Here is a 106,336-nt window from a genome sequence, read left to right as displayed (position 1 = left end):
TTGTTAGGTGTACCCACAAAGCTTCCTATGTAGCTGTATGAGGTGCTGCCTGCATTATAACCCGGAACCGAAAGGTTGCCGTTTGGCATACGGATAAGGTAGCCCTTAGCCGATGTAAAGGTAGTAGTTGGAGGAACGATCAGATATTGTTCCACTCCTGCATCTATACCATACTCATAGAAACGGCCTACCGTGGTTTGTGGTGAGAACTCTCCAAGGGTTTGGGTGCCGCTTACAGGTGATGACCACAAAGTATAGTCTAACCTGAATAATGGGTTACTGTTTTTGATAACGGTAACATTACCGGAGTTTTCAGTTGCAGATTCTCCCTGTAAAAGGGCCCCGTTATTTTGTACTAAGAAATCTTCCGGAGTACCATTATTAATTACTGCGTCGGCAGTCAGTGTAGTTCCTGTTGCTACCACAACCTTTTTACCCGTTGTAACAGTAATATTTTTAGCGGTAAATGAACCATTAGTAGCAGTGTTATAATCAGCGTTTATCGCTACATCCTGATTACCGTCTATAACTACAGGAGTGCCGTTAGGGTATTGAGTTGGTACCCAAACCGGGGTTGTATTTCCTGTAGGGATCTCCCATGATACTACTGATGGCTTAGTTATTACTTCTATAACTTCTGAATTACCCGAAGTACAGCTTGTACTTGTTGCGCGCACCCTGTAGTAGTAAGTAGTAAAGTCTTCAAGACCTGTAACCTCTAATAAGTTTGTGCTTGCAGTACGATCCTGGTAGCCTGTAAGAAAATCAGGTATGAAGGATGTAAATGTATGGAGACCAAGATCTGTTGTTTGATCAATAGCGCTGTAAGTAAAACTTGAAACTGTCCACTCAGAGTTTGTTATATTTGTACCTGCTGAAGCAGTCCAGTTTGTATTAGGATCTTTTACTGATGGTTTTCTTATCAATATCCTGTCTACGGTAGCATTGGCCACTCCGGCAACACTCCATCCTGTACCCGGGTCAGATCCTCCTGTACCTACTGCATCAAGCAGGTTGTAAGTGCTTCCGCTGCCGCCATTCCATGCCAAACCAACAGCATCATCTCCGTTATGGTTTAAGCTTGATATGTACCAGTCTGCTCCCGGAACGTCAGCAGAATTATTTGCAACAACAAATACATCTCCGTTGGCAAGAGTTCCGGCAAGCTGGCTTGGGCTGGCACCCGGCCATGCAGCACCATTAGCAGCTACCCAAACACGATAATTTGCAAGGTTTACAGCAGCACCTGTGCCGTTAAATATTTCGATATATTTTTTATTACCACTGCTTCCTTCTCCATATTCAGATATGATAAGGTTAGAAGCCAGTACAGCGGTACCAAATTCTGGGTTAGTACTTACGTCAACTCTATAGCCTGTAGCTCCATCAATAGTTTGCCAGTTCGCTCTAAAGCTATTGTCAGTAACATTCGTTGCCTCCAGAGATAAAAGGGCAGAAAGTGAAGGAGTAATGAACGATTGCTGTGTGCTGTATACCGTTCCTGTACTGCTTGTTGCGTAAGCTTTATAATAATAGGTAGTACAAGGATTTAAAGCGCTAAGGCTTACAGAAAAGTTACCATTTTCGTCTACAGCTGTAGCCGGTAGTATAGTTCCTGTGCCATTAGCAAAGTTGTTGGTAGTACTGTATGCTATACCGTATTCAGTAACTACCGAACAGTTAGCCACATACTGGCCTGCAACAGTAGCAGTAGTATTGGTAATATTGCCTGCAGTTCCTGCGGTAGCAACTGCAGGAGTACTAATACCTGTAGCCGTTGCAGCAATGGTTAGTTGTGCAGCTGTATAAGGGGCCTGAGCAGTAATAACTATATCTCCGTTATAGCTTTGTGCAGCCGTTGGGCTAAATTTAACATATACTGTTTGTGATTCTCCGTTATAGCCTGAAATCGCTAATGTAGGAGTATAAGAACCATTTTCTGTTAGCGAATAACTGTAACCGTTCAATGCTGCAATATCAAGATTAGCATTTGTCATGCCTACACCTGTAAAAGTAATAGAGCCTGTAGCTTCTGCTGTAGTACAAATACTTCCAAATTCAGCATCAACATTTGTTATTGTAAGATACGCTGGGGTTTTAACTTCTATAGTATTAGAACCTTCTGATGTACAGTTAGTATCAAATGCCCTCACTCTATAATAGTATTGGGTGTCAGGTATAAGGTTACTAACAGTATGAGATGTAACGTTACCTAATTCTATGCTCTCAACATCCACTTCGGTAGGATAGAACACCTTAAAGTCGTCAAGGTGAAACCTTTGACCGGCTGTGTTAGCGGCAATCCTTAATTTTGAAGTTGCGGTAGCATTATTGATTGTAACACTATAGGTAACAAATTCTCCTGTAAGATCGAACACACCACCCGCAACAGCACTGTATGATGTTCCGTTAGCCGAATAATAAACGGTTATAACAGGTTGATTGGATGCATCAGAATCTTTAGCCCTAAAGCTAAATGTTACCGTACCACCGTTAGCGGTCAAATCGATAGAAGGAGTGGTTATCTGGCCTGCTGCCGAACCGTTGCTAAGACGTATCAGGCCGTTTTCTCTGTAGATATTGGCTCCGGTCCAGCCAGGTAATGTAGTATATGTGTTAAGGCTGCTGGCAATATTACTGTCTGCTTCTCCTTGTGCCGGAGCTGTAAAACCTGAAAAGTTTTCTGCAAATAACATATTTTCTACAGTACTCCTGAAATTGGGATCAGTGCTAACATCAAGGTAATATCCTGTTGCACCGGCATTAGTCTGCCAGTTTGCTGTAAAACCTGTTTGAATAACATTCGTAGCCTCTAAAGCAACAGGAGCAGCCAGAGAAAGCGTTGTAAATGTTTGCTGAGTACCATAAGTGTAAGCTGTACCGTTATAAGAATAAGCTTTGTAGTAATAAGCTGTACAGGGGTGTAGATCTGCAAGTGCTACAGTATAATTACCATCGGCCATATTACTGCCTTGTACCATTGTGCCTGTACCGTTCTCAAAACCTGTTACTGTACTGTATTCTATACCGTATGTGGCAATAGTAGAACATACGGTTGTAGCGGATGCACTAAGCTGAGCGGAAGTTTGTGTTAAACTTTCAGCCGCTCCTGTAGTAACAATAAAAGGAGTATCAATACCTGTTGCAGTAGCTATATCTATGGTTGCTATTATCCTGGTTTGTCCTGAAGCGGCATCAAAATACGTCAGTGCAATTTCGCCACTCGTTGTATAATCCTGTGCAAGGTTAGGAGCGAACTGTACGTCGATACTTATCTCGTTGCCATTATAGCCCTCAATAATATAAGAACCTGCTGTATATGCACCTCCGCTTAGGCTAAAATTAAATCCGTTGAGAGGTTCATATCCATCATTTACATTAGGAGTAGATGAACTTACTGTAATGTTTGCACCGCTAGGGAAACTCTCAAAATTTTGACCTGTCAAAGTAAATGTGCGGACAGCCGTTGTGCCAACACAAACATCGCCATATTCAAATGGCTGAGTACCGCCTACTATTACTACTGGTACAACAGGTGTAACTTCAAGGGTAAGTGTTTCAGTATCGGTTCCGTAATAACTTTGAGCTGATAAACCAATACTATATGTGCCTACCGGTGTAGTATTTGCAAATGTAATAACACCTGTTTGGGCATCAATTACAGCATCCGCAGGTAGGTTTGTAGCACTATAAGTTATGGTTGGCGATCCGGCTGCGTCTACATCATAACTGCCACCGTTGCCATAAACAAAGGTGTAGTTTAAGTTTGTGTTAGATATTGCCGGAATACTTGGTGCCGGAGCTAAAGATCCGCCAATGCTCAATCCGTAATTTCCTGCGGCAGGTGAGTTAAAGCCCCATCCTCCTGTAGTGGTTTGCCCACTTGCATAATACCTGAATGTTACAGTAGTGCTTGCAGGAAGGTTTTGTAATGCTGCAATTCCTGTCAGGTCAATCTGAGGCATGGTTGTATCTGCAGTCAAAAAGAAAGGAGAACCTATTAATGTAAAGGTTGTTCCGTTAAGGCTATAAGCAAATTGCCCTGATGCACCGGGTGCGGCCCTAAAGGTAGGTGTACCTGCAAAACGGGCATCAATAGTGCTTAGAGAAAGTTGTTGTCCTGTAGCTCCTGAGATCTGGAACTGAAAATAATCGCTATTGTTGGTAGAAATACCATTGTTCTGGAATCCAACAGTTCTAAAAGAGTTACTTCCTGCCGAAGCAACTGCACCTGTTCCGCGGGTTAAGGTTTGAGAAGCGTCAAGCCCGGTAGCATAAATTTCGGCTGTTGATGTGGCAGCATTTGCTTCGCCATTAAAATCCCATGCCAATAGCATTGTAGAAGCAGATGTTGGCTGAATTATAAGGAAACCGTTGTTCAACTCTGTAAAATTGTAATTTGAAGCATTACCTCCTGTTAATGTTATGGCATATGCGCCTGCTGCCGAAGCTGTAGTAGCCGTAGTTGTGATTGCAGGTGCAGTAAAACCTAAAGCATTCGCTTCGGATTCTCCGGCAACAAAACCATCATAAGCAATGGTAAATGCAGGGTTTGCAGCACCCTGAGACTTAAATTTATCCTCGGCAGTAGCTGTAATAGCTTTTTTGGTAATGTTTCCGGTTAAAGGTGTTGATGGTTGCTGTAAACTATAGTTGGCAGCATCTTGACCCGATAGTAAAAGTGTCACGGCAATGCCCTCGGCAGCATTCACATCTACAAATGTTGCGGCAGCATTTACAGTATCGTCATTTACAACACCATTAAAAACAGCACCTGTAACAGTAGCTGTATTTGTGCTGTCATAAGTTTTAGGCGCTATTATAGCTGCACTTACATCGGCAGTAAGTGGGGCAGGGGTAATATCTGCTATATAAGTTTGAGGTGTAATACTATAGTTTGCAGCATGTGTACCGGTAAGGGCAAAAACGGCTGTTACCGATTTATCAATTCCTGCTTCAACACTGTCAAAAGTGCCATTTACAGTATCAGATACCAAAGTAATATTATCTCCGGCTACAGCACCCTCACTGATAGCTGCATTTATTACAGTGGCAACATCGGTACCATCATATACTTTATCCTGGGCAGTAGCAGTTACTGTTACAGGCCTTGCAGTAATAGAAGCACTGACAGTAGTGGCCTGTGCTAAAGTATAGTTAGCAGCATCTGTTCCTGTAAGCAATGTACCAGGCATAACGTCAATATTTGAGGCCACCACCGGGCTTGCAAAAGCACCTGACTGACCATATAGAACTACATCATTACCAAGAATGCCATTTAATGTTCCGTTTATTGTAGCGGCTGTTGTACCGTCATATATTTTGTCCTGGGCTACTGCATCGGTTAAAGTAAGTGTAGCAGGAGTAATGGCACCGTTTATATCTCCCGGTTGTGTAATAGTATAGTTGCCGATATCATCTCCCGAAAGGGTATAGTTAGTACTAACGGTTATGTTCGCAGATGCATCATCCGACGCATACACACCTGTACCGCTGACAAATACCTGATCGCTGCCCACAATTCCGTCTAAAGAACCTGTAACAGTAGCAGTAGTTGTAGTATCATATACTTTAGGCGTTACGGCTGCATTGACAACTATAAGTGCTTTAGGGTTAACCACAAGTTCCTGAGGTACCATTTGGGCAGGATTATAGGCTGAGTCGCCGTTTTGTGAGGCCGTAATGGTTACTGTTCCTGCACCCACTATAGTTACTGTATTGCCTGAAACTGTAGCGATTTCTTCATCAGAGCTCGTAAAAGTTACTTCTAAACCAGAACTGGCTGTTGCATTAAGCGTAAACTGAGGATCGCCATACGTTACCGCATTCAATGCATTAAATGTTATTGTCTGGCTTTGAAGACCTGTGTCGTTTATATTGGCTGTAAGACCCTGTGGCTGTTGCAGCACGTAGTTTGTTACTGCTGTACCTGTAATTTCGTAGCCCGTAACTGTAACAGGTATTGCTACACCCGTGTTAGCAGAAGTAAACTGGGCAACTGCATTTATGGTTACTAATGCAACATCGTCGCCTTCTACAACACCGCTTAGCTCAGCAGTGCCTGTAATGGTTGCACCGGTAGTGCCATCATAGTTCTTATCACTTATAATAATACCTGTTACCGTAATTTCTTTTGGAGTAATTACAGCTGTAAGTCCTTCAGGTTGTTGTGGCAGTGCAATAAAATAATTTGCAGCATTGGCACCTGTAAGGGTGTAACCACCATTTATTTGCACGCTCTGTGTACCCACATTCGTATTAAGTACTCCGGCATCAGCAGTTCCCTGTAGCTGTACTTCATCAGTTCCAACAATGCCTAACAGGCCTGGTAAACCGTTAATGGTAACTGAAGCTGTACCATCATAAACTTTACTTTGTGCAGTTCCACCTGATAATATAAGTGGTTTTTTGGTTCTCGTGTACACTAAAGTTTGAGCAGTGCCATAGCCACCGCCGGCGTTAGAAGCATTAATGTCTATATTATATATTCCTGCTGTTAATGCAGCATCAAAGCTTAGAACGCCAGACGTTGCATTTAATGTAATGCCTGCCGGAAGTGCGCCGCCCTGATAGGTGGCACTGTAGGCATTTGGAGTGTTTGAGGCTGTAATTTGATAGCTGCCTGTTGTTCCATATTCTGAAGAAGCGGTCAACTCGCTGGTAATAACAGGTGGGTTTACAGCTAATGCAACTCCACTTACGCTTACTGTGCGTTGAGTAACGCCACCGCCAACTTTTGCTACTGTAATGACACCTGATTTTGATCCCTCAGTTGTAGGCATAAACTTAACATATATTGTTTTTGCCGCAGTATTATTAGCAAATGTAACACTGTTAGTAAAAGTTCCTGTAGAAGTTTGTGATACACCAAAATGTTCCGGGGCTGTAACAACTATGTTGCCTGTTACGGCACTTGGTGCAAAAATAAAGTTTCGTGTAGTTGCCGAGGTGCTCGCTATATAAGTATCAGGAAATGCAGCTAGCGTAGCATTTGATGGAGAAGTAACGGTACCTATACCTGTAACAACTCCCGATACATTAATATTTCGTGTATTGGCATAGCCACCACCACTTGTGCTAACAGCCTGACGTCTTACACGGATTGTAACCGACTGGCCCGAGTTAACTGTTTGTGTAGTCCCGGTATAAGTAAGGCTACCTACAGAGGTATTACCACTACAGCTTGATGAACTGCCAATTGAAGTCCAGCTACCTGTATAGTTAGTACTTGTAGCAGTATTAACATATTCGAGTCTAAATTGATCTGAACCTGCGCCGCTCCTGTAACCTGCGGCCGAAATACCTGTAATAGTAAAGCTAAAACCGGCTTGAGCGGTTAGGGTCATGGTAACTACCCCTGTAGCCCCGTTAGATGCTGTGCTGCACCCTGTGTTGTTAAGACCGTCATACGTTACGGTAATTCCGGGTGCATCTACTGCCGCACTGTTAAAAGTACGGCTAAGGGAGTAATTAATTTGCCCCCATGAAGCTCCGACCGTAAAAAACATTGCAAGCAAAAAAATGCTGTGCAACCATCTTCGATGTAAGATTTTCTTCATAATTTTTTAAATACTTTTTTTGTTTTTTGTAGTGATTCGTAAACAGGCAAATATTGTGTTTTATAAGTTTAAATAGGTTAGTATTGGTGTTGTGTTTTGGTAATCAGTTTGTTAGTGAGTTATTAGCTAAAAGTTAATTTTATAAATAAAGTGTTAAAATTTAAAAAATAGATTTTGAGATTTATGTCGACTGCAAGTTTTGCTTTTATAATTTTAAAGAGTCTCTTTGTAGTTTTCCTTATGCTAATCAATCTCTGCCGAGGTGTATAACTGCTGAGGTTTACACGATATTTAATTTGTAGATAAGGGAGATTAGAAAGTATATAAATTATACTTTCGCAAATAGTTACACTAAATCTTCTGATTAACAATATATTGATGTATATATCATTTTAAATAAATCATCTTCTGGTTTTATTGAGATAAATTTGCATCATTTAAATTTTTAAATCATAAAACAGTATAATTGGTTTATTAATAGTGTTTTAGGTTTTTTTGAGTATGCTTTCTGTATATTTAAAATGAATTGTATTTATAGTATATAATTTAGTCAGATCTCATTGGTCATAAAACATATATTTTGGCTGCTGTTTTATAAATTTTTTTTGCGGCAGTGTTAACCATAGTATAAAAAAGTAGGAAAATTTACTGTTTTTTTATATCTTTAATTAAACCTTTACAGCCATGAAACAAATACTTTTTACTACCGATTTTTCTGAAGCTGCCCATAACGCTTTTATATATGCGCTTAAATTTGCAGACTCTTTTAATGCTGATCTGATAATACTGCATGTGTATGATTTACCGATTGTAGAAACCCCACCTTTGCCCGAAAGTACATTGGAAATTTTTGACGTAGTGGAAATGAACCAGTTTGAAAGTTTTAGGGATGAATTGCCGGAATTACATACCATTGCTGAGCAAAGAGGTTTAGGGCATGTAAAAATGCGCAACATATTATTGTATGGCGACCTTATCTATAATATTAATAAAGTATGCGAAGATGAAAATGTAGATCTTGTTGTAATGGGTACTAAAGGCGCAACCGGACTTAAAGAGACTTTTATAGGTTCTAAAACGGCATCAGTAATTTCTAATACAAAAATTCCGGTGCTGGCAATTCCTGCTGAAGCCGATTATAAAAAGATTAAAAGTATTGCTTTTACTACTCAATATAAAGATAAAGACAACGATGCACTAAAGCAGGCTCTTGATATTGCAAGTAAGTTTAATGCCACCCTGCATTGCCTTTATATAAAAAATGATGATGACCCGGAAGATATTGAGGAAAGAATAAATGAATGGAAGATATACTATCGCGATGAAAAAATTGATTTTTTCAACATAGCAGGTGATCATATTGAACAGACCATTTTAGATTTTATAGATAACCAACATACAGATATGCTGGTTATGCGAACGCACAGGCGTAGTTTTTTTGAAAGTCTTTTCCATCGTAGTCTAACTAAAAAAATGGCCTATCACAGCAAGGTACCGTTGTTGGTTTTTCATGAAGGATAAATAATGTTCTATGTTTGTTATCAAGAGCTATAAAAAATAATGGCCGGAAGATTTCTTCCGACCACTGTTTTTTTTAGAAAAACTAAATATTAGTTTTCCTGCTCAGCAACGATTTCATAAGGCAGGTCTACGATAACCTCCCTGTGAAGCCTGATGCTTGCAGAGTATTTGCCAGTACGTTTAACAATACCGCTGGTAATATATTTTTTCTCTATAGGTTGTCCTGCTTTTTCAAGAGCTTCAGCAATATCTATGTTGGTTACAGAACCAAATAGTTTTTCGCCACCTGCTTTAGCAGTAATTTTAATTTCTAATGCTTTAAGTGCTTCTGCAGTAGCTTTTGCATCGTTAACGATTTTTTGCTCTTTAAAAGCCTTTTGCTTAAGGTTTTCTGCCAATACTTTTTTAGCAGAAGGAGTTGCCATTTGCGCAAATCCTTGCGGTATTAGGTAGTTACGGCCGTAACCTGCTTTTACAGTTACGATATCATCTTTAAAACCTAAGTTCTGTACGTCTTGTTTAAGTATAAGTTCCATAATCTTGCCTCTTTATTATTTTAGTAAATCAGCCACATATGGCATTAACGCTAAATGACGAGCCCTTTTAACGGCAACAGACACTTTTCTTTGGTATTTTAAAGAAGTACCTGTTAAACGACGAGGAAGGATTTTACCTTGCTCGTTAACAAATTTTAATAAAAAGTCAGGATCTTTATAATCAACATATTTGATACCTGATTTTTTAAAACGGCAGTATTTTTTAATTTTGTTTGTCTCTATATTTAAAGGCGTAAGATATCTGATATCTCCGTCTTTTTTGCCTTTAGCTGACTGCTCTATTGTTGACATAATTAGTTTGCTTTAGATTTTAATTTTTCTCTTCTTCTTTCTGCCCATGCAACAGCATGTTTGTCAAGGCTTACAGTTAAGAAACGCATAACCCTTTCGTCACGGCGGAACTCAGTTTCAAATCCGATAAGTACATCGGCTGGAGCTGTAAATTGGAATAGAGTGTAAAACCCGCTTTTTTTGTTCTGGATCTCATAAGCAAGTTTCTTAAGGCCCCAGTCTTCTTTAGCTACAATAGTAGCACCTTTAGAAGTAAGGTAATCCTCAAACTTACTTACTGTTTCCTTTACCTGAGCTTCAGATAAAACGGGATTCAAAATGAAAACAGTTTCATAGTGATTCATAATAGTAAAATTTATTTTGTTATAAAATTGGGTGCAAATTTAGTTATTTATATTTATTGTGCAATACCTATTTTTGCTTTTTTGTATATCTAAAAAACGATTTTTTCTTTATATTTGTAATCAATCCAACAAAAATACCTTATTACTAAACATTCCAAAAAACTAGAGAACAAATGAAACTTAACTGTGTTGTTGTAGATGATAGCACAATTCAAAGGATCACAATTGCTAAACTGGTTAACGAACATCCTGATCTGACTCTCGTGGGAGATTTTTCTAACGCGTCCGAAACACGAAACTGTATACTGCACAAACCGGTAGATTTACTTTTTCTGGACATAGAAATGCCGGTGCAAAGCGGTTTTGACCTGCTCGATGGCCTTAAAACGCGGCCACAGATCATTTTTGTCTCTTCCAAATCAGATTATGCCCTTAAAGCCTTTGATTATGCCGCTGTAGATTATCTGCACAAACCCGTTACTAAAGACCGTTTTAATAAAGCTGTACAAAAAGCATTTGAAATGCATCAGCTGAAAAAAGATGTGCCTGAAGACGAGGGAGAATTTATTTTTGTAAAAAGCAACCTTAAAAATTTCAAGATCTTTTTGGCTAAGATCAAATGGGTTGAAGCTTTTGGTGATTATATAAAGATCAATACCGACGACGAAACGCATTTAGTGCTCTCTACAATGAAATCTTTTGAAGGCGAGCTCCCGGCCGATAGATTTTTAAGAGTTCATAAATCATACATTATCAATATAGATAAAGTAGAACGTTTTAACAGCAAATTTGCCGAAATAGGGAATACAAAAATTCCACTCAGCAGGAATAAAAAAGAAGACCTTGCAAAAGCCCTAAACAGGCCTCAATAATATTAGTATAAAACTTCTCTGTTTTATATATCTCCCCATATTTTGTGTTCCCTCTCTTTTTAAAAGAGAGAGGGAACCAGGGAAACCCTCCTTTATTTAATAAGGATCTGCATTTACAGTTACTTTTACCGATTTATATTGTGGCACGGCATCAAGGCTGTCCAGTATTTTTTGTATATGGCGTTTAGTTGTACCCAGCGCTGCTCCTAACGGTATCTTTATCATTATAGTTCTGATGTATTCATTGCGTATGCGGCTAACAGCAGGTTCTTCGGGGCCAAGTACGGGTAGGCCGTTAAGCTGTTGCGAAAGTACATTATATAGCCACAAAGCAGCATTTTTAAGTTTTTCGTAGTCTTTGTTTTTAAGTGTTACACGTACCAAACGATAATATGGCGGATATTTAAAATTGTGCCTTTCATAAACCTGTTCTTTAAACATGCCTATGTAGTCGTTATCCGTAACTTGGCGTATAACATTATGCAGCGGATTATAGGTTTGTATAAATACCTTTCCGCGTTCATCACGGCGACCGGCACGTCCTGCAACCTGAACCATCATTTGATAGGCGCGTTCAAAAGCCCTGAAATCAGGCTGATATAGCATATTGTCGGCGTTAAGTATCCCTACCAGCCCTACATTATCAAAATGCAATCCTTTGGCAAGCATTTGTGTGCCCACTAATATATCGATCTCCTTATTTTTAAAAGAGTCTATAATTTTTTCATAGCCGTGTTTGCCCCGCGTAGTATCCTGATCCATGCGCCACGAATTCTTTTCCGGAAAAAGCACTTTCAGTTCCTGCTCAATTTGCTCTGTTCCAAAGCCTTTTGCACTAATATCTGTGCTGTGGCATTTATGGCAATTGTTGGGGCTTGCAATATGATAGCTGCAGTAGTGGCAGCGTAACTGGTTTTTATATTTATAATAGGTAAGGCTTACATCGCATTGTGGGCATTGTGGCACATGGCCACAGGTCATGCATTCTATCCAGGGCGAAAAGCCACGACGGTTCTGGAAAAGAATAACCTGTTTGCCAATAGCCAGTGTTTCGGCTATCTGTTCTATAAGGGTATCGCTAAAATGCCCGGTCATTTGCTTTCGCTTATATTTATCTTTTAAGTCTACAAGCACAATTTCGGGCGGCAGTACACGGCCAAAACGTTCTTTAAGCTCTGCCAATGCATATTTGCCCGATGTAACGTTCATGTAACTCTCCAAACTTGGTGTAGCCGATCCTAATAATACTTTGGCGTTGGTATAGGAAGCCAGTACTATGGCAGCATCGCGGGCATGATATCGTGGGGCAGGGTCCTGTTGCTTGTAGTTTTGCTCATGTTCCTCATCTATGATTATAAGGCCAAGGTTTTGAAACGGAAGAAAAAGAGCCGATCGTGCACCTATAATCACTTGTGCTTTTTCTGATGCCTGTAGTGTTTGCTGCCACGTTTCTATACGTTCATTATTATTGTACTTAGAATGAAAGGCCGCAACCTTATTACCAAAATAGGCTGCAAAGCGTGCTATAAGCTGAGTGGTTAATGCAATTTCGGGCAATAGCAGTAAGGTTTGTTTACCTGTTGCAATGCATTCTTCTATGAGCTTTATATATATTTCAGTTTTGCCGCTTGAAGTTATTCCATGCAGCAAAGTAACGGCATGGGTTTCAAATCCTTTTTTTATGGTTTCAAAAGCCTCCTGCTGTTTTTCGCTAAGGTTGAAACCTGCATTTTCTTTACCCTTAAACTGTATACGGTCTTCTTCCAGAAAATACTCTTCGAATATGTTTTTGTCTACCAACGATTTTATTACGGCTGCCGTTGTGCCAGACGATTCGGTAAGTTTTTTTACTGTAACGGGCTTTTTATCACGTGCCTGTAACTGAAAATAAGAAAGTATAGCCTCACGTTGTTTTTGTGCGCGGCCTAAAAGCTGTAATAATTCATTAAGCTGTTCTTCTTTTAAAAACTCTTCGTGTAAACGTAGGTATTTAATTGTTTTTGGTTTGTATTTTTCGTTTATTTCTTCCTGTAACGAAATGGCATTTTTGCTGATAAGCTTATTTAAAACAGGGAGTATTGTTTTTTTATTGAGTATTGTAGCTACTTCGCCCACTTTTAATGCACTTTGCACCTGTAAGGCTTCATACACCATATATTCTTCGTCGCTAAGATTAGCGGCAACAATATCAAAATCTTTTTTAGAGGTAATAATGGTCTCGCTTTCCAGCAATAGTCCGGATGGCAAGGCTGATCTGTACACTTCGCCCACACTACACATATAATAATCTGCCACCCATTGCCAGTGCTTTAATTGGTTTTGGGTAACAATAGGCGAGTCGTCCAGTATTTGGTGAATGTCTTTAGCAATATACAGTTGGGGTGGGTTTTGATGCAAAGATGCTACCAGGCCTGTATATAACTTGTTTTTGCCAAAAGGAACAGCCACACGCATGCCGGGCTTCAAAAAAGCATATTCTGCCTCGTTCACCGCATAGGTAAAAGTGCGCGGCAGGGCAAGCGGCAGAATCACTTCAATAAAACAAGGCATATACTGGCGTTAATGTTACAAAGATAAAAGTTTTCCTGCAATTGAACAGGGTTCTGCAACAAGCAGTAACAGCATATGTTTAAACAAGTAAGCGTTAAAGTATTTTATATCTGTTAGGTTTAAAGAATATCAATTACTTTCGCATTTTTAAAAACAACTTTATAAAGTGAACAGCGGTCAGGACAGAATTACATATTTTAATGATAGCGATATTGATGGAATAGCCTTGCCTGAACGGTTTACTTTTCCGTTTTTTTATGAGCCTCACCCATTAAGTATAATCGCTGCTACACAGTTGCAGGGTTATTTAGAAAATCATACTTCGCTTGACCATAACTTTGGGTTAGACGATAAACGTGAGGGACTTGTAATAGGCAAGATGTTTGGCATTTTGGTGGTTGAAGATGCCGATGGCAAATTGGGCTATTTATCGGCATTTTCGGGTAAACTTGCCGATTCTAACGACCATCCTAAATTTGTACCTCCTGTTTTTGATATGCTAACGCAGGATAGTTTTTTCCTGAAAGAGCAATATATTCTAAACAGTATTAACGACCAGGTTGAGGCTATAGAGAATGATGAACAATACATCAGGCTTAAGCAGGAAGCAGAGCATTTTACAGCAATATCTGAAAAAGAAATAGCAGAGATTAAAGAACGTTTAAAGCAAAACAAAAGTTACCGGAAAAAGCTAAGACAGGAACAAAAGGCTGTTTTAAATGAAAAGCATTATACACGCCTCGAAGCCTATTTAGTTAAGCATAGCCATAACGATCAGCATCAGTTCAGGTTGCTTTGCAGTTACTGGAGTCAGGAACTTGATAAAATCAGAACGGCGCTGGCTGTTTTTGATGATACTGTTGAAAGATTAAAAAGAGAGCGAAGAGAAAAATCAGCCGCATTGCAACAGCAGCTTTTTGAGCAATATTCTTTTTTGAACATTTACGGTAAACAAAAAAGCCTGTATGATATTTTTAGCGAAACAGTATTTGGCAAACCTCCTGCGGCAGCCGGAGAGTGCGCTACACCTAAGCTACTGCAATATGCCTTTTTAAATGGATTGCAACCGCTTGCAATGGCCGAGTTTTGGTGGGGTTCACCTCCAAAATCTGAGGTGCGCAAGCATAAACAGTTTTACCCGGCATGTACAGGCAAGTGTCAGCCCATACTTAAACACATGTTGGAGGGCATAGAAATGGATCCGAACCCGCTACTAATAAACCAGGGAGAGGGCAAGCAGCTCGAAATTATTTTTGAAGACGACAGCTTTGTTGTAGTAAATAAACCTGCCGAGTTACTTTCGGTTCCCGGCATTGCGGTTTACGATTCGGTTTATTCAAGGCTAAAAGCCAGATATGATGGTATAGAGCCTCTTATAATACACCGCCTGGATATGTCTACATCGGGCATTATGGTTGTTGCCAAGACTAAAGATGCCCACAAAAACATACAAAAGCAATTTATATCAAGAACCGTTACTAAAAGATATACAGCTCTATTGAGCAAAGTTATAAATGGTAACGAAGGAGAAATAAGCCTCCCACTGCGTGGTGACCTGGACAACAGGCCAAGGCAATTGGTATGTTTCGATTTTGGAAAAAGGTCAATTACAAAATGGAAAGTGGTAGAAAGGAATCAAACCACAACTAAAGTGCACTTTTGGCCTTTAACTGGAAGAACCCACCAGTTACGCATGCATTCGGCTCATGAGCTTGGGCTCAATGCACCCATAGTGGGAGACGACCTGTATGGCACCGGTTGGGACAGGCTGTGCCTGCATGCGGCTTATTTACAGTTTATACATCCGGTAACACAACAAACTGTTTCGTTTGAAATTCAGGAAAGTTTTTAGCAGAAGAGCATAAAAGCAAAATCCTGTAGCGAATAGTATTTCGTTACAGGATTTTTTGTTTGATATAACCGTTTAAAATTTACGAATTGCCATAAAGATTAGACTCGCCGCCATCTATAGCAATTGTTTGACCGTTTACGTACTGGCATTCATCACTAAGCAAAAAGGCTACTAAATTTCCCACATCTTTGGGGTCGCCGAGTCTGCGTGTTGGGTTTCTTTGTGCATATTCTTTCTCGGCTGCTTTAGGGTCGGCAGGGTTTACCTGTTTAAAGGCTTCTGCAACCATTGGCGTAAGTATGGCACCCGGTGCTATAGCGTTGGTAAAAATATTGTCTTTACCATATTCTATAGCTGCATTTTTTGTCATGCCCGACACCGCATGCTTACTGGCAACATATGGCATTTGATTGATAACACCCCTGATACCGCCAACCGATGCCACATTTACAATTTTACCACCACCATTTTTTTGCATGACGGGTATAACGTGCTTAAGCCCGTAATAAACACCCATAAGGTTGATGTCTATAACTTTTTTAAATACATTAATATCATATTCCACCAGCGGAGCCTGTTTGCCTTCTATACCGGCATTGTTGTAAAAACCGTCTATGCGGCCAAATTCAGATACTGTTTTGTCAATGTAGTTTATCACAGCCAGCTCATCCGATACGTCTGCTACAACAGTAAGTACCTTAGTTTCGGGTGCAATGGCATTAATTTCTTCTTTGGCTTTTGAAAGTGCTTCTTCATTATAATCTACAATAGAAAGGTTAGCGCCTTTTTCTGCCAAAACTTTACTTGCTGCAAGGCCCAAACCCATTGCAGCACCGGTAACTATAACTGTTTTTCCTTTAAATGTGCTCATGTTTGTAATTGTTTATGTATTAAAATTACAAACAAATAATGGGTTGGTTATTAAGGATCCGTTAATTAACGCTAATCAAAGTTTCTTTTTAAAGCAATGGGATGAGTGCTTCAAAAAGTACAGACTAATGTTAATATTATTGCAGTTTTAGTTTAGCAGCTTTATTAACCTTAAACTTTTGTACTACGATATATAATTCCAGATATTTTTCTTTTTGCCAATTTCTATAAAGGCATTGCGCAGTGCAGCATGCTCGGGTTTCGCCATAGGTGCATCATCTTTCAGTAATTTTATTGCCTGTTCACGGGCAAGGAGCAAGATGTCTTTGTCTTTAACAATATCAGCAATTTGAAGGTTAAGCACGCCGCTTTGCTGTGTACCCATAATATCGCCGGGCCCACGGAGCTTTAAATCTACCTCGGCAATTTCAAAGCCATCGTTAGTGCGGCACATGGTTTCCATGCGCAGTTTGCTGTCGTTGCTTAGTTTGCTGCCTGTCATTAATATACAGTAACTTTGATCTGCACCACGTCCAACACGCCCGCGCAACTGGTGTAGTTGCGAGAGCCCAAAACGTTCGGCACTTTCTATAACCATAACACTGGCGTTGGGCACATTTACACCAACTTCTATTACTGTGGTAGCCACCATAATGTTGGTTTTGTTGGCGGCAAAACGTGCCATTTCGCTGTCTTTCTCGGCAGGCTTCATTTGTCCGTGTACAATGCTCACGCTATATTGCGGCAACGGAAAATCGCGGCTAATACTCTCGTATCCATCCATCAGGTCTTTATAGTCCATTTTTTCGCTTTCCTGAATAAGCGGATACACAATATACACCTGCCTGCCTTTTGCAATTTCATCTTTCAGGAATTTCCAAACCTTTAATCGGTTACTGTCAAACCTGTGTACGGTTTGAATGGGCTTGCGTCCCGGAGGCAATTCGTCTATGACCGATACATCGAGGTCGCCATACAAACTCATGGCAAGCGTGCGCGGAATAGGGGTAGCCGTCATGACCAGCACATGCGGTGGTATGTCGTTCTTTTTCCAAAGTTTACTGCGCTGCTCTACACCAAAACGATGCTGCTCGTCTATAATGGCAAGCCCAAGGTTTTTAAACTGCACTTTATCTTCTAACAAAGCGTGAGTACCTATTATAATGTGCAGCGAACCATCTTCGAGCGCTTCATGAATAACACGCCTCTCGGCAGTTTTGGTAGAGCCTGTAAGTATTTTTATAGTAATGCCTAATGGAGCTGCAAGTTCGCTAAGACCAATAAAATGCTGGTTAGCCAGGATCTCGGTTGGTGCCATTAAGCATGCCTGAAAACCATTGTCAAGTGCCAACAGCATGCTCATTAAGGCCACAATGGTTTTGCCCGAGCCTACATCGCCCTGCAACAGGCGGTTCATTTGGGCGGGCTGCCCCATATCGTTACGAATTTCCTTAAGCACGCGCTTTTGCGCGCCTGTAAGTTCAAACGGAAGATGGTTGTTGTAAAAATCGGTAAAGTAAGTGCCAACACTGCCAAACGGATGTCCTTTTATTTTGTGCTTACGGATAAGGTTTTTGGTAATTAGCTGCAACTGAATAAAGAACAGCTCTTCAAACTTTAGCCTGAACTGAGCCCTTGCAAGTATTTCCTGATTTTTAGGGAAATGAATATTAAACAGTGCAGCATTTTTAGGTATAAGCTGTAGTTCGTTTATCATGCCTGCAGGCAAAGGATCTGAGAATAATGCCTGTGTTTCTATAAACAATTGCTGCATTATTTTGTTTACGACTTTGTTGGTAACGCCACGCTGCGTAAGCTTCTCTGTACTTGGATAAATGGGTTGCATGGCACTGCGAAGGCTGGCTTCGTGCTCTGCAAGCAGTTCCATTTCCGGATGTGCCATATTAAACACACCGTTAAAAGCAGTGCATTTGCCAAAAATTACATAAGGGGTATTGATCTTAATATTTTCACGTATCCATTTTTGACCCTGAAACCAAACCAGTTCCATTTCTCCTGTACCATCGGTAAATGTTGCTACAAGCCGTGCACGTTTATCGCCAACGGTTTTTAGATTTACTACCTTACCAACCACCTGAACCTCAGAATTGCTATTGTAAAGTTCGTTAATTCGGTAATATTTAGTGCGGTCTATATAACGGTTTGGAAATAATTTCAGTAAATCAGCATATTTATGAATACCTAACTCTTTGCGCAACAGGTCGCCGCGTGCAGGCCCTACACCTTTAAGGTATTCTATGGGGGTTTCGAGAAGGTTGTTCATTAATGCAGTTTGTAATCGTTACAGGATTTAAACCTGTATTGTGTGTTTGGATTTTAAAACACGAAGATAATTATAAATAAGAAATTACAGAAATACAGTAGTTTTTCAATGCACATTGGTTATTCTTTTTCCTCTTCTCCGTTCTTTTTTAATACAGAGCCTTCCGGCGGATAAGGTACAGTACCTTTTAAATTTTCAATACGTTCGTCGCTAAAAGAAGGTAACTGCATGTCGTTAGCTTCTTTCCACTGCCTGACGGTTTCAGTAGTTTGCTGTACTTTTTCGTTAGACAGCCCATTATCCTTTGCAAAGTATAATGTTTGCGACGGATAGGCAAAATCTGTTCCGGCTGCAGTAGTAATATCCATTATATGCAGTAGCAGGTCTTCCTGTATTTCCTGAGAGGCATCCAGCGATATTGCTTCTATGTAGGCAAAAAACTCGATTTTAATTGCGCTGTCTGTAAACCCAACAAACCGCACTTTTGCAGGATCGGGGTTAATGCAGGGGTGTGCATATAAAAGAGACCGGAATTCTACCAGTAAATACCTTATCTGATCCGGTGATGTTTCCATTCTGAATTCAAAGGTATGATTAAAAAGATATCGGTCGCGGTGCGCAAAGTTTTCTATTCGGCTGGCAGAAAGGTCTCCGTTGGGTATAGTAACCACGGTTCTTGCGCTTGTACGCAGGCGTGTGCTTCGCATACCAATAGATTCTACTGTCCCTTTAATATCGCCAATTCTGCAAAAATCACCTACACGAATAGGTTGGTCTGCAATAAGGGTAACACTCCCTACAAAATTTTCCATGGTTTTTTGTGCACCCAATGCCAAGGCTATACCACCTATGCCCAATGCCGCAAGCCCGGTGGTAACATCTACACCAATGGCTCCCAATATGGCAATAGTGCCAAAAATAACAATTGCCACTTTTGCTGAGCGCCTTAAAAACAAGATTACCGATATAGCCGAAATTCGCTTGCGCAATGTCATTTTATCGCCTACGTAATTGCTCACAGTATCTGATAATCGCCATAACAATATTAAAAATGCTACAATGCCAATGGTAACCGTCAATGAGCTGAAACGTTGCCGTACTATTATAGACAAGCCTGCCTGCTGCGAAATTGCCACAAAAAACCAAACGGCAAGATACAGCCTTAGCGGAAGGTCTAATATATTGATAACATTGTATGTTTTACTTTGTTCTTTTAGTTTTTTCCAAATGCTTAGAACAATAAAAGACAGGGCGTAAATTATTATCCATGCTAAAAGGTAGGATACTAAAATAAAGACAACTACTGCCAACCAGTGCCCAAGCGGTACACCCCACAGGGTACGACTTTTAAAATAGTCAGGAAGAATGTTGTCCAGAAGTGTAATATCGTCTGTATTTACCGCTGCTATAGCATTTACAGTTTCTAATGAAAACAGCCATACGGCAGGGGTATCATCTGGCTCGTTATTTTCCAACAACAGGTTAATGGTTTCACCGTTAATGGTTACTGTGCCCACCTTGTCTGTAGCTGTGGGCAGGTCGTCATCTGCATAACCTGTGTTTTTATTGCTTATAAAGCTATAGGCAGTAATGTTTCCGCCTTTATCGAGCAGCAGTTTAAAGTTTTTTACAATACGTTCTCTTTGTTTTGTTTTGCGGTAGGCACGTTTTAACTGTAAATACCTGCTTGCCCTTATATAATTTTCATCGGCTACAGCCTTAAAAAAACCTTCTACTGTGCCACGGGGTGTACGCCTGCCTAAAGAGTCTTCGGGTACTACAGGAGCCTTTTCTGTACTTTCGGTGTCTACCCCCGGAAGAAGCTGTGCGTGTAAATTTAAGGGTAAACACCACAGCACAATTATAGTTGCTAAGCAGAAAAAATGCCTGTGTGAATCTTTTTTTGTCATTAAGCCTTACCGTTTTAATTTAATATCGGGTTGCACAATTGTAGAGTATGCAGGAATGATACTGTTAAATTTAAAACAAGTAATGGTAACTATTTATTTTTTAACGTATTATTTTATAAAAATACCAGGTCTAAAAATCGATAAGATTGAATTCAATATGAAACCTGTCGCAGTATTCTTCTATGGTATTGTAGGCTAATCCGCTCGAATGGTTTCCTTCGGCAACATATATTTTTAGCGGACTGTCAGGATAGAGAGTATTAAGCACCTGCTTTACTACGCTTTTATTAGACAGTGAGTTGTTAATGTTGTTTAGTGGGGCTATCCTGTTTACAGTGCTTGTAAAATCGCCTAAGAGTTCCTGATTGGCAGGACCAATAAATGTATAATAGCCTTCTAACAAAAAAGGCTGAAATCGCTCTTCAAGGTTAAATATGTATTGTGCCATTTTAGTGTGATTGTGAAGTTGAATACCACAAAATTATATTCAGTAGCCGCTAAAGGCGGCAATTTTCGACAAACGGTACAATGGTTTCTTTAAATGGAAATTTATAATAGATGAAAGGTTTTGTTGAATGTTTACCGATACTTTGAACGGCATAAACTAAAAAAGGCCATCATAACGACGGCCTTTGGTTTTGTTTTTAGAGCAGGATTATTTTAAAGATCCTACCATATCTTCCGGTTTAACCCATGCATCAAAATCTTCAGGGGTGACATAACCTAAACGAACGGCCTCATCTTTAAGGGTAGTGCCGTTTTTGTGTGCGGTTTGTGCAATTTCGGCAGCTTTGTAGTAGCCAATTTTAGTGTTTAGTGCAGTAACAAGCATTAGCGAGTTGTCTACAAGTTCTTTGATACGGGTGTAGTTTGGCTCAATGCCCTGTGCACAATGTTCGTCGAACGAAATACATGCATCGCCAATAAGCCTTGCCGACTGAAGGAAGTTAGCAGCCATTACAGGCTTAAACACGTTAAGCTCATAATGCCCCTGCATGCCACCAACAGCAATAGCAACATCGTTACCCATTACCTGTGCAGCTACCATAGTAAGTGCCTCACATTGCGTAGGGTTAACTTTGCCCGGCATGATAGAAGATCCCGGCTCGTTTTCAGGAATCAAAATTTCACCAATACCGGAGCGTGGCCCTGATGCCAGCATACGGATGTCGTTAGCTATTTTATTTAAAGATACTGCGAGCTGTTTAAGTGCACCGTGGGTTTCTACAATAGCATCGTGAGAAGCAAGAGCCTCAAATTTGTTAGGTGCCGTTACAAACGGGTGGCCTGTAAACTGGGCTATATATTCGGCTACTTTAACATCATATCCGGCAGGAGTGTTAAGGCCGGTGCCTACTGCTGTACCACCAAGGGCAAGCTCGCTAAGGTGTGCCAATGTGTTTTTAACGGCTTTTATGCCGTAATCAAGCTGGGCAACATATCCCGAAAGTTCCTGACCAAGGGTTAGGGGAGTGGCATCCATAAGGTGCGTGCGACCTATTTTTACCACGTTCATAAATTCCTGTGCTTTGGCATGAAGCGTATCGCGAAGTTTTTGTACACCAGGTATTGTAATTTCTACCACTGATTTATAGGCTGCAATGTGCATGCCTGTTGGGTAGGTATCGTTAGATGATTGCGATTTGTTTACATCGTCGTTAGCTTTAAGCACCGGCTCGCCTTCGCCAATTTTAAAACCGGCAAGAACCTGAGCCCTGTTAGCCACCACTTCGTTAACGTTCATATTGCTTTGCGTTCCCGATCCTGTTTGCCATATTACCAACGGAAACTCGTCAGCCAGTTTGCCTTCAAGTATTTCATCGCATACCTGTGCAATGGCATCACGTTTTTCAACGCTCAAAACACCAAGGTCGTGGTTGGCATAGGCTGCAGCCTTTTTAAGGTAGGCAAAGCCTTCTACAATTTCGGTTGGCATAGAACCCGACGGGCCTATTTTAAAGTTATTGCGCGAACGTTCTGTTTGTGCTCCCCAGTATTTTTCTGCAGGCACTTTTACTTCGCCCATGGTGTCTTTCTCGATCCTGTATTCCATGTTTAAATTTTTATGTTGTAGGTTTATTGTTTAATGGCTTTGTTAATTGCCTGGCATTGTGCCAAATTTTTTAAAGCCAGCCAAATTTAAGCATAAATAGCCCCTCCTGAAAATGATTTCGTAAAAAAAATATGCCAATTTTTAAAGCCTTTTGGTTGGTTAAAAAAAATATTCACATTATATTTGGGGCATAAAAATAACATCAGATGGAATTTACTCAATATTTAGGATTTTTAGCTTTTTTAACTGTTATCTCTATAGGCTTTTGGTTAATGATGTTCCTTGTGCCTTTTGTGCTTTACTGGGTTACCGGTGGTGCTATTGAGCTTTATAAAGAAAAAAGAGCAGAACAAAAACTGGAGAAATAATATAGCAAATAGGTGCTCCTGCTTTAGCAGGGGTATTATATATACAAACAGCCCGAATGTTTACATTCGGGCTTTGTTGTTTTATAGCTTACAATGTGATTTATGTTTCTTTAGTCTTTAAGAGCAGTACCAATTTTTAGTAATACTTTTTCCCAGTGCAGTTTCATTTCTTCACGTTGCTCTGCATCGGCAAGCTTTTCCTGATGGATGCTTATTGTAGTGCCCGTTTTTGCTGCAATGATTCGTATTTGAAGGGTAGAAGTGTTTTCCCAGTCTTTTCTTTTATAGGCAAGCCTTGCATGCGAAAGTTCGTTATATACACGAATGCATAAATAAGTTCCTGTTTTAGTGGTATATTCCTGCCCTTTTTTCCAAACCGGAACTCCTTTATAGCCAAGCCACAACTTAATGCCGTCGTAAGAAAACATAAAGTTCCACGCGGCATGTAAAGATACAGGGTAAGTTTTGCGTACGCCAATTTGATATCCTGTATCTTCAGTAAGTCCTATTATATTGCTCTCTATCATAAACGTTGGCTATTTATATAATAAGCGGCTTTCTATCATAGAAGTTACAAAATTTTGAGTTAACAAATTTGTAATTATATAATAATTTAGCAGGTTTATTAATTTAAGACAAAGTTATGCAGAGATAGGTTTTCGGATACATAAATTCGGCAAAATGTTAAAAAAAAGCTTTAATTGGCTTATCTGACCCGACGAATGGTTACCAGCCCGTTTAATTTTTATATATAAAAGTTTAAACGGGTTTGGAATTATCTTTTTGTGAGATCTATGCCGGAAGCAGGTTTATCTTTATTTATTACAGTAGGAGAAGGTGGTAGTGGTGGTGGGGTTTGTGCAAAGTATCCGGCAAACTCTGCAATATTTGATGCAGATTCCCATTGAGACATTCCTTGTTTCCACACATGGTGTTGTGCTGTAAACTGACCGTTTTCTATAAACTGTCTAAGTTCATCTACACTAAATGGTCCCGCTTGCTGACCGTCATAAGCTATATGCCATGGCTTAACGGGTAATGGCGGCGGCGTATTGGTAAGGTTGCCCATCATGTGTCCCATTTGCATTCCTACTGTGCTACCTAACGTTATTCCGGCAGCCATGCCAGGCATAGAAAAGCCGTCTGCGTTTACAGACCCCATGCTACCAAGGTTCTCTGCCGCAGTTTTTAAAATATCGGCCTGCTGGTTTATTTGGTGTACTGTAAAATTTCTGCCTTCTATACCCATTTCGGCATCTTTACGGTTAATGCGTGCCAGCTCGCTAAGATTCGTTATCTCAATATCTGTTTTTGCATTCGTAAAACGGGTTTGCTGGTCGGCAGTAGCTCCTTTAAGCTGCAAATAGTTTGGGTGTGTTTTATATAGTTCTATGGTGCCAATATCAAGACGTTTAAGCCTTATGCCAAAATCGCTTTCCATCTCGTCTACTAATTTTTGGGCAACTACCTCGCTAATATGTTCAATACTGCGTTCCAGTTGCATAACAGAAAGTCCCGTTTCAGATGGAAGGTTTAATATTATGCTTTTTATTTTGCGTGTATAAAGGTCTTTTATTTTGTCTTCAAGATCGTCGATCTCAAAATTTATGAGGCGGTAGAGTTTTATAAAATTTATTGGATTCGAAATATTAAAAGTCATGCTGCCGCGCACTGAGCAGGGTATACCAAGATCGGGCAGTCTGTTGTCAAAAACATCAAAGTAAGGTATCCCAAATTTTATCTGAATGTTTTGCTGTAGGTTAAAGAAATAGATCTCGGCCATAAAAGGAGTCTCGCCTCCATAGGCCAGGCCAAGTATATCGGTAAGAACCGGAAGATTGGCAGTATAAAGAGGTGTATCTAAAGGACCTTTGATAACATCGGGCATAGAGCCATCCTGCTGATATAAAAATACAACCGCTTCGTTTGGTTTTATCCTTAACGAGCTGCCAAAGCGTATTGCATTTTCGCGTTTTGTTGTGTTTGCTTCACCATTTGGAGACCATTTATAAACTAAATACTCCTGCTTATCACAACGTATAACGTCCATAAAACCACCATTGCCACCTTTAAATATATCAAATAGTCCCATAACTTATTTCCTTTTTTTCTTAGAGGCTTTATTTTTTTGTTTCTCTTTTTGTGCTTCTTCTTTTGCTACATGCTCTTCAATATCTATAGACGTTTTAAGATAGCCACTTTTGTAATAAGATGACAGTTCTGCACACTCTCTTGCCCTTTGAAATTCTTTTAGGTTTATAAGGTGGTTTACCTGTTTTTCTATAATGCCGTCTACTTTATGTTCCATATCGCGCGATATGTCGTCGCTGTTTTTTATAGTTCGCGCAAGCAAAAGTGCTTCATTGTAACTTCCTGCATTTGCAAGGCTGTCAATTTCCATGTCGCGTATCTGGAATAAGAAAGCATCTTTTTCGGCACTGTCTTCAACATTTGCAACGGAAAGCTTGGCTGCTCCAATGCGTCCTGATTTTATATGTCTTTCGGTCTTATCCTCGGCAGACTCTTCCTCTTTTTTATTAGGGTCTGGTGCAGGGACAAGGCTAAAAAGATATAGGACAACTCCAATAGAAACGAAAATGCCAATGGCCGATATTAAATCTGATTTTTGCCTCCTTGAGATTATATTATTTCTTTCTAGAATCAATTTATCAATATAACCGTTTATATCTTGATCATTGCCATATTTTGTCTTCAAATTATTTACCTGCCTTTCTATAATGGTAGTTGTTTTTTCATTTATGAGCGCATAGCGATCAAAAAGATTTTCTTTTTTTATCAGCTTTTTATAAATGATATAAAATCCTCCAGTTATTACAATAAGAACGACAGAGTTAAATACTGATGATGCTCCCGGCTTTGGAAAAGTTTTTAAAGCATAAATACTGTCTTCAAGTTTTTTTAGGCCATCCTGCAAACTTTCATTATCATTAATCGGTTCTGAGGTAGTAATGTAATTGCAGGAAGGACATACTTTGCTAAGCCCACTCATAATTTCACCACAACTTGGGCATTTGTTTATTTTAGGAGTGTTTGCCTGGCTTATTTCATGAAGCTTTCCATTAAGTATTATTTCAAGTTCGTCGGTGTCAAAACCGGCATCAGCAGCTTTTTTAAAAAGTACCTGTCTTTCTTTGTCGCTAATATAACCATCTGCCAAAGCATATTCAACCAGTTTTTCTAAATCTCGGTTCATGTATTAGTATATTCTTATATTTCTTAACAAATCAAATATAGTACAATGGCAGATTAATCTAATTTATTTCAACATATTATCTTTACAAAACAAGTTCACTAAACAACTCGTCAACTTTATTATCAGGATTGTCTGTAAAACCGGGGTGCGGCCTTGAAGTTTGTATTACAGAGCTGCGAATAGCCGTTAGCCATCTAAATCGTTCTGCTGTTTCAAACTGTGCAATAGGCCCGGCGTCTTTGTCTCCGCGGGCTATACGTTTAAAAGAAGAAAGATTGAGTTCCAGTTGCTCAATATCTATATCATTACAAATAGCATAAAGTTTATTTTTGTTAATGGTGTACAGCATTTTTATAAAGCGTTTTTGTTTACAAAAAACTATAACCCCAACGTTTATAAATTCCTCGCGTTCTACCCTGGGTACAACCCTTATTACGGCATACTCATATAAGTGCTTGTCTTGCATTTTGTGCCTGTTTTATAAATATTGAAGAATTTTCTAAACGCAGTAAGAAGAACTGAACATAAATTTCCCTTATTTCAGCAGGGGTTTGTTCCATGCCTTCCCATTGCAGCCAGTTATCGGGTAGTAAATTAACAATACCGCGTATTTTATCTTCTGTCAATATAGCTTTATATTCTGTATCAATTTCGTCCAGCAACGATGCCTGAGGCAATAACACATGATCTTTGATCAACCCAAATGGGGTAACGGCATGCCCGGCAGGATCGGCAAAGGCATGATGAAAATATAATGAAGCCCCATGGTCTATTAGCCACAGTTCTTTATGCCATATAAGCATATTGGTATTTCTAAACGTCCTGTCTACATTAGTAATAAAAGCATCAAGCCATACTATCTGGCTGGCCAGTTTCGCATCTACGGTTGTAACAACAGGATCAAAATTTATAGCTCCGCTAAGATAGTGAAGGGCAAGGTTAAGACCCTGACTTCCCTGTAAAAGGTCCTGTATCTCTTCATCTGCTTCGGTACGGCCAAAGGCTTCGTCTAAGTTAGCAAATACCAATTCGGGCACGGGCAATCCTAAAAATCGTGCAATTTCGCCACCTAAAAGTTCGGCTATAAGAGCTTTAGTGCCATGACCTGCTCCCCTGAATTTCAGAACATAGTTAAAACTGTCATCTGCTTCGGCAAGTGCCGGTAACGAACCGCCTTCCCTAAGAGGGGTAATATACCGCGTAACATTTACCGTTCTGATACTAAAATTATCATTCATAGTAGTACATTATGCAATTTTTGCATTTTCAAAAATAAGAATAAAATAGCCGTTTGAGGCTAACATTTTGTTGTTGTTCTAAAGGATTGAATATAAAACGACCGGATATTAGTTAATTATTTGATAATCAATTTTAAGCGAAACCGATATAGTTGTAATTTTAAATAAAAATAGATTGGCTCATGGAACATTACTTTGTAGTTTTAGAGCTGCCGGGCGGCGAAGAACTAAAATTTAAGGAAGGCAGGAACAGCCCCGATGACTTTTGGGAAACTGCTGCTGGCATTATTGACAGGGGAGAAGCACAAATTATTAGTAAAAGGCAGGATACAGGAGTGTCTGAAGAGTTGCGAAAGCACCTTAAAAACATAAAAAAGTTTACCACCTTTGTGCTGGTGCATACCCATTTTTGCAGCAGTGAGTTTTTAAATGAAAAAGATATTTTTAAAAAACTTTCGCGTTGGTTACATCTTCCAAAGAGAGAGCTTGTTATAGATACTGCCGATAATTTTCAATTGGTAACTATAGATATGTGAGTTACATATGGCCCTTATAAATATCTGTTTTTAATGATGCATATATGTAATTATGCAATATTTAAGTTCATCCAAATTGTACAGGAAAAATGTCCGGTATTTCCTAAAGGTTTATCTAACAAATTAAATCCAAGCTTTTTATAGGCAGAGACAGCTGCGCTTAACTCTGGCATTGTTTCTAAGTAAACATTTTTATAGCCTGAAGATTTTGCAAATTCTATACATTCTAACATTAGCAACTTACCAATACCTTTTCCTCTGTAAGACGAATCGACATACATTTTAACTAATTCTACAGTATCTGACGGTAGGTTATTTGTAGGATATATCCCTGCACCGCCAATAATTATACCATTGTCTTCGGCAACATAATAGGCTGCCGTAGCTGATTGAAAAGTTTCAAATAGTCTGTCAGTACTTTCGTCAAAGTATGCTGTTCCCGGTATGTTAAGGTTAAATTCTTCTAAACTTTTTCTAAGAATTCCTGCCATGGCAACATTATCGGAAAACCTTATCAATCGTATATTCATTATGATATAGTATATGGAATATGCTAATGCTGTTTTTCTGTTTTTTGCTCTGCTGCTAATGAGTGCTTTGTATCAAAATATATTGTATGTATGTCTAATCTTTGACGAAAAGGATGGTTCAAAATTATAAAATATACTTCACAAAAGCAGGGGTGCTTTGGTTTTACATGTTGCTTTCCACTCAATTATTAGAACAATAAAATAGGAAAAGGGGACAATTTGTCCCCTTTAAATTTAGATTTCAGCAGCTATTCAATTGTTTACCAAATCGGTTTGGTTTCTAAAAACAAGCTGTCCGTCAAAATTGTCTATAAGTATAATACTGTCGGTGCTTACTTTACCGCTTAATATTTGTTTACTTAGCTCATTCATGATCTCTTTCTGTATAACGCGCTTTACAGGGCGTGCACCAAAATCAGAGTCATAGCCTTTCTTGGCAAGATAATCAATGGCTTCCGGCGTGGCATCCAGCGTAATGTTTTGCTGTGCCAGAAGTTTAGTAACACTTTTAACCTGTAGGCCTACAATTTCCCTTATATTATCACTGCTTAGTGGCGTAAACATTACAATATCATCAATACGGTTTATAAACTCAGGTCGAACCGTTTGTTTCAGCAAGCCAAGAACTTCGGTTTTTGCAGCCTCGATCGCTGCTTCCATACTGCCTTTTAAGTTCTCAAATTTTTCCTGTATTATAGCACTGCCCATATTGCTGGTCATGATAATAATCGTGTTCTTAAAGTCGGCTACACGGCCTTTGTTATCCGTAAGTCGGCCTTCGTCCAATACCTGTAGCAGTATGTTGAAAGTATCCGGGTGGGCTTTTTCGATTTCGTCAAGCAATACCACACTGTAGGGTTTTCTGCGCACGGCCTCTGTAAGCTGTCCGCCCTCATCATAACCCACATATCCTGGAGGTGCACCCACCAACCTACTCACGCTATGGCGTTCCTGATATTCGCTCATATCTATCCTGGTCATGGCGTTTTCATCGTCAAAGAGGTAAGAGGCAAGGGCTTTGGCAAGTTCTGTTTTACCTACCCCCGTAGTACCCAGGAACAAAAACGATCCTATTGGTTTCTTTTGATCCTGTAATCCGGCACGACTTCTCCTCACAGCATCGCTCACGGCTTCAATAGCCTCTTCCTGACCCACAACGCGTTTGTGCAGTTCTTCTTCAAGACGAAGTAGTTTTTCGCGCTCGCCCTGCAACATTTTAGTTACAGGTATTCCGGTCCATTTTGCTACAACCTCTGCAATATCTTCTCGGGTAACCTCTTCTTTAATAAGGCTCTGCCTGCTTTGGTTTTCAAGCAATTGGTTTTGTACAGCATCCAGTTTTTCCTGAGCCTGTTTAATTTTTCCGTAACGAAGCTCGGCTACTTTGCCATAGTCACCTTCACGTTCTGCACGTTCAGCTTCCAGCTTAAAATTCTCAATTTCGGTTTTTTTAGCCTGTATGCTGTCTACAATGTCTTTCTCACTTTTCCAGCGCGCAAATATTTCATTACGCTCTTCTTTAAGGTTGGCGAGTTCCATACCCAACGATTTTAGCTTAGGCTCATCATCTTCGCGTTTAATAGCTTCTATTTCAATTTCAAGCTGCATTATACGTCGGTCAAGCACATCAAGTTCTTCGGGTTTAGAGTTTATCTCCATCCTGATTTTAGAGGCAGCCTCATCCATAAGGTCTATGGCCTTATCGGGTAAAAAGCGGTTGGTAATATAACGTTGCGAAAGCTCTACGGCTGCTATAATAGCTTCATCTTTAATGCGCACCTGATGGTGGGTTTCATATTTTTCCTTAATACCGCGAAGTATCGATATGGCACTTTCGGTATCCGGCTCATCTACCATTACTCGTTGAAAACGACGCTCTAAAGCTTTGTCTTTTTCAAAATATTTTTGGTATTCATCCAACGTAGTCGCACCTATTGCACGCAGTTCACCACGAGCCAATGCAGGTTTAAGAATGTTTGCGGCATCCATGGCACCATCTCCACCGCCGGCTCCTACAAGGGTGTGTATCTCGTCTATAAAGAGCATGATATCGCCTTCGGCAGAAGTAACCTCTTTTACAACCGATTTTAAGCGCTCTTCAAATTCACCTTTGTATTTGGCTCCTGCAATAAGTGCACCCATATCGAGCGAATACACCACTTTATCTTTAAGGTTTTCAGGTACGTCTCCCTGAATTATGCGGTGTGCAAGTCCCTCGGCAATAGCAGTTTTACCCACGCCGGGTTCGCCCACAAGCATCGGGTTATTCTTGGTGCGTCGGCTCAGTATCTGTAGCACACGCCTAATTTCTTCGTCACGGCCTATAACCGGGTCCAGCTTACCGTCGTTAGCCAGTTGGTTGAGGTTTTTGGCATATTTATTAAGCGAGTTATAGGTTTCCTCTGCACTGGCCGATGTTACTCTTTCGCCTTTACGCAATTCGTCTATAGCGGTTTTAAGTCCTTTTTCGGTAACGCCCTGGTCTTTTAAAATTTGGGCAACCCTGCTTTTAGAAGCAAAAATTGCAAGGAGTAAATGCTCTATAGAAACAAACTCGTCGTTCATTTTGCGGGCAATGTTTGAGGCCTCATTAAGGGCCGTTCCCGTATCGCGGCTCAGGGTCATTTCTGCTCCCGAAACTTTAGGGAAACTTTGCAGTGTACTGTCTAATATCTGATTGAACAGCGCAAGGTTTACATTGAGTTTTTTCAGAAGAAATGGCGTTACATTTTCGTCTACTTCTAATATGGCCTTAACTATATGTTCGTTCTCTATTTGCTGATGGCCAAAACCCTGGGCAATCTGTTGTGCCCTTTGTATGGCTTCCTGAGATTTTGTGGTAAAATTGGCAAAATTCATAGTCTAATTTATTTAAATTTGACAGGTATATTTCAATTTTTAGTCCAATAAGTAAAATCCGACAAAATGTCTTCAATCTGTAATGATTGCTGACGATTTGTCTTTAAAATGATAATGTATGAGCTTTTTTGATAAATTATTCGGAAATTCTGACAGTAAAGATACGCCTAATCAGGGCTTTAAATGGAACGATTTAACACAACTTCAACAACTTGATGTTATAGAGGCAGAGTCGGCTCAAACTCCTGTTATACTCTTTAAACACAGCACACGTTGCCCTGTGAGCCGTATGGCACTAAAGAACTTTGAAAATGAATATAGCATAGAGGAGGGGAGTGCAAAACCTTATTTTTTAGATCTTATAGCTTATCGTGATGTTTCTAATGAAATAGCTTCGCGCTTTGGTGTGGTACATCAATCGCCACAGGTAATTGTGATTAAGAATGGGCAGGCAGTTTACAACACCTCACACGATGATATTGATGCTGCCATAGTAAAAGAAAAAATATAGTCATAAAGAAATTCACCCCTGAAAAATATATTTTTCAGGGGTGAATTTCTTTATATTGAGAAGATATTAGTACGGATTTGGCCCAAACCAATACGTTTCTCCATCGTTGTTTAGTGGAGTATATCGTTCAACACTTTGTGCGTTGTTGTAAAAAACAATATTTCGGAAACGTATAACAGGCTTTGTTTCGCCATTTACTTCTTCATAAGTAATTTCTAACGTTCCGGTGTCGGCAATCCATAATTGCTCCTGCCTTGTATCGGTAGGTGCCGGGGTGCATATAACATTTCCGGCTACGTTGCCTGCATATTTCAGAAAATATAACGTTACATCGTCACCATCGTCGTTGTTAGTATTAATGTTAATGGTTTTAGGCTGTCCGTCAAAATAAGTCTGCGCTATTTTTAATTGTAAGGCTTCGCTGCCATTTATTTTATAAAGGATAGAAGTGTTATTGCTGCATGGCACTGGCAACCTGGGCTCGTTCTCTGCTACTTCATCAAAATCAAAAGTGATATTTACAGCAGTTGTAAAAGAACCTAAAAGGTTATTGATTATTGTAATTTCCTGTCCGTCTTTGCTAAGGGTTGCACTTTCAATATAAAGCTGGTGGCTGTAGCCTGTAAGCCTGCCTTCGGCATTTCTGCTTTCGGTAGTAGTAACAAGCAACCTGCCGTTTGCTGTCCATTGTTCAAGCAGGTTTGGTGTTCCAGAACTTTGGCACAATGTGCCGCTGTTTACATTGCCGCTGTAATTGCGATAGTACATGGTGTAAGAGCTGCTGCCGCCCACTAAAACCACTGTAGGTGTGTAGTTACCTGCGCCATCGGTAGGGCTTGGTACATTTAAAAATACCGCAGGGGGCAGGTTTAATATAAGTGCCTCGCTTCCGTTTGTTAAATAAACAGTGTTACTCTCGGTGCTGCAACGTGCCGGTGCGTTAAAATCTTCAAAGTCGAGGGCTTTAAAGGTCATGTCGCCATCGTCGCATCCTGCAATAAGTACAAGTGCAGCAAGTAGTATATAGATTTTTTTCATAGTCATAATTTAAAGCAAAAATACTATTTTAAATGGTTTACAAAAAGCTTTTACGGTTGCACGGCCTAAAAATAGCTTGGCAAGTATTTTTTAAATAATTTTGCAGCAATGAAAAAAGCATATCTCGATAACGCCTCAACTACTGCCATGCACCCCCTTGTAATAGAAGAAATGGTGCAGGTAATGGGCAGCGTTTATGGCAATCCGTCATCCACCCACAGTACCGGCAGGCAGGCAAAGGTGGTGCTCGAAACAGCGCGCAAAACCATAGCATTTCTTATTAACGCCGAAGCACGCGAAATTATTTTTACTTCTGGTGGCACTGAGGCCAATAATTTAGTGCTGCACAGCGCGGTTAAAGATCTTGGCATTCGCCGTATAATAAGCAGCAGGACAGAGCACCATTCGGTTTTAAATACAATTCCCCAGCTTGCAGCGCAGTATGGTATAGATGCCGTATACGTAAATCTTTTGCCTGGAGGACAGCCTGATATGGAACACCTTGAGGCTCTATTACAACAGGATATACCTACGCTGGTTAGCCTTATCCATGTAAATAACGAAACAGGTGTGGTGCTAAACCTAAATGAAACAGGCAGCCTTTGCCGAAAATATAAAGCTCTTTTTCATACAGATACAGTTCAAAGTGTAGGCAAAACAGAATTTGACCTGCAAAATTTGCCTGTGGATTTTATAGTAGCAAGCGCGCACAAATTTCATGGCCCAAAAGGAATAGGCTTTTTATATATAGATAAAACGGTTGGTTTAAAACCCATGGTGTTTGGGGGAGAACAGGAAAAAGGCCTGCGCCCCGGTACAGAGCCCATTCATCAAATTGCGGGTATGGCAAAAGCATTACAGCTTTCGTATGCCGGACTGCAAGAGCACAGACAGCATATTTCCGGATTGAAAGATTATTTACACAGTCAGCTTGAACTGCATTTTCCCGGCTTTAAGGTTAATGGAAAAGCGGAGGGAGAAGCGTTATTTTATAACATTACCAACATACTGTTGCCATTGCCCGAAGACAAAACTGCTATGATACTTTTTAGCCTCGACATGCAGGGGGTAGAAGTATCAAGAGGCAGTGCATGCCAGTCAGGATCGGTAAAACCATCGCACGTGCTTAAAGAAATATTATCTGGCGATGAGGTTAAAAAACCATCGTTGAGAATCTCTTTCAGCCATTATAATACTACGGAGGATATTGACCAGCTTATTGTGGCGCTCAAAAAAATATAGGTGTTTATAAAAAAGTCAGTCCGGAAAAATACTTTCCGGACTGGCTACCATCTTTAAAAAACAGAACAAACTAAAACTTCATCCCTACACCAAAGCCAAGCAGCAGCGGGTTGATGTCTACTTTTGCCGGTATGCTAAGCCCCGGCGCAAGGTTAGAAGCATTTACGGTAACATCGGTATTAAGGAATATTTTTTTGGCATCCACATTTACAAAAAACCTGTCGTTTATCATGTAGTCTATACCCAGTTGAAATGCATATCCAAAAGCATTATCATACTCAACATCTTTTACGGTATTACCTTCATCTACACTATAAAAAATAGTATAGTTGATACCTGCACCCACATAAGGTTTTAGTTTTTGTGTTGCATAAAAATGATACTGTACAGTTAATGTTGGAGGCAGAAGATATACGCTGCCAAGATCTACATTAGTGTTTGTTGGCCCGCCAATAGCCGATATGTCTGAACCAGTAGTATGCACATCGTGTTTTGTAGTACCTAAAATCAATTCGGCAGCAATATTTTTTGTAAAGAAATATGTAAAATCAAGTTCAGGTATAAACGAGTTAGATATAGAGGCATCTCCACCTATAATTCCTATAGATGCGCTTTCATTGGGCGTAACGCTAACGCCCCTAAGGCGCACCTGCCATTTTTTAAAATCGGGTGTGGTGTTTTGGGTTTCCTGTGCAAAGCCTGTTGTAAACATGGCAACAGCTACTGCAGCATAAAATAATTTTTTCATGATTTTGTGTATTTATTGTACTCCAAAAGTATGTAAGACAAAAACCACAAAGCCTGACTAAAATCATGTTTGGATATTTATTTACTGTCATTAAAATTTTAAATTATTTTAGCCTTGTACAACATTTTAATGTACTTTGCTGCAAAGTTGCAATTGCATTTAAGACCGTAATTTTAAATTTTAGTAATTTCGTGCTACGTTAAAGCTATAAAAAAACAGCCTATGAAAATTAAAATACTTCTTATCTCTTTATTATTTGCTTTGCCAACAATACAGGCAACTGCTCAGGAACAGGCATCTGTTTTAATGCAACAGGCAACTGCTCAGGCTAAAAAAGAACATAAAAACGTATTTGTAATGTTTCATGCCTCATGGTGTGGTTGGTGCAAAAAAATGACTAAAAACATGAACAGCCCTGCCTGTAAAAAGTTTTTTGACGACAATTTTGTAACGGTAGAATTAACGGTGCAGGAATCTCCAAAAAATAAAAACCTTGAAAACCCCGGTGCAGATGAATTGCTGGAACAATATAAAGGAGAAAAAGCAGGATTGCCTTTTTGGGTTATTCTTGATGACAAAGGAAAGGTACTTACAGATTCTTTTAACAGCAAGGGGGAAAATTTAGGTTGCCCGTCGGCTGTAGATGAGGTAGCAGAATTTAAGATCAAACTTAAAAAGGCTTCTAAACTAAATGACAGGCAAATAGCAGTTATTGCCGAAACATTTACTATTAAAAAATAATGTCATTTTTAACGATAATAGCGTATTTTAAAGGAACTGAATTAGGGAGATGTAATTATACTTATTTGGAGCCTATAGCTTATAAATCCTCAAGAGAATTTATATTTAAAAATTTTATTGTTAAAAATGCTGTTGCAATTGATAACAGCGGACACTCATTTATTAATACATCAGTATATTTAACTAATGCTTATGGAGTTGCAATTGAATTAAACAAATTTAAAATTATACCATTACACCCAATTGATTTTTTTGAAAATGGTGATATAAAAATATACGGCACTATAGTTCATGATTGGTTTATCGATGTATACAATCAACCTATTATTGAAATTTTTAATTTATGGAGCGGTAATCAGAGCCATAGCTTAATAAAATTCCCATCTGATATTTTAAAGAAAGCATCTTTAGATGCGCGCGCTAAATTTAGCGGTCTTCCCAAGAAAATTACTAAAAACGAGATTTTAATAGATGGTTTAATAATAAATGATAAATACGATTTCTATTTGCAGTTAGCCGATAAACTTGTTGGAGAAAGAGGTTTTTTTGGAAGTTGTTATAATTCTTTATCAGAATGTTGTATAGAAGTTTATAAAGGAGAAAAAGATAATCAAGTTACAAAGATTGTTTTTAAAAATGCTGACTTGATTGCTAATGCTATTAGTTCAGATGAATTTAATGATATTCTTTCTCTACTGAATGAATATAAATATTTATAGATTTACCATTAAAAAAATAATATGAAAAAGTTACTGTACTTATTACTTATAACATTTAGTATAGCATCGTGCACAGGGCAGCAAAAAAAAGGAATAGAGCTTATAAAACCTGTTGCCTTTGAAAAAGAAATGATTAGCCATAAAGGCCAGATCATAGATGTGCGCACACCCAAAGAATTTCAAAGCGGTTATATAAATGGTGCGGTTAATATGCATATTTATGACAAAAATTTTAGTCAGCGTTTAGACTCCCTCGACAAAACCAAAACCGTTTATGTGTACTGCAAAGCCGGAGGCCGCAGTGCCGAAGCGGTTGAGATACTGAAATTAAAAGGCTTTGCCCACGTTGTAGAACTCGACGGAGGAATGGATGCCTGGAACGAAGCCGGAAAACCTGTAAAAAAATAATTTGTTTGGATTTACCATTAAACATTAAACTGCTTATTAGCATTGTAGTGCTCCTCGTGCTTGTATTGGCATGGCTGATCGTGAGGATGCTAAAGGCCGAAAAAGCTAAGAACGAAATGCAATCGCGTTTTATAGAACTGGAAAACACTACCAGCACATTAAAATTGCAAACACTGGAAAGCAGGCTCAACCCGCATTTGTTTAAAAATATACTTAATTCTATACAGTCGCATGCTTATCAAACTTATTTTGCTATGGATAAGCTTTCGAATGTGCTTGACTATATATTGTATGAAAGCCAAAACCGTTTTGTTAGCCCAAAAGAAGAAATAGAGTTTGCTCTTAACCTTATAGAAATCAATAAGATAAAAATAAGTCCGCTTTTTTCTTTAAGCGTAAAGAAAAAACTTGATGAGGCCGACCCATTGTATGAACAAAAAATACTGGCTCCGCTCATCTCTATAGATCTTATTGAAAATGCTTTTAAACATGCCGATTTGCAAAGCCCGGATGCTTTTATATCTATAATAATAGAGTTTAAAGATAATTTCTTCTCGCTTACGGTGTCTAATAAAGTATCGCCAAAATCAGCATTTTTAAAAGAGCACAGCGGTATTGGAACAGCAACACTGGAGCAGCGGCTAAAAATAATTTATAAGTCATGCTTTAAGCTGGAGCGCTATGTGGAAGAAGATATATATGTTGCACAACTAAAAATAAACCTGCTTGAACACAAAAATCAGATGTTTACTGCTTGATGATGAGCTACCGGGGCTTACAATGCTTAAAATGCTTTGTGAGCAAATGGATGAGCTGGAAGTGGTAAAAGCTTTTAACGACCCGCTTGTTTTATTAAAAGAACATGAAAGACTTGATTTTGACCTGCTTATTACCGATATTGAAATGCCTGGTATGAACGGCTTACAGGTGGCTGATGCTCTTAAAGATAAGGCTGTGATATTTACTACTGCCTATAAAAATTTTGCGGTCGATGCTTTCGACAGGGATGCTGTAGATTATGTAGTAAAACCTGTAAAACAGGAAAGACTGCAACAGGCTGTGCTAAAGGTGGCAGGCAGAATGGCAAAACCCGTTACAAAACCGTCGAAGCAAATTCAGTTAAATACCGATAGGGGAAAGGCTATTATTGCGGCAGATAAAATTTTCTGTATCGTTACCTCTAAAATAGACAGCCGCGATAAAATGTTGTTTCTTAACGATGGAACGAAAGTTACAGCCAAAAATGCATCGTTTGAAAAGCTTTTGGAAATGCTCCCTAAAAATGAGTTTTGCCGAATAAATAAAACTTCTGTTATAGCATTAAAGCACGTACAGTTTTATGCCCACGATATTGTTACGGCCGATATACTGTTACCTGATGGCTCTAATTATACATTTCCGCTAAGCGAAATATACCGCACTGATTTTATTAAAAAAGTGAAGGTGTAGATTAGAGAATGAGAGGATAGACATAAGATGATGGACGTAAGATGGACCTAAGGTAAAAGATGGTTAATTGTAAATGGCAGGCTTTATATACTGTTTATAAATAATTATACCTGCATATTTGATTTTATTACATAATAATTCCACTTTACTGCAAAATGCCTTTTAAGCTCTAAGGCTTATGTTAAATTGGCTGTTTTTATCTTTAATATTGCGGCATATTTTAAAAGCCAAAATCATGAAGAAATTTAAAAACAGTATATTTTATATTGTTGTATTAGCGGTTTTTTCGGTGCTTATCTATCTTGCGCTTAAAAACGGAAAAACTCTTGAAGCAGGCCGTGTAATTGTAGACAAAACATCGGGCAATGGCCAATGGCAGGATTTTGTAGATTCGTTGTTTAAAAATCTTGGACATCCGCTGGCACTGTTACTGGTGCAAATTATAACCATAATTTTTGTTGCGCGCTTTTTTGGATGGGTATGTAAAAAACTGGGACAACCATCGGTAATTGGAGAAATGATCGCCGGTATTGTATTAGGACCATCGTTGGTTGGGCTTTATTTTCCTGAATATTCTGCATTGCTTTTCCCAAAAGAATCGTTGGGTAACCTGCAATTCCTTAGTCAGATCGGCCTTATACTTTTTATGTATGTAATAGGCATGGAACTCGACCTCTCTGTACTAAAAAATAAAGCAAAAGATGCCGTTATTATTAGCCATGCCAGTATAATAATTCCTTTTACTTTAGGGCTTTGCCTTGCTTATTACATTTATGAGCAGTTTGCCCCGGCAGGAGTAGCGTTCTCTTCGTTTGGGCTTTTTATGGGTATTGCCATGAGTATTACGGCTTTTCCTGTATTGGCGCGTATTGTTCAGGAGCGCGGTCTGCACCGCACACGTATTGGAGCACTGGTTATTACCTGTGCCGCTGCCGATGACGTTACGGCCTGGTGTCTTCTTGCAGCCGTAATTGCCATTGTAAAAGCAGGGTCGTTTGTAAGTTCGCTTTATATTATTGGACTCTCTGTTGCCTATGTATTCCTGATGCTCTGGATAGTAAAACCTTTTCTTAAACGCATTGGTGATTTGTACAGCCAAAAAGAGAACATTACCAAACCGGTTGTTGCCATATTCTTTTTAACCTTGCTGATCTCTGCCTATACTACCGAGATAATTGGTATCCACGCGCTTTTTGGAGCATTTATGGCTGGTGCTATCATGCCGGAGAATATGCGTTTCAGAAGCATTTTTATAGAGAAGGTAGAAGATGTATCACAAGTAATGCTACTTCCTTTATTCTTTGTTTTTACAGGTTTAAAGACCAATATAGGTTTGCTTAACGACCCATATATGTGGAAGGTTTGCGGATTTATAATACTGGTTGCCGTAGTAGGCAAATTTTTGGGTAGTGCTGTTACAGCTAAATTTGTGGGTCAAAATTGGCGCGATAGCCTTACCATTGGTGCTCTTATGAACACCCGTGGGCTTATGGAGCTTATTGTTCTTAATATTGGTCTTGAGTTGGGAGTGCTTTCTACAGAAGTTTTCTCAATGATGGTAATTATGGCACTTGCCACCACATTTATGACGGGTCCTGCTCTCGATTTGATAGGTTTTATATACAATCGTAAGAAGAACTATATACCATCAGAGATCCGTCAGGCAAGCCAGTTCAAAATATTGGTGTCTTTTGACAGTCCTGAAGGGGGCAAAACACTTTTGCGTCTTGCCAATGCTTTTGTAAGCAAGTTAAAAAATAATGCAATGGTTACTGCAATGCATATTTCGCCAAGCAGTGAGATACATACCTTTAATTTGCAGGAGTATGAAAACGAGAGTTTCAGGCCTATTTTGGCTGAAGCCGAAAACCTTGGGCAAAACGTTACAACCCTGTTTAAAGCCAGTACCGATGTTGACAGCGATATTGCTACGGTTGCCAATAAAGGCGAGTTTGACCTGGTGCTTATAGATATAGGACAGTCTATTTTTGAGGGTACATTGTTAGGCAAAATTCTTGGGTTTACTACAAGAATCATCAACCCTGAAAGCCTGTTGAACACTTTTACCGGAAAAGAAAAGCTATTTGAGAATTCGCCTTTTGACGATAAAACACAGCACATACTTTCTAAAACCACACCACCTGTGGGCATATTTGTAGATAAAGATTTTAAAGGAACCGACCGTGTTTTTGTGACTGTTTTTGACGACAGTGATGCCTTTTTGATAGATTTTGCACAAAAGCTTATCAGCAACTCGGGCTCTCAGGTAACGGTTCTTGATGCTGATGGCTCCATAAAAAAGAACCCACAAATAAAAGAAGCCATTCGCAGTATAGAGCATACGGTACCTAACCACATACAGTTGCTTAACGAAAAGAAATTAGAAAAAGATTTTCTTCAAAGCCAGGATCTTTTAATTATAAGTGTTGACAGCTGGAAAAAACTTGTAGAATCACGCAGTACTTGGCTTAATAACACGCCATCGTTACTGATACTTAAACAGTAATTTTTGTTGACTATATATGAAAAAAGGATTGCTCTGCCGGCAATCCTTTTTTGTTTTAAATTAATATTTCTATAGTATAGCTTTAAAAACCAGCAGAATCCCAAATTTTTATTTCAGGTTTTCATTTTCAGTCATCATCTAAAGCTATAATTTTCGTTATAGTCAGTTAATTGAACAGAGAGCATCCGACAACTAACAACTATCAACCGATAACTATAATTTTTCCCTCAAATACTCCCCCGTAATACTCTTAGTATTTTTAGCCACCTCTTCAGGAGTGCCAAAAGCAATCAAATGTCCGCCATGTTCTCCACCTTCGGGACCAATATCTATAATATAGTCGGCACACTTAATCATGTCAAGGTTATGCTCAATAACAATAATTGAATGGCCTTTTTCAAGCAGGGCTTCAAAGCTTGCCAATAGTTTTTTGATGTCATGAAAATGCAGCCCCGTAGTTGGCTCATCAAACACGAATAGGGCTTTGTCTTTCGTGGCTCCCTTAACAAGGAATGACGCCAGCTTAATACGCTGTGCCTCGCCACCCGATAGGGTAGAAGAGCTTTGCCCCAGCTGCACATAGCCTAAACCTACATCTTGCAAAGGTTGCAGCTTAGTCATTATTTTGGTTTGTTTGTGCTGGGTAAAAAACGCAACGGCATCATCAACCGTCATGGTCAGGATGTTGTCTATATTTTTACCTTCAAAAGTAACTTCCAGCACTTCTTTTTTAAAGCGTTTGCCATTGCAGGTTTCGCATTCCAAATGAACGTCGGCCATAAACTGCATTTCAATGGTCACTTCGCCTTCGCCTTTACAGGTTTCGCAGCGGCCTCCGTCTACGTTAAACGAAAAATGCTTGCTTTGGTATCCGCGTATGCCTGATAACTTTTGCTTAGCGAAAAGATCGCGTATATCATCATAAGCCTTAATGTAAGTAACCGGATTAGAGCGCGAGCTGCGGCCTATAGGGTTTTGGTCTACATACTCAATAAGTTTTATATGGCTGTAACTACCCTTAAGTTCTGTAAATTGCCCTGCTTTTTCGCCTATGCCTGTAAGTGCTTTTTGTATGGCAGGGAATAATATCTTTTTAACCAGTGTACTCTTTCCGCTACCCGAAACACCTGTTATTACTGTAAGGCAGTCAAGTGGAAAAGTAACGTCTATGTTCTTTAAATTGTTCTCGCGTGCACCAATAATATCAATATGATGTTTGAATTTTCTGCGCTTTTTAGGTACGCTTATTTCAAGGTCGCCGCTAAGGTAGCGTGCTGTCAGCGAGTCAGATTTCATTATATCGTCATAGGTTCCCTGTGCTACAAGCTGTCCGCCATAGGTACCGGCTTCGGGCCCGATATCGATTATCATATCAGCGGCTTTCATAATATCCTCGTCATGTTCTACCACAATCACGGTATTGCCCAATTGACGTAGTCCTTCGAGGACTTTAATAAGCCTCTCTGTATCTTTAGGGTGCAGGCCAATACTTGGTTCGTCAAGAATATACATACTGCCCACAAGGCTGCTGCCCATAGAGGTAGCCAGGTTAATACGTTGGCTCTCACCGCCCGATAGGGTAGAGGAGCGTCGGTTGAGTGTAAGATAGCTAAGGCCAACCTCCTGCAAAAAGCCAATGCGGTTGTTTATTTCTATCAATAGCCTTTTGGCCACTTTGGCATCATATTCAGATAGTTGCAGGACATTAAAGAACTCAGCAAGATTTTTGATAGGCAGGTCTACAAGGTCGCTAATAGTGCGGTCGGCAATTTTGACGTAATTTGCTTCAGGTCGCAGGCGCTTGCCTTTACAATCCGGACATTTTGTTTTACCGCGGTAACGGCTCAGCATTACACGGTTTTGTATCTTATAGTTTTTCTCTTCCAGTTCGGCGAAGAAATCGTTAAGGCCTGTAAAATATTTATTTCCTGTCCAAATCAGGTTTCGGTCTTTTTCCAATAGCTGAAAGTAAGGCTTATGTACAGGGAAATCGAATTTATGACTGTTTTTAACCAGTTCATCGCGATACCAGCCCATGCTTTCTCCTTTCCATGGAAAAATTGCCCCCTCGTAGACCGACAATGCCGTGTTAGGTACTACAAGTTCTTCGTCAATTCCAATAATGCTGCCATAACCCTCGCAGGCGGGGCATGCACCGTATGGATTGTTAAAACTGAACAGGTGAACGTTAGGCTCTAAAAACGTCATGCCGTCCAACTCAAAATTATTACTGAAAGGCAGGCGGTTTCCGGTGCTTACATCCTGAAGGAATGCTTCGCCTTTGCCTTCATAAAAGGCTGTCTGCACGGCATCTGCAAGACGGTTGTAAAATTCTTCTTCGTCTTTCACCACAATACGGTCTACCACCAATAAAACTTCTTTGTTGGTAAAGTCAATACCCTCAATTTCGTCAAGGCGTAGTGTTTCGTTATCAACTAATATACGGGCAAACCCCTGTTGCAGCAACACTCCCAGTTTTTCTTCTATTGTGCGGCCTTTTTCTGTGTGTACGGGAGCAAGCAATAACCAGCGGCTTCCTTCTTCAAGTTGCTTTACTTCGTTTATAACATCACTAACCGTATGTTTTTTTACTTCACGCCCGGATACAGGCGAAAAAGTATGCCCAACACGTGCAAAAAGCAGTTTCATATAATCGTAGATCTCGGTGCTCGTGCCTACTGTAGAACGGGCATTGGTAGTGTTTACCTTTTGCTCAATGGCAATGGCAGGGGCAATGCCTTTAATGTATTCAACTTTAGGTTTGTCCAAACGACCAAGAAACTGGCGGGCGTAGCTGCTAAGGCTTTCCACATAACGACGCTGGCCTTCGGCATATAGAGTGTCAAACGCAAGGCTCGATTTACCTGAACCCGATAATCCGGTAATAACCACCAGTTTATTGCGCGGTATGGCTACATCTATATTTTTAAGGTTGTGCAGTTGTGCACCTTTTATAAGTATATTTTTTTTAGGCTCAAGGGCAGCAAGATCAGTCTGTATCATGGCAAAAATTGAATATGCAAAGATACGGCTTTTGAGGCAGATTATTGTTAAGGGATTGAGAAGGGAATTATTATATTTGAGCGGAAGATATAGTAACAAATAATTACTATATCTTCCGCTCAAAAAACACTTAAAATTGTTTTAAAGCTTAAAACATATCTTCAAGCTGTTTGTATAATTCTCCTTCACTTAAAATAGCCCCCTGCTCAATAAGCCCAAAAATAGTAGTGTTGCGGTCTTCAGTAAAGTCTTTTTTGCCACGGCTAATTTGCACTTCGTTATTAAAAATATTCTCGTTTAGCCATTGCAGGCCACTTTCTGTCAAAAAGTCGGCATGGGCAACATGGGCATGTATAATAATACTTTCCATGCCCTTTTCATCGAGTTTGAACAAAAAGATATGATTCTTGGAATAATACTCTAAATAACGTGCTTTTTCTATAACAGCTTCCCATATCAGGTCGCTAAAAATGTCCAATTGTTCTTCGGCTTTTTCAGGTTCCTGTTGCTTTACAGCATCCCACTGGGATTTATCTATAGACTGTGATGACAAAAAAAGTATGAATTCTTCGTGCAGTTCTTCAAGCTGCTCTTTTGTAAGGCGCGTGTATTTCATTATTTAGTTGTTACAGGTCTTTTTTATAAGTGGCCCTGTGTTTGTGTACTGTTGGGTCGAAGTTTTTCCAAAGATTGTGTATAGCGTGGTTTTCTGCCAGCTCCGGAGTCCTGATGCAGGTGCGAATGTTGTTTTGTTTGAATACATTATAATAATGCTCAAAAATTAAAGCCGTCACTCCTTTGTTTTGATATTCAGGTTCTACACCAATCAGGTAAAACACAACGTCCCTACTTTTTTTGCGTGCCTGCAGCAAATGCCAAAAACCAAAAGGAAACAACGTGCCTTTGGCTTTAATAAGTGCTTCGGCAAATGATGGCATAACAATACTGAAAGACACCAGTTTTTGATTTTGGTCTTCAACAAAAACAATATATTCAGGGTTAATAAGACCTATATATTTTTGCTTAAAATATTCTTTCTGTCTTTCTGACACCGCCACAAACGATGACAGTTTTTCGTAACTGGAATTAAACAGATCGAACATTTTATCTACATAAGGCATTATTTCTTTTGTAGTTTTAAATGTAAGCACATTAAGACCGTAGCGTCTTTTGATTAAAGCACTAGCCTTAATAAAATCTTCGCTTCTTACATTACTGAATGGAAAGATACTTTCTATATATTCTTTCTCTATTACATAGCCAAGTTTTTCTAAATGAGTAACATAATAAGGGTGATTGTACCAGGTTATGGCGGTGCCAATCTGGTCATATCCTTGTGTTAACAAACCTACCTTATCAAGATTGCTAAATCCCATAGGGCCTTCTACATGTTCAAGGTTATTTTCACGGCCAAACTCATATACTTTTTCGAGCAGGGCTTTGGTTACTTCAATATCATCTATAACATCAAACCATCCAAAACGCACTTTAGATTTATGCTGATGTTTAACCTCCTGCCAGTTGATGATAGCAGCTATCTTACCTACAATTTTATTGTCTTTGTAGGCAAGGTAAAATTTTACCTCGGCATGTTCAAAAGCCGGATTTTTTGATTTATCAAAACTCTCAAGCTCTTCGCTTATAAGTGGCGGTATCCAGTACGGATTATTTTTATACAGGGAAAACGAAAATTTAATAAAGTCCTTTAATTCGCTTTTTGTCCTGACTTCTTTTATAACAATCATGTCTTATTTTTTCTTATGGATTGGAAGGATCAGCAGGGGCAGGATCTCCGCTCGGTTCATCTATTGGCTCATCTAATAATTCTTCTCTTTCTTTTTTACGTCTTTCTTTCTCGTCTTCCTGTTTTTTTTGGTCTTCTTCAAGCAGGTTTTCCCTGTCACCTTTTCCTGGTAGCAGTACGTCTTTATAAAAACCGTCAAAACGCCATGAAAAACCAACACCACCATATAATAGCATAGGAGTGTTTTTTATGTTGCTGCTTATTGAGGCATCTACCTGCATGTTCATAGATAACAGATATGCAGCTCCCACTCGTGCCACACCATCGGCATAATAATCGCTTTTGTAGGCCTGAAACTCTAAAAAGCCCGACCATGCCGAGTTAAATCCTCGTGTAAAGGTAGTTATCCAGCCATAGCTTGGGTATTCGGTACCTATCTTATCATAAATAAAGTTGTTAACCCACATCCATTTTCCAAAGCCGTTGTGCGTAATAAGCATAACCTTTGGGCTCGATGTATCATCTGTAAATGTGTATGGATTGTTTTTTCCTGTAATATTTAGACCAGCATATACTGCAACTGCAGGCAATAGTGTGCGCCATCTAAATTTGTGACTTGCATGCCAGCTTATAACATTTCGTTCGGGAGTGTAATATTTGTCAGGATCATAAATCAGATATTTTGCACCAAATGTCAGGTTCTTAAAATCGTTCCTGTTGTACGAATATAATGCATCATTATATTGATCAAACCTGTATTGCATATCGAGCACAAATTCAAGTTGTTCTAAAAATGCACCATACCTCAATGCAAGATCAAAGGCTATGCCTTTAGAGTCATAATTTAAAACATCATGATCTTCATAAGTTCCGTTGATGCCCGTTTCTACCTGAAAAACAGTCTTACCTACAGCAAAGGCACCCATTGATAGTCCGGGCCTGTTAGTATTTATTTCTTCTGTGTACTGTGCCTGAACTGCAGCCGTGCTTAAAAGCAGGGCAGTTACCATTTTTTTAAAATCAAAAGGCATGTTTGGCTCGTTTTTTGGTTGTGTAAATTTTCAGTCCCTCAAAAATAGTATATTTATTATTATTTTAAGAACGGCAATTTAATTTAAAAATGGGGATTGATTATTTTTGACAAAATTTTATGATAATGGATACAGCATCATTTTCCGGTTTTTTAAGAACACTGTTTATAATAATACTTTCTTACTATGCAATACGCTTTCTTTTGAGGTTACTTGCCCCTGTTTTAATACAGCAGGTAGTAAAAAAAGCGGGCGAAAACCTATATGAGCAACAACAAAGACAACAGGAATATTATAATAATCAGGCAAACCACCAACAGGCTGATACTACCAGTGAACGCCCTAAAGAAAAAAAGAAAGTAGGTGAGTATATTGATTTTGAGGAAATAGATTAATTTACACCATAACCTCCTTAAATATCTTTTTAATAACAGCTATTTCATCTGCATATAAAGTTTTTTTACGGCAGGCAAAATGGAGTGTATTTGTAAGTTTTGTACTGCCTTCCCATATAAGTTTTATAAGCCCGCTATCAATTTCTTTTTTACACAAAAAGTCAGGAATTACTGCCAAACCTATGCCACTGCCCAAACAACGTATAATAGAGTTTAGATTGGGTACAATATAATTTGGTCTGAAATCAGGATATTTATTAAAGTTAAGCTGCCAAAAACGGCGCAGGTGCTCCATATCTCCGGTAGTGCCATACCATTTATTTTCTTTAAGCCAAATTTCTAATTTTTCAGAATCATACGTGGCAAGCAACTCATTAAAAGTGTTAGTATCTGTTGTATTTCCGCCCACCAATACTATGGTTTCCGAACTAAAGGATTCATAGACTACACTGGGCGATGGCACCATTTGCGGAGTAATTATAAGGTCGAGTATGCCTTTTTCAAGATTGCTCACCATTTCAGGATATTCACCAAACTGAATTATAACATTAAAGGGCAGTTGTGAAATATAGGGCTCGAGTGTGGTTTGAAACGTTTCAAAACACATGCCCACACTAATGGTTGGCGTATGTTTTTCGGTACTGCGCTGAAAGTTTTTCTCTGCCTCTTCCAGTTTTGTCAGTGCTTCGGTAATAAAATTATACAGCACTTTTCCTCGCTCAGTTGGTTCCATGCGCCTGCCTTTACGGTCAAAGAGCTTGTAACCTGTGTAGTTTTCTAATGAACTGATGTGCAGGCTTACACCCGGTTGGGAGATAAACAATTCCTGGGCTGCGCCGGTAAGTGTTCCTGTTTTATAAACAGCCTTGAAAGTGCGGTACCATTCTAAATTAACCATAACAATCTATTATAATTATGATGCAAATGTATAAAACAACTTATTTTTATAATAGTTTTCCTCATGGTAATTTTGTTCCTGTAATTATAACGCACAATAGCAATGAAGAAAATATTCATAATAAACGGTGGTCAGGAATTTGGTCATTCTGGAGGCAGGTACAATGAAACAATAACCGACGCAACGCTGGATTTTTTTAGTAATAATGATAATTTTGAAGTAAAAGTAACCAACGTTAGCAATGACTATGATGCTGCCGAAGAAGTAGCAAAATTTGTATGGGCCGATGTAGTTATTTACCATACGCCTATATGGTGGTTTCAGTTACCGCACAATTTTAAAAAATATATAGATGTGGTTTTTACCGAAGGTCATGCAAAAGGTATTTACAACAGTGATGGCCGTACGCGAAGTAATCCTGCTGTTAATTATGGAACAGGCGGCACAATGCACGGGCGCAAATACATGGTTACTACCTCATGGAATGCACCGAAAGAAGCTTTTACACTGCCGGGAGAATTTTTTAATGAGCATAGTGTAGACAATGGTGTGCTATTTGGTTTTCACCGTATGAATGCCTTTACAGGAATGCAGCCGTTACCGGGGATGCATTTTCATGACGTAGAAAAGAATGCCAATATAGCACATGACATGACCTTGTACAAAGAGCATTTAAAAGAGATTTTTGTTTAATTACGAATTACGAATTACGAATTACGAATTATTTTAATTAAATATTTAAAGCAAATAATAAAATGATAAATCTAACAGCAATTATAAAAAGCCATCCGGGTAAAGAAGAAGAGTTAAAGCAACTCTTATTATCTCTTGTTTCGGCATCAAGGCAGGAGGCTGCCTGTTTACAGTATAACCTGCATCAGGCTGCTGACGAGCAAAACGTTTTTATATTTCATGAAATATGGGAAAGTGCCGAAAAACTAAAAGAGCATAATGATACACCTCATTTAAAGGTATTTCTTTCAGCTTCTGAAACATTATTGTCAGAACCAATCAAGGTATATATAACCAATCAGTTAGCTTAGTTTAATTAAATATAAAATTTATCAGCGTTCCAGTATCATGGTCATGCCCTGACCACCTGCGGCACATACTGATATTAGCCCTCTTCCGGAGCCTTTTTGGTGCAATAGTTTGGCAAGCGTGGCAATAACACGACCACCTGTAGCAGCAAAAGGGTGCCCGGTGGCGAGGCTGCTGCCGTTTACATTAAGCTTAGAGGTGTCAATGCTGCCAAGTGCAGGAATCCCAAAAGCATCAGACAGTTCCTGGCTTTCCCAAATTTTAAGCAAAGCAAGTACCTGTGCTGCAAATGCCTCATGAATTTCATAAAAATCAAAATCCTGTAACTTGAGTCCTGCTTTTTGCAGCATTCGTGGTGCGGCATAAACAGGTGCAAGCAATAGGTTTTGCTTGCTTTCTATATATTCTATGGCGGCCATTTCGGCAAAAGTAATGTAGGCTAATATGGGCAAATTATGCGCGTGTGCCCAGTCTTCGCTGGCAAGCAGCAGGCAGGACGCACCGTCTGTAAGAGGGGAGGAGTTGCCTGCAGTAAGTGTGCCGTTTTCTTTGTCAAACGCAGGTTTTAGCTTTGCCAGTTTTTCTATAGATGTATCCCTTCGCATGTTATTGTCCTGAGTGAGCCCTAAGTATGGCGAAACCATATCGTTAAAAAAGCCACTGTCTGTAGCTGCTACCATTTTTTGATGGCTGCTAAGGGCAAAAGCATCCTGTTCCTGTCGGGTTATGTTATAAAATTTAGCGGTATATTCGGTATGGCCACCCATAGATAGCCCGGTGCCGGGCTCTAAATTTGCGGGCGCAAGCGGACTAAAATCTTTCAGCCCGATCTTAGAGAACTGTTTTATGGCTTCCCATGTGCTTTTACTGCGCCGTGCTTTTAAAAGTAATCCCCTCACATGTTCATTCAGATATAAAGGTACATTACTGGTGCTGTCTACACCGCCTGCTATGCCGCAATCTATTTGTCCTAAAGCTATTTTGTTTGCAATATACATTGCAGCCTCAAGGCCTGTATTGCACGCCTGCTGTATATCGCACGCGGGTGTTTTAGGATTAAGAGAAGTGTGTAAAACACATTCACGCATAAGGTTTATTTCCCAGCTGTGTTTTATTACCGCACCACCAGCCACTTCGCCAAGCTGCAAACCTGCAAGACCACATTTATCAATAAGCCCGTTTAATGCCGCTACCATCATATCGGTATTAGAGGCTTCGGCATAGTTGGTAAACTGGCGTGCAAAAGGGATGCGGTTATAGCCAACAATGGCTACTTTCTTTACAGTGGTTTCGGTTGGCATAGCGTATTGTTTTTAGATACACTAAGTTACGGAAACAGTTGTAAACTATTGGTAAGAAAAGTTTTAAAATAATAACGGGGGCGTACTATTCTTTTAAAAAATCTGTATGCTTAGTTTAGTTCACGCTGCACTTCCTTAAGTCGTTTTTTCTGGCTGCGCAGTATATCCCTAATATCGCGCACGGCGTCACGGGCAACCTTGTCTACTTTGGCAAGTTTTTTAGCAAATGCCTGCATTTTTTCAATGTCGGCTTCTTCTACTTTGGTTTTTATAGTGTCGGTAAATTTTATAAAATCTTCGGCAACATTTTCTATTGAGGTATATGAGTTATTCAGGTCGTTGTAAAGCTCTTCTATATCCTTTACTGATTCTTTACAAAGCTGAATGTTCTTTTTGCCTATTTCCTGCCTTAGTTTTAATTCTTTTTTACTGAACATTTGTATTAATTGTAGCGGTTAAAAACACCGCAAGGTCTGTAATAACAAATGGTTTTGTGTTAACGGATGGTTACCTGTTTATTACCTTTTTTATTTAAGATTTAACTACTTTATAATCAGCTCCTGTTTTAATTACAGACAATACCAGCGGCTCCTGTCTGTTCTTTTGTCCTTCATTAAAAAGCCAAAAGGGATCTTTATTAAAGTTATTCCAGTCTTTTTCTAATTGTAATTGCAGTTGGGCTATTGCTTGTGTGTCGTCCGTTGGAAGATTTTTCCTTTTTTTCAGGTGCTTTAGTAAATTATAACAGGTAGTAAACTGCCCTGTAGCTACTATAATTTCTTTCAGCATAGCTTTTTGCTGGTAAGGATCAAACCACAATGTAGTAGCCGCTTTTCTCGCTTCTTCTGCCACGTACCTTATTATAGGGCTTGGGGCAGGCAAATTGTTTTTAGGCTTTTTATCAGGGTTTTCAGGATCATATCCCAATTCGTCCTTTACATCTTCTTCAATTTTTTTCGAGGCTACCTTATCTTTAATTCTGCTCAGGTCGTAGATAGCATTGGCAACAACCGTTTCAGGAGATGAAGCGTCTTCAAATAGCTGTTCGTAGTATTTACGGCGAATTTGTTTGAGGTAAATATCTGTAGTCATTAAAAAAACCGATTTAAGTCTTGTAAACAGCATGAGCAGCAAAGCGTTTAAAGGCAATTGTAAAAAATAGCGCCCATAGTTTAGTACCATGAGCTTCCAGGTGCCGTCTTCCTCATTTGCTTTCTGCTTAAAGAGGTACCTGAATTTTGGCAGGATAAAAAGTATGGGAATTATAACCGCTACAATAAGAAGTACCGTTTTTAACCACTCCAATTTTAAAATAATGCCTGCAAGAACTGTGACTATAAACAGCAACAATAATAGGGCAGTAGTAAAACCTATTTGCCTTACAGAGTATTTGCCTAACGGAATACGGACTTGCTTTGGTGTACTGTATGCATTTATAAAATAACTGGAAACATCAGTAATCAGTAGCAGATCGAATGGGTTATCTTTATTTCGCTTTGCCGCAAGGTTTACGCTTCCTATAGCCTGATTATCGGCAATGCCGCCATCCATCAGTGCAAATTGCTTTTGATCTTTAGGCTCTTTAGCATTTCCAATGTCTTCCGGATTTATCTCATTTGTAAAAGGATTATCCCGATAGTTTAATGCATCTGTAAGTTCTTTGGTATCCAGTTTTTCGTGCATAAAATCATCCGGATAAATAAGTGGCTCAAAGCCACCCGGAAAACAGGAAGACGAAGCAAGTATATCGCCAAGTTTTATTTTGTTTGCAATAGTATCGTCAGATATATTTATAAAATGGTTGCCCAACAGCCCGCTGCCAGCATCTGGGTTTTTATGTTTTGACTGAAACCTGAAACTAAGGCCATTGGCAAATTCGGTAGCATTAACACAAACCTGCTCAATATGGCAATTACCGGCATTATAAGTATTATTTAAAGCCCCAAATTCAACCTTATTAAAAAGCATTTCATCATAAGCTATGGCAAAAGCATTAATAAGATTCCGGTTTTTATGAGCGCGTGTTTTCCAGTAACTGTTATCTTTAAGAATTTCGAAGGCCTTTGCTATTAGTTTTTCGCCTTCCATTGCATCCATAAGCTCAAAGTAAAAATCATCAAAGCTTTTACCTTGAGCAATGCTAAGGCTATAGGCAAGGTTGGTAATGCTGCCACCCGATGCCGAACCAATAAATTTTACATTGTGGAGCAGTGGTATGTTATTGTACTGTGCTTTATTTAAGTAGGATAGGGTGCCTAACGAAAAGGCAGCAGCCCTAAATCCGCCACCAGAAAAAGCAAGGGCAATATTTTTCATAAAGATATGTTTGTTGTTGCGGTTTGATATAATTGAACTGATTTAAACTTTTTTCAATTGGCTGCAAAATGGTCTTTTTGCCCCATATTTTACCTTGTTTATTACTCCGTAGCGTTGCTATGCAGTGCAAAAAAGCTAAAATCTGGAACAAAAATCCCTGTTTCTCGCTTCAATCAAAAAAGTTTAAATCAGTTCATCGAAAAGTAAACACTTATTTTTACTTGGCAAATTATATTCTTAACAAATTTTTAGGGAGTAGGTATAATGATGTTGAAACCTTTGCCAAAGGCTAAGATTAATAAATTGATTAGTTTTGCAGACATACTTTACAGCATTTATGAAACTATATACACTTTGTGTTTTACTAATCACATCAGTTGGTTTTACACAACAAAAAGATCAGCTTAAAAATGTAGATTTTAAAACTGCCGATGTTTCTTTGTCTTTTAATGTGCCCCAAAAGCAGGTTAAGGGTAGGGTTAAATATACTTTTGAAGTATTCTCTAAACCCGATACTATTTATATTGATGCACAAAATATTCTGTTCAAAGATGTAAAGGTTAATGGTAAAAAGAAAACAGGATGGGCATCGACTGGCAAAGTATTAAAGCTTTTTAAAGGATATAAAAAAGGGACAAATACACTTGAATTTACTTATACGGCAACACCTAAACAAACGCTTTATTTTGTAAAGTATGATTGCCCTGAATGCAATAATGCGGCTACTCCCGGACCGGATGGTTTGCCTGATACGGATGTGCAGATATGGACGCAGGGGCAAGGTAAATATACCAGCCATTGGCTACCGAGTTTTGATGATGTAAACGAGAAAGTTATATTTAATATTTCTGCTGATTTTAATGCTGGTTACACTGTGTTATCTAATGGAATACTTAAAGATAAAAAGGATAATGGAGGTTTAAAAAAATGGCAATATCAAATGGAAAAGCCCATGAGCAGCTACCTTGTAATGCTTGCCATTGGAAGGTTCGATAATCAAAGTCAGGTTGCTGCTTCAGGTGTTCCTTTAGAGTTTTATTACAGGCCTGAAGACGCTTCTAAATTTAATTCTACCTACCGTGACAGTAAAAGGATTTTTGATTTCATTGAGCGCGAAATTGGCGTAAATTACCCGTGGGGAATATACCGACAGGTACCTGTGCTCGACTTTTTGTATGCCGGAATGGAAAACACGACCTCGACCACTTTTGCGCAGGATTTTGTGGTAGACGAAACCGGATTTAATGATCGTACTTATATTAATGTAAATGCACATGAACTTGCCCATCAATGGTTTGGCGATATGGTAACAGCGAAAAGCGGAGAGCACCACTGGCTGCAGGAAGGCTTTGCAACCTATTATGCCCTGCTGGCAGAAAAAGAACTTTATGGAGAAGATCATTTTAACTACGAAATGTATCAAATTGCCGAGCGCCTTCAACAGGCTTCTAAAACCGATACTATACCGGTAATGAACGAGAAGGCCAGTTCTCTTTCTTTTTATCAAAAAGGGGCATGGGCATTGCATGTTTTACGCGAAAATATAGGGCACGATAATTTTAAAAAGGCAGTAAAAACATATCTTGAAAAATATGCATTTAAGAATGTCGAAACTGATGAGTTTTTGGCAGAAATCAATAAGGTCTCTGATTATGATACAGCATTGTTTAAAAAACGATGGCTGCAATCCGGCAGTTTTGAGGTTGACGAGGCTCTTGAGATTTTATCAAAAAATCAGTTTATGCAACTGTATCTAAAAGTTGGCGAGTTAGACGATAAACGTTTTGAAGACAAGAAACCAATTTTTATGCAAATATTGCAAAGCGACCAGTTTTATCCTGTTAAAGAAGAGGTTATATTTCAAACGGCGCAGGTTCCGTTTGCTGATAAGGCAGAAATAGTAAGGCTTGCCATGAAAAGCGGCAACCTCCATTTGCGTCAGGCTGTAGCCAGGACGGTAGCCAATGTTCCTGCTGAATTTGAGAACGAATATATGAGCCTGATGGATGATGATTCATACATTACCAAAGAAATAGTGCTGAATGTGCTGTTTAAACGCTTTCCTGCAAGACAAACCGAAATATTGAATAAAAGTAGCAACTGGGTGGGCTTTAGCGATAAAAACCTTCGCATATTGTGGCTTACCCTGGCTTATTCGGCTAAAGATTATATGCCTGAGAAAAAAGAAGATTTTTATAGTGAGTTGTTGCAGTATGCATCACCACGATATGAAAGTAATGTTAGGCAAAATGCATTGGCAAAGCTTATTTACATAGGTCGCGCCGACCCAATAGTTTGGCAAAATCTTGTAAACGCTACCCTGCACCACAAATGGCAGTTTGTAAAATTTGGTAAGGATAATATTAGAAAGCTGCTTAAAAAGGAAGGTTACAGGCCGTTGTTTGAAACTATGCTGCCACAGTTGCCTGAAGCTGAAAGGGGCAAGCTACAACAGTTGCTTGATGAAAAATAGCGGTTTTAAATATTGTTAAGAAAATTTTAATACTTTTTGGCAGGCATATTGATAGTGTTTACTGTAAAACAAATACTATGAAAAATTATATTTTATCCTTAATTACAATTGTTGGATTTGCAACTGCTGCAACAGCACAGAGCAAGGGAAATGTAGAGTTTGGTTATAATGTGGGTTTAAACAGCTCATTTATATCTGACAGTTGGGGAAGTAGCGATATACGTACCGGATTTAATGCCGGAGTTTCTGCCGATTTTTATTTTTCTGATTCCTGGAGTGTTAAAGCTAAAGTAGCTTATGATAAAAAAGGCTGGAATAACGACTTTATTACCGTTGATGGCAATTTATACCGCACTAATTTTGCACTTGATTATATTACAGTTCCTGTAATGGCTAACTGGCACTTTGGTAATACCAAAAACTGGTATGTTAATTTTGGGCCTTATGTTGGCTTTTTGGTTAATGCTGAAGAAACGGCCCTGAACAACGATGTAAAAGACATGCTAAACTCAACCGATTGGGGACTTGCCTTTGGCTTAGGCGTTAAGATACCGCTTTCTAACTACATAAAACTTTTTATAGAATATGATGTGCAAAGCGGGTTTACAGATGTTTTTAAAGATAATTACAATTATGGCAGTAACTTTTCTACTACAAGGGGAGCGCTAAATGTTGGTCTTAATTTGATGCTGTAATTTATATTTAGTGTGTTTTGTTCTGTATATAGCGATATAAAAAATCTGTAGGAGTTTCTCCCGTCTTGTTTTTAAAGATACGCGAAAAATAAGCATAGTCATTATAGCCAAGTGCTTCGGCAATCTGGTTTAAGCTGCCTTTTTGCAATATCATTTCTTTTTTAGCTTCCAGCAGCACACGATCCATAATAACATCTGTAATGGTTTTTCCTGTAACAGCCTGAGTAATACGGTTGAGGTGCTTAGGTGTCATGGCAAGTTTAGAGGCATATACGGCAGGTGATTTTTCTTCCCTGTAATGCAGTTCAAGCAACTCTTCCAACTTTCTGAATTTGGTATAATAGTTATTGTTGCTTTGTGTCAGGCGGTTGTTGTCAATATCAAACAATCTTGTTGCCTCTATATACACGAGGCTGACAAGATTGCCAAGTGCCTGCTCTTTAAACCTGTTTACTGAATGATTCTCTTTAAAAATACTTTTAAAGAACGCTGTAAAATTGTCTAAACTGTTATTTTTTAAATAAATGCACGGTTCACTGTGCATGCTGTAATAAAAAGGATATTGACTTAGAATACTTTTGGTGTATTGCAGTTCGTAAAAATTTCGGGTATGAAAAAAAATATATCCTTTAGTATCTTCTGATAATACCCAATGGTGGGTTTGGCCCGGATTAAGAAAAAATAACGCCCCGGGTTTAACCTCATAAGCTGTAAAATCAATTTCGTGTATTCCACTCCCTTGAGTAAACAATATGGCAAGATAAAAGTTATGCGAATGTGGTAGGGCAATATCCTTGTGGCGGGTTATTAAATGATCTTCGAGTGTATTGGCATAAAAATCTTCTGCACTGTCGTGATCATGAAATTGGCTTATATCTAAAACATTAACTTTCTTCATAATGATATTCCTGTTTATAAAATAATCTGAATGGTGTATACTTGTGGTCTGTTAGTGTCCTAAAAGTACAAAATGTTGCGCAAATAGTTTATTTACTTAACCACTTATTGGTTTTACCTTTGAATAAAAAAAGTCATGTCACAGTTTATAGATATCTTAGAAGAAAAATGTCCTAAATGTGGAGAAGGACAGGTATTTGCAACAAAAGGTAATCCGTTATTGTTCCGTATGCCGCATATGAATGCCACTTGCCCCTGCTGCGGACACAAATTTGAAAAAGAGACCGGCTATTTTTTCGGGTCAATGTATGTTAGTTATGCACTAACCGTTGCCGAAATGATTGCAGTTTTTTTGGTAGCTCATTTTTTTATTAAAAGTTTTGCAGGTATGATGACGCTTATTGCAACACTTGCAGTTTTGTTGAGTACTTTTAATTTCAGGCTGTCACGCATGATATGGATATACCTGCTCGATGGTAAGAACAGAACGGTTTAAACAGAAAGCTAATCAAAATAAGCAGAGAAGTCGTTGCTAAGAGCTTTATTATAAACCAGTTCTATTTGGCTTTTAAGTATTCGGTCTTCAGACAATTCGGGTAGGTTATCGATATCATGCCATGCAACGTCCAATACATCGAACCCTTTTTGCAGCTCAATAGACGTTGGTTCGCAGTATATAACCATTTTATAAACGTAAAATGGTTGTGGTGGGTGCGCATGTTCACGCTTATCAAAAACTGCCAGTAGAGCAATAGTATTAACGTCAAGCCCGGTTTCTTCCTTAACCTCTTTAATAGCAACTTCGCGGGGTGTTTGTCCTACATCTGCCCAGCCACCGGGAAGAGACCATTTGCCATCGGCACTTTCGCGGGCAAGGAGTATCTGCTTTTTATCGTCAGACAGCACCAGTGCACGAACATCTGTTTTTACTGTGGGATAATCGGTTACGGGTGCAAACATAGATTTAAGCGATGCAATATCATTACCGCTTAGCTGGCTCATCAGGTCGATGCTTATTTCATGCAATTCTGTATATCGCTCACGGTCATACTCATTACTGCAATATAAAAGACCAGTGTCGGCAAGTGCTTTGAGTTTTTTTATCTGATCAAGGATGTTATTTGGCATATATTCAATTCTGATATGTAAATATATGAAAAACAGCTCTATTTACAGTAATGTTCTGTCCATCTTAGCTACTATTTCATCAAGGCAAAGGTTATTAATACTGCCTTCATGTGTATGTTTAGTAGCCTTTGGCGATACAAACGTTCCATTATCTACCTGACCTCCTACAATTTTATAGGCATCCCTGAATGGTACGCCGGATCTTACAAGCTCATTAAGGGCATCTACAGTAAAAAGATAGTCGTATTTTTTATCGTCTAATATATTTTCGTTAACCTTAATTTCCCTTATAGAATAAACCGCCATTTCAAGACACGATTTAAGGGTTTGCAGTGCAGGGAATAATCCCTCTTTGAGCAATTGAAAATCCCTGTGGTAACCGCTTGGCAGGTTGTTGGTTATCAGAGTAAGTTCATAAGGTAATGCCTGTATTTTATTGCACTTGCCGCGTATCAGCTCAAAAATATCAGGATTTTTTTTGTGCGGCATTATACTGCTGCCTGTAGTTAAATGCTGCGGCAGGCTTATAAAATTAAAATTTTGGCTCAGGTATAGGCAAACATCCATAGATAGTTTAGACAATGTCCCGGCTACCGATGCCATTGCAAAAGCAGTGGTTTTTTCAACCTTACCACGACTCATTTGTGCTGCAACCGAATTGTATTTTAGCGTGGCAAAACCCATTTCTTCGGTTGTAAAGGTACGGTCGATAGGGAAGGAACTGCCATATCCTGCTGCCGATCCTAATGGGTTTTGGTCGGCAACTGCCAATGCTGCATTTAATAAAGATACATCGTCAATAAGTGTTTCGGCATAGGCAGAGAACCACATGCCAAACGAAGAAGGCATTGCTACCTGAAAATGTGTATATCCCGGTAAAAGAATATTTTGAAACTGTTTACTTAAAGTAATTAGTAAATCAAATAATTCTTTAACCTGTGCTTTTATAGTTAGTATTTCGGCTTTAAGATACAGGTGAACATCGGTTAAAACCTGGTCGTTTCGGGAACGTGCCACGTGTATTTTTTTACCGGTGTCACCAAGCTTTTCTATAAGCAGATATTCTACCTTACTGTGCACATCTTCAAATGTGTCTTCAATAGTAAAGTTACCATCTTTGATTTGAGAAAGTATTTTATTAAGAACAATTACCAGTTCTCCTGTTTCTTCCTTGGAGAGTAGGCCAACCCTACATAACATTTTAGCATGGGCAATAGAACCAATAACGTCATATTGTGCAAGCACAAGGTCGAGTTCGCGGTCGTTACCTACAGTGAAGATGTCTGTTTTTTTATCGGTCGGTATGCCTTTATCCCAAAGTTTCATTATTGCGGTGGTGTAGTTTTTTGTAAATTATTCGGGTTGTATTGCCTGCTCTTCAATTATAGCAGTATCTTCTTGAAGGAATTTAGAAAGTATCTTTATATACAACCCAACTCCCTGTTCAATTTCATTAATATAAATAAACTCGTCGGCACTGTGTGATCGGGGTGAATATCCCGGACCAAGCTTGAGCGACTGGCAGCTTAATACCGACTGATCCGAAAGGGTAGGAGAGCCATATGTGGTTCTGCCCAATGAAATTCCGGCCTGTACCAACGGGTGCTCTTTTGCTATCGATGACGAATTAAGGTGCAGCGAACGCGGTGTTACCTTCGCCCTGCTGCCTATTTCACGTTTTATAATTTCAAGCACCTCAATATTACTGTAACAGTCGTTAACCCTAACGTCTACCATAAGCTGGCATTCGGCAGGTACAACATTATGCTGCTTGCCTGCATTTATACCTGTAACGGTCATCTTCATAGGGCCTAAAACCTCCGACACCTTTTCAAATCGGTAATCCCTGAACCATTCAATTATTTCTATCGCGTTGTAAATAGAAACATTATCGTTAGGGTGGGCGGCATGCCCTGGGGTTCCTTCGACCACAACATCAAGGACTAATAACCCTTTCTCGGCAATGGCAAGCTGCATTTCGGTAGGTTCGCCCACAATGGCGCAATCCAGTTCCGGCAGGTGTTTAAGCACGCTGTTCAGGCCATTTTTGCCACTGCTTTCTTCTTCAGCAGAAGCCACTATAACAAGATTATAAGGCAGGTTCTCTGCCTCATAAAAGTAAGTAAATGTTGCCAGTAGCGACACTAAACAGCCTCCGGCATCGTTACTGCCAAGGCCAAACAGTTTACCGTCTTTTTCTATAGGTTCAAAAGGGTTAAGGGTATATCCCTGATTAGGTTTTACAGTATCGTGGTGCGAGTTTAAGAGTAATGTAGGTTTAGACTCATCAAAATATTTATTGTAAGCCCAAAGGTTATTGTTTTCCCTTTTAAACGGAATGTTGTTACCATCAAACCATGCTTTTATCAATAAGGCTGTTTGTTCTTCTTCCGATGAAAAAGAAGGTGTAGCTATCAATTGTTTAAGTAAGACTATGGCTTCCTGTGTAAGGGTATGTATTGTTTTGACAGTCATTAAGGTCTTTTTAGTTTAGGCAGTGATAAGGGTAAAAATGCTGTTGTCTTTTTTAAGCATTTCAGGGCTTCCTATGCCTATTTGCGAAACCCCCTGCTGCAGTGCATTAAAACAGTTTTCCAGTTTGGGCAGCATGCCGGAGTGGATAACTTTTTGCTCGCGCAGGTCCTGATAGGCTTCAAAAGTAAGGTTTTTTATAACAGAATCCTCATTTTCGGCGTTCAACAGGACACCTTTTTTCTCAAAACAATACAATAATTTTACATTAAAGTAATGGCTGCATGATACTGCAAGGGTGCTGGCAATAGTATCGGCATTAGTATTTAAAAGTAAACCATTACCATCGTGTGTAATTGCACTAAAAACAGGGACTATATTCTGCCTTAATAAAACATCTAATAATGATGCATTAACATTTACAACATCGCCCACAAAACCAAAGTCTACTGCTGCGTTTTTCCTTTTTTCCGATAGGATAAGGTTACCATCAGCACCGGTAAATCCCATAGCATTGTTGTTTAATGCCTGCAACTGTGCCGTTATATTTTTATTAATAAGCCCGGCATAGGTCATTACAGCAACATCAAGCATAGGTTTGTCTGTAATGCGCCTGCCTTCATGAAATACCGCTGTAATGCCAAGGCTTTCAGCAGTTTTTGTAGCTATCTTTCCACCACCATGCACTAGTATTTTATAACCTTCAATTTGCGAAAAATCCGCAAGGAAAGCTTGTAGTGCCTGCTCGTTATCTATAACATTGCCGCCAATTTTTACAACGGTTAACTGTGGCTTATCCTGCATTCTCTAAAATTTTGGTTAGTATAGCCTGAGCCGCATAGGTGCGGTTGTTGGCTTCTTCTATTACTATCGATGCATCGCTGTCCAATACCGCATCGGTAACGATCATGTTACGGCGTACAGGTAAACAGTGCATAAATTTAGCATTATTAGTTAAAGCCATTTTTTCGGTAGTTACTGTCCAAGATGGGTCTTTGCTCGTAATTTGTCCGTAATCTATGTAGTTGCTCCAGTTTTTGGCGTAAATAAAATCGGCATCCTTAAACGCTTCATCCTGATTGTGGGTAATAGTTACACCCGACGTAAATTCCGGGTTAAGCTCATAGCCCTCAGGGTGTGTGATTATAAAATCAACATCGGCTTTTTTCATTATTTTAACGAAAGAATTTGGCACAGCATGCGGCAATGCTTTTGGGTGTGGAGCCCATGTAAGCACTACTTTAGGTTTTGTAACTGTTTTAAATTCTTCTATGGTCAGTGCGTCGGCAACGGCCTGTAAAGGATGTTCTGTAGAACCTTCCAGACTGATTACAGGTACTGATGCATACTTTTTAAACGAATTGATAACCTGCTCTTCTTCATCTTTTTGCTTGTCAGTAAGTGAAGGAAAACTTCTAACAGCAATGATGTCGCAGTATTGCGATACTACCTGTGCGGCTTCTTTAATATGTTCTGCTTTGTTGCCGTCCATAATCACACCGTCTTCAAATTCCAACAGCCAACCTTCGGTATTTAGATTCATTACAATAGCATCCATACCTAAGTTTAGGGCTGCTTTTTGCGTACTTAATCTTGTGCGCAAACTCGGATTGAAAAATAATAACCCAAGGGTTTTGTTTTTGCCAATTTCTTTGTCGGCAAAAGGTGCTGCTTTTATGGTTTTGGCCAAAGCTACAAGCTCGCTAAGATCCTGTATATCATCAACAGAAGTGAAGTTTTTCATCTAAGAACAATTATTTTTAGATCCACGATTCAACATGAAAATTTTTCGACTTCAAAGATATTCAAAACCTATAGTATTTACCAATAAAAGCTGTTATTTTACTGTAACACCAAGCTAAAAAAATGTGTGTTTTATGAATAACTTTAGGTAGCTTTACCAACTGTTAAAAAGAAATATGGTATATAGGAAAGATATACAGGGTTTACGCGCTTTAGCGGTAATTTTTGTTTTTATATTTCATCTTGATCCGGCCTGGCTTCCGGGCGGCTACATTGGTGTAGATATCTTCTTCGTGTTGTCGGGGTTTTTAATGGGGTCTATAATATTTGAAGCATTAAATACTGATAGTTTCAGTTTTATCAGGTTCTATACTGCCCGTTTAAAAAGAATTGCTCCGGCTTACTATTTCATGCTGTTGTGTACAGCGTTTGCCGGTGCTGTTATATTGTTGGGTAAAGATATTAGTTCCTTTAAACGGGAGTTAATGCATTCGGTAATCTTTAATTCTAATTATTGTTATGCCAAAATGAATTCCTATTTTGGTATGGAGTTACGTCAAAATCCGTTAGTACATACCTGGACTATTGCCGTAGAAATGAAGTTTTATCTGCTGTTGCCAACCCTGCTTTTATTTACAAAAAGAAAGTATTTGTTGAATATGCTTTCAATTATAGCTATGGTGCTTTTACTGTACAGTGTTTATGAGATACAATTTAGCAATCACAAAACAGAAGCATATTACTCACTATTGCTACGAATCCCGGAATTCTTTGCAGGAATTTTAATATCTCCAATTCTTTCCCCACGACTAAGGACTCTTTCCAAAGAAACAAAAAACATAATGGGTTTTGGAGGTGTGATTATTTTAATTTTATGTGCGTTGTTTTTCAACGATAAAACTGATTTTCCAGGAATATTTGCACTATTGCCATGTGTTGGTACAGTTTTAATTTTGATTTCAGATTATGGTTTTGTACATTCAATGTTAGCCAGGAAACCGATTGTATATATCGGTGCACTGTCTTATTCTGTTTATTTATGGCATTGGCCAATAATGGCATTCATCAGGTATTACTCCGGAGATAATGCTCCATTCTCTGTTGTTGAAATTATAACAGTAATCCTGTTAACATTGGGGGCTTCTTTCATTTCATATACTTTTATTGAAAACTTTTTCAGAAAAAGAAGTACAAAGGTCTTTATTTATGGAATGTTTCCATTTACATGCTTATTGCTTGTTTTTTTAATTTACGTTCCACAGTTTAATCAGTATTTTTCTAATATTCCTAAAGAATATTCGGGTCCTGTGATAGGCCTTAAAAGCCATAATAAAAGTTATGTTGAAACTTTTGGCGACACTCTTTCCAAAACTTCTTCTATATTGCTGATAGGTAATAGCCATGCCCTTTCTCTAAAACCCTATTTTAATTATTTAGGACTAAAAGAACATTTTTCGTTTAGAACCATAACAACAAATTCTTATGTTGCTATTAATGGCATTGATGGAAAAGAAGTAATGTTAAATGGCAGATATGGTGATTTTACTGATTCGCAAAAGCTATTGCCTGTTACACAAAAGGAAATAGAAAAGAGTAAGATTATAATTCTTGTTACCAGCTCTTTAGATATTGTGCCTTCTTTGATTCCTGCAATTAAAGACCTTGCATCAAACCTGAAAATAGATCAGCATTTAATACTTATAGGAACATTTCCTACTTTAGATAAAAATCCTTTACAGGTTAACAGAGGAGTTCTGAAAAATAAAAATAGAGAACAGAACTATAAGCTTAAATACAGGTTTCTTAACAATGAGATTAGCCAGTTGATTCAAGAGCATTCAAATGTGCATTATTTTGACCTTGGCAAAAGCAATATTTATAAAAATGCCCCATTTTATAATGATACACTAATGTATTATGATGCAAAACATCTCAATGCATTCGGAGCAACTGTTTTGGCAAAAGATACCGGAGAAAGATTTATGAGGCTTCTTGACTCTATAAAGTAAAATCGTCCTTTGTAAAGGATTTTCTGTACAAGGGACGATTTAATATTTGATATATGAATTACTACCTTATAGCAATGCTTTTTTCAAACCTGCAAAAAACACATCTACATCTTTTTTTGTTATAGAAAGTGGCGGCAGTATGCGTAGCAGGTTTTTTTGAGAGGCATTACCGGTAAAGATATGTTCATCATAAATAAGCTTTTTACGAAGCTCGGCAATATCATCTTCAAATTCAAGGCCCAGCATAAGCCCACGGCCTTTAATGTTTTTTACCTGAGGGATTTGTGCAGCCTGCTCTGTAAAATAAGCATTGATGGTATTCACGTTGTCGATAAGGTTCTCTTTTTCAATAATTTCAAGCACAGCTAATGCAGCCGCACAGGCTAGGTGATTGCCGCCAAAAGTTGTTCCCAACAAACCATGCGAAGCTGTAAACTTTGGCGATATCAGTATGCCGCCTATAGGGAAACCGTTGCCCATGCCTTTTGCAAGGGTAATAATATCGGGTTTAATATCGTGATACTGGTGTGCAAAAAACTTGCCCGAACGCCCGTAACCACTTTGTATTTCATCAAGAATTAAAACAACGTTGTTGTCTTCACAGGCTTTAGCTATTGCCTGAAAAAACTCAGTAGTGCCCTGGTCTAAACCGCCCACGCCTTGTATGCCTTCTATAATTACCGTGGCAACATCGCCTTTGGCAATCTCTGCGTTAAAAGCATCAAGGTTGTTTAGTGGCAGGAACACCACTTCGTGCCCTGCGTTTAGCGGTGCCACAATTTTAGGATTATCGGTTGCTGCAACGGCTGCCGATGTACGCCCATGAAACGACTTTTTAAACGCAATTACTTTTTTCTTCCCGTTATGAAAAGAGGCAAGCTTAAGCGCATTTTCATTCGCCTCAGCACCTGAATTACAAAGGAATAATGTATAATCAGGATAGCCCGAAAGCTGCGTAAGCTTTGTAGCCAGCGATTCCTGTATAGGGTTTTGTATAGAGTTTGAATAAAACCCTATTTTATTAACCTGCTTTGTAATAGCCTTTACATAATCAGGGTGGGAGTGTCCGGCAGATATTACGCCATGCCCTCCGTAAAAATCAAGGTATTTTGTGCCTTTATCGTCCCACACTTTTGCGCCCAGTGCTTTTACCGGGGTTATGTTATATATGGGATATACGTTAAATAAACTCATCTTTAGTTTGTGGTTTACTAACCTACAAGGTTTTTAAAACCTTGTAGGTTTATATTACTATATTTTTTTATCCAATACCTACAAGGTTTTAAAAACCTTGCAGGAGTGTTAAAAGCCCGTTCCCTTAAGTTTTAACCCCGTTGTTTCGTCAAGACCAAACATCAGGTTCATGTTTTCAATGGCCTGGCCGCTGGCACCTTTTACAAGGTTGTCTATTACCGATGTAATCAGTAAATACCTGCCATGCTGTTCTAAACTGATAAAACAGTTGTTGGTCTGCACAGCAAGCTTTAGGCTAATGCTGTCGGTTGTTACTTTTACAAAAGGCTCATCTTTATAGTATGCCCTGTAAAGCTCTACAACATCATCAAAATCAGCAGCAACAGTTGTGTACAATGTAGCGAATATACCACGTGTAAAATCGCCACGGTTAGGTATAAACAATAACTCTTCATTAAATCCCTGTTGGGTTAACTGCAGGCTTTGTGTTATTTCCCCCAAATGCTGATGCCCAAATGCCTTGTAGTGCGACATATTATTCGTCCTCCAAGGATGGTGCGAAGTAGCCGACGGCATAACCCCAGCACCAGTGCTGCCGGTAGTGGCGTTGATGTGTACGGTATCTGCCAGTAAACTATTTTTAGCCAAAGGAAGTAAAGCCAGCTGTATAGCCGTAGCAAAACATCCAGGGTTGGCAGTATATTGCGCTGTTTTAATAGCTTCTCGGTTCAGTTCCGGTAGACCGTAAACAAAGGTTTTACCGTTAAATGCTACATCTTTAGCCAAACGGAAATCGTTGCCAAGGTCGATTATCCTTGTAGTTTCGTTAAACACATTGGCCTGTAAAAACGATAAAGATTTTCCGTGACCAAGGCACAGAAAAACCACATCAACATTTGGGTTAACAGTATCGATAAAATTAAGGCTGAGGGTGCCGTACAGGTCTTCGTGTACCGATGCTACAGGGCTACCGGCATTAGTAGTGCTGTACACAAAATCGATATGTGCCTGCGGATGGTTAACCAACAGTCTTAGCAATTCGCCTGCCGTATAGCCCGAGCCGCCAATGATGCCTATATTAATCATACGTTTCGTTGTTTACCTGTGCGTAAATGTTTTGCGCATTACCCACAATTTTTATAAAGCCTTTGGCATCGTCTGCTGTCCAGGCGTTATTCACTTCGCCATACTGGCCAAACCCGGTATTCATTAAATCGTGCGCCGACTCAATTCCGTCGAGCGTAAAGTGGTATGGCTTAAGCGATACGGTTACGGTGCCGGTAACATTTTTTTGTGTGTCTTCTAAAAAGGTTTCTATGTTGCGCATAACCGGGTCAAGGTACTGGCCCTCGTGGAAAAGCATTCCGTACCAGTTGCCCAACTGTTCTTTCCAGTATTGCTGCCATTTGCCAAGGGTATGTTTCTCAAGCAAATGATGCGCTTTAATGATAATAATGGGTGCAGCAGCCTCAAAGCCCACGCGACCTTTAATACCAATAATAGTATCGCCCACATGGACATCGCGACCAATAGCGTATGCCGAAGCCAGTTCTTCTAACTTCTGTATATTAGCCGATGGTTTATCAAAATTGCCGTCTAAACCTACAAGCTCGCCTTTTTCAAAATGAAGGGTTACTTTGCTTTCGTCGGTTTTTTGCAGTTGCGAAGGGTAGGCACTGCCCGGCAATGGCTGAGACGATGTAAGGGTTTCTTTACCGCCCACACTTGTTCCCCAAATACCTTTGTTTATGGAGTATTGTGCTTTTTCCCAACTATATTCTACGCCATTTTTTTGCAGATATTCTACCTCTTCCTGACGGGTAAGTTTCAGGTCGCGGATAGGGGTAATGATTTGCATTTCGGGTGCAATGGTCTGAAATACCAAATCAAAACGAATCTGGTCGTTACCCGCACCGGTACTGCCGTGTGCAATAGCTGTGGCGCCTACGCTTTTTGCATAGCGCACGGTTTCCAGTGCCTGAAAAACCCTCTCGGCACTTACCGATAGCGGATAGGTATTGTTTTTAAGCACGTTGCCAAATACAAGGTACTTAATAGCCTTATCATAATATTTATCTATAATATCAAGGTTAACGTGGTTGGCACTGCCCAGGTCATACGCCCGTTTTTCTATGCCATCCAGTTCTTCAGCAGTAAAACCGCCTGTGTTTATAAGTATGGTATGTACTTCATACCCCAAATCATTTTTCAGATACTTAAGGCAGTAAGACGTGTCCAGTCCGCCACTGTATGCCAAAACTAATTTTTTACTCATTGTCTTTGTGTATTATATTAATAGTATGTTGCTCTAAATTAAAACAGGCTTTTTAGCATGCTCACAAAAAGAAACAGCTTTTTCTCATCGTCCTTTTTAGGAGATGTTTCTTCTTTATCTTTTCCAAGAAATAAAGCTTGCTTAATACTTTTTAGCCTTGCCAATACTTTTTTATTAAAGGTATATTGGTCTTCTTCCTTTTCGTTCTTCTTCTCGGCAGGATCATACAGCATGCCTGTGCACAGGCACATTTTGTAATCCTTGCGTTGCAGTATATCAAAATTATTACAACCACTGCACCCTTTCCAAAATGTAGGGTCGTCTGTAAGTTCACTGAAAGGCACGGGTTTGTATCCCAGGTCGGAGTTTATTTTCATAACCGCAAGCCCCGTAGTGATACCAAATATTTTGGCACCTGGAAATTTTTCCTGCGAATAGTTAAATACACGCTCTTTAATTTTTTTTGCAAGCCCAAGGTTCCTGAAATCGGGATGTACAATAAGGCCGGAGTTAGCCACGAACTTACCGTGAGACCAGCTCTCTATATAGCAAAAGCCCGCAAACCTGCCATCGCCAATGGCAATAATAGCATCGCGGTTTTCCATTTTTTTAATGATGTATTCCGGCGAGCGCTTGGCAATGCCTGTGCCGCGCTGTATGGCCGATGCGTACATGGTGTCGCATATTTCCTGTGCAAACTTGTAGTGCTCTTCTTGGGCTATTACAATAGATATATTCATTTCGGGGAAAGAGAAATAAATGATGTAAAAAAGGGGAACTGACTAAATTGTAAAATAACGAATGGGACGGACCGATTCTAAAACATATCCATACCCTTACGGCCTGTAGCACATTGGGCTCGGGTAAGCGTTAAGGTTACTTATAAAACCGTGGTCTGTTAATGTTGACCCGGTGTAAAAAACATGTTTTGTTTTCAATTCAGTATAAAATAAAAGTGAATATTAAGAGCTAAAAACTTTGCGGCAACTATTGTAACAGCCGCACCATCCGGCACAGTACCGGGGTGTTAATGCGCAACATAGCGTTACTATGTAATTCAGGTTTATTCATCGGTGCAAATGTATAGTATTTATGAAATATAAAAGCCTATTTTGATGTAAAAAAATCAAATATCACTAATAAACTCTAAAAAGTTATGGTTTAGTGCCTAAGCATATAAATACTATAGCAAATAACGCTCCAAAAAGTGAAGCGTTACAGGTTTTATTTTATTTTTTATATGATTAACTATTGTTTAGTTTTGCGTTTGCTGCCTGTCTCTTTTAAAAACAAGCTAACAGTTGCTGCGGCTAATGTTATAAATACAAAAAATAATAATGATTGCTTAAATACCGCCTCAGTGTTAGTGCTGTTATTTATAGCCGTACCATACAAATGGCTGAAAACAGGTCCTAAAAGCGAGGTAACACCAAAGGTTAAAAAGTTTATAATTCCTGTAGCACTGCCTTTTACATTATCAGGATTTGCCTCTTTTATAATGGAATAAGGTATCATTGCAGCACCCGATACGACTCCTAAAATAAACATACTTATATATGGACTGTATAATCCCGGTAAATAGCATAATTGTATAAGGCTTAGTGCCATTGCTATTGCACCTGCGGCAAGCACGGGTTTGCGTTTGCCAATTTTATCGGCAAGCCATCCCATTAATGGGCATCCAACAGCCCAGCCCATTGGTACTAATGCGCAGGCTATTGTGGCAGTACTGTAATCCAATCCCCGCCCTGACTGAAAAAATGCCACTCCCCAGGTCATGGCAAAAATTGTGGTAGGGGAAAACAGTAGTCCTGAGACCAAACCCGATAAGTAGCTTTGCGGGTTGCTAAGTACAATTTTATAGGGTTCGAACAGGTTTCCTTTAGTTTGAGCTTTAACTGTATTTTCTCCCGGGTTTGGTGTGAAATAATAGACCAATGCTGCGATAGCAAAGCCAATAAGTCCAAAGCCAATCCAGAAACTTATAAGGCTTACACCGCCTTTTAATATTGGTGCAGATAAGAATTGCCCTGCCGAACCTCCTATCATGCCTAAACTTTGTGTTGCACCTATTGCAGTTGCCAAATGTCTTGGCGAAAATGCCCTTGCGGCAAGATATACGCAGGCAGGAAATGCAAGTGCCGATCCCATGCCCTGCATAAGCCTCCCTGCATAACCGCTATAGGTGTTAGCCATAGAAAAAAGAACGCATCCAATACCTAGGATGATCACTCCAACAAATAACGGATATTTTGCACCCAGGCGGTCTATGGCTAATCCTGCTGCCAGGCTGGTTAAAGAATAGGTGAGGTAATAAGTTCCTACTATACTGCTAACAGTGCCAAGGCTTGCGGAAAATACTGTTGTAAGTTGTGGCATCATAATGCTTGGTGCAGATCGAACCGCATATTCTACAGCATAAAACAGGAGCCCTAATGCCCAGGCTATTATAAAAGGATTGCTTTTTTGTTTTAAAGAAGTTATCATAATAATTTTAATGTCTCTTATAGAAGCATTAAAGTTACGACCTATGATTTGATTTAAAACACAAAAAGATTATTATAAGATAATTATTGATTATTAGTTAGTTATTTTCGTATAAAATTATGAGATGTTGAAAAATAAATGCAAAACTTAAAGTTGATAAATGCTTATAAGTAGTTTAGGTTTTTATGCTATGTGAATTTCATAATTTATTGGTTGAATAATTTAGCCTTTTATTATTTCCCATTAAGCTTCCTGACAACAAAAGGCAATGTTAAACCTTGGCCTATAAGTGTAAACAATACTACTGCTACAGATATAAATATTATTTCGTTTCTGAGAGGAAAAGCAGTGCCATCGGCGAGTTCGTTGGGTAATCCCAAAGCAATAGCTAACGATACTATGCCCCGCATGCCTGACCAGCTTATAATAAGGCTGTTTTTAAAATCGAGTAACGCACCTTCACTTATCTTTCTCTTTTTAGAGGTAAACGCTCTTTGCAGGTTTATTTTTTGAAGAAAAACGCGCGCCATCCTCAATGCCAGGGCAGCTACAGTGATGGCAAATGCCGCCAATATATAGAATCCTGCCTGCGATGCCTCTATGTTTTTTAATACGTAAGGAAACTGCAGACCTATAAGTATAAATATAAGGCCGTTAAGCATGAATAAAATAATATCCCAAATTGCCTTAGACTCATGTTTAAATGATGCAGGAAAAACCCTGTTGCTAAAATGGGCAATAGACAGGCCAAGTGTTACTACTGCAATAACCCCCGATACATGCAGGTCTTCTGCCAACAGATAGGTTATGAAAGGCATGATAAGCATAAAACTTGTAATCACTATTTTATCTTTATTAACCCTCATGAGTATAAAAGACAGTACTTTACCCATAATAAAACCAATTAAAAAACCACCGCCCATAAGCACCAGAAACTCTAAAGAGGCTTTCCATAGAACAAAACTTGTTCCGGTTACAGCCGCTACAGCAAAACGATAGGCTACAAGGGCGCTGGCATCGTTTATAAGGCTTTCTCCTTCGAGTATGGTATTGGTTTTGTGCGATATGCCTAAGCCCTTAGTGATGCTCATGGCAGCAACGGCATCGGTGGCAGAGAGTATGGCTCCAAGGACAAACGCCAAAGGCCAGGTCATGCCCGGTATAAGATAATAGGCAACCACAGCAATGCCTACCGCAGTAAGAAAAACCAATGATATTGCCAATGTGCCGATAGTGTTTATGTTGGTTTTAAACTCGGTAAACGAAATGTTGAAGGCTGCATCATATAATAATGGCGGCAGAAAAATGAGGAAGATTATTTCGGGGTTGATCTCGACTTTAGGTACTTCGGGAATAAACCCAATGCTTATACCTGCTACAATAAGTAAAATAGGGTAGGGCAGCTTTATTTTATCAGCCATGGCTGAGAGGCCAATCATTAAAGCGAGTATAAACAGGACTACAGTGTAATTTTCCATGAAAATGGTTTAGTGTGTATTTTCTCAAATATAAAAATTTAAGGTAATACTGTCAAAAATTAATACCTACAAGATCTTGAAGGCAGAGGTGTTAGGAAGACGAAATCAAGGGGTTTTTAGCTCCGTTTGGAGCGATATCTTTATAGAAAAATAGGCCGTGTTGCTCATTAGCTTCGGAGAAGCGGCATGTAAAAATAACATGTCGCCCCTCTGGGGCTTAAAAAATCGCTCTTTTTCTTTACTATAAACATTTCATCCCTCCGGGACTTACTTTCTGTACCAATAAAAAAGATACATTAATTATCTTCCGAACACCTGTGTCTTAAAGTCCTTGCAGGAGTTTAAAAGTAATAAATTACTACCATACTAACCTGCAAGGTTTTTTTAACCTTGTAGGTTTAAAGCTAAATCTTTATTATAAATCACTAAACAAAAAAAATCACCAACTGATATGACTCAATTGGTGATTTCGTTATTCAAATGATAAACTATCTACCTCTCTCAAATGGTGGCAGCAATTTACTGCTCACTTCGCCAAAGCCTATACGGGTAGTATCGTTTTGGCAATAACCGCGCATAATTACAGTATCGCCATCATTTATAAATTTACGTTCGCTGCCGTCTTTAAGCTGTAACGGGTTTTTACCGCCCCAGCTCAGTTCCAGCATCGAGCCAAAACTATCAGGTGTTGGGCCTGATATAGTTCCGCTACCCATAAGGTCGCCACTGTTAACGCGGCAGCCGTTTATGGTATGGTGAGCAAGTTGTTGGCTCATGCTCCAGTACATATATTTAAAGTTACTGTTACAAATTACAGTTTCTTCTGTCTCTTCGGGTTGTATAGCAACCTGCAGCTTAATGTCAAAAGCATGTTCACCTTCCTGTTGCAGGTATTCTAAAGGTTTAGGTTCCTGATCAGGGCCTTTGGTACGGAAAGGCTCTAATGCATCGAGCGTTACTATCCATGGTGACATAGATGAAGCAAAGTTCTTGGCAAGGAATGGCCCCAGTGGCACATATTCCCACTTTTGTATATCGCGGGCGCTCCAGTCGTTAAATAAAACAAGGCCAAATATATGTTCTTCGGCTTCTTCCACAGGTATAGGCTCGCCCATAATATTGGCATCGGTAGTAATAAAAGCCATTTCAAGCTCAAAATCTACCAGTTTGCTTGGGCCAAAAACCGGCTGGGTTTCGCCATTAGGCAGCGTTTGCCCCAGCGGCCTGTGCACCGGTATGCCCGATGGCACAATAGTACTGCTCCTGCCGTGATAGCCCACAGGCAAGTGAAGCCAGTTAGGCAGCAGTGCATTTTCAGGATCGCGAAACATCTTACCTACATTGGTAGCGTGCTCTTTGCTACTGTAAAAATCAGTATAGTCTCCAATAAGCACAGGAAGTTGCATTTCTACATCTTCTATATCAAAAACCACTACGTTCTTGTGGTCCTCATTATTGCGCAGGCTGTTGTTGTTTTCGTCAAAAAGTTCGGCAATACGATTGCGAACCAGTCGCCATGTTTTTTTGCCATCGCTAATAAAATCATTTAGTGTATCCTGCATAAACATATCGTCAGTAAGCTCTATACCTTCAAAATAGTTTAGCTGTTGCAGGGCACCAAGATCTATGGCATAATCGCCAATGCGTGTGCCAATGGTAACTACATCGTCTTTGGTTATAAACACTCCAAACGGAATGTTCTGTATTGGGAAATCGCTGTCTTTAGGCACATCAAGCCACGATTTTCTATTAGGGTCGTTTGCTGTTAGCGGCATTTTTATAGTTTGTTTTTTGCTTTATTGAATTTATCAAATATAGTTTCATATCTCGTTTTACCAAACGTTTTTTGTACTTTTGTCATCTAATTTAACGAAAAATTATACAATGCAACGCGACGAACAAATTTTTGACCTTATTCTTGAAGAGCAGGACAGGCAGATTCATGGCCTTGAACTTATTGCATCTGAAAACTTTGTAAGCGACCAGGTAATGGAAGCAGCAGGGTCTGTACTTACCAATAAATATGCCGAGGGCTACCCGGGCAAAAGGTATTATGGCGGATGCGAGGTTGTAGATGTTATAGAGCAAATAGCAATAGACAGGGCGAAGGCATTGTTTGGTGCAGAATATGCTAACGTACAACCTCACTCAGGTTCTCAGGCTAATGCATCGGTATATCATGCATGCTTAAAACCGGGCGATAAAATATTAGGATTTGACCTTTCTCACGGTGGCCACCTTACACACGGCAGTGCCGTAAACTTTTCGGGAAGGCTTTACGTTCCTGTTTTTTATGGTGTTGAAAAAGAAACAGGTCGTTTAAATTATGATAAAATTCAGGAAATAGCTACTGCTGAAAAACCACAGATTATAGTTGCCGGTGCTTCGGCTTATTCGCGCGACATGGATTTTGCACGTTTTCGTGAAATAGCTGACAGTGTAGGTGCTATTTTACTTGCTGATATTTCGCACCCGGCAGGGCTTATTGCCAAAGGCTTAATGAACGACCCTATACCGCATTGCCACATTGTTACTACTACAACCCACAAAACCCTTAGGGGGCCAAGGGGTGGACTTATACTTATGGGTAAAGATTTTGAAAACCCATGGGGACACAAAACGCCTAAAGGCGAGATACGAATGATGTCGGCTTTATTAGATCTTGCTGTTTTCCCTGGCAACCAGGGCGGGCCGTTAGAGCATATTATTGCTGCTAAGGCAGTGGCTTTTGGCGAGGCACTATCTGATGAGTTCTTTACTTATGCAAGGCAGCTACAAAAAAATGCTAAAGCTATGGCAGAAGCATTTGTAAAAAGAGGTTATGATATTATTTCGGGAGGTACAGATAACCACATGATGCTTATCGACCTTAGAAACAAAGGAATAAGCGGTAAAGAAGCTGAAAATGCTCTTGTTAAGGCTGAAATTACTGTAAATAAGAATATGGTTCCGTTTGATGACAAATCTCCATTTATAACATCGGGTATCCGTGTGGGTACGGCGGCAATTACCACCCGTGGTCTTGTTGAAGCTGATATGGAGACCATTGTTGAATTGATAGACAGGGTGATTACTAATCATACTGATGAGGCTGTAATTGAAGAAGTAGCCGATGAAGTAAACGATATGATGAGCGAAAGGCCAATATTTGTTTTCTAAATATTAGTTTGACTCAAAAGCAAAAATCCTTCCTTAAATAATTTTAAGGAAGGATTTTTTATATGTGGATATTTCTCTAGAATTTATATCTTACTGAAAGACCAAGATCCGGACCAAAATTATCTCCGCGATAATCATCGTTAAAATAAATTTCAGGTCTGAAATCAAGAGATATTTGTAGCGGAATGTCAAAATTATATTCTATGCCTATATCTCCTGCAACAAAAATAAAGGTTCCGTCTTCATCATGACGATGATCGCCGTCATAGTAGTAATGGTCGTGGCTCCATGTTCCTAAACCTCCACCTACACCTGCATACCAGTTAAACCCACCTTCAATGTTCCATACCCATTGGTACAGTGCAGCAAGTTTTACAGCGTCATAATGATTAGAATCACGCCATCCAAGATCTAACTCAAGCCTGTTGGAAGGAGAGAAATATCGCTGATATGATACCTCTGCACCAAAACCATCGTTATCGCCAAGCCGTAAACCTATTGCATTTTTTCTGTCCTGAGCCTGAGTGCTAAAAGCAACACCAGCCAGTAAGAAAGCACTAATAAATAATTTTTTCATAATGATTCGTGTTAGTTGTTTATTCTGCAACAAATGTACTTTCTCTATTTTTGTAGGAATATCATTATGTTAAAGAATTAACAGTTATCATTATGTTAAAAATTTATTCATTGTATAGAATCAACAGTTCCTGCTGCGTTTCATTTGCAGTTGCAGGTATACCGAAACTATTGGCAAGCGTTGGATTTATACTATAAGTAAAATGAGAATCAGTTTTTATCAGCCCAACGTTTTTGGCATAATATTGCTGAGACACCAAAACATCCTGTGGGGCTAATAATACAAAATCAGGTACATCGGCCATCGATATTTTTAAATTAATTTTGGTTTCAACATTTTCTACCTCTGCAAATGTCCTGCCATTAACAATTAAGTTGTTTAAGTCTTCTTTGGCAGTCGTGGTAAGAGTATAATCAAGCCTGAAATTTATACCGCTATATGCCTGTGTGGTAGTACCGGTAACCGTTCCAATAACATCGCCCGGATTTGCATTTTCTTTAAGTAACGGAAGGTCGGTGATCGAAATAGAGAACGGAAAATCTTCCGATACATTTATAGATGCACTGCCGCTCACTAAAAGCATATCTCCATCTTTCCTGATACCGTTGTTCCTTAAAGCCGCATTGAAAAAACCGGTCGGGGCTTCTTTTGTTTTTAGTTTTTTGTAAGTCTGAGTACCAATAACAGTGTCATTAGCTACATATAGAGAGTCCCGTCCGTCCTGAAGGCTTCCGTCTACATTATAAACCCAGTAATCAGAATTTTCAAGGGGAAAGAAAACATTTTCTGATTCTTCGGGTGTACTGTTGTTTGTGGCATCATCATCGCTGGAACAGGAAACAAAAATTCCTGCCGCAGCAAAAAATAAAAAAGCAATTTTCTTCATGGTTAGTTATATTAAGTTTTGCGCTAATATAACCAAGATTTTGAACGGTTTAAACTATTTTCTTATTAAAAAAGAGTGTTGCTACAAGTTGTTGCTCCAATTGGGCATCCATCTCTATATATTCTTTATCTTTAACAGTTTCCTTTTCGGTTTGAGCATCATAGCGGTACAAATTCCACTTCTTTTTGTTGTACTCCAAGGCCGTCAGGTTTTCTATCCAGTCACCGCTGTTTAAATAAAGAACACTTCCTTTTTTATTTTCTATATTGCTTACTTTAGGTTCGTGTATGTGTCCGCAAATTACATAGTCATAGTTGTTCTCTATAGCAATTTCGGCAGCAGTAGTTTCAAAGTCAGATATAAACTTAACCGCTTTTTTAACCCCCGATTTTATTTTTTTAGATAGCGAATAAGGTTCTTTACCCATTTTGGCAAGGATAAAGTTTATAAATCGGTTTAAAAGAATCAGATAGTCGTAACCAAGTCCGCCCAGTTTAGCAATCCATTTGGCGTGGTGTACAGAGCTGTCAAAAACATCACCATGAAAAAACCAGGCTTTTTTACCGTCAAGTTCAAGAACAACCTTATCTACAATGCAAACATTGCCCATTTCTGTATCGCTGAATTTACGCAGCATTTCGTCATGATTTCCTGTAATATAATATACTTTAGTGCCTTTGGCGGCAAAGTCTAACAGCTTTTTTACAACCTTTAGGTGCGACTTAGGAAAATAAGATTTCCTAAATTGCCAAATGTCTATAATGTCGCCGTTAAGAATAAGTGTTTTGGGTTTTACAGAGGCTAAATAGTGCAGCAGCTCTGTTGCATGGCAGCCGTATGTGCCTAAATGAACATCAGAAAGAACAACCAGGTCAACGTTCCTTTTCTTCATAATGTGTTTCTTGCAAAGTACAAGTATGCATATTATAAAGCATTTAGCTTAATGTTATTAAATGGTTTGGGTTGCGAGGGTGTGTATTAAATTTATGCTAAGCCATTTTTATTTTAATAACACGGCAGAACGGGTTATATTTGTTTAAAACAATTATTACATGGCAGCGAATACTTTTGGCCGCATTTTTATACTTACTACTTTTGGAGAATCACATGGAGAAGCTATTGGCGGAATTATTGATGGCTGCCCACCGGGAATAACATTAGATATGGATGCTATACAGCATGAACTTAACAGGCGCAAACCTGGGCAGAGTGCTATTGTAACCCAGCGTAAAGAGCCCGATGAGGTAAAGTTCTTATCAGGAATATTTGAAGGAAAAACTACTGGGGTTCCTATAGGTTTTATTGTGCCCAATACTAACCAAAAGTCAAATGATTATTCGCACATAAAGGATGTGTATCGTCCTTCGCATGCTGATTATACATACGATCAAAAATATGGCATACGCGATTACAGGGGAGGAGGCAGGAGTTCTGCACGCGAAACTATTAGCCGCGTTGTAGGCGGTGCCATTGCAAAACAGGTAATTCCGCAAATAAAAATAAATGCATTTACATCGTCTGTGGGCGATATATTTATAGATAAGCCCTATCAGGCTCTTGATTTTGACCTTACCGAAAGTAATGCTGTGCGTTGCCCGGATACTGAATCTGCCGCAAAGATGGAAGAGTATATTAAACAGATAAGAAAAGAAGGCGATACAGTAGGAGGAACGGTTACCTGTGTAATCCAAAATGTTCCTGTTGGTTTAGGCGAGCCTGTTTTTGATAAGCTACATGCCGAACTGAGCAAAGCTATGCTCAGCATTAATGCGGTTAAAGGTTTTGAGTATGGTAGTGGCTTTTGTGGTGCCAAAATGAAAGGCAGTGAGCACAATGATATCTTTAACCCCGATGGCAGTACTAAAACCAACCTTAGTGGAGGTATACAGGGTGGCATTAGTAATGGTATGGATATTTATTTTAGAGTGGCTTTTAAGCCTGTGGCAACAATTATGCAGGAACAGACCACTATAGACAGTAGCGGTAATGAAGTGCAAATGCATGGCAAAGGCAGGCACGACCCATGTGTGGTGCCACGCGCAGTGCCTATTGTAGAGGCTATGGCGGCGCTTGTACTGGCAGATTTCTATCTTTTAAGCAAAAAGTAATAAATATCTTTAATACGAAAGTTTTAATAAACAGGTAGTTGTGTTGCGTAATATTAAATTTATCGGTTAGTTTTTTAAATTAACTTTTAAACATTGTAAAGAATATCTTATTTTTTTAGCTTTGCAGCCTCAAAATTAATTTTATGAAAAGAAAACTACTTTTAGGCGCACTGCTTATGGGTGCACTAACTACAAATGCACAAATATTAAACGGAACTTTTGAAGACGAAGCTGCATTACAGGGATGGAGCGTTTATGACATTGATGGCGACCAGAGGGCATGGGGTGTTTTTGAAGCAGGTGAATTGAGCGATTCATGGGGGTTAGAAGGTAATTATGCAGGATCTGAATCTTGGGATTTTTTAACTGGAGAAGGTCTTACACCGGACAATTATCTTATTTCACCACTTATTCAAATACCTGAAAGCGGGGCTACTTTAAATTTTTTAAAAGGTCATACTTATTATGATGCTGAAGATGGTGCTGCAGACCAATTGTCTGTATATATCCTTACAGCTGATAATGCCCAAGACGTTACAGATATTCCAAATATCCCAACAATTTATCATGAAGTTTTTGATACTCCTGTTCCAAACTCTCAAGCTGTTGCTGTGTTGGAAACACTGGATCTTAGCGATTATGCAGGTCAGGAAATTGCAATTGCCTTTAGGCATCATGAGGGTTACAACCAGGATATGATATTTATTGACAGCGTTATTGTTACAGAAAATACAGCCGGACGTAACGATGCTTTAGCAAAACAGTTTAAAATATTCCCTAATCCTGCTACATCTGTTGTAAACATTGCAAGCCCTAACGTTGCTATAAATGAAGTTAGTTTTACAGATGTTAACGGTCGTGTGGTGAAAACTGAAAAAGTAAATGCTTTAACAGATGCAACTGTGAATATTACTGGTTTATCTGCAGGTATTTATTTCATGAAAGTTTCTTCAGATAAAGGCAGCTTTGTAAAAGAAGTTGTTAAGAACTAAATCTTAAAGATTTATAATATATTTACCCCTCTTTCGAGGGGTATTTTTTTTGCTAAGAGTTACTTTTAGGATAACAAATATTCTTTTAGCTCTTCATAACTGCTGATTTCGATAGCCTTTTTAGTGCCGTTTAAAACGCTTTTGATTTGTTGCGGAGTTTCAATTTTAAGCTTGAGGTTTTTTTCAATGCTATTGGCAAACTTAACCGGGTGTGCAGTTTCTAAAAATATACCACTATAGTCTTTTTTGCCCTCAAGATATTTTTTCAATCCCAAATACCCTACAGCACCATGAGGGTCGCATAGGTATTCATCTTCTGCATATACCTTTTGTAGGGTCTCCACTGTTTGTTTATCATCAAAACTATAAGACGTAAATTCGCTTTCAAGAGCACCAAACTGTTTATCGAATAATTCCAGTATGCGCACAAAATTGCTCGGGTTGCTAACATCCATCGCGTTTGATAGTGTTTCTATGGTTGCAGATGGTACATATTCCTGAGAATTCATAAATCTTGGCACTGTATCGTTGGCATTTGTAGCGGCTACAAAATGAGCTATGGGCAGACCAATTTTTTTAGCCATCATTCCTGCGCAAATGTTGCCAAAGTTGCCGCTTGGCACTGCTACTACAATAGGTTTATTTTTTGCCTTAAGTGCTTTATAGGCAAAAAAGTAGTAAAACATTTGCGGTAGCCAGCGTGCAATATTTATAGAGTTGGCCGATGTTAGGTTTACACCTTTTAGTTCATCATCTAAAAATGCCTTTTTGACCATATCCTGACAGTCGTCAAAGGTGCCGTTTACTTCCAGTGCGGTAATGTTTTGCCCCAGAGTAGTTAGCTGTTTTTCCTGAACGTCGCTCACTTTGCCGCTAGGGTAGAGTATAACAACGTTAATGCCTTCCACACCAAGGAAGCCGCTGGCTACGGCACCGCCCGTATCACCCGACGTAGCTACAAGAATGGTTATTTTTTTATCGGTTTCATCTTGCGTAAAATAGTTTAGGCATCGCGACATAAAACGTGCACCTACATCTTTAAACGCCATTGTAGGACCATGGAATAGTTCTAAAGCATAAACATCTTCTTCAACTTTTACTACAGGAAAAGGGAACGACAATGTTTCTTCTACAATTTGCTTTAGTTTATCCTGAGGAATTTCATCGCCTATAAAAGGCGTTATTGCTTTTAATGCAACCTCAGTATCACTGTAGTTTTCTACGTTCTCTATAAAGTCAGCATCCAATTGTGGTATGCTTTCCGGAAAGTAAAGCCCTTTATCGGGCGCTATGCCGGTAATAGCAGCTTCTTTAAACGATACGTTGTGTTGTGGGTTATTTAAACTATAGTATTTCATGATAATATTTTTATACCGCTTACATTTATAGGTGACACATGCACCTCAAACGGAATTCCTGTTTCTTTCATTATGTTTGCCATGGCTTGGCCCGCTTTTTTAGCAGTAGCTTCTCCTTTGCTTAATGCAAATACCGATGGCCCGCTACCCGATATTCCACCGCCTAAAGCACCAGCCGTAACAGCACCGGCCTTAAGCTCATCAAACTTAGGAATAAGAATACTGCGTACAGGCTCTACCAGCTCATCGTGCAGCGAACGGCCTATAAGGTCGTAATCTTCTGTATATAATCCGCTTATAAGCCCGCCAAGGTTGCCGCATTGTATGGTCGCTTTTTTTAGGCTTATATTTTCTTTAAGCACCGATCTTGCATCTTTGGTCTTTAATTCAATTTGTGGATGTATGACCGTTGCATACAGTTTAGAAGGCGATTTTATAGCAATAATATCTAACGGATCATAACTGCGCACAAGTGTAAAACCGCCAAGCAATGCGGGGGCTACATTATCGGCATGGGCGGTGCCGCTGGCCAGTTTTTCTCCCTGCATGGCATACTGTACCAGCTCTTTATCGCTTAATGGGCTGCCTAATAAATAATTTATGCCAAATACCGCGCCCGTTGCACTGGCTGCACTGCTGCCTATGCCGCTACCTGCCTTTATATTTTTTTGGATGCTGATGCTGAAACCACAATCAGGTTTCAAAGCCTCAATCAATGCCAAAGCCGCCACGCCTGCCACGTTCTTTTCGGCTTCAAGAGGCAGGTTGGCACCAATAATACTTGTTATTTTTATACCTTTTTCAGGTGTTTTGGTTATAGTCATGGTATCGCCCACGCTGTCAAGGCACAAACCAAGCACATCAAACCCACACGAAACGTTGGCAATAGTGGCAGGGCAAAAAAGGGTTATCTCGTTCATAATATTTTTTTCAAACACGAATTACACCAATTTTCACAAATTATTACAAAAAAGGATTAGTGAAATTAGTGCAATTCGTGTCTCTACTATTTATTTCCAATACGTATTACATCTGCAAAAATGCCCGAAGCGGTTACATCAGCTCCTGCTCCTGCACCCTTAATTATAAGAGGCTGGTCGGCATAACGGTCAGTAGAGAAAAGTACTATATTGTCTTTACCTTCAAGATTATAGAACGGATGGTCGGCCGGAATGAACTGTAAACTAACATTCGCTTTTCCGTTTTTAAACGATGCTACAAATTTAAGTTTGCTGTATTGTGCCCTGGCTTGTGCATAAAGGTTATTAAAGTGTTCGGCATGGTCTTTTAACGACTGTAAAAAGTCTTCGTTGTTAGTTGTGGCAAGGCATTCTTCCGGTAGGAAAGAATGGGTTTCGATATCGTCTATCTCCATTTCGTAGCCACTCTCGCGAATAAGGATAACGAGTTTGCGTTTAACATCAATACCACTAAGGTCTATCTTAGGATCCGGTTCTGTATAGCCTTCGGCCATGGCCTGTTTAACCACATCATGAAAAGAGTTATTCTCATCAAAGTTGTTAAATATAAAGTTTAGGCTACCGCTAAGCACAGCCTGTATTTTGTGTACCCTGTCGCCGCTGGCAACCAAATTTTTAAGTGTATCTATAATTGGAAGCCCTGCGCCCACATTGGTCTCAAACAAAAACGGAGCATTGTATTGCCTCGATAAACTTTTAAGATGCTTATAATTAGAATATTCTGATGCGCAGGCAACTTTATTACAGGTAACAACCGCTATGCTATTTTTTAGATACTGGGCATAACTGCCTGCAACTACATCGCTGGCAGTATTGTCTACAAAAATACTGTTGCGCAGGTTGAGTTCTTTTATTTTGCTAACAAAACCATCGGTGCTTGTGGCCTCTCCGCTTTGTAACAACGATTTAAAGTTGGCAAGGTCAATACCTTCTTCATCAAAATACATTTTTTTAGAGTTAGAAAGCCCTGCTATGCGTACGTTTATCTTAAGGTTATCTTTAAGATAATTGTATTGTGAGCGTATCTGGTCAAGGAATTTTTCTCCCACATTACCTACACCCATAACAAACAGGTTGAGCTGTACGGTAGCGTCTTCAAAAAAGGTTTCGTGCAGGGTATTAAGCGCTTTCTTGACGTCTTTTTTATCAATTACCGCCGATATATTTCTTTCAGAAGCTCCCTGCGCGATGGCGCGGATGTTAATATTGTTCTTGCCCAACGAGCTAAACATGCGCCCGCTAAGGCCCTGAAAGTTTTTCATGTTTTCGCCCACCACTGCAATTATAGAAAGCCCGTTTTCAATAATAGCAGGATAAATTTTGAGCTGCTTTATTTCAAAATCAAATTCGGCATTAATAGCGGTTTCAGCCTTTTTGGCTTCAGCTTCGGCAATACCAAGGCATATAGAATGCTCAGACGATGCCTGTGTAATAAAGATAACATTGATATTTTCTTTAGAAATAACTTCAAACAAACGTTTTGAGAAACCTGCCACACCCACCATACCGGGACCTTCAAGGGTAATAAGTGTAATGTCGTCTACATTGCTTATACCACGAATAGGGTTGCTGCTTTTAACCTCTGGTACTTTATTAATGGTACTACCGTGTGCTTCCGGCTCAAAAGTATTTTTGATATGAAGGGTAATATCTTTATTCAGTATCGGCTGAATGGTAGGGGGGTAGAGCACTTTTGCACCAAAATGCGAAAGCTCCATGGCTTCTTCAAAAGTAATGTAAGGTATCGGTTCAGCCTGCTTAACAATTTTAGGGTTGGCGGTATAAATACCGTTTACATCGGTCCATATTTCAAGGCTTTCCACATCAAGGGCTGCGGCAACAATGGCTGCAGTATAATCGCTTCCGCCGCGACCTAAAGTTGTTGTATGTCCGTCAGCCTGCTGAGCAATAAAACCGGGCATTACAAAAATATCGTGTTTTTTGGCTTTAAAATAATCGGCAATAAGTGCATTGGTTATCTCAAAGTTTACAACTGCTTTACCAAAGCGGCTGTTGGTTTTTATAAGTTCGCGGCTGTCTGCAAGGGCAGCATCTTCGTCCTGTGCTTTTAATACTTCCGATATTATGTAAGACGATAATACTTCTCCAAACGACAGTATCAAATCTTTTGTGCGCTCAGATAATTCTTCTAATAAGTAGCAGCCATCTAATAAGGTTTCAAGGCGGTTAAGTTCTCTTTTGGCATGGCTCAGCACACTGCTTTGGCCTGTGGCAGGAACGAGCGTTTTAATAACCTCAAGGTGGCGTGACTCAACTTTTTCGAGTACCTGTTTGTAATCTTCGCTTTTTTCGCTGGCACTAATGGCAGCAGATAAGAGCAAATCGGTTACTCCTCCTAGGGCAGAAACCACCACAACCACGGGTGCAGTTTGCTTTTTTTGTTTAACAATATTTATACAGAGCGATATATTTTGTGCATTGGCTACAGATGTTCCGCCAAACTTTAAAATGTTCATGAGTAGGTATTTAGATTTATGGTAATGGTTGGCTAAGTTATTTAAAAAATAACCATGGCAGGTGTTCTATATGTAAAGATTATACCCCCAATGGGGTGGTGGTAGTTGATGTAATAGTAATATTTACCACCCCGGCAGTAGTATTGCCGATGCCTGTAGTTAAATATTTGTTGCTATTACCTGTCATATAGTTACAAATGTAATAAATTTACATAGGCAGCAAAGTGTAACGAGGCTTTTTACGGATATTTTATAAATGAAACAATTATAATGGTAAATGAAGATTTTTGACACAAAAAACATTAGAGAGGCTGATAAAATAACAATAAGCAATCAAGGCATAACTTCTGTGCAATTAATGGAACGTGCCTCTTTTGAAGTTTTTTTATGGTTAAAAAAGCATTTTGCCGATAAGGAGACCACTTTTCATATATTTTGCGGGCAGGGCAATAATGGCGGCGACGGCCTTGTGGTAGCACGGCTGCTTAAAGAAGATAATTATCCTGTTGTTGTAGACATTGTGCAGGGAGCAGGCAAACCCACTCCTGAATTTGATGTTGCCCTTGCGTTGATAAAACAAACAGGTTTGGAGTGTAACACAGAGGAGGACTACGAATTTGAAAAAGGTAAACTGATCTATATCGATGCTATTTTTGGTATTGGCATCAATCGTGAATTATCAGCAGATGTAAAAGAGGTAATTGACAGGATTAACCAACACAACGGACAGGTAATTTCTATAGATGCACCATCGGGCCTGTTTATGGATAAACCTACTGAGGTTGCCGTAGAAAGTGATGTGGTGCTAACATTCCACTTTCCTAAACTGGCATTTTATCTGCCGGGAAACAATGATTTTGTGAATAAAATAGAGATATTGGATATTGGTCTTGATAAAGAGTTTGTCTCTGGTTTATCTTCTTATTACCATTTGGTAAATACTAAATATGCATGCAGGCATTACCGCCCGGTTAAGCCCCATGCACACAAAGGCACTCAGGGGCATGCCTTGATAGTAGGGGGAAGTCACGGTAAAATAGGGGCAGTTTGTTTGGCTGCTAAGGCAGCCTTAAAATCGGGTTGTGGGCTGGTAACGGCCTACTTGCCAGAGTGTGGTTACAACATAATTCAAACAAGCCTGCCTGAGGCTATGGCACTTACTGATGGCGACAGGCATATTACCAAAATAAGTTTCGATCTTCAGCCAAAGGCTATAGGCATAGGCCCCGGCCTGGGGCAACACCCCGAAACCCAGCAGGCATTCTATGAGTTACTAAAAGCATCAACTATTCCGTTAGTTATAGATGCCGATGCACTTAATATACTATCGTATAATAAAGAGTGGCTTTCTTTATTACCACAACACAGTGTACTTACACCGCACCCTAAAGAACTTGAACGACTTGTAGGTAAATGGCAAGACGATTTTGACCGTCTTGAAAAGATAAAACAGTTTAGTAAAACATATAATGTTATTATAGTTGCTAAAGATTCTCATACCATGGTATGTAATGGTAGTGAAATTTATATAAATTCTACGGGCAATGCTGCCCTTGCAACAGGTGGTACAGGCGATACACTTACAGGAATTATAACCGGATTATTGGCACAGGGTTATCCGTCGGCCGATGCTGCAATTTTTGGTGTCTATCTGCACGGGCTTACGGCCGATATTGCTGTAAGCGAGACAGGACATCAGGCATTTACAGCATCAGATGTTATAAACTACACAGGTAAAGCATACCTTAAAATAGAAAAGGAAAAGGCTAAATTCTGAATTTTTGGTAAAATTGTTGTTTTTTAATTGCAGTTTAATGAATTTTGGGGTTTAAAACCTATCGTGTACATGGATACTATACATTATATCAGCAGTGAGCTCTTAACCCTTGAAATCGTGAACGATATCCTTTCGCAGGGTAAAAAGCTCGCCTTATCTGAAGAGGCAAGGGCAAACATTATAAAATGCCGCGCTTACCTTGACAATAAAATGCAGGATAATGATAAACCTATCTATGGCATTAACACCGGGTTTGGCTCGCTCTATAACATAAAAATATCCAATAACGACCTTTCTAAGCTACAGGAAAACCTTGTAAAATCGCACGCTTGCGGTACGGGAAACGAAGTACCTGAAGAGGTTGTAAAAATCATGCTCTTGCTCAAAATACAGTCTCTTAGCTACGGGCATAGTGGTGTGCAGCTAATTACAGTAGAAAGGCTTATTGATTTTTATAATAACGATATTTTCCCTGTAGTATATCAATTAGGCTCGTTAGGGGCATCGGGCGATCTTGCTCCGTTGGCTCATCTTTCACTGCCTTTGCTTGGCGAGGGTGAGGTGTACAGCGATGGTTTCCGTCAGCCTGCCTCTAAAGTTCTTAACAAAATGGGGTGGGAGCCTATAGTACTTCAATCTAAAGAAGGCTTGGCATTGCTTAACGGCACCCAGTTTATGAGTGCTTATGGTGTACATGTGTTGCTAAAAGCTATTAAATATTCTTATTTGGCTGATGTTATTGGTGCAGTATCATTAGAAGGTTTTGATGGTCGCATAGAGCCGTTTAATGAGCATATACACATAATCCGCCCTCACAAAGGGCAAATTGTTACTGCACGCAGGTTTAATGAACTGCTTGAAGACAGCGAGATCATTGCCCAGCCAAAAAAACATGTTCAGGATCCGTATTCTTTCCGTTGCATACCACAAGTGCATGGTGCTACAAAAGACACTATCGATTATGTAAAGAAAGTGTTTAAGACCGAGATCAATTCGGTTACAGATAATCCTAATATTTTTATTGAAAGCGATGAGATCATCAGTGGAGGCAACTTTCACGGTCAGCCGCTTGCCCTGGCACTCGACTTTTTGGGTATAGCCCTTGCCGAACTGGGAAGCATATCCGAAAGGAGAACGTATCAGCTTATAAGTGGCCTGCGCGGGCTGCCGCCTTTTTTGGTAAGCAACCCTGGGCTTAACTCCGGTTTTATGATTCCGCAATATACCGCTGCTGGAATTGTAAGCCAAAACAAACAACTGGCAACTCCTGCAAGTGTAGACAGTATTGTTAGTAGTAATGGACAGGAAGACCATGTGAGCATGGGGGCTAATGCAGCCACTAAAACATTGCGCATTATGGAAAACCTTGAGCGCATACTTGCTATAGAACTTATGAATGCTTCTCAGGCTATCGAGTTCAGGAGGCCGTTACGATCTGGAGAGTTTTTAGAGATGTTTATTAAACTATATCGTGAAGAAGTACCGCTTGTTAGCGAAGACCGCATATTACATTATGATATAGAAACTACCATTGCTTTCCTGAACAACCTACAGCTTGATGATGCTGTTATTGAATAAATTAGACTTTGTTTTAAAATTAAAATATTTTAATGTTGCAAATGGCACGCTAATTGTTATTTAACATTTCCGAAAAAGTATGAGACTCTATATAAAGAGTTTTTAAATTTTAAAGTTCTGAAATTGATTGTTTTATAACATTTATAGTTGCGAAATTGTTGTAGCTGTACTTTTTAATGTTATTTTAATTTTTTTAGAATTGAACAGATTTGTTTAAATCATTTTGTGTAATTTTGCGGCGGATGAAAAAGTCTCTGTTTAAAATTTTCATGTGGGTAAGTCTTACCCTTCTATGCGGATATAGCAATATAGATGCGCATGTAAATCCGTTTGCTTTTTCTTCCCTGCATGCTCCCGAAGATTTTGAACTTTCAGATTTTGGCAAAGCTCATAGTGCTTTAGAGCAAATTATACCGGATAGTGGTACTACAGTTAAATCGGCAGATGGGCTTACGTTTAAACAAAATGACAAGACAGAACTGACCGACAATGAAAATGAGGAGGAAGAAACCTCATTAAAACTTAACCCGTCCAAAAAACTTAATACCCTTAGTGCATACACTAACTTTGCGCTATTTACCACGACACCTTCATATTTTTGCGATAAGGTAAAAATCAATCTGCCTGTTTGCAGGTATATTTTAAATTTTCCGTCTCAAAAATTGCACGTAATATTTCGTGTATTCAGGATTTGATCTAAAATCTTTCAAGGGTAAATTATACCGTTAATTTACCTCTCGTTTTCCATGTGTAAATTATTAGTGAGGCCATTTTCATAAGCTTTTATTACAGCTTACGGATGTACTTTTCGGCTACTTGCTATATACACAATTCCCCTTTTAAAAAATTTAATTAAAAACGTTTAGCTTTTAAAGCAATTATTATGAACAGAATTGTAATGCTAATGGGCTTGTGTGCCTTAATGTTAAGCACAAGCTGTGCAAAAAAAGAAGAAGAAAAGAAAGAAGGAGAAAAATTCCTGGTAACCAACCCTGTAATTAAAGATACTACCATTACAAAAGAGTATGTATCGCAAATTAAGTCTATACAGCATATAGAACTTAGGGCACAGGAAAGAGGTTATTTAGAAAAAATTTATGTAGATGAAGGTCAGTCTGTAAAAAAAGGCCAGCTTTTGTTCCAGATAATGCCTAAGCTGTATCAGGCAGAAATGGAGAGGGCAAAAGCCGAAGCAAGTTTTGCAGAGATAGAATATAAAAACACTAAAAGACTTGCCGACAGCAAAGTTGTTGCTCCTAACGAACTTGCCATGGCAAAAGCCAAATGGGATAAAGCCAAGGCTGAACTTTCGTTAACCCAGGTTCATTTACAGTTTACAGAAATACGTGCTCCATTTGACGGTATTATAGACCGTTTTCATGTAAGGCTGGGTAGCCTTGTAGATGAGGGTGACCTGCTAACCGAACTTTCTGACAACAGCAAAATGTGGGTTTACTATAATGTTCCGGAGGCTGAATATCTTGATTATAAAGCTAAAACACAAACTAAAGAGCCTCAAAAGGTTGACCTTTTAATGGCTAACAATGAGATATTTAAACACAGTGGGGTTGTTTCTACTATTGAAGCAGATTTTGATAACGAAACCGGTAACATATCGTTCAGGGCTACGTTCCCTAATCCTGAAGGTTTATTGCGCCATGGCGAGACCGGTAATATAGAAATGGCCGTTCCTTATAAAAACGCGATGCTGATACCTCAAAAAGCTACTTTCGAGGTTCTTGATAAAAAATATGTATATGTTGTAGATAAAAATAACGTAATACATTCACGCGAAGTTAAAATCGCCGGAGAGTTACCTCACATATTTATAATAAGCGAAGGGTTATCTACAGATGACAAAATTCTATTAGAAGGTATACGCCTTGTAAAAGAAAATGAAAAAGTAGAGTATAAATTAGAGAAACCGGAATATGTTATTTCTCATTTAGACCTGTATGCCGAATAAGTGGAGTAACTTAAAAAGATAAAAGATGTTTAGTAAATTCATACACAGACCCGTGTTTGCGATTGTAATATCTATTATGATCGTGTTTATGGGTACGCTGGCAATCAAACAATTGCCAACATCGCAATTTCCAGATATTGCACCAACAACAGTAAATATATTTATAGCCTATCCCGGCGCAAGTGCCGATGTATTGGTAAAATCAACCCTTATTACCTTAGAGAATGCCATTAATGGTGTGCAGGACATGAGGTATATGGCAACTGATGCCACCAGTGCGGGCGAGGCCACATTAAGGATAATTTTTGAACCTGGAACCGACCCCAATCAGGCAGTTATACGGGTAAAGACCCGTGTAGACCAGGTTATGCCGTTATTGCCGGAACTGGTTCAGCGTGAGGGTGTGGTTATTACACCAATACAACCAAGTATGCTTATGTATGTTAACCTTTATGCTAAAGGTAAAAACATGGATGAGAAGTTTTTATATAACTATGCCAACGTAAAAATGCTTCCTGAAATAAACAGGATCAAAGGTGTGGCAAGGTCGCAGATATTAGGTAGCCGTACTTATGCTATGCGTGTTTGGTTAAACCCTGACCGTATGAGGGCTTATAAAGTATCTGTAGATGAGGTTATGGAGGCTCTTGGAGAGCAAAGTATCGTTGGACGTCCGGGACGTATAGGCCAGAGCTCGGGTATCAACGCACAATCGTTAGAATATGTATTGACTTATAAAGGCCGTTTTAGCGAGCCTGCCGAATATGAGAATATCATCATCCGTGCAAATGCCGATGGTGAAAGCATACGCCTTAAAGACATAGGCCGTGCTGAGCTGGGCAGTGAGTTCTTTGATATTTACTCTAATCTTGACGGACACCCATCGGCATCTATAATGCTTAAGCAAAACTATGGCAGTAATGCCAGTGACGTAATTGCTGCGGTAAAAGCTAAGCTGGAAGAAATGAAACAAACGTTCCCTCCGGGAATGGATTATAAAGTTAGCTATGACGTTTCTAAATTCCTTGATGCATCAATTGAACAGGTAATCGATACATTAAGAGATGCATTTATACTTGTAGCATTGGTGGTGTTTATCTTCCTCGGCGACTGGAGGTCTACACTAATCCCAATATTAGCGGTACCGGTATCGTTGGTGGGGGCGTTCTTTGTAATACAGTTCTTTGGCATTACAATAAACATGGTTACTATGTTTGCGTTGGTACTTGCCATTGGTATTGTGGTAGATGACGCCATTGTAGTGGTAGAGGCCGTGCACGCCAAGTTTGAAGAGTTTCCTCATATATCGCCTTACATGGCCGTTAAAAAAGTATTGGGTGAGATCAGTGGGGCTATTATAGCAATTACAGCGGTAATGGTATCGGTATTCCTTCCTATATCGTTCATGAGCGGTCCTGTGGGTACTTTTTACCGCCAGTTCTCTATAACTATGGCAAGCTCTATTGTAATTTCGGCTATTATTGCGCTTACACTTACTCCGGTATTGTGTGCTATGTTGCTGAAAAATACACACGGACAGGCTAAGAAGAAAAATATACTTACTAAAGGTTTAGATAAATTCAACAGTAAATTTGACAAGCTTACAGGCAGGTATGAACGATTGCTTAAAGTAATTGTAAACCGCAGGGTGGTTACATTTACTATATTGATAGCATTTTGTGCCGGTACTTTCTTTGTAAACAAAATCCTTCCGTCAGGTTTTATACCAAGTGAAGACCAGGGAACTATTTATGCTATTATCCAGACACCTCCGGGATCTACGCTTGAAACTACAAATCAGGTTTCTCAAAAACTGCAAAAAATAGCAGAGAAAATAGATGGAGTAGAGTCGGTATCATCTCTTGCCGGTTATGAAATTATGACTGAAGGTCGTGGTTCGAATGCCGGTACATGTATGATTAACCTTAAGCCATGGGATGAAAGGGAACATAAAGTTACTGAGATCATGGAAGAACTTGAGGAAAAATCTAAGGGGCTTGGAGCAAAAATTGAGTTCTTTGAACCACCGGCCATTCCCGGGTTTGGTTCATCGGGTGGTTTCTCTATGCGTTTGCTTGATAAAAATACTACTACTGATTATCAGGAATTTGATAAGATAAATAAAGACTTTATGGAAGCCCTTGGCAAACGTAAGGAGCTTTCGGGATTGTTTACCTTCTTTGCGGCTAACTACCCACAATATGAACTCGAAATAGACAATAACCTTGCCATGCAAAAGGGTGTAACCATAGGCAAAGCCATGGAAAACCTTGATATATTAATTGGTAGTACTTATGAGCAGGGCTTTATTAAGTTTGATCGTTTCTTTAAAGTGTATGTGCAGTCTGACCCTAAATTCAGGAGGCTTCCGTCTGACGTGCTAAACCTGTTCGTTAAAAACGATCATGGTGATATGGTACCTTATTCAGCTTTTATGAAACTGAAAAAAACACAGGGACCAAACGAGATTACCCGCTATAACATGTATAACTCTGCAGCTATACAGGGGCTTCCTGCAAAAGGCTATACAACTGCCGAAGCTATCGATGCCGTGCGCGAGGTAGCCAAGCAAACACTTCCTAAAGGATATGATATTGCCTGGGAAGGTCTTTCTTATGACGAGTCGAACAGGGGTAACGAGTCAATATACATCTTCCTGATTGTAACTGCATTTGTTTACTTTGTGCTATCAGCACAGTATGAGAGCTTTATTATTCCGTTAGCGGTAATATTCTCTTTACCTGTGGGTATTTTTGGTTCGTTCCTTTTATTAGAATTGATGGGACTTCAAAATGATATTTATGCACAAATAGGTCTTATAATGCTTGTGGGGCTCCTAGGCAAGAACGCGGTACTGATAGTGGAGTTTGCCGTCCAAAAGCGGCATGAAGGTGCCACTATTTTTGATGCTGCCATTGAGGGTGCAAAAGTACGTTTCCGTCCTATCTTAATGACTTCGTTTGCCTTTATTGCCGGTTTGATACCGTTAATGTTGGCTACAGGTGCAGGAGCTATTGGTAACAAAACGCTGGGTAGTGCTGCTTTGGGCGGTATGCTTTTCGGAACCATCTTTGGGGTGGTGATCGTGCCGGGGCTTTACTACATTTTTGGATCTATTGCCGATGGCAGGAAACTGATACAGTTTGAAGATGACAGCTCGCTATCTGAAGAGCTGGTACACCAAATAGATAATTTCCCTAAAACCGATGACCATGATGCCTAATAAAAAAAGAATGAATAAATATATAGCAGGCGCTCTTGTAGCGCTTGCTTTTACAGCCTGTAAATTGCCGGAAGTTGCTATTAAAAACGAAAAGCAAACAGTGCCGGGTGCTTATGCTGCCGGAGCAACTGCCGATACACTAAATTCGGCAACGATAAAGTGGAAACAATATTTTAAAGACCCTTATCTGGCTGCTATTATTGATACTGCGCTTGTTAATAATCAGGAACTAAACATCACATTACAGGAAATAGAGGTTTCTAAGAACGAGATACGTGCCCGTAAAGGTGAATATTTGCCTTTTGTAGGCTTGCAGGGTGGTGCAGGAGTAGATAAAGTTTCGCGCAATACACCTGCAGGAGCTTTAGAGCATAATATTGAGATTGTTCCGGGTAAGGAAAACCCAGAACCTATCGGCGATTATAAAATTGGGGCTTATGCAAGCTGGGAAGCCGATATATGGGGAAAGCTGCATAATGCAAAAAGAGCTGCCGTTAGCAGGTATCTGTCTACTGTAGAAGGTAAAAACTTTATGGTTACCAACCTGATTGCAGAAATTGCAGACTCTTATTATGAATTGCTGGCTCTTGACAATCAGCTTGCCATTGTTAAGCAAAACATTAGCATACAAACCAATGCGCTCGAAATTGTAAAACTGCAAAAAGAGGCCACACGTGTTACAGAGCTTGCCGTTAAACGTTTTCAGGCGCAGGTGCTAAATACACAAAGCCTGCAATATGATATTCAGCAAAAGATAACTGAGACCGAGAATCGTATTAATTATTTGGCAGGACGTTATCCCCAGCATGTAGAAAGAAGCCAGGATGCTTTTTTAGATATTGCAACGCAGGATGCCCAAACCGGTCTGCCGTCTCAACTATTGGCCAACAGGCCCGATATTAAACAGGCGGAGCTTGACCTTGCTGCTGCTAAACTCGATGTTAAATCTGCTAAGGCAAGATTTTATCCGTCGATTGGAATTTCTGCAGGGATAGGCTATCAGGCATTCGATCCTAAATATTTCATCAAAACACCTCAGTCGTTAATGTATTCTATAGCGGGAGACCTTATGGCACCATTAGTGAACAGGAATGCAATAAAAGCAACTTATTATAGTGCTAACAACAAACAGGTGCAAGCTGTTTACAACTATCAAAAAACGGTTTTAAATGCTTATGTAGAGGTGGTTAACCAATTAAATAAGATCAATAACCTAAAGCAGAGCTTTGATTATAAGTCTAAAGAGGTAGATGCACTTACACAGTCTATTAATATTTCTAACGATTTGTTTATGTCTGCAAGGGCAGATTATATGGAAGTTTTATTAACCCAGCGCGATGCATTAGAGTCTAGATTTGATCTTATAGAAACTAAAATGCAACAAATGAGTGCTATGGTAAATGTTTACCGTGCACTTGGCGGTGGATGGAACTAAATAGTAAAGACCGTTTTTAGTTAAATTTTTTTCTTTTTCTTTAGGTACTGATGCCGGGATGCTAATAATTGTTAGCTGACCGAAATCAGTACCTTTTTTATTAGAACTCTTCGTCTATAAGACATTTGTTTATGATGGCACCTGCCTTATTGCCCGATGCTACTGCATGCGCTACCGACCGGAACAGCGAAAGGCAGTCTCCTGCTGCAAATATCCCTTGTATTGATGTTTCCAAATGGTTAGTTACATGTATAAAACCTTTCTCGGTAGTTTTCAATCCCAATTTTTCAGGTATACTGCATTGTTGTATAAATGGCAATTGGGTATAAATAACTTCCGGATATTGTGGTGTAGCATCTTTAAAATATACTGCTTTGAGTATGCCGTTTTCCTGATCTAAATAATCAATATCATGTTCAATCACTGCTATATCATGCTTTTGCAGTTTAAGCATTTCATTTGGGGTTAATGTGCTTGTCCCGTTAGTGTAAAGCGTTAGGTTATCTGTCCAATGATTAATAACCTTTGCCAGTTCATAACCCATATCTCCATTACCAATAACAGCGGTTTTTTTACCCTTGGCTTCATACCCATGGCAGTAGGGGCAATGTAATATTGTTTTACCCCAACATTCGCCAAAACCTGATATATTGGGCATTGTGTCTGTTACTCCCGTAGCAAAAAGTATTTTTTTAGAGATAAAAGTTTCGTTCTTTTCTGTAAGAACGGTAAAAAATTCATCGTTAGGTATTACATCTGTTGCCAGATCTTCTAAGAATGTGACGGTAGGGTAGGCAAGCACCTGCTTTTGGGCATTATCTCGAATGTTTTGTGGAGTTTGCCCGTCGTTGGTAATAAAGTTATGGGCAAAGGGTGTAGACTTATTACATGGGTTGGCACTATCTATAATTAGAATTCTTCTTAAAGAACGCCCTAACGACATAGCTGCCGATAAGCCCGCATAACTTCCGCCTATAATTATAACATCATATAGTAATATTTGCTTTTCCTGCATAACTTTTTGCTTGGTTGCATAAAGTTATGCTACAGTAATTGTATGTACTTGTATTTTAACGTATAATTAAAAAGTCTCTATTTTGGACATAATTGAATATTATTCAATTACCATTTCTTTCAATACGTCCCTGTAGGCCTCTAGTACTTTACATTTATCTATAAAGCCGTAATAACGATCGTCTTTTAAAACTACCAAATATTTTGAATTTGTGGTTTCAAACTTTTCCATGATCATTTCCAAAGAGTCTTCCATAGAGGCTACTTCCTGGGGAATAATCATTATTTCTTCGATTTTACTGTACTTAATTTTAAAAGCATTGAAAACCACATTTCTTATACTGTTAAAATCTATAATGCCTATCAGTCTTTTCTTTTCGTCTATTACGGCAAAATGCGTTTGCTGGGTAGCGCTAAGCAATGCTACAACATCTTCAGGTTTTTGATTAAGCGAAACCGTTGGCAAATCAGTAGTAACTACATTAAGTATATCAATGCTGGATAGTATGTTCTTGTCTTTGTTAGAGGTAAAAACCTGTCCTTTATGGGCAAGATCTTTAACATCCATAGAGTAGGTTTCAAACTGCTTAGATACCGCAAAACTTATAGAAGATACTATCATGAGGGGTACCATAAGATTGTAGCCGCCTGTAATTTCACCAATTAAGAATATAGCGGTTAATGGTGCATGAAAAAGTCCGCTCAAAATACCGGCCATACCTACAATTGTAAAATTGCCAACAGGCAGGGTTTTGTCAAGGCCTATAAGTATAAAGAACTTAGCTACAAAAAAACCAAGATAAGACCCTACGAACAATGATGGTGCAAAGTTGCCGCCATTACCGCCACTTGCCAATGTAATGCCTGTAGCATAGGCTTTTAGCAGCATAGTAATACCTGCAAAAAGCAGGAGTATCCAGCCATTGTTTTTAAAACCTTCAAGCAGGGTATTTTCCAATAATTCTTCCGGATGGGTATTAGAAAGTATTTTGATGCTTTCATATCCTTCACCAAATAGGGTCGGGAAAAGGAAAATTAAAATAGCAAGTGGCAGGGCACCATACAGTGCTTTGCGGTAGCCTTTTAACCGAAGGTTGTGAAAGTGACGCTCTACCTTTTGAAAAGTTTTTGCATGATAAAGCGATACAAAGCCAGCCAGTATTCCTAATAATATATAATAAGGAATATTATGATAGTCAAAAGTTTGCTGTTGTTTAAATGATAGTAATACCTCTTCGTTAAGTACTATAGTAGACACTAATGCGCCTGTAGCTGCAGATATCATTATGGGAATAAAAGCCGATATGGTAACATCGGTTAATATTACCTCTATGGCAAACAATACCCCCGCAATGGGAGCATTAAAGGCTGCTGCTACACCTGCTGCCACACCACAGGCCAATAAAAGTATCCTGTCTTTTTTTGTTAACTTATATTTTCGTGCAAAGTTAGACCCGAAAGCTGCCCCTGTGATAGTAATGGGTGACTCTAATCCTGCCGATCCGCCAAGACCAACAGTTAATGAACTTGTAATTATTTGGGCATACATTTGCTTTCTCGGCATTATGCCTCCTTTTTTGGCTACGGCTACTAATATGCGCGAACTTCCTTTTTCTATCTTGCCGTCTAACAGCCTCTTTACTACTAATACCGTTAACAATATGCCTACAATTGGTAATATACTGTTTATGTAAGGCAGCTTAAGATAGCGGTTTACATAGGTGGCAAGCAAAAAAACGTTGTGAGCAAAACTTTTTAAAACAATAACGGCAAAAGCTGTAGATATGGCTACAAGCACACACGAAAAATAAATAAAGTGCCGCTCTGAAAGCAGTCCTTTTAAAACAAAAAAGAAACCTTCGAGGCGTGCAAAATTATGTCTTATAAATAAGCGAAAACGGGTAACAATGCTGGTCGGCATTTAGCAGGGAAATTTTAGGAAAAATCAATAAAATGCTAAGTTAATTTATTTATATGTTTTTTAAAATCTATTTTAAGTATTTTTTATGTCAAAGGTGTCAAAGTGCTGTTTACAGGGGCATTATTTTCCTGCAATATCATATGCAGGACAATATCCGCTGATACCTCTAAAAATCATTGTTCCGGCGGTAATTCCTTCAGCAATTTTTTTGCGTTTATTCTTCTTTCTTAGTGCATCATAAAGTAAAAAGGCTCCTGTAGCTATCATTATAGCACGTTCTGCTTTACCAATATTTACAGTCAGACCCGGAATGATGCTTTTTTTGTTGTCTTTTAGATACATATCCGCCTCTTTAGTATTGGAAACTGAGGCATAACGGTTTGGATCTGTACCTGATACATCATATTTAGAGAAATTTCTCTTAGTCGTTTTTGGGCGGTTTAAAAGTTTCATAATTCTTATAATTTAGTTTTGTTTTTTAAAATTATGAAATTTAAATGTGGAGTGGGTTTAACAGTCTTGTAAAATCTTCTTAAGAATATTGTAAATGTTTCAATGGCAATTATTAACTTTTTTTTGTGGGTTCAGCATAAATTTATGACAAAATAACCTTTTCTTGTTTTTTTTAATTATCAAATTGCTAATTTTGCTTCATAATTATCAGTTAAGGTTTTGATTTAATTAAAGTTAATAGCTATGAAAAGTTTTATTTTATTGTTTTTATTTAGTCTGCCATTAGTTGCGCAAACCGGTTGGAAAGCTGAAGGAGCCGATATTATATGGGAAGGAGTATTTACTACCGATAAGGCTAATATAGTATCTGTACTGGACAAATCACCTAACCTCAAGGTGGGTTCTTTTATAGATAATATGTATAAGGGTGTTGGCAATGAGGTACAAAATACCTGTAACGGAGGAACTGCTTTAATGAAAAACAACCTTAAATTTGAATTCATTATACTTGTAGACCCCGCAGGATATGTGGTTAAAGTGAGAAACATAAAAATTATAGAAAAGTATGGACCTATGCAGGCTAAGACAATTGCCAACCGTTGCGAAAAATATTTCATGGCAGGCAATAAAATAAGCACCCAACCTAATGCGACAGAAAATATGGCGTGTATGGATCGCTTTTTTACAGGTATGTTCTCTGTAAACCCTCAACCTGCACAGGGAACGGTTATTACTTCGAACTAACCCTTTTGTAATAAAATATTTGGTGCCCGAAACTTAAAAGTTTCGGGCATTTTTTATGTCATGATAGTGCAGGATGCACATGCGTGGAAAATTTAGCATCTTTATAGCTCTAAACCAATCCTTTTTAAGGATAAAAGCATTATTATGTATACAAAAATCTTCTCTTCAATATTTCTAATTTGTGTAGTTAGTACAATCTGCGCCCAAAATATTAAAAACGATATTTTTTGGAATACTGTTGATGGCGATCCTATTTACAGCCAGGGTGGAGGCATTTTTAGTTTTCCGGACAGTAAGGGTGTTATTAAATATTACTGGTATGGCGTAAATTATGAAGAAGCCGAAATTTACAGGAATGCACCACAAGTGACACTAAAAAATGCAACTTTTAAAACAGTTACCTGCTATAGTTCTACCGATCTTGTAAATTGGAAGTTTGAAGCAGATGTTATGACAAAAAAAGAAGCCTTTACTACTATGGAACCTACATGGGTGGGGCGTTTGGGGGTTGCATATAATAAAGAACTTAAAAAGTATGCCATGTTCGTGCAGCGTGGAGGCAAGGTCTTGGTTGCAGTTTCAGACACACCCACCGGATTGTTTACAGAGCATAATGAAATAAACATGGAACCTATTATTGGTACTACCAATACAGGAGATCAAACTGTTTTTACTGATGAGGATTCTGGAAAATCGTATTTAGTATATTGTTATGGAAGAGGGAGAAATAAAATTTACCTGTCAGAGATTGGTATTAAGGATGGAAAAATTGGTTTGTTAGACTGTCACCAAATCTTTAAGGGTGAAAGCCGTGAAGGCAACTGTATGTTTAAACATAATGGCAAATATTATATGTGCGCTTCTAATATTTATGGTTGGGATTCATCGTTTGCGTACTATTTGGTAGCTGATAATATTTATGGTCCATATAATCCGGTTAACGATATGAAAATTATGGATGGCAGTGCCAAAGATTATGCTCATGTTACTCAAACAGGATTTTTTGTTTCTGTTAAAGGCAGTAAGCAACAAACAGTATTATATTGCGGAGACCGTTGGGCCGATTTTGCAGGTAACGGATTAGGATATAATCAATGGTTTCCGTTGTCATTTAAAGGGACAGAACCCTATTTTAATTCTTTAAGCTCATGGAATTTAAATGAGAAAACAGGGGAGTGGAACGTTGCTGATGATAATAACTATGTAATGAATGGTAGTTTTGAGGCAGACCGCAATAAAATTCCAAGCCGCTTTAAACCTGTTCAGGATCATTTGTTAGGTTGGGAAACTACTATTGTTAAAGGGAATAAAGTATCGGTTGATGATGATAACTCTCCTCAGCTCAATTATTTTAATACCGAAGAAGACCGTAAAAAAGTTATAGGGGAGAAGAGCCTTAACATTAGCGATAAAGTTGCGTTTGAAAGAAAAGTGAGCCAGCACATAACGTCTACGCCTTATGTAGAATTGAAAGACGGAACTTATACATTAACTGCAAGAGTAAAAAACAGTAAAGGTTTTAAGCAGTTAGAAATGTATGCCGAAAGCAAAGGTAAAAGGGTCAAATATCTTATTAAAGGAGAAAATGCCTCATGGCAAACAATAGTAATACCAAACGTAGTTGTAAAATCGGGAACGGTAGAAATCGGGTTTTTAGCTCAGGGCGATGCTAATGCTTTTTGCTATGTAGATGATATTACTTTAGTAAAAGCAGGAGCTAAAGCTAAATAAAGCTTTTATGAAAACTACTTGTATAAGCGTATCTTTGCAAAAACAATTTTATAATGATACCACAAGATACTATAGTAGCATTGGCAACCCCATCGGGAGCAGGTGCTATTGCTGTAATACGAATTTCGGGTGCAGATGCCATTACTACAGCAGCAAAAGTATTTCTTTCAGTTTCAGGTAAAGATATAACCCGCCAAAAAACACATACACTGCATCTTGGCCATATCCAAGATGATGGTAAAATATACGATCAGGTGCTTTTATCAATATTTAAAGGCCCTAACTCCTATACTGGTGAGAATACGGTAGAAATTTCATGTCATGGCTCTACCTACATACAACAACAAATAATTCAGCTTCTTTTAAGAAAAGGTTGCCGCATGGCTAATGCAGGCGAATTTACTTTACGCGCATTTTTAAATGGCAAATTAGACCTTAGTCAGGCCGAAGCTGTTGCCGATCTTGTTGCCAGTGATAATGAAGCTTCGCACCAAATAGCCATGCAGCAAATGCGTGGAGGTTTTAGTAATGAGATAGCACGTTTGCGCGAAGAACTGTTAAACTTTGCATCGCTTATAGAGTTGGAGCTCGATTTTGCTGAAGAAGATGTTGAGTTTGCCGACCGTACACAATTTCATGAGCTTTTAAACCGTATCAGTTTTGTTTTAAAGCGTCTCATCGATTCGTTTGCTGTGGGGAATGTCATTAAAAATGGCATACCCGTTGCCATTGTTGGTGAACCAAATGTAGGTAAATCGACTTTGCTTAATGCTTTGCTTAATGAAGAACGTGCTATTGTTAGCGATATAGCCGGAACTACGAGAGATACTATCGAAGATGAATTGGTTATTAACGGAATTGGATTCAGGTTTATAGATACTGCCGGAATTCGCGAAACTGAAGATGTTGTTGAGAGTATTGGTATCCGAAAGACCTTTGAAAAAATGGAACAGGCTCAGGTGGTTGTTTACCTGTTTGACAGTGCCCAATTTGAAATTCAGGGAGAGAATCTTAAAACAGAACTCGAAAAGATCAAGAATCAGTTTCCACTTAAGCCATTGGTTATAATTGGCAATAAAGCCGATAAACTTACTGATATACAAAAAGAAAATGCACTGCAGCAAATACCTGAATTGCTTTTAGTTTCTGCTAAGGAAAACATCGGAGTAGAAGATCTTAAAGAAAAGCTATTATCTTTTGTAAATACAGGGGCATTGCGTAATAACGAAACTATTGTAACCAATACACGTCATTACGATTCATTACTTAAAGCCCTTGACGAGATACAAAAAGTACAGTTTGGATTACAGTCCAACATCTCTGCCGACCTTATGGCAATAGATATTCGTCAGGCACTGTATTATTTTGGAGAAATAACAGGCCAGGTAACCAACGATGAATTATTGGGTAATATTTTTGCTAATTTCTGCATCGGCAAATAGTTAGCACAAAATATCACAAGATAACACAAACAAAACCAGTTAAATTGTTATAAAACAACAGTTTAACTGGTTTTTTATTTGCTGTAATTTTAGCTTTGTTTATCGATGCTTTGCTAAAATTTGTACCCCGGTTGTACCTCGTTTGCATTTTTTTTTCGAGGTACAAACCATGGCGAAATTATGGCACATACAGACACACAGAGGCACATGTAGGCACGTTGGGACACAAAGAGTCACACTATGAGTTCAAATTTAAAGATTCCGAAGATTTGTGAGTTCTGCAAAAACACTTTTATAGCCAGAACTACACGTACCCGTTACTGTTCGCACACATGTAACAGCAGGGCTTACAAAGCTGCTGAAAAACAAGTAATTGTAGATAAAATAAAGACACAAACAGAGGCGAGTCTAACCGGCGATTTGGTCAAAATTAAAGCCATGGAGTACCTCAATGTTGACCAGGCAGCCCTGCTTTTTGGCATCAGTAGGCGGACAATTTACCGGCTAGTTAACAAAGGATGTCTGAATGTTGCAAAATTTGGCAGACGTACCGTATTGCGTCGCGCAGATATGGAGAGCCTTTTCTCGCTGCCTATAACCACCGAAATTGATCAGCCGGTACAGGAATTCGAAGGCATTGAATCCTGCTATTCGATTAGCGAGGTACAAAAGAAATTCAATGTCTCCCCAGCTGCCCTTTACAATTTGCTTCAGCAATATGGCATCGCAAAATACGCGATTGGCCGCTACACCTATGTAGCCAAACGCGATATCAATTTACTTTTTAATGCTAATGGATTATGAAAAAGACAAGAGTAACATTGCGAAGGAAGGCGATAGCTAACGGAAAGTTTTCCCTTTATCTGGATTTCTATCCTCCATGTTTGAATGAGGAGACTGGCGAATATTCCCGTAGAGAATTCTTAAAACTCTACCTTTTTGCCAAGCCCAAAAATGTAATGGAGAAAATGAATAATGCCGAATGCCAGAAAACAGCGGAGCTAATATGTATCCGCCGTCAAAACGAAATGGCCAAAAATGATATTTATACCCCATTTGAACTTGAACAGCTAAGGATCAGGGAAATTGGAGAGAAATCGTTTTTACAATATTTTAAAAAACAGGCCGATAAACGTTATGGGAACAATCAAAAAATATGGTTGAGTGCCATTCAACATTTTATCGACTTTCTGGAATCGGGCGATCTAAAGTTTAAGGATGTGACCGTAGCATTAGTAGACGACTATCGTGACTATCTTTTATCTGCCCGCAGCAGGAGAACCGGAGAAAAGCTGGCCCGGAATACTGCCCTTTCATATTATAACAAAGTAAAGACGACGTTGAAAAAAGCCTACAAAGAGCAACTCCTGCAAAGGGATATCAACACTGGGCTGGAATGTATCAAAGAACAGGAATCTGACCGAAACTATCTCACTATGGAAGAAGTGATATCGCTATTCAAAGCAAAATGCCCGAAAGAACAAGTAAAGCGCGTTGGTTTATTTGCCATACTTACTGGATTACGATATTCTGACATAGCCAAGCTGAAATGGAAGGAAGTAATCAATACCCAAAGTGAAGGCTGCTATATTCGATTTACACAAAAGAAGACTGAAAAACCTGAAAATCTCCCCATATCAGAGGAAGCCTTTGAGATCATGGGTGACCGCGGAGCAGACAATAGTCCAGTATTCCCTGATTTAAAAAAGTGGGATTTTGACCGGACCATACCAGTTTGGGTTGCAGCCGCGGGAATAAGCAAACATATAACCTTCCATTGTTTCAGACATACCTATGCCACATTACAGATAGCGAGTGGAACCGATATATTGACAGTCTCAAAAATGCTGGGACACAAGAGTATAAAAACTACGCAAATCTATACCAAAGTTGTGGATGAAAGAAAGAGAGAAGCAACTGGAAAAATAAAACTGGATAAGAATTTTTAAAATCTGAAGCTATGAAAGAACAAGAGTTTGAGGAGGTAGCCTCTATTATAAAAATAGCACGCTCCAATACGATAAAGAATATAAACCGGGCTTTAATAGAGTTATACTGGAACATTGGGGGATATATACAAGAAAAGATTACATCCTCGCAATGGGGCCAATCCGTTGTTGAGGAATTAGGACAATACCTAAATAATAGACATCCGGATTTGAAAGGTTTTTCAGGTTCTAACCTTTGGAGGATGCGACAGTTTTACTCAACATATAGGTCGGATGAAATTCTCGCACCACTGGTGCGAGAAATAGGATGGTCACAAAATCTTTCCATAATGAGCCGATGCAAAACAGAAGAAGAACGAGCTTTTTACCTAAAAATAAGCATAGAGAACCAATACAGTAAGCGAGAATTGGACCGGCAAATTTCTACAGGTCTTTTTGAAAGAGTAATGATTGGCGGACTCAAACTTTCGCCCACCATAAAGACTACCCACCCTGAAGCTGAAAAAACTTTTAAAGACAGTTACATTTTCGATTTTCTAAATTTATCAGAGACCTACAGAGAGAGTGACCTTCAACGCGGGCTTATAGCGCAGATGAAGGATTTCATTTTAGAGCTGGGTAAGGATTTTCTTTTCTTTGGTGAAGAGTACAAGCTTCAGGTAGGGAACAGTGATTTTTACATCGACTTATTATTTTACCACCGTAGTTTACAATGTTTGGTAGCATTTGAATTGAAGACAGACAGGTTTAAGCCTGAGCATTTAGGGCAATTGAATTTTTATCTTGAAGCACTGGATCGAAAAGTGAAAAAAGAACATGAGAACCCCAGTATCGGAATATTGCTTTGCAAGGATAAAGATAATGAGGTAGTTGAATATGCACTTAACAGGAGTTTATCTCCAACCTTAGTGGCGCAGTACAAAACATCTTTGCCTGATAAAGACTTGCTACAGCAAAAGTTAAGTGAGCTATTCAATGAGAATAAAGAGTAACCATATAAAACTCGCACCACTGGTGCGAGTTTTATATTTTATATAGTTCTATAATTAGGTATTTTAAATTTAATAGGAAATTGCTTACCGATGCAGAAAGTAACAATCCAGTATTTACAGGCTTTTCCTGAACCCGAGGTACAATCGGGGTACAGGTTTTAACCAAAAATCACAAAAAAAGACAAACAAAACGGTGCTTTCAGAGGTTTGTAAGAACGCCAAAACGGATTATATTTTCAAAGATACTCAATATTTATCAAAACGTCCATTTGTGGGTGAAGAAGAACAGCTTGAGATTCGGTCTTCGGGCGATATTTTTCCTATTGAAAAGGGTAGACATTTCGATAAAATGTCTTGACCCAATACTTCGACAAAACAATAATGAACCCCTTAGATTCTAATGTTATGCAATGACTATAAATTTTGTGACCGATACTCTTTGAGTGCAATTTCGAAGTCTTCCTTTATAAATTCCCAGTAGCGCCCACGCATGCATTCCGGATCGAAGTCGGTATCAGCCTCTTCAAAGCGGGTAAAGTTTGCTATTATGAGATTGCGGTCGTGGCTGTAGGGATACCGCAAAGCATGCAGTGCCAGCATCCGTGCAATAGGGTAAGCAGGAAGCAGCTCAAAGAGGTCAAAAAAGTCTTTCTTTCGGCCGCCCCGTTGTATGATATCGACCTTCATAGCAATAATTTCTTCAGTGGTCGCCATACGGATACCGTCTATAGAGATAGTATCCTGCATAAAAGGGTCTGTGGTATAAAAAAGGTCGAGCTTTATGGTGTTTTCGGGATCTGTACCCAGGAAGTAGGAGCGACCCATTCCCACAGGACCTGAAGATACCTTTTCAAATTGCCCAAATAGTCCAGTCATAATTTGCTCTATCTTGTCAAAATCAATACTGCCGTAATCCGCATCGGTAAACAGGTCGATATCCATGGAAATCCTATGACCATGTTGCAAAGAAAGTGATGTGCCGCCAACAAGACGGAAAGGATGCAATTCAGGTAGCTCCATCAATTGTAACAACACTTGTTGTAATAACGGATTCACGGTATTCCAGTACATTTTAATCATGTAGTGTTGCTATTGTTTTGCGCACCTTTTCTTTTCCGTAAAAGCGCATTATCTCCTTTTTCTCAGTCAAGTTTCCGCGCTCAAAGATACGCATGATTACTGCCGGTGCCTGAAGTTGCCAATCAACTTTGGCTATGTTAGTGTCCCAGAAAAGGGATTTACGCAGGCGTGAGAGATCAGGAGTATTGTGTGCTGCCTCTTTCTTTTTTAATTTGGCGATATCATAATAAGCCTGTAGTAATACCAAGGTACCTTCTTTTAGGTCGAGAGCCCTTTCAAGTTTAAGCGCCGTAGCGGTAGAAAGGTCGCGTTTTCCGAGAATAATCTGATTTAGGCTTTGTGGAAATTCACCTATAGACAAGGCAAAAGGACGTTGAGCAAGCTGTCTTTTAGCAAGCTCGCGTTGTAAAATAGCCCCAGGATGTATGCCTCTATAGCGTTCAAACTGCTTATCCATAGCACAAATATAAGCAAATTTGCTTATATATTTCGTATTCTTTATTTATGATTATTTTATTAATAATTTTAAACTGAATTGATTCCTATTTACAAGTAGTTACTAACATTATTGACTTGGTGAAAAGGGGAGCACTAAGAAATTTTAAAGATCAATTGGTTAGTTAGAAGTCTGTTGTTGGCGCCGGGAATTGAACCTCATATTGTAACCTCAATAAAATATAATGGTTTCATTGTACAATTTTTAAAATGCACCGACTTTGCACCAAATATGTCTGTAAGTAAATTGATTTAAAAAAAGTAATAAGTGTTTAGTGAAAAAAAATTGATAATCAACAAATTAATCAAATATTTTTTTTGATAAAAAAAATATTTGATTACTAAAGAGGGAAGATTTTAGCGCGAAAAGAAAAATAAATATTATCCCACATTAATTTTTAAACTTTACTAACTAATATTTACCTTTACACCAATGCAAAATATCAGGCAAATATTTACTGTGTTTTTATCGGCTTACCTGCTGATATTAATGGTATTGCCCTGTACTGATGCGCATAATACTTTCAACAAAAACCAATCTGTCGAAATTACACAGGATACAGCCGGTCATCATGATGACATTGAAGTATGTACTCCATTCTGCATCTGCGGGAGCTGCATTGCTGCGGTGGTAATACAGCCTTTGACA

Annotated in this window: 87 protein-coding genes; 36 read left to right on the top strand and 51 right to left on the bottom strand. The window is 39.1% G+C overall.

All coding sequences use genetic code 11. The annotated features are described in order from the left end of the window. Window positions 1–7,559 (bottom strand): S-layer family protein (locus GR160_RS18220; protein WP_160751334.1); only part of this gene is annotated, 7,559 nt, incomplete at its 3' end. 684 nt (window positions 7,560–8,243) lie between these two features. On the opposite strand from GR160_RS18220, the gene GR160_RS18215 reads away from it, so the two are divergent. After that, complete coding sequence (locus tag GR160_RS18215) at window positions 8,244–9,080, top strand: universal stress protein (protein ID WP_160751333.1); 837 nt, start codon at window positions 8,244–8,246, stop codon at window positions 9,078–9,080. Between the two features lie 89 nt (window positions 9,081–9,169). On the opposite strand, the gene rplI is transcribed toward GR160_RS18215, so the two are convergent. From rplI to rpsF, 3 genes are read right to left on the bottom strand one after another with little or no spacing between them, the layout of a single operon-like run. Then, complete coding sequence (gene rplI, locus GR160_RS18210) at window positions 9,170–9,616, bottom strand: 50S ribosomal protein L9 (protein WP_160751332.1); 447 nt, start codon at window positions 9,614–9,616, stop codon at window positions 9,170–9,172. A 15-nt stretch (window positions 9,617–9,631) separates the two neighbouring features. Then, window positions 9,632–9,928, bottom strand: a complete 297-nt coding sequence (gene rpsR / locus GR160_RS18205) for a 30S ribosomal protein S18 (RefSeq protein WP_160751331.1) — start codon at window positions 9,926–9,928, stop codon at window positions 9,632–9,634. Window positions 9,929–9,930: 2 nt separating this feature from the next. After that, entirely contained in the window at window positions 9,931–10,272 is a 342-nt protein-coding gene (gene rpsF / locus GR160_RS18200) for a 30S ribosomal protein S6 (protein WP_160751330.1), read from the bottom strand. A 173-nt stretch (window positions 10,273–10,445) separates the two neighbouring features. Between rpsF and GR160_RS18195 the strand changes: the two genes are divergently transcribed. Beyond that, the gene (locus tag GR160_RS18195) at window positions 10,446–11,144 is read left to right on the top strand and encodes a LytTR family DNA-binding domain-containing protein (protein WP_160751329.1); all 699 of its coding nucleotides are present in this window, start codon (window positions 10,446–10,448) and stop codon (window positions 11,142–11,144) included. Window positions 11,145–11,240: 96 nt separating this feature from the next. Here the strand turns inward: GR160_RS18195 and priA are convergent, their stop codons facing one another. Then, window positions 11,241–13,694 (bottom strand): primosomal protein N', encoded by a 2,454-nt coding sequence (gene priA, locus GR160_RS18190; RefSeq protein ID WP_160751328.1) that lies wholly within the window; start codon window positions 13,692–13,694, stop codon window positions 11,241–11,243. Between the two features lie 166 nt (window positions 13,695–13,860). On the opposite strand from priA, the gene GR160_RS18185 reads away from it, so the two are divergent. Further along, window positions 13,861–15,546, top strand: coding sequence for a pseudouridine synthase (locus GR160_RS18185; protein WP_370519236.1), 1,686 nt, complete (start codon window positions 13,861–13,863; stop codon window positions 15,544–15,546). Window positions 15,547–15,625: 79 nt separating this feature from the next. Here GR160_RS18185 and GR160_RS18180 read toward each other — a convergent pair whose 3' ends face one another. From GR160_RS18180 to fumC, 5 genes are all read right to left on the bottom strand, one after another. Further along, window positions 15,626–16,417 (bottom strand): glucose 1-dehydrogenase, encoded by a 792-nt coding sequence (locus GR160_RS18180; RefSeq protein WP_160751327.1) that lies wholly within the window; start codon window positions 16,415–16,417, stop codon window positions 15,626–15,628. A gap of 183 nt (window positions 16,418–16,600) precedes the next feature. After that, window positions 16,601–18,700, bottom strand: a complete 2,100-nt coding sequence (gene recG, locus GR160_RS18175) for an ATP-dependent DNA helicase RecG (protein WP_160751326.1) — start codon at window positions 18,698–18,700, stop codon at window positions 16,601–16,603. A gap of 119 nt (window positions 18,701–18,819) precedes the next feature. Beyond that, window positions 18,820–20,610: a mechanosensitive ion channel domain-containing protein gene (locus tag GR160_RS18170; RefSeq protein ID WP_160751325.1), complete on the bottom strand. Its 1,791-nt coding sequence runs from the start codon at window positions 20,608–20,610 to the stop codon at window positions 18,820–18,822. A 130-nt stretch (window positions 20,611–20,740) separates the two neighbouring features. Next, the gene (locus GR160_RS18165; protein ID WP_160751324.1) at window positions 20,741–21,058 is read right to left on the bottom strand and encodes a hypothetical protein; all 318 of its coding nucleotides are present in this window, start codon (window positions 21,056–21,058) and stop codon (window positions 20,741–20,743) included. Between the two features lie 207 nt (window positions 21,059–21,265). Next, window positions 21,266–22,663 carry a class II fumarate hydratase gene (gene fumC, locus GR160_RS18160; protein WP_160751323.1) on the bottom strand — a complete coding sequence of 466 codons (1,398 nt, stop codon included), beginning with the start codon at window positions 22,661–22,663 and terminating at the stop codon, window positions 21,266–21,268. 206 nt (window positions 22,664–22,869) lie between these two features. Between fumC and GR160_RS19340 the strand changes: the two genes are divergently transcribed. Next, window positions 22,870–23,031: a hypothetical protein gene (locus tag GR160_RS19340; protein ID WP_202390815.1), complete on the top strand. Its 162-nt coding sequence runs from the start codon at window positions 22,870–22,872 to the stop codon at window positions 23,029–23,031. Window positions 23,032–23,141: 110 nt separating this feature from the next. On the opposite strand, the gene GR160_RS18155 is transcribed toward GR160_RS19340, so the two are convergent. From GR160_RS18155 to GR160_RS18135, 5 genes are all read right to left on the bottom strand, one after another. After that, entirely contained in the window at window positions 23,142–23,558 is a 417-nt protein-coding gene (locus tag GR160_RS18155) for an SRPBCC domain-containing protein (RefSeq protein WP_202390814.1), read from the bottom strand. A gap of 248 nt (window positions 23,559–23,806) precedes the next feature. Then, window positions 23,807–25,123 carry an SPFH domain-containing protein gene (locus GR160_RS18150; protein WP_160751322.1) on the bottom strand — a complete coding sequence of 439 codons (1,317 nt, stop codon included), beginning with the start codon at window positions 25,121–25,123 and terminating at the stop codon, window positions 23,807–23,809. Between the two features lie 3 nt (window positions 25,124–25,126). Then, the gene (locus GR160_RS18145; RefSeq protein WP_160751321.1) at window positions 25,127–26,245 is read right to left on the bottom strand and encodes a hypothetical protein; all 1,119 of its coding nucleotides are present in this window, start codon (window positions 26,243–26,245) and stop codon (window positions 25,127–25,129) included. A gap of 82 nt (window positions 26,246–26,327) precedes the next feature. Further along, entirely contained in the window at window positions 26,328–26,711 is a 384-nt protein-coding gene (locus GR160_RS18140) for a DUF3037 domain-containing protein (RefSeq protein WP_160751320.1), read from the bottom strand. Continuing rightward, window positions 26,689–27,483, bottom strand: a complete 795-nt coding sequence (locus GR160_RS18135) for a HipA family kinase (RefSeq protein WP_160751319.1) — start codon at window positions 27,481–27,483, stop codon at window positions 26,689–26,691. The genes GR160_RS18140 and GR160_RS18135 overlap by 23 nt, the downstream gene beginning before the upstream one ends. 182 nt (window positions 27,484–27,665) lie before the next feature. Between GR160_RS18135 and GR160_RS18130 the strand changes: the two genes are divergently transcribed. After that, on the top strand, window positions 27,666–28,019 hold the full coding sequence (locus tag GR160_RS18130) for a hypothetical protein (RefSeq protein WP_160751318.1): 354 nt from the start codon (window positions 27,666–27,668) through the stop codon (window positions 28,017–28,019). 50 nt (window positions 28,020–28,069) lie between these two features. Here GR160_RS18130 and GR160_RS18125 read toward each other — a convergent pair whose 3' ends face one another. Then, window positions 28,070–28,549 (bottom strand): GNAT family N-acetyltransferase, encoded by a 480-nt coding sequence (locus GR160_RS18125; protein WP_160751317.1) that lies wholly within the window; start codon window positions 28,547–28,549, stop codon window positions 28,070–28,072. 252 nt (window positions 28,550–28,801) lie between these two features. Next, window positions 28,802–31,408 (bottom strand): ATP-dependent chaperone ClpB, encoded by a 2,607-nt coding sequence (clpB, locus tag GR160_RS18120; protein ID WP_160751316.1) that lies wholly within the window; start codon window positions 31,406–31,408, stop codon window positions 28,802–28,804. Between the two features lie 118 nt (window positions 31,409–31,526). On the opposite strand from clpB, the gene ytxJ reads away from it, so the two are divergent. Then, window positions 31,527–31,919, top strand: a complete 393-nt coding sequence (ytxJ, locus tag GR160_RS18115; protein WP_160751315.1) for a bacillithiol system redox-active protein YtxJ — start codon at window positions 31,527–31,529, stop codon at window positions 31,917–31,919. 66 nt (window positions 31,920–31,985) lie between these two features. Here the strand turns inward: ytxJ and GR160_RS18110 are convergent, their stop codons facing one another. Beyond that, window positions 31,986–32,957 (bottom strand): hypothetical protein, encoded by a 972-nt coding sequence (locus tag GR160_RS18110; protein WP_160751314.1) that lies wholly within the window; start codon window positions 32,955–32,957, stop codon window positions 31,986–31,988. A gap of 108 nt (window positions 32,958–33,065) precedes the next feature. Between GR160_RS18110 and GR160_RS18105 the strand changes: the two genes are divergently transcribed. Next, a complete protein-coding gene (locus GR160_RS18105; RefSeq protein ID WP_160751313.1) occupies window positions 33,066–34,199 on the top strand; it encodes a cysteine desulfurase family protein in 1,134 nt (377 codons plus the stop codon). 70 nt (window positions 34,200–34,269) lie between these two features. On the opposite strand, the gene GR160_RS18100 is transcribed toward GR160_RS18105, so the two are convergent. After that, window positions 34,270–34,947 (bottom strand): OmpW family protein, encoded by a 678-nt coding sequence (locus GR160_RS18100; protein WP_160751312.1) that lies wholly within the window; start codon window positions 34,945–34,947, stop codon window positions 34,270–34,272. A 222-nt stretch (window positions 34,948–35,169) separates the two neighbouring features. Between GR160_RS18100 and GR160_RS18095 the strand changes: the two genes are divergently transcribed. The 6 genes from GR160_RS18095 to GR160_RS18070 all read left to right on the top strand — a co-directional run bounded on the left by GR160_RS18095 (window position 35,170) and on the right by GR160_RS18070 (window position 40,770). Next, complete coding sequence (locus tag GR160_RS18095) at window positions 35,170–35,688, top strand: thioredoxin family protein (protein WP_160751311.1); 519 nt, start codon at window positions 35,170–35,172, stop codon at window positions 35,686–35,688. After that, a complete protein-coding gene (locus tag GR160_RS18090; protein ID WP_160751310.1) occupies window positions 35,688–36,407 on the top strand; it encodes a hypothetical protein in 720 nt (239 codons plus the stop codon). The genes GR160_RS18095 and GR160_RS18090 overlap by 1 nt, the downstream gene beginning before the upstream one ends. Window positions 36,408–36,428: 21 nt before the next feature. After that, a complete protein-coding gene (locus GR160_RS18085) occupies window positions 36,429–36,815 on the top strand; it encodes a rhodanese-like domain-containing protein (protein ID WP_160751309.1) in 387 nt (128 codons plus the stop codon). A gap of 5 nt (window positions 36,816–36,820) precedes the next feature. Further along, window positions 36,821–37,573 carry a sensor histidine kinase gene (locus tag GR160_RS18080; RefSeq protein WP_237421249.1) on the top strand — a complete coding sequence of 251 codons (753 nt, stop codon included), beginning with the start codon at window positions 36,821–36,823 and terminating at the stop codon, window positions 37,571–37,573. After that, window positions 37,542–38,264 carry a LytTR family DNA-binding domain-containing protein gene (locus tag GR160_RS18075; protein ID WP_160751308.1) on the top strand — a complete coding sequence of 241 codons (723 nt, stop codon included), beginning with the start codon at window positions 37,542–37,544 and terminating at the stop codon, window positions 38,262–38,264. The genes GR160_RS18080 and GR160_RS18075 overlap by 32 nt, the downstream gene beginning before the upstream one ends. Before the next feature lie 235 nt (window positions 38,265–38,499). Beyond that, a complete protein-coding gene (locus GR160_RS18070) occupies window positions 38,500–40,770 on the top strand; it encodes a cation:proton antiporter (RefSeq protein WP_160751307.1) in 2,271 nt (756 codons plus the stop codon). Between the two features lie 213 nt (window positions 40,771–40,983). Here the strand turns inward: GR160_RS18070 and uvrA are convergent, their stop codons facing one another. From uvrA to GR160_RS18050, 4 genes are all read right to left on the bottom strand, one after another. Continuing rightward, window positions 40,984–43,773 (bottom strand): excinuclease ABC subunit UvrA, encoded by a 2,790-nt coding sequence (uvrA, locus tag GR160_RS18065; protein ID WP_160751306.1) that lies wholly within the window; start codon window positions 43,771–43,773, stop codon window positions 40,984–40,986. A gap of 148 nt (window positions 43,774–43,921) precedes the next feature. Then, window positions 43,922–44,389 carry a DUF6495 family protein gene (locus tag GR160_RS18060; RefSeq protein ID WP_160751305.1) on the bottom strand — a complete coding sequence of 156 codons (468 nt, stop codon included), beginning with the start codon at window positions 44,387–44,389 and terminating at the stop codon, window positions 43,922–43,924. Between the two features lie 10 nt (window positions 44,390–44,399). Then, the gene (locus tag GR160_RS18055; RefSeq protein WP_160751304.1) at window positions 44,400–45,518 is read right to left on the bottom strand and encodes a GTP cyclohydrolase; all 1,119 of its coding nucleotides are present in this window, start codon (window positions 45,516–45,518) and stop codon (window positions 44,400–44,402) included. A gap of 13 nt (window positions 45,519–45,531) precedes the next feature. Beyond that, window positions 45,532–46,548, bottom strand: coding sequence for a transporter (locus GR160_RS18050; protein WP_160751303.1), 1,017 nt, complete (start codon window positions 46,546–46,548; stop codon window positions 45,532–45,534). Between the two features lie 125 nt (window positions 46,549–46,673). On the opposite strand from GR160_RS18050, the gene GR160_RS18045 reads away from it, so the two are divergent. Further along, window positions 46,674–46,943, top strand: coding sequence for a DUF4834 family protein (locus GR160_RS18045; RefSeq protein ID WP_160751302.1), 270 nt, complete (start codon window positions 46,674–46,676; stop codon window positions 46,941–46,943). A gap of 1 nt (window position 46,944) precedes the next feature. Here the strand turns inward: GR160_RS18045 and GR160_RS18040 are convergent, their stop codons facing one another. Beyond that, entirely contained in the window at window positions 46,945–47,841 is an 897-nt protein-coding gene (locus GR160_RS18040; RefSeq protein ID WP_160751301.1) for a LysR family transcriptional regulator, read from the bottom strand. A gap of 102 nt (window positions 47,842–47,943) precedes the next feature. Here GR160_RS18040 and GR160_RS18035 point away from each other — a divergent pair, with 102 nt between their 5' ends. After that, entirely contained in the window at window positions 47,944–48,534 is a 591-nt protein-coding gene (locus GR160_RS18035) for an NAD(P)H-dependent oxidoreductase (protein ID WP_160751300.1), read from the top strand. 62 nt (window positions 48,535–48,596) lie between these two features. After that, window positions 48,597–48,884, top strand: coding sequence for a putative quinol monooxygenase (locus tag GR160_RS18030; RefSeq protein ID WP_160751299.1), 288 nt, complete (start codon window positions 48,597–48,599; stop codon window positions 48,882–48,884). Between the two features lie 21 nt (window positions 48,885–48,905). Here GR160_RS18030 and GR160_RS18025 read toward each other — a convergent pair whose 3' ends face one another. The 3 genes from GR160_RS18025 to GR160_RS18015 all read right to left on the bottom strand — a co-directional run bounded on the left by GR160_RS18025 (window position 48,906) and on the right by GR160_RS18015 (window position 52,499). Beyond that, window positions 48,906–50,183 carry an acetyl-CoA C-acetyltransferase gene (locus GR160_RS18025; protein WP_160751298.1) on the bottom strand — a complete coding sequence of 426 codons (1,278 nt, stop codon included), beginning with the start codon at window positions 50,181–50,183 and terminating at the stop codon, window positions 48,906–48,908. Between the two features lie 110 nt (window positions 50,184–50,293). Next, the gene (locus GR160_RS18020; protein ID WP_160751297.1) at window positions 50,294–50,620 is read right to left on the bottom strand and encodes a hypothetical protein; all 327 of its coding nucleotides are present in this window, start codon (window positions 50,618–50,620) and stop codon (window positions 50,294–50,296) included. 94 nt (window positions 50,621–50,714) lie between these two features. Next, window positions 50,715–52,499, bottom strand: a complete 1,785-nt coding sequence (locus tag GR160_RS18015; RefSeq protein WP_160751296.1) for a patatin-like phospholipase family protein — start codon at window positions 52,497–52,499, stop codon at window positions 50,715–50,717. A gap of 337 nt (window positions 52,500–52,836) precedes the next feature. Between GR160_RS18015 and GR160_RS18010 the strand changes: the two genes are divergently transcribed. Both GR160_RS18010 and GR160_RS18005 read left to right on the top strand, forming a co-directional pair. Then, window positions 52,837–54,972 (top strand): M1 family metallopeptidase, encoded by a 2,136-nt coding sequence (locus GR160_RS18010; protein ID WP_160751295.1) that lies wholly within the window; start codon window positions 52,837–52,839, stop codon window positions 54,970–54,972. A 77-nt stretch (window positions 54,973–55,049) separates the two neighbouring features. Beyond that, on the top strand, window positions 55,050–55,667 hold the full coding sequence (locus GR160_RS18005; protein ID WP_160751294.1) for a porin family protein: 618 nt from the start codon (window positions 55,050–55,052) through the stop codon (window positions 55,665–55,667). A gap of 7 nt (window positions 55,668–55,674) precedes the next feature. On the opposite strand, the gene GR160_RS18000 is transcribed toward GR160_RS18005, so the two are convergent. Then, entirely contained in the window at window positions 55,675–56,565 is an 891-nt protein-coding gene (locus GR160_RS18000) for an AraC family transcriptional regulator (RefSeq protein WP_160751293.1), read from the bottom strand. 135 nt (window positions 56,566–56,700) lie between these two features. On the opposite strand from GR160_RS18000, the gene GR160_RS17995 reads away from it, so the two are divergent. Then, complete coding sequence (locus GR160_RS17995; RefSeq protein ID WP_160751292.1) at window positions 56,701–57,060, top strand: DUF983 domain-containing protein; 360 nt, start codon at window positions 56,701–56,703, stop codon at window positions 57,058–57,060. Window positions 57,061–57,068: 8 nt separating this feature from the next. Here the strand turns inward: GR160_RS17995 and GR160_RS17990 are convergent, their stop codons facing one another. From GR160_RS17990 to GR160_RS17970, 5 genes are read right to left on the bottom strand one after another with little or no spacing between them, the layout of a single operon-like run. Next, window positions 57,069–57,692, bottom strand: coding sequence for an NUDIX hydrolase N-terminal domain-containing protein (locus tag GR160_RS17990; RefSeq protein ID WP_160751291.1), 624 nt, complete (start codon window positions 57,690–57,692; stop codon window positions 57,069–57,071). Window positions 57,693–57,734: 42 nt separating this feature from the next. Further along, window positions 57,735–59,018, bottom strand: a complete 1,284-nt coding sequence (gene argH, locus GR160_RS17985) for an argininosuccinate lyase (RefSeq protein ID WP_160751290.1) — start codon at window positions 59,016–59,018, stop codon at window positions 57,735–57,737. A 27-nt stretch (window positions 59,019–59,045) separates the two neighbouring features. Next, window positions 59,046–60,167, bottom strand: coding sequence for a M20 family metallo-hydrolase (locus GR160_RS17980; protein WP_160751289.1), 1,122 nt, complete (start codon window positions 60,165–60,167; stop codon window positions 59,046–59,048). A gap of 15 nt (window positions 60,168–60,182) precedes the next feature. Next, complete coding sequence (gene argB / locus GR160_RS17975; RefSeq protein WP_160751288.1) at window positions 60,183–60,968, bottom strand: acetylglutamate kinase; 786 nt, start codon at window positions 60,966–60,968, stop codon at window positions 60,183–60,185. Beyond that, window positions 60,958–61,908: an N-acetylornithine carbamoyltransferase gene (locus tag GR160_RS17970; protein ID WP_160751287.1), complete on the bottom strand. Its 951-nt coding sequence runs from the start codon at window positions 61,906–61,908 to the stop codon at window positions 60,958–60,960. The genes argB and GR160_RS17970 overlap by 11 nt, the downstream gene beginning before the upstream one ends. Window positions 61,909–62,083: 175 nt before the next feature. Here GR160_RS17970 and GR160_RS17965 point away from each other — a divergent pair, with 175 nt between their 5' ends. Beyond that, window positions 62,084–63,916 carry an acyltransferase family protein gene (locus GR160_RS17965; protein ID WP_160751286.1) on the top strand — a complete coding sequence of 611 codons (1,833 nt, stop codon included), beginning with the start codon at window positions 62,084–62,086 and terminating at the stop codon, window positions 63,914–63,916. A gap of 66 nt (window positions 63,917–63,982) precedes the next feature. On the opposite strand, the gene GR160_RS17960 is transcribed toward GR160_RS17965, so the two are convergent. The 7 genes from GR160_RS17960 to fahA all read right to left on the bottom strand — a co-directional run bounded on the left by GR160_RS17960 (window position 63,983) and on the right by fahA (window position 73,125). Next, window positions 63,983–65,110 carry an aspartate aminotransferase family protein gene (locus GR160_RS17960; protein ID WP_160751285.1) on the bottom strand — a complete coding sequence of 376 codons (1,128 nt, stop codon included), beginning with the start codon at window positions 65,108–65,110 and terminating at the stop codon, window positions 63,983–63,985. 108 nt (window positions 65,111–65,218) lie between these two features. Beyond that, on the bottom strand, window positions 65,219–66,196 hold the full coding sequence (argC, locus tag GR160_RS17955) for an N-acetyl-gamma-glutamyl-phosphate reductase (RefSeq protein WP_160751284.1): 978 nt from the start codon (window positions 66,194–66,196) through the stop codon (window positions 65,219–65,221). Continuing rightward, window positions 66,189–67,385: an argininosuccinate synthase gene (locus GR160_RS17950; RefSeq protein WP_160751283.1), complete on the bottom strand. Its 1,197-nt coding sequence runs from the start codon at window positions 67,383–67,385 to the stop codon at window positions 66,189–66,191. Before GR160_RS17950 ends, argC begins: the two co-directional genes overlap by 8 nt. Before the next feature lie 38 nt (window positions 67,386–67,423). Then, entirely contained in the window at window positions 67,424–68,125 is a 702-nt protein-coding gene (locus GR160_RS17945; protein ID WP_160751282.1) for a GNAT family N-acetyltransferase, read from the bottom strand. A 508-nt stretch (window positions 68,126–68,633) separates the two neighbouring features. Continuing rightward, a complete protein-coding gene (locus GR160_RS17940) occupies window positions 68,634–69,872 on the bottom strand; it encodes an MFS transporter (RefSeq protein WP_160751281.1) in 1,239 nt (412 codons plus the stop codon). A gap of 233 nt (window positions 69,873–70,105) precedes the next feature. Beyond that, window positions 70,106–71,350: a Na+/H+ antiporter gene (locus GR160_RS17935; RefSeq protein WP_160751280.1), complete on the bottom strand. Its 1,245-nt coding sequence runs from the start codon at window positions 71,348–71,350 to the stop codon at window positions 70,106–70,108. Window positions 71,351–71,838: 488 nt separating this feature from the next. Continuing rightward, window positions 71,839–73,125 (bottom strand): fumarylacetoacetase, encoded by a 1,287-nt coding sequence (fahA, locus tag GR160_RS17930; protein WP_160751279.1) that lies wholly within the window; start codon window positions 73,123–73,125, stop codon window positions 71,839–71,841. Window positions 73,126–73,234: 109 nt separating this feature from the next. Between fahA and glyA the strand changes: the two genes are divergently transcribed. Then, on the top strand, window positions 73,235–74,509 hold the full coding sequence (gene glyA, locus GR160_RS17925) for a serine hydroxymethyltransferase (RefSeq protein WP_160751278.1): 1,275 nt from the start codon (window positions 73,235–73,237) through the stop codon (window positions 74,507–74,509). A gap of 76 nt (window positions 74,510–74,585) precedes the next feature. Here glyA and GR160_RS17920 read toward each other — a convergent pair whose 3' ends face one another. The 3 genes from GR160_RS17920 to GR160_RS17910 all read right to left on the bottom strand — a co-directional run bounded on the left by GR160_RS17920 (window position 74,586) and on the right by GR160_RS17910 (window position 76,864). Continuing rightward, window positions 74,586–75,086, bottom strand: a complete 501-nt coding sequence (locus GR160_RS17920; protein WP_160751277.1) for a porin family protein — start codon at window positions 75,084–75,086, stop codon at window positions 74,586–74,588. Between the two features lie 103 nt (window positions 75,087–75,189). Further along, window positions 75,190–75,972: a hypothetical protein gene (locus GR160_RS17915; RefSeq protein WP_160751276.1), complete on the bottom strand. Its 783-nt coding sequence runs from the start codon at window positions 75,970–75,972 to the stop codon at window positions 75,190–75,192. Window positions 75,973–76,021: 49 nt separating this feature from the next. Then, a complete protein-coding gene (locus GR160_RS17910) occupies window positions 76,022–76,864 on the bottom strand; it encodes a UDP-2,3-diacylglucosamine diphosphatase (protein WP_160751275.1) in 843 nt (280 codons plus the stop codon). 160 nt (window positions 76,865–77,024) lie between these two features. Here GR160_RS17910 and aroC point away from each other — a divergent pair, with 160 nt between their 5' ends. Then, complete coding sequence (gene aroC, locus GR160_RS17905; RefSeq protein ID WP_160751274.1) at window positions 77,025–78,080, top strand: chorismate synthase; 1,056 nt, start codon at window positions 77,025–77,027, stop codon at window positions 78,078–78,080. Window positions 78,081–78,223: 143 nt separating this feature from the next. Beyond that, complete coding sequence (locus GR160_RS17900) at window positions 78,224–79,072, top strand: T9SS-dependent choice-of-anchor J family protein (protein WP_160751273.1); 849 nt, start codon at window positions 78,224–78,226, stop codon at window positions 79,070–79,072. A gap of 65 nt (window positions 79,073–79,137) precedes the next feature. On the opposite strand, the gene thrC is transcribed toward GR160_RS17900, so the two are convergent. From thrC to thrA, 3 genes are all read right to left on the bottom strand, one after another. Further along, window positions 79,138–80,430, bottom strand: a complete 1,293-nt coding sequence (gene thrC, locus GR160_RS17895; RefSeq protein ID WP_160751272.1) for a threonine synthase — start codon at window positions 80,428–80,430, stop codon at window positions 79,138–79,140. Further along, window positions 80,427–81,350: a homoserine kinase gene (locus tag GR160_RS17890; protein WP_160751271.1), complete on the bottom strand. Its 924-nt coding sequence runs from the start codon at window positions 81,348–81,350 to the stop codon at window positions 80,427–80,429. Before GR160_RS17890 ends, thrC begins: the two co-directional genes overlap by 4 nt. Window positions 81,351–81,436: 86 nt before the next feature. Next, a complete protein-coding gene (thrA, locus tag GR160_RS17885) occupies window positions 81,437–83,887 on the bottom strand; it encodes a bifunctional aspartate kinase/homoserine dehydrogenase I (RefSeq protein ID WP_160751270.1) in 2,451 nt (816 codons plus the stop codon). Window positions 83,888–84,164: 277 nt separating this feature from the next. Here thrA and GR160_RS17880 point away from each other — a divergent pair, with 277 nt between their 5' ends. From GR160_RS17880 to GR160_RS17855, 6 genes are all read left to right on the top strand, one after another. Further along, on the top strand, window positions 84,165–85,664 hold the full coding sequence (locus GR160_RS17880; protein WP_160751269.1) for an NAD(P)H-hydrate dehydratase: 1,500 nt from the start codon (window positions 84,165–84,167) through the stop codon (window positions 85,662–85,664). Between the two features lie 69 nt (window positions 85,665–85,733). Beyond that, the gene (gene hutH / locus GR160_RS17875; RefSeq protein WP_160751268.1) at window positions 85,734–87,242 is read left to right on the top strand and encodes a histidine ammonia-lyase; all 1,509 of its coding nucleotides are present in this window, start codon (window positions 85,734–85,736) and stop codon (window positions 87,240–87,242) included. A gap of 242 nt (window positions 87,243–87,484) precedes the next feature. After that, a complete protein-coding gene (locus GR160_RS17870; protein WP_160751267.1) occupies window positions 87,485–87,937 on the top strand; it encodes a hypothetical protein in 453 nt (150 codons plus the stop codon). A 188-nt stretch (window positions 87,938–88,125) separates the two neighbouring features. Continuing rightward, window positions 88,126–89,208 carry an efflux RND transporter periplasmic adaptor subunit gene (locus tag GR160_RS17865; protein ID WP_160751266.1) on the top strand — a complete coding sequence of 361 codons (1,083 nt, stop codon included), beginning with the start codon at window positions 88,126–88,128 and terminating at the stop codon, window positions 89,206–89,208. 25 nt (window positions 89,209–89,233) lie between these two features. Further along, the gene (locus GR160_RS17860) at window positions 89,234–92,431 is read left to right on the top strand and encodes an efflux RND transporter permease subunit (protein WP_160751265.1); all 3,198 of its coding nucleotides are present in this window, start codon (window positions 89,234–89,236) and stop codon (window positions 92,429–92,431) included. Next, on the top strand, window positions 92,421–93,866 hold the full coding sequence (locus GR160_RS17855; protein ID WP_160751264.1) for a TolC family protein: 1,446 nt from the start codon (window positions 92,421–92,423) through the stop codon (window positions 93,864–93,866). Before GR160_RS17860 ends, GR160_RS17855 begins: the two co-directional genes overlap by 11 nt. 100 nt (window positions 93,867–93,966) lie before the next feature. Here the strand turns inward: GR160_RS17855 and GR160_RS17850 are convergent, their stop codons facing one another. The 3 genes from GR160_RS17850 to GR160_RS17840 all read right to left on the bottom strand — a co-directional run bounded on the left by GR160_RS17850 (window position 93,967) and on the right by GR160_RS17840 (window position 97,254). Continuing rightward, window positions 93,967–94,881, bottom strand: coding sequence for an NAD(P)/FAD-dependent oxidoreductase (locus tag GR160_RS17850; protein ID WP_160751263.1), 915 nt, complete (start codon window positions 94,879–94,881; stop codon window positions 93,967–93,969). Between the two features lie 99 nt (window positions 94,882–94,980). Then, window positions 94,981–96,801, bottom strand: a complete 1,821-nt coding sequence (locus GR160_RS17845; protein WP_160751262.1) for a chloride channel protein — start codon at window positions 96,799–96,801, stop codon at window positions 94,981–94,983. Window positions 96,802–96,921: 120 nt separating this feature from the next. Then, window positions 96,922–97,254 carry a DUF2892 domain-containing protein gene (locus tag GR160_RS17840; RefSeq protein WP_160751261.1) on the bottom strand — a complete coding sequence of 111 codons (333 nt, stop codon included), beginning with the start codon at window positions 97,252–97,254 and terminating at the stop codon, window positions 96,922–96,924. 243 nt (window positions 97,255–97,497) lie between these two features. Here GR160_RS17840 and GR160_RS17835 point away from each other — a divergent pair, with 243 nt between their 5' ends. From GR160_RS17835 to GR160_RS17810, 6 genes are all read left to right on the top strand, one after another. Next, window positions 97,498–97,998, top strand: a complete 501-nt coding sequence (locus tag GR160_RS17835) for a hypothetical protein (protein ID WP_160751260.1) — start codon at window positions 97,498–97,500, stop codon at window positions 97,996–97,998. A 144-nt stretch (window positions 97,999–98,142) separates the two neighbouring features. Continuing rightward, a complete protein-coding gene (locus tag GR160_RS17830; RefSeq protein WP_160751259.1) occupies window positions 98,143–99,729 on the top strand; it encodes a family 43 glycosylhydrolase in 1,587 nt (528 codons plus the stop codon). 53 nt (window positions 99,730–99,782) lie between these two features. Next, on the top strand, window positions 99,783–101,171 hold the full coding sequence (mnmE, locus tag GR160_RS17825; RefSeq protein ID WP_160751258.1) for a tRNA uridine-5-carboxymethylaminomethyl(34) synthesis GTPase MnmE: 1,389 nt from the start codon (window positions 99,783–99,785) through the stop codon (window positions 101,169–101,171). Window positions 101,172–101,411: 240 nt separating this feature from the next. Then, entirely contained in the window at window positions 101,412–101,975 is a 564-nt protein-coding gene (locus GR160_RS17820) for a helix-turn-helix domain-containing protein (RefSeq protein WP_160751257.1), read from the top strand. Then, window positions 101,972–103,120 (top strand): site-specific integrase, encoded by a 1,149-nt coding sequence (locus GR160_RS17815; protein WP_160751256.1) that lies wholly within the window; start codon window positions 101,972–101,974, stop codon window positions 103,118–103,120. Before GR160_RS17820 ends, GR160_RS17815 begins: the two co-directional genes overlap by 4 nt. An 11-nt stretch (window positions 103,121–103,131) precedes the next feature. Continuing rightward, entirely contained in the window at window positions 103,132–104,112 is a 981-nt protein-coding gene (locus tag GR160_RS17810; protein ID WP_160751255.1) for a YhcG family protein, read from the top strand. A gap of 414 nt (window positions 104,113–104,526) precedes the next feature. Here GR160_RS17810 and GR160_RS17805 read toward each other — a convergent pair whose 3' ends face one another. Continuing rightward, window positions 104,527–105,132, bottom strand: coding sequence for a nucleotidyl transferase AbiEii/AbiGii toxin family protein (locus tag GR160_RS17805; RefSeq protein ID WP_237421250.1), 606 nt, complete (start codon window positions 105,130–105,132; stop codon window positions 104,527–104,529). 52 nt (window positions 105,133–105,184) lie between these two features. Then, window positions 105,185–105,649 carry a plasmid maintenance system antidote protein gene (locus tag GR160_RS17800; protein ID WP_160751254.1) on the bottom strand — a complete coding sequence of 155 codons (465 nt, stop codon included), beginning with the start codon at window positions 105,647–105,649 and terminating at the stop codon, window positions 105,185–105,187. Between the two features lie 471 nt (window positions 105,650–106,120). On the opposite strand from GR160_RS17800, the gene GR160_RS19610 reads away from it, so the two are divergent. After that, on the top strand, window positions 106,121–106,336 hold a 216-nt coding region (locus tag GR160_RS19610; protein WP_370519235.1), incomplete at its 3' end, for a DUF6660 family protein.

This window comes from Flavobacterium sp. Sd200 (genome assembly GCF_009826935.1).
Classification (GTDB): Bacteria; Bacteroidota; Bacteroidia; order Flavobacteriales; family Flavobacteriaceae; genus Flavobacterium.
This window is presented reverse-complemented; position numbering and strand designations above follow the sequence as displayed.

Bases quoted from the DNA above. Each gene is read 5' to 3' on its own strand.
- GR160_RS17995 (WP_160751292.1), top strand. From the start codon at position 56,701: ATGTCACAGTTTATAGATATCTTAGAAGAAAAATGTCCTAAATGTGGA.
- GR160_RS18105 (WP_160751313.1), top strand. From the start codon at position 33,066: ATGAAAAAAGCATATCTCGATAACGCCTCAACTACTGCCATGCACCCC.
- recG (WP_160751326.1), bottom strand. From the start codon at position 18,700: ATGAACAACCTTCTCGAAACCCCCATAGAATACCTTAAAGGTGTAGGG.
- rpsF (WP_160751330.1), bottom strand. From the start codon at position 10,272: ATGAATCACTATGAAACTGTTTTCATTTTGAATCCCGTTTTATCTGAA.
- GR160_RS18045 (WP_160751302.1), top strand. From the start codon at position 46,674: ATGGATACAGCATCATTTTCCGGTTTTTTAAGAACACTGTTTATAATA.
- thrA (WP_160751270.1), bottom strand. From the start codon at position 83,887: ATGAACATTTTAAAGTTTGGCGGAACATCTGTAGCCAATGCACAAAAT.
- argC (WP_160751284.1), bottom strand. From the start codon at position 66,196: ATGATTAATATAGGCATCATTGGCGGCTCGGGCTATACGGCAGGCGAA.
- GR160_RS17840 (WP_160751261.1), bottom strand. From the start codon at position 97,254: ATGAAACTTTTAAACCGCCCAAAAACGACTAAGAGAAATTTCTCTAAA.
- GR160_RS18165 (WP_160751324.1), bottom strand. From the start codon at position 21,058: ATGGCACAATACATATTTAACCTTGAAGAGCGATTTCAGCCTTTTTTG.
- GR160_RS18025 (WP_160751298.1), bottom strand. From the start codon at position 50,183: ATGCCAACCGAAACCACTGTAAAGAAAGTAGCCATTGTTGGCTATAAC.
- GR160_RS18130 (WP_160751318.1), top strand. From the start codon at position 27,666: ATGGAACATTACTTTGTAGTTTTAGAGCTGCCGGGCGGCGAAGAACTA.
- GR160_RS17970 (WP_160751287.1), bottom strand. From the start codon at position 61,908: ATGAAAAACTTCACTTCTGTTGATGATATACAGGATCTTAGCGAGCTT.
- GR160_RS18090 (WP_160751310.1), top strand. From the start codon at position 35,688: ATGTCATTTTTAACGATAATAGCGTATTTTAAAGGAACTGAATTAGGG.
- GR160_RS17820 (WP_160751257.1), top strand. From the start codon at position 101,412: ATGAGTTCAAATTTAAAGATTCCGAAGATTTGTGAGTTCTGCAAAAAC.
- GR160_RS17945 (WP_160751282.1), bottom strand. From the start codon at position 68,125: ATGAATATATCTATTGTAATAGCCCAAGAAGAGCACTACAAGTTTGCA.
- uvrA (WP_160751306.1), bottom strand. From the start codon at position 43,773: ATGATACAGACTGATCTTGCTGCCCTTGAGCCTAAAAAAAATATACTT.
- hutH (WP_160751268.1), top strand. From the start codon at position 85,734: ATGGATACTATACATTATATCAGCAGTGAGCTCTTAACCCTTGAAATC.
- GR160_RS18145 (WP_160751321.1), bottom strand. From the start codon at position 26,245: ATGAACCGAGATTTAGAAAAACTGGTTGAATATGCTTTGGCAGATGGT.
- GR160_RS17810 (WP_160751255.1), top strand. From the start codon at position 103,132: ATGAAAGAACAAGAGTTTGAGGAGGTAGCCTCTATTATAAAAATAGCA.
- GR160_RS18060 (WP_160751305.1), bottom strand. From the start codon at position 44,389: ATGAAATACACGCGCCTTACAAAAGAGCAGCTTGAAGAACTGCACGAA.
- rpsR (WP_160751331.1), bottom strand. From the start codon at position 9,928: ATGTCAACAATAGAGCAGTCAGCTAAAGGCAAAAAAGACGGAGATATC.
- GR160_RS18020 (WP_160751297.1), bottom strand. From the start codon at position 50,620: ATGTTCAGTAAAAAAGAATTAAAACTAAGGCAGGAAATAGGCAAAAAG.
- GR160_RS17880 (WP_160751269.1), top strand. From the start codon at position 84,165: ATGAAGATTTTTGACACAAAAAACATTAGAGAGGCTGATAAAATAACA.
- priA (WP_160751328.1), bottom strand. From the start codon at position 13,694: ATGCCTTGTTTTATTGAAGTGATTCTGCCGCTTGCCCTGCCGCGCACT.
- GR160_RS18135 (WP_160751319.1), bottom strand. From the start codon at position 27,483: ATGAATGATAATTTTAGTATCAGAACGGTAAATGTTACGCGGTATATT.
- fahA (WP_160751279.1), bottom strand. From the start codon at position 73,125: ATGCCGCTAACAGCAAACGACCCTAATAGAAAATCGTGGCTTGATGTG.
- clpB (WP_160751316.1), bottom strand. From the start codon at position 31,408: ATGAATTTTGCCAATTTTACCACAAAATCTCAGGAAGCCATACAAAGG.
- GR160_RS17815 (WP_160751256.1), top strand. From the start codon at position 101,972: ATGAAAAAGACAAGAGTAACATTGCGAAGGAAGGCGATAGCTAACGGA.
- GR160_RS18155 (WP_202390814.1), bottom strand. From the start codon at position 23,558: ATGATAGAGAGCAATATAATAGGACTTACTGAAGATACAGGATATCAA.
- GR160_RS18215 (WP_160751333.1), top strand. From the start codon at position 8,244: ATGAAACAAATACTTTTTACTACCGATTTTTCTGAAGCTGCCCATAAC.
- GR160_RS17910 (WP_160751275.1), bottom strand. From the start codon at position 76,864: ATGAAGAAAAGGAACGTTGACCTGGTTGTTCTTTCTGATGTTCATTTA.
- thrC (WP_160751272.1), bottom strand. From the start codon at position 80,430: ATGAAATACTATAGTTTAAATAACCCACAACACAACGTATCGTTTAAA.
- GR160_RS17890 (WP_160751271.1), bottom strand. From the start codon at position 81,350: ATGAACGAGATAACCCTTTTTTGCCCTGCCACTATTGCCAACGTTTCG.
- GR160_RS18035 (WP_160751300.1), top strand. From the start codon at position 47,944: ATGAAGAAAATATTCATAATAAACGGTGGTCAGGAATTTGGTCATTCT.
- GR160_RS17835 (WP_160751260.1), top strand. From the start codon at position 97,498: ATGAAAAGTTTTATTTTATTGTTTTTATTTAGTCTGCCATTAGTTGCG.
- argB (WP_160751288.1), bottom strand. From the start codon at position 60,968: ATGCAGGATAAGCCACAGTTAACCGTTGTAAAAATTGGCGGCAATGTT.
- GR160_RS18125 (WP_160751317.1), bottom strand. From the start codon at position 28,549: ATGAATATACGATTGATAAGGTTTTCCGATAATGTTGCCATGGCAGGA.
- GR160_RS18100 (WP_160751312.1), bottom strand. From the start codon at position 34,947: ATGAAAAAATTATTTTATGCTGCAGTAGCTGTTGCCATGTTTACAACA.
- GR160_RS19340 (WP_202390815.1), top strand. From the start codon at position 22,870: ATGGAATTTACTCAATATTTAGGATTTTTAGCTTTTTTAACTGTTATC.
- GR160_RS17900 (WP_160751273.1), top strand. From the start codon at position 78,224: ATGAAAAGAAAACTACTTTTAGGCGCACTGCTTATGGGTGCACTAACT.
- aroC (WP_160751274.1), top strand. From the start codon at position 77,025: ATGGCAGCGAATACTTTTGGCCGCATTTTTATACTTACTACTTTTGGA.
- GR160_RS18140 (WP_160751320.1), bottom strand. From the start codon at position 26,711: ATGCAAGACAAGCACTTATATGAGTATGCCGTAATAAGGGTTGTACCC.
- argH (WP_160751290.1), bottom strand. From the start codon at position 59,018: ATGAAACTTTGGGATAAAGGCATACCGACCGATAAAAAAACAGACATC.
- GR160_RS18070 (WP_160751307.1), top strand. From the start codon at position 38,500: ATGAAGAAATTTAAAAACAGTATATTTTATATTGTTGTATTAGCGGTT.
- GR160_RS18170 (WP_160751325.1), bottom strand. From the start codon at position 20,610: ATGACAAAAAAAGATTCACACAGGCATTTTTTCTGCTTAGCAACTATA.
- GR160_RS18150 (WP_160751322.1), bottom strand. From the start codon at position 25,123: ATGGGACTATTTGATATATTTAAAGGTGGCAATGGTGGTTTTATGGAC.
- GR160_RS17935 (WP_160751280.1), bottom strand. From the start codon at position 71,350: ATGGAAAATTACACTGTAGTCCTGTTTATACTCGCTTTAATGATTGGC.
- GR160_RS18055 (WP_160751304.1), bottom strand. From the start codon at position 45,518: ATGATTGTTATAAAAGAAGTCAGGACAAAAAGCGAATTAAAGGACTTT.
- GR160_RS18030 (WP_160751299.1), top strand. From the start codon at position 48,597: ATGATAAATCTAACAGCAATTATAAAAAGCCATCCGGGTAAAGAAGAA.
- glyA (WP_160751278.1), top strand. From the start codon at position 73,235: ATGCAACGCGACGAACAAATTTTTGACCTTATTCTTGAAGAGCAGGAC.
- GR160_RS18000 (WP_160751293.1), bottom strand. From the start codon at position 56,565: ATGAAGAAAGTTAATGTTTTAGATATAAGCCAATTTCATGATCACGAC.
- GR160_RS18050 (WP_160751303.1), bottom strand. From the start codon at position 46,548: ATGCCTTTTGATTTTAAAAAAATGGTAACTGCCCTGCTTTTAAGCACG.
- GR160_RS18195 (WP_160751329.1), top strand. From the start codon at position 10,446: ATGAAACTTAACTGTGTTGTTGTAGATGATAGCACAATTCAAAGGATC.
- GR160_RS17870 (WP_160751267.1), top strand. From the start codon at position 87,485: ATGAAAAAGTCTCTGTTTAAAATTTTCATGTGGGTAAGTCTTACCCTT.
- GR160_RS17865 (WP_160751266.1), top strand. From the start codon at position 88,126: ATGAACAGAATTGTAATGCTAATGGGCTTGTGTGCCTTAATGTTAAGC.
- GR160_RS17960 (WP_160751285.1), bottom strand. From the start codon at position 65,110: ATGAGTTTATTTAACGTATATCCCATATATAACATAACCCCGGTAAAA.
- GR160_RS18180 (WP_160751327.1), bottom strand. From the start codon at position 16,417: ATGAGCACATTTAAAGGAAAAACAGTTATAGTTACCGGTGCTGCAATG.
- GR160_RS17990 (WP_160751291.1), bottom strand. From the start codon at position 57,692: ATGCCAAATAACATCCTTGATCAGATAAAAAAACTCAAAGCACTTGCC.
- GR160_RS18010 (WP_160751295.1), top strand. From the start codon at position 52,837: ATGAAACTATATACACTTTGTGTTTTACTAATCACATCAGTTGGTTTT.
- GR160_RS18005 (WP_160751294.1), top strand. From the start codon at position 55,050: ATGAAAAATTATATTTTATCCTTAATTACAATTGTTGGATTTGCAACT.
- GR160_RS17980 (WP_160751289.1), bottom strand. From the start codon at position 60,167: ATGACTGTCAAAACAATACATACCCTTACACAGGAAGCCATAGTCTTA.
- GR160_RS17920 (WP_160751277.1), bottom strand. From the start codon at position 75,086: ATGAAAAAATTATTTATTAGTGCTTTCTTACTGGCTGGTGTTGCTTTT.
- GR160_RS17855 (WP_160751264.1), top strand. From the start codon at position 92,421: ATGATGCCTAATAAAAAAAGAATGAATAAATATATAGCAGGCGCTCTT.
- rplI (WP_160751332.1), bottom strand. From the start codon at position 9,616: ATGGAACTTATACTTAAACAAGACGTACAGAACTTAGGTTTTAAAGAT.
- GR160_RS18095 (WP_160751311.1), top strand. From the start codon at position 35,170: ATGAAAATTAAAATACTTCTTATCTCTTTATTATTTGCTTTGCCAACA.
- GR160_RS17965 (WP_160751286.1), top strand. From the start codon at position 62,084: ATGGTATATAGGAAAGATATACAGGGTTTACGCGCTTTAGCGGTAATT.
- GR160_RS17850 (WP_160751263.1), bottom strand. From the start codon at position 94,881: ATGCAGGAAAAGCAAATATTACTATATGATGTTATAATTATAGGCGGA.
- GR160_RS17940 (WP_160751281.1), bottom strand. From the start codon at position 69,872: ATGATAACTTCTTTAAAACAAAAAAGCAATCCTTTTATAATAGCCTGG.
- GR160_RS18110 (WP_160751314.1), bottom strand. From the start codon at position 32,957: ATGAAAAAAATCTATATACTACTTGCTGCACTTGTACTTATTGCAGGA.
- GR160_RS17950 (WP_160751283.1), bottom strand. From the start codon at position 67,385: ATGAGTAAAAAATTAGTTTTGGCATACAGTGGCGGACTGGACACGTCT.
- GR160_RS18015 (WP_160751296.1), bottom strand. From the start codon at position 52,499: ATGAAAAATATTGCCCTTGCTTTTTCTGGTGGCGGATTTAGGGCTGCT.
- GR160_RS17800 (WP_160751254.1), bottom strand. From the start codon at position 105,649: ATGGATAAGCAGTTTGAACGCTATAGAGGCATACATCCTGGGGCTATT.
- GR160_RS17845 (WP_160751262.1), bottom strand. From the start codon at position 96,801: ATGCCGACCAGCATTGTTACCCGTTTTCGCTTATTTATAAGACATAAT.
- GR160_RS17805 (WP_237421250.1), bottom strand. From the start codon at position 105,132: ATGGAGCTACCTGAATTGCATCCTTTCCGTCTTGTTGGCGGCACATCA.
- fumC (WP_160751323.1), bottom strand. From the start codon at position 22,663: ATGGAATACAGGATCGAGAAAGACACCATGGGCGAAGTAAAAGTGCCT.
- ytxJ (WP_160751315.1), top strand. From the start codon at position 31,527: ATGAGCTTTTTTGATAAATTATTCGGAAATTCTGACAGTAAAGATACG.
- GR160_RS17830 (WP_160751259.1), top strand. From the start codon at position 98,143: ATGTATACAAAAATCTTCTCTTCAATATTTCTAATTTGTGTAGTTAGT.
- GR160_RS18085 (WP_160751309.1), top strand. From the start codon at position 36,429: ATGAAAAAGTTACTGTACTTATTACTTATAACATTTAGTATAGCATCG.
- GR160_RS17915 (WP_160751276.1), bottom strand. From the start codon at position 75,972: ATGAAGAAAATTGCTTTTTTATTTTTTGCTGCGGCAGGAATTTTTGTT.
- GR160_RS17860 (WP_160751265.1), top strand. From the start codon at position 89,234: ATGTTTAGTAAATTCATACACAGACCCGTGTTTGCGATTGTAATATCT.
- GR160_RS18040 (WP_160751301.1), bottom strand. From the start codon at position 47,841: ATGGTTAATTTAGAATGGTACCGCACTTTCAAGGCTGTTTATAAAACA.
- mnmE (WP_160751258.1), top strand. From the start codon at position 99,783: ATGATACCACAAGATACTATAGTAGCATTGGCAACCCCATCGGGAGCA.